At 65.0% G+C, this 111,359-nt stretch carries 114 protein-coding genes and 1 pseudogene (2 of these 115 cut by a window edge); 59 read left to right on the top strand and 56 right to left on the bottom strand.

Going from position 1 to position 111,359, the window contains the following annotated elements:
- A protein-coding gene (locus ACVINW_RS33720) for a histidine phosphatase family protein (protein WP_456755258.1) crosses the window boundary here: on the top strand, positions 1–443 show its 3' portion. 127 nt of this gene lie to the left of the window's left edge; the window shows 443 of its 570 coding nt (coding positions 128–570); its start codon lies beyond the left edge, outside the window; it ends in the stop codon at positions 441–443.
- Positions 444–546: 103 nt separating this feature from the next.
- Here the strand turns inward: ACVINW_RS33720 and ACVINW_RS33715 are convergent, their stop codons facing one another.
- Positions 547–921: an MmcQ/YjbR family DNA-binding protein gene (locus ACVINW_RS33715; RefSeq protein ID WP_456755257.1), complete on the bottom strand. Its 375-nt coding sequence runs from the start codon at positions 919–921 to the stop codon at positions 547–549.
- A gap of 188 nt (positions 922–1,109) precedes the next feature.
- On the opposite strand from ACVINW_RS33715, the gene ACVINW_RS33710 reads away from it, so the two are divergent.
- The 4 genes from ACVINW_RS33710 (at position 1,110) to ACVINW_RS33695 (ending at position 3,766) form a co-directional block, all read left to right on the top strand.
- On the top strand, positions 1,110–1,742 hold the full coding sequence (locus tag ACVINW_RS33710; RefSeq protein ID WP_456755256.1) for a PadR family transcriptional regulator: 633 nt from the start codon (positions 1,110–1,112) through the stop codon (positions 1,740–1,742).
- A gap of 23 nt (positions 1,743–1,765) precedes the next feature.
- Entirely contained in the window at positions 1,766–2,410 is a 645-nt protein-coding gene (locus ACVINW_RS33705) for an O-methyltransferase (RefSeq protein WP_456755255.1), read from the top strand.
- A gap of 108 nt (positions 2,411–2,518) precedes the next feature.
- Positions 2,519–3,214 (top strand): GNAT family N-acetyltransferase, encoded by a 696-nt coding sequence (locus ACVINW_RS33700; protein WP_456755254.1) that lies wholly within the window; start codon positions 2,519–2,521, stop codon positions 3,212–3,214.
- 207 nt (positions 3,215–3,421) lie between these two features.
- Complete coding sequence (locus ACVINW_RS33695) at positions 3,422–3,766, top strand: Lin0512 family protein (RefSeq protein WP_456755253.1); 345 nt, start codon at positions 3,422–3,424, stop codon at positions 3,764–3,766.
- A 22-nt stretch (positions 3,767–3,788) separates the two neighbouring features.
- Here the strand turns inward: ACVINW_RS33695 and ACVINW_RS33690 are convergent, their stop codons facing one another.
- Positions 3,789–4,637: an SDR family oxidoreductase gene (locus tag ACVINW_RS33690; protein ID WP_456755252.1), complete on the bottom strand. Its 849-nt coding sequence runs from the start codon at positions 4,635–4,637 to the stop codon at positions 3,789–3,791.
- Between ACVINW_RS33690 and ACVINW_RS33685 the strand changes: the two genes are divergently transcribed.
- The 3 genes from ACVINW_RS33685 (at position 4,628) to ACVINW_RS33675 (ending at position 7,901) form a co-directional block, all read left to right on the top strand.
- Positions 4,628–4,858 (top strand): hypothetical protein, encoded by a 231-nt coding sequence (locus ACVINW_RS33685; RefSeq protein WP_456755251.1) that lies wholly within the window; start codon positions 4,628–4,630, stop codon positions 4,856–4,858. The two genes, ACVINW_RS33690 and ACVINW_RS33685, sit on opposite strands and share 10 nt — an antisense overlap.
- Positions 4,859–4,928: 70 nt before the next feature.
- Positions 4,929–7,046, top strand: a complete 2,118-nt coding sequence (locus ACVINW_RS33680) for a phospholipase D-like domain-containing protein (protein ID WP_456755250.1) — start codon at positions 4,929–4,931, stop codon at positions 7,044–7,046.
- Between the two features lie 150 nt (positions 7,047–7,196).
- Entirely contained in the window at positions 7,197–7,901 is a 705-nt protein-coding gene (locus ACVINW_RS33675; RefSeq protein ID WP_456755249.1) for a glutathione S-transferase family protein, read from the top strand.
- Here ACVINW_RS33675 and ACVINW_RS33670 read toward each other — a convergent pair.
- Positions 7,898–8,449: a disulfide bond formation protein B gene (locus ACVINW_RS33670; protein WP_456755248.1), complete on the bottom strand. Its 552-nt coding sequence runs from the start codon at positions 8,447–8,449 to the stop codon at positions 7,898–7,900. The genes ACVINW_RS33675 and ACVINW_RS33670 overlap by 4 nt on opposite strands.
- A gap of 8 nt (positions 8,450–8,457) precedes the next feature.
- A complete protein-coding gene (locus ACVINW_RS33665; protein WP_456755247.1) occupies positions 8,458–8,616 on the bottom strand; it encodes a DUF5993 family protein in 159 nt (52 codons plus the stop codon).
- 143 nt (positions 8,617–8,759) lie between these two features.
- Here ACVINW_RS33665 and ACVINW_RS33660 point away from each other — a divergent pair, with 143 nt between their 5' ends.
- Entirely contained in the window at positions 8,760–10,097 is a 1,338-nt protein-coding gene (locus tag ACVINW_RS33660; protein ID WP_456755246.1) for a dicarboxylate/amino acid:cation symporter, read from the top strand.
- A 416-nt stretch (positions 10,098–10,513) separates the two neighbouring features.
- Positions 10,514–11,725 carry an ABC transporter substrate-binding protein gene (locus tag ACVINW_RS33655; protein ID WP_456755245.1) on the top strand — a complete coding sequence of 404 codons (1,212 nt, stop codon included), beginning with the start codon at positions 10,514–10,516 and terminating at the stop codon, positions 11,723–11,725.
- A 692-nt stretch (positions 11,726–12,417) separates the two neighbouring features.
- On the opposite strand, the gene ACVINW_RS33650 is transcribed toward ACVINW_RS33655, so the two are convergent.
- From ACVINW_RS33650 to ACVINW_RS33615, 8 genes are all read right to left on the bottom strand, one after another.
- Complete coding sequence (locus ACVINW_RS33650) at positions 12,418–12,561, bottom strand: hypothetical protein (RefSeq protein ID WP_456755244.1); 144 nt, start codon at positions 12,559–12,561, stop codon at positions 12,418–12,420.
- A 54-nt stretch (positions 12,562–12,615) separates the two neighbouring features.
- Positions 12,616–12,822, bottom strand: a complete 207-nt coding sequence (locus ACVINW_RS33645; RefSeq protein WP_456755243.1) for a hypothetical protein — start codon at positions 12,820–12,822, stop codon at positions 12,616–12,618.
- A 335-nt stretch (positions 12,823–13,157) separates the two neighbouring features.
- On the bottom strand, positions 13,158–13,406 hold the full coding sequence (locus ACVINW_RS33640) for a hypothetical protein (RefSeq protein ID WP_456755242.1): 249 nt from the start codon (positions 13,404–13,406) through the stop codon (positions 13,158–13,160).
- 180 nt (positions 13,407–13,586) lie between these two features.
- Positions 13,587–13,796, bottom strand: a complete 210-nt coding sequence (locus ACVINW_RS33635) for a cold-shock protein (RefSeq protein ID WP_456755241.1) — start codon at positions 13,794–13,796, stop codon at positions 13,587–13,589.
- A 396-nt stretch (positions 13,797–14,192) separates the two neighbouring features.
- Complete coding sequence (locus ACVINW_RS33630) at positions 14,193–15,146, bottom strand: amidohydrolase family protein (RefSeq protein WP_456755240.1); 954 nt, start codon at positions 15,144–15,146, stop codon at positions 14,193–14,195.
- A 159-nt stretch (positions 15,147–15,305) separates the two neighbouring features.
- Positions 15,306–15,818, bottom strand: coding sequence for a lipocalin-like domain-containing protein (locus ACVINW_RS33625; RefSeq protein ID WP_456755239.1), 513 nt, complete (start codon positions 15,816–15,818; stop codon positions 15,306–15,308).
- A gap of 80 nt (positions 15,819–15,898) precedes the next feature.
- The gene (locus ACVINW_RS33620) at positions 15,899–16,660 is read right to left on the bottom strand and encodes a hypothetical protein (protein WP_456755238.1); all 762 of its coding nucleotides are present in this window, start codon (positions 16,658–16,660) and stop codon (positions 15,899–15,901) included.
- Positions 16,661–16,844: 184 nt separating this feature from the next.
- Positions 16,845–18,398: a winged helix-turn-helix domain-containing tetratricopeptide repeat protein gene (locus ACVINW_RS33615; protein WP_456755237.1), complete on the bottom strand. Its 1,554-nt coding sequence runs from the start codon at positions 18,396–18,398 to the stop codon at positions 16,845–16,847.
- A 163-nt stretch (positions 18,399–18,561) separates the two neighbouring features.
- On the opposite strand from ACVINW_RS33615, the gene ACVINW_RS33610 reads away from it, so the two are divergent.
- Together ACVINW_RS33610 and ACVINW_RS33605 are read left to right on the top strand one after the other, a co-directional pair.
- The gene (locus ACVINW_RS33610; RefSeq protein WP_456755236.1) at positions 18,562–19,614 is read left to right on the top strand and encodes an alpha/beta fold hydrolase; all 1,053 of its coding nucleotides are present in this window, start codon (positions 18,562–18,564) and stop codon (positions 19,612–19,614) included.
- An 88-nt stretch (positions 19,615–19,702) separates the two neighbouring features.
- A complete protein-coding gene (locus tag ACVINW_RS33605) occupies positions 19,703–20,086 on the top strand; it encodes an ArsC family reductase (protein ID WP_456755235.1) in 384 nt (127 codons plus the stop codon).
- Between the two features lie 281 nt (positions 20,087–20,367).
- Here ACVINW_RS33605 and ACVINW_RS33600 read toward each other — a convergent pair whose 3' ends face one another.
- Positions 20,368–20,985 carry a hypothetical protein gene (locus ACVINW_RS33600; RefSeq protein ID WP_456755234.1) on the bottom strand — a complete coding sequence of 206 codons (618 nt, stop codon included), beginning with the start codon at positions 20,983–20,985 and terminating at the stop codon, positions 20,368–20,370.
- A gap of 455 nt (positions 20,986–21,440) precedes the next feature.
- Between ACVINW_RS33600 and ACVINW_RS33595 the strand changes: the two genes are divergently transcribed.
- From ACVINW_RS33595 to ACVINW_RS33565, 7 genes and pseudogenes are all read left to right on the top strand, one after another.
- Positions 21,441–22,196 (top strand): ABC transporter ATP-binding protein, encoded by a 756-nt coding sequence (locus ACVINW_RS33595; protein ID WP_456756557.1) that lies wholly within the window; start codon positions 21,441–21,443, stop codon positions 22,194–22,196.
- Positions 22,189–22,932 carry an ABC transporter ATP-binding protein gene (locus tag ACVINW_RS33590; protein ID WP_456755233.1) on the top strand — a complete coding sequence of 248 codons (744 nt, stop codon included), beginning with the start codon at positions 22,189–22,191 and terminating at the stop codon, positions 22,930–22,932. The genes ACVINW_RS33595 and ACVINW_RS33590 overlap by 8 nt, the downstream gene beginning before the upstream one ends.
- A 39-nt stretch (positions 22,933–22,971) precedes the next feature.
- Entirely contained in the window at positions 22,972–24,192 is a 1,221-nt protein-coding gene (locus ACVINW_RS33585) for an ABC transporter substrate-binding protein (protein ID WP_456755232.1), read from the top strand.
- 65 nt (positions 24,193–24,257) lie between these two features.
- Complete coding sequence (locus tag ACVINW_RS33580) at positions 24,258–25,121, top strand: branched-chain amino acid ABC transporter permease (protein ID WP_456755231.1); 864 nt, start codon at positions 24,258–24,260, stop codon at positions 25,119–25,121.
- A 1-nt stretch (position 25,122) separates the two neighbouring features.
- Complete coding sequence (locus ACVINW_RS33575) at positions 25,123–26,091, top strand: branched-chain amino acid ABC transporter permease (RefSeq protein WP_456755230.1); 969 nt, start codon at positions 25,123–25,125, stop codon at positions 26,089–26,091.
- A 143-nt stretch (positions 26,092–26,234) separates the two neighbouring features.
- A complete protein-coding gene (locus ACVINW_RS33570; RefSeq protein WP_456755229.1) occupies positions 26,235–26,879 on the top strand; it encodes a DUF47 domain-containing protein in 645 nt (214 codons plus the stop codon).
- A 102-nt stretch (positions 26,880–26,981) separates the two neighbouring features.
- Positions 26,982–27,987, top strand: a pseudogene (locus ACVINW_RS33565) (anion permease).
- Here ACVINW_RS33565 and sugE read toward each other — a convergent pair.
- Positions 27,988–28,302, bottom strand: a complete 315-nt coding sequence (sugE, locus tag ACVINW_RS33560; RefSeq protein WP_456755228.1) for a quaternary ammonium compound efflux SMR transporter SugE — start codon at positions 28,300–28,302, stop codon at positions 27,988–27,990.
- Between the two features lie 152 nt (positions 28,303–28,454).
- Between sugE and ACVINW_RS33555 the strand changes: the two genes are divergently transcribed.
- From ACVINW_RS33555 to ACVINW_RS33510, 10 genes are all read left to right on the top strand, one after another.
- The gene (locus ACVINW_RS33555) at positions 28,455–30,074 is read left to right on the top strand and encodes a peptide chain release factor 3 (protein WP_456755227.1); all 1,620 of its coding nucleotides are present in this window, start codon (positions 28,455–28,457) and stop codon (positions 30,072–30,074) included.
- Positions 30,075–30,296: 222 nt separating this feature from the next.
- Positions 30,297–30,908, top strand: a complete 612-nt coding sequence (locus ACVINW_RS33550; RefSeq protein ID WP_456755226.1) for a hypothetical protein — start codon at positions 30,297–30,299, stop codon at positions 30,906–30,908.
- Positions 30,909–31,138: 230 nt separating this feature from the next.
- Positions 31,139–31,723 (top strand): NnrU family protein, encoded by a 585-nt coding sequence (locus tag ACVINW_RS33545; protein WP_456755225.1) that lies wholly within the window; start codon positions 31,139–31,141, stop codon positions 31,721–31,723.
- Between the two features lie 2 nt (positions 31,724–31,725).
- Positions 31,726–32,547: a 3-methyl-2-oxobutanoate hydroxymethyltransferase gene (gene panB, locus ACVINW_RS33540; protein ID WP_456755224.1), complete on the top strand. Its 822-nt coding sequence runs from the start codon at positions 31,726–31,728 to the stop codon at positions 32,545–32,547.
- A 10-nt stretch (positions 32,548–32,557) separates the two neighbouring features.
- On the top strand, positions 32,558–34,150 hold the full coding sequence (locus ACVINW_RS33535; protein ID WP_456755223.1) for a class I adenylate-forming enzyme family protein: 1,593 nt from the start codon (positions 32,558–32,560) through the stop codon (positions 34,148–34,150).
- A gap of 155 nt (positions 34,151–34,305) precedes the next feature.
- Positions 34,306–34,962, top strand: a complete 657-nt coding sequence (locus ACVINW_RS33530) for a tetratricopeptide repeat protein (protein WP_456755222.1) — start codon at positions 34,306–34,308, stop codon at positions 34,960–34,962.
- A gap of 50 nt (positions 34,963–35,012) precedes the next feature.
- Complete coding sequence (locus ACVINW_RS33525; protein WP_456755221.1) at positions 35,013–35,570, top strand: hypothetical protein; 558 nt, start codon at positions 35,013–35,015, stop codon at positions 35,568–35,570.
- A gap of 207 nt (positions 35,571–35,777) precedes the next feature.
- Positions 35,778–37,160, top strand: a complete 1,383-nt coding sequence (der, locus tag ACVINW_RS33520) for a ribosome biogenesis GTPase Der (RefSeq protein WP_456755220.1) — start codon at positions 35,778–35,780, stop codon at positions 37,158–37,160.
- Positions 37,161–37,294: 134 nt separating this feature from the next.
- Positions 37,295–37,507 (top strand): hypothetical protein, encoded by a 213-nt coding sequence (locus tag ACVINW_RS33515; RefSeq protein WP_456755219.1) that lies wholly within the window; start codon positions 37,295–37,297, stop codon positions 37,505–37,507.
- Positions 37,495–37,749 (top strand): hypothetical protein, encoded by a 255-nt coding sequence (locus ACVINW_RS33510; RefSeq protein ID WP_456755218.1) that lies wholly within the window; start codon positions 37,495–37,497, stop codon positions 37,747–37,749. Before ACVINW_RS33515 ends, ACVINW_RS33510 begins: the two co-directional genes overlap by 13 nt.
- Here ACVINW_RS33510 and ACVINW_RS33505 read toward each other — a convergent pair.
- The gene (locus ACVINW_RS33505; RefSeq protein WP_456755217.1) at positions 37,746–38,285 is read right to left on the bottom strand and encodes a YybH family protein; all 540 of its coding nucleotides are present in this window, start codon (positions 38,283–38,285) and stop codon (positions 37,746–37,748) included. The genes ACVINW_RS33510 and ACVINW_RS33505 overlap by 4 nt on opposite strands.
- Before the next feature lie 54 nt (positions 38,286–38,339).
- Here ACVINW_RS33505 and ACVINW_RS33500 point away from each other — a divergent pair, with 54 nt between their 5' ends.
- The 4 genes from ACVINW_RS33500 to ACVINW_RS33485 all read left to right on the top strand — a co-directional run bounded on the left by ACVINW_RS33500 (position 38,340) and on the right by ACVINW_RS33485 (position 41,133).
- Positions 38,340–38,597: a hypothetical protein gene (locus tag ACVINW_RS33500; protein WP_456755216.1), complete on the top strand. Its 258-nt coding sequence runs from the start codon at positions 38,340–38,342 to the stop codon at positions 38,595–38,597.
- Positions 38,598–38,770: 173 nt separating this feature from the next.
- Positions 38,771–39,442, top strand: coding sequence for a TetR/AcrR family transcriptional regulator (locus ACVINW_RS33495; protein ID WP_456755215.1), 672 nt, complete (start codon positions 38,771–38,773; stop codon positions 39,440–39,442).
- 395 nt (positions 39,443–39,837) lie between these two features.
- Complete coding sequence (locus ACVINW_RS33490) at positions 39,838–40,500, top strand: DUF3313 domain-containing protein (protein WP_456755214.1); 663 nt, start codon at positions 39,838–39,840, stop codon at positions 40,498–40,500.
- Between the two features lie 66 nt (positions 40,501–40,566).
- The gene (locus ACVINW_RS33485) at positions 40,567–41,133 is read left to right on the top strand and encodes a DUF2147 domain-containing protein (protein WP_456755213.1); all 567 of its coding nucleotides are present in this window, start codon (positions 40,567–40,569) and stop codon (positions 41,131–41,133) included.
- A gap of 102 nt (positions 41,134–41,235) precedes the next feature.
- Here the strand turns inward: ACVINW_RS33485 and ACVINW_RS33480 are convergent, their stop codons facing one another.
- The 8 genes from ACVINW_RS33480 to ACVINW_RS33445 form a co-directional block, all read right to left on the bottom strand.
- Positions 41,236–42,462 (bottom strand): ABC transporter substrate-binding protein, encoded by a 1,227-nt coding sequence (locus ACVINW_RS33480; protein ID WP_146984344.1) that lies wholly within the window; start codon positions 42,460–42,462, stop codon positions 41,236–41,238.
- Positions 42,463–42,612: 150 nt separating this feature from the next.
- The gene (locus ACVINW_RS33475; RefSeq protein WP_456755212.1) at positions 42,613–43,749 is read right to left on the bottom strand and encodes a hypothetical protein; all 1,137 of its coding nucleotides are present in this window, start codon (positions 43,747–43,749) and stop codon (positions 42,613–42,615) included.
- Positions 43,750–43,991: 242 nt separating this feature from the next.
- Positions 43,992–44,732, bottom strand: a complete 741-nt coding sequence (locus ACVINW_RS33470) for an SDR family NAD(P)-dependent oxidoreductase (protein WP_456755211.1) — start codon at positions 44,730–44,732, stop codon at positions 43,992–43,994.
- A 161-nt stretch (positions 44,733–44,893) separates the two neighbouring features.
- On the bottom strand, positions 44,894–46,444 hold the full coding sequence (gene purF, locus ACVINW_RS33465) for an amidophosphoribosyltransferase (protein WP_456755210.1): 1,551 nt from the start codon (positions 46,442–46,444) through the stop codon (positions 44,894–44,896).
- 25 nt (positions 46,445–46,469) lie between these two features.
- Positions 46,470–47,105 (bottom strand): CvpA family protein, encoded by a 636-nt coding sequence (locus ACVINW_RS33460; protein ID WP_456755209.1) that lies wholly within the window; start codon positions 47,103–47,105, stop codon positions 46,470–46,472.
- A gap of 187 nt (positions 47,106–47,292) precedes the next feature.
- Positions 47,293–48,795 (bottom strand): DNA repair protein RadA, encoded by a 1,503-nt coding sequence (radA, locus tag ACVINW_RS33455; protein WP_456755208.1) that lies wholly within the window; start codon positions 48,793–48,795, stop codon positions 47,293–47,295.
- 88 nt (positions 48,796–48,883) lie between these two features.
- Positions 48,884–49,360, bottom strand: a complete 477-nt coding sequence (locus tag ACVINW_RS33450; RefSeq protein ID WP_456755207.1) for a hypothetical protein — start codon at positions 49,358–49,360, stop codon at positions 48,884–48,886.
- 27 nt (positions 49,361–49,387) lie between these two features.
- Positions 49,388–50,113 (bottom strand): sulfite exporter TauE/SafE family protein, encoded by a 726-nt coding sequence (locus tag ACVINW_RS33445; RefSeq protein WP_456755206.1) that lies wholly within the window; start codon positions 50,111–50,113, stop codon positions 49,388–49,390.
- Between the two features lie 251 nt (positions 50,114–50,364).
- Between ACVINW_RS33445 and ACVINW_RS33440 the strand changes: the two genes are divergently transcribed.
- Positions 50,365–51,426, top strand: coding sequence for an IS30 family transposase (locus ACVINW_RS33440; RefSeq protein WP_456755205.1), 1,062 nt, complete (start codon positions 50,365–50,367; stop codon positions 51,424–51,426).
- Here the strand turns inward: ACVINW_RS33440 and ACVINW_RS33435 are convergent.
- From ACVINW_RS33435 to ACVINW_RS33420, 4 genes are all read right to left on the bottom strand, one after another.
- On the bottom strand, positions 51,396–52,166 hold the full coding sequence (locus ACVINW_RS33435; protein WP_456755204.1) for an exodeoxyribonuclease III: 771 nt from the start codon (positions 52,164–52,166) through the stop codon (positions 51,396–51,398). The genes ACVINW_RS33440 and ACVINW_RS33435 overlap by 31 nt on opposite strands.
- Positions 52,167–52,196: 30 nt before the next feature.
- Positions 52,197–53,501 carry an alanine racemase gene (gene alr, locus ACVINW_RS33430; protein WP_456755203.1) on the bottom strand — a complete coding sequence of 435 codons (1,305 nt, stop codon included), beginning with the start codon at positions 53,499–53,501 and terminating at the stop codon, positions 52,197–52,199.
- A 48-nt stretch (positions 53,502–53,549) separates the two neighbouring features.
- Positions 53,550–55,052 carry a replicative DNA helicase gene (locus ACVINW_RS33425; RefSeq protein ID WP_456755202.1) on the bottom strand — a complete coding sequence of 501 codons (1,503 nt, stop codon included), beginning with the start codon at positions 55,050–55,052 and terminating at the stop codon, positions 53,550–53,552.
- A gap of 292 nt (positions 55,053–55,344) precedes the next feature.
- Positions 55,345–55,467 (bottom strand): hypothetical protein, encoded by a 123-nt coding sequence (locus ACVINW_RS33420; protein ID WP_283812622.1) that lies wholly within the window; start codon positions 55,465–55,467, stop codon positions 55,345–55,347.
- A gap of 185 nt (positions 55,468–55,652) precedes the next feature.
- On the opposite strand from ACVINW_RS33420, the gene ACVINW_RS33415 reads away from it, so the two are divergent.
- Complete coding sequence (locus ACVINW_RS33415; RefSeq protein WP_456755201.1) at positions 55,653–55,823, top strand: hypothetical protein; 171 nt, start codon at positions 55,653–55,655, stop codon at positions 55,821–55,823.
- 20 nt (positions 55,824–55,843) lie between these two features.
- Here the strand turns inward: ACVINW_RS33415 and ACVINW_RS33410 are convergent, their stop codons facing one another.
- Positions 55,844–57,097, bottom strand: coding sequence for a class I SAM-dependent methyltransferase (locus ACVINW_RS33410; RefSeq protein WP_456755200.1), 1,254 nt, complete (start codon positions 57,095–57,097; stop codon positions 55,844–55,846).
- Between the two features lie 258 nt (positions 57,098–57,355).
- Between ACVINW_RS33410 and ACVINW_RS33405 the strand changes: the two genes are divergently transcribed.
- From ACVINW_RS33405 to ACVINW_RS33395, 3 genes are all read left to right on the top strand, one after another.
- Positions 57,356–58,285, top strand: a complete 930-nt coding sequence (locus ACVINW_RS33405) for a hypothetical protein (RefSeq protein WP_456755199.1) — start codon at positions 57,356–57,358, stop codon at positions 58,283–58,285.
- Positions 58,286–58,375: 90 nt separating this feature from the next.
- Entirely contained in the window at positions 58,376–58,981 is a 606-nt protein-coding gene (locus ACVINW_RS33400) for a TetR/AcrR family transcriptional regulator (RefSeq protein WP_456755198.1), read from the top strand.
- Positions 58,978–59,439 carry a PaaI family thioesterase gene (locus ACVINW_RS33395; RefSeq protein ID WP_456755197.1) on the top strand — a complete coding sequence of 154 codons (462 nt, stop codon included), beginning with the start codon at positions 58,978–58,980 and terminating at the stop codon, positions 59,437–59,439. Before ACVINW_RS33400 ends, ACVINW_RS33395 begins: the two co-directional genes overlap by 4 nt.
- 40 nt (positions 59,440–59,479) lie before the next feature.
- Here ACVINW_RS33395 and rplI read toward each other — a convergent pair whose 3' ends face one another.
- The 4 genes from rplI to rpsF all read right to left on the bottom strand — a co-directional run bounded on the left by rplI (position 59,480) and on the right by rpsF (position 61,948).
- Positions 59,480–60,082: a 50S ribosomal protein L9 gene (gene rplI / locus ACVINW_RS33390; protein ID WP_456755196.1), complete on the bottom strand. Its 603-nt coding sequence runs from the start codon at positions 60,080–60,082 to the stop codon at positions 59,480–59,482.
- Positions 60,083–60,135: 53 nt separating this feature from the next.
- A complete protein-coding gene (locus ACVINW_RS33385) occupies positions 60,136–61,107 on the bottom strand; it encodes a hypothetical protein (protein ID WP_456755195.1) in 972 nt (323 codons plus the stop codon).
- Positions 61,108–61,234: 127 nt separating this feature from the next.
- Complete coding sequence (gene rpsR / locus ACVINW_RS33380) at positions 61,235–61,474, bottom strand: 30S ribosomal protein S18 (RefSeq protein WP_016844287.1); 240 nt, start codon at positions 61,472–61,474, stop codon at positions 61,235–61,237.
- A 6-nt stretch (positions 61,475–61,480) separates the two neighbouring features.
- On the bottom strand, positions 61,481–61,948 hold the full coding sequence (gene rpsF / locus ACVINW_RS33375) for a 30S ribosomal protein S6 (protein WP_279706200.1): 468 nt from the start codon (positions 61,946–61,948) through the stop codon (positions 61,481–61,483).
- A gap of 363 nt (positions 61,949–62,311) precedes the next feature.
- Between rpsF and ACVINW_RS33370 the strand changes: the two genes are divergently transcribed.
- The 9 genes from ACVINW_RS33370 to gmk all read left to right on the top strand — a co-directional run bounded on the left by ACVINW_RS33370 (position 62,312) and on the right by gmk (position 70,921).
- Positions 62,312–63,016 carry a TetR/AcrR family transcriptional regulator C-terminal domain-containing protein gene (locus ACVINW_RS33370; protein ID WP_456755194.1) on the top strand — a complete coding sequence of 235 codons (705 nt, stop codon included), beginning with the start codon at positions 62,312–62,314 and terminating at the stop codon, positions 63,014–63,016.
- Complete coding sequence (locus tag ACVINW_RS33365; RefSeq protein ID WP_456755193.1) at positions 63,013–64,038, top strand: fatty acid desaturase family protein; 1,026 nt, start codon at positions 63,013–63,015, stop codon at positions 64,036–64,038. Before ACVINW_RS33370 ends, ACVINW_RS33365 begins: the two co-directional genes overlap by 4 nt.
- 221 nt (positions 64,039–64,259) lie before the next feature.
- A complete protein-coding gene (fabD, locus tag ACVINW_RS33360; RefSeq protein WP_456755192.1) occupies positions 64,260–65,213 on the top strand; it encodes an ACP S-malonyltransferase in 954 nt (317 codons plus the stop codon).
- A 20-nt stretch (positions 65,214–65,233) separates the two neighbouring features.
- A complete protein-coding gene (gene fabG / locus ACVINW_RS33355) occupies positions 65,234–65,971 on the top strand; it encodes a 3-oxoacyl-[acyl-carrier-protein] reductase (RefSeq protein ID WP_018271293.1) in 738 nt (245 codons plus the stop codon).
- A 289-nt stretch (positions 65,972–66,260) separates the two neighbouring features.
- Entirely contained in the window at positions 66,261–66,500 is a 240-nt protein-coding gene (locus ACVINW_RS33350) for an acyl carrier protein (RefSeq protein ID WP_002716125.1), read from the top strand.
- A gap of 96 nt (positions 66,501–66,596) precedes the next feature.
- The gene (gene fabF / locus ACVINW_RS33345) at positions 66,597–67,862 is read left to right on the top strand and encodes a beta-ketoacyl-ACP synthase II (RefSeq protein ID WP_456755191.1); all 1,266 of its coding nucleotides are present in this window, start codon (positions 66,597–66,599) and stop codon (positions 67,860–67,862) included.
- A 127-nt stretch (positions 67,863–67,989) separates the two neighbouring features.
- Positions 67,990–69,249 carry an endolytic transglycosylase MltG gene (gene mltG / locus ACVINW_RS33340; protein WP_456755190.1) on the top strand — a complete coding sequence of 420 codons (1,260 nt, stop codon included), beginning with the start codon at positions 67,990–67,992 and terminating at the stop codon, positions 69,247–69,249.
- A 127-nt stretch (positions 69,250–69,376) separates the two neighbouring features.
- Positions 69,377–70,264 (top strand): YicC/YloC family endoribonuclease, encoded by an 888-nt coding sequence (locus tag ACVINW_RS33335; RefSeq protein WP_456755189.1) that lies wholly within the window; start codon positions 69,377–69,379, stop codon positions 70,262–70,264.
- Positions 70,265–70,267: 3 nt separating this feature from the next.
- On the top strand, positions 70,268–70,921 hold the full coding sequence (gmk, locus tag ACVINW_RS33330; protein ID WP_456755188.1) for a guanylate kinase: 654 nt from the start codon (positions 70,268–70,270) through the stop codon (positions 70,919–70,921).
- 73 nt (positions 70,922–70,994) lie between these two features.
- Here gmk and ACVINW_RS33325 read toward each other — a convergent pair whose 3' ends face one another.
- The 9 genes from ACVINW_RS33325 to lptF all read right to left on the bottom strand — a co-directional run bounded on the left by ACVINW_RS33325 (position 70,995) and on the right by lptF (position 82,298).
- The gene (locus ACVINW_RS33325) at positions 70,995–72,047 is read right to left on the bottom strand and encodes a hypothetical protein (RefSeq protein WP_456755187.1); all 1,053 of its coding nucleotides are present in this window, start codon (positions 72,045–72,047) and stop codon (positions 70,995–70,997) included.
- 164 nt (positions 72,048–72,211) lie between these two features.
- Positions 72,212–73,420: an ABC transporter substrate-binding protein gene (locus tag ACVINW_RS33320; RefSeq protein WP_456755186.1), complete on the bottom strand. Its 1,209-nt coding sequence runs from the start codon at positions 73,418–73,420 to the stop codon at positions 72,212–72,214.
- 149 nt (positions 73,421–73,569) lie between these two features.
- A complete protein-coding gene (locus ACVINW_RS33315; RefSeq protein ID WP_456755185.1) occupies positions 73,570–74,628 on the bottom strand; it encodes an alcohol dehydrogenase in 1,059 nt (352 codons plus the stop codon).
- Positions 74,629–74,647: 19 nt separating this feature from the next.
- The gene (gene rsmA, locus ACVINW_RS33310; RefSeq protein WP_456755184.1) at positions 74,648–75,502 is read right to left on the bottom strand and encodes a 16S rRNA (adenine(1518)-N(6)/adenine(1519)-N(6))-dimethyltransferase RsmA; all 855 of its coding nucleotides are present in this window, start codon (positions 75,500–75,502) and stop codon (positions 74,648–74,650) included.
- Positions 75,503–76,504 (bottom strand): 4-hydroxythreonine-4-phosphate dehydrogenase PdxA, encoded by a 1,002-nt coding sequence (gene pdxA / locus ACVINW_RS33305; RefSeq protein WP_456755183.1) that lies wholly within the window; start codon positions 76,502–76,504, stop codon positions 75,503–75,505. It abuts the gene before it with no gap.
- 17 nt (positions 76,505–76,521) lie between these two features.
- Complete coding sequence (locus ACVINW_RS33300) at positions 76,522–77,478, bottom strand: SurA N-terminal domain-containing protein (protein WP_456755182.1); 957 nt, start codon at positions 77,476–77,478, stop codon at positions 76,522–76,524.
- Between the two features lie 64 nt (positions 77,479–77,542).
- Positions 77,543–79,960 (bottom strand): LPS-assembly protein LptD, encoded by a 2,418-nt coding sequence (locus ACVINW_RS33295; RefSeq protein WP_456755181.1) that lies wholly within the window; start codon positions 79,958–79,960, stop codon positions 77,543–77,545.
- A gap of 77 nt (positions 79,961–80,037) precedes the next feature.
- The gene (lptG, locus tag ACVINW_RS33290; RefSeq protein WP_456755180.1) at positions 80,038–81,135 is read right to left on the bottom strand and encodes an LPS export ABC transporter permease LptG; all 1,098 of its coding nucleotides are present in this window, start codon (positions 81,133–81,135) and stop codon (positions 80,038–80,040) included.
- Positions 81,132–82,298, bottom strand: coding sequence for an LPS export ABC transporter permease LptF (gene lptF / locus ACVINW_RS33285; protein ID WP_456755179.1), 1,167 nt, complete (start codon positions 82,296–82,298; stop codon positions 81,132–81,134). The genes lptG and lptF overlap by 4 nt, the downstream gene beginning before the upstream one ends.
- Before the next feature lie 370 nt (positions 82,299–82,668).
- Here lptF and ACVINW_RS33280 point away from each other — a divergent pair, with 370 nt between their 5' ends.
- From ACVINW_RS33280 to ACVINW_RS33270, 3 genes are all read left to right on the top strand, one after another.
- Positions 82,669–84,171 (top strand): leucyl aminopeptidase, encoded by a 1,503-nt coding sequence (locus ACVINW_RS33280; protein WP_456755178.1) that lies wholly within the window; start codon positions 82,669–82,671, stop codon positions 84,169–84,171.
- A gap of 18 nt (positions 84,172–84,189) precedes the next feature.
- The gene (locus ACVINW_RS33275; protein ID WP_456755177.1) at positions 84,190–84,642 is read left to right on the top strand and encodes a DNA polymerase III subunit chi; all 453 of its coding nucleotides are present in this window, start codon (positions 84,190–84,192) and stop codon (positions 84,640–84,642) included.
- Between the two features lie 103 nt (positions 84,643–84,745).
- Positions 84,746–85,297, top strand: a complete 552-nt coding sequence (locus ACVINW_RS33270; protein WP_456755176.1) for a hypothetical protein — start codon at positions 84,746–84,748, stop codon at positions 85,295–85,297.
- Positions 85,298–85,533: 236 nt separating this feature from the next.
- On the opposite strand, the gene ACVINW_RS33265 is transcribed toward ACVINW_RS33270, so the two are convergent.
- The 3 genes from ACVINW_RS33265 to ACVINW_RS33255 all read right to left on the bottom strand — a co-directional run bounded on the left by ACVINW_RS33265 (position 85,534) and on the right by ACVINW_RS33255 (position 88,180).
- Positions 85,534–87,399, bottom strand: a complete 1,866-nt coding sequence (locus ACVINW_RS33265; RefSeq protein ID WP_456755175.1) for an ABC-F family ATP-binding cassette domain-containing protein — start codon at positions 87,397–87,399, stop codon at positions 85,534–85,536.
- Positions 87,400–87,507: 108 nt separating this feature from the next.
- On the bottom strand, positions 87,508–87,690 hold the full coding sequence (locus ACVINW_RS33260) for a hypothetical protein (RefSeq protein WP_456755174.1): 183 nt from the start codon (positions 87,688–87,690) through the stop codon (positions 87,508–87,510).
- A gap of 223 nt (positions 87,691–87,913) precedes the next feature.
- Entirely contained in the window at positions 87,914–88,180 is a 267-nt protein-coding gene (locus ACVINW_RS33255) for a sulfur globule protein precursor (protein WP_456755173.1), read from the bottom strand.
- A 348-nt stretch (positions 88,181–88,528) separates the two neighbouring features.
- On the opposite strand from ACVINW_RS33255, the gene ndk reads away from it, so the two are divergent.
- A complete protein-coding gene (gene ndk / locus ACVINW_RS33250; protein ID WP_456755172.1) occupies positions 88,529–88,951 on the top strand; it encodes a nucleoside-diphosphate kinase in 423 nt (140 codons plus the stop codon).
- 113 nt (positions 88,952–89,064) lie between these two features.
- Complete coding sequence (locus ACVINW_RS33245) at positions 89,065–89,904, top strand: TerC family protein (RefSeq protein WP_456755171.1); 840 nt, start codon at positions 89,065–89,067, stop codon at positions 89,902–89,904.
- Positions 89,905–89,929: 25 nt separating this feature from the next.
- Here the strand turns inward: ACVINW_RS33245 and ppx are convergent, their stop codons facing one another.
- The 4 genes from ppx to ACVINW_RS33225 form a co-directional block, all read right to left on the bottom strand.
- Positions 89,930–91,432, bottom strand: coding sequence for an exopolyphosphatase (gene ppx, locus ACVINW_RS33240; RefSeq protein ID WP_456755170.1), 1,503 nt, complete (start codon positions 91,430–91,432; stop codon positions 89,930–89,932).
- A 12-nt stretch (positions 91,433–91,444) separates the two neighbouring features.
- Positions 91,445–93,649, bottom strand: coding sequence for an RNA degradosome polyphosphate kinase (locus tag ACVINW_RS33235; RefSeq protein ID WP_456755169.1), 2,205 nt, complete (start codon positions 93,647–93,649; stop codon positions 91,445–91,447).
- Positions 93,650–93,780: 131 nt separating this feature from the next.
- Positions 93,781–94,458, bottom strand: coding sequence for a chromosomal replication initiator DnaA (locus tag ACVINW_RS33230; RefSeq protein WP_456755168.1), 678 nt, complete (start codon positions 94,456–94,458; stop codon positions 93,781–93,783).
- Between the two features lie 84 nt (positions 94,459–94,542).
- Positions 94,543–95,085: a CDP-alcohol phosphatidyltransferase family protein gene (locus ACVINW_RS33225; protein ID WP_456755167.1), complete on the bottom strand. Its 543-nt coding sequence runs from the start codon at positions 95,083–95,085 to the stop codon at positions 94,543–94,545.
- Positions 95,086–95,245: 160 nt separating this feature from the next.
- Between ACVINW_RS33225 and purM the strand changes: the two genes are divergently transcribed.
- Together purM and purN are read left to right on the top strand one after the other, a co-directional pair.
- The gene (purM, locus tag ACVINW_RS33220) at positions 95,246–96,319 is read left to right on the top strand and encodes a phosphoribosylformylglycinamidine cyclo-ligase (protein ID WP_456755166.1); all 1,074 of its coding nucleotides are present in this window, start codon (positions 95,246–95,248) and stop codon (positions 96,317–96,319) included.
- A complete protein-coding gene (purN, locus tag ACVINW_RS33215) occupies positions 96,316–96,966 on the top strand; it encodes a phosphoribosylglycinamide formyltransferase (RefSeq protein WP_456755165.1) in 651 nt (216 codons plus the stop codon). Before purM ends, purN begins: the two co-directional genes overlap by 4 nt.
- A gap of 89 nt (positions 96,967–97,055) precedes the next feature.
- On the opposite strand, the gene ACVINW_RS33210 is transcribed toward purN, so the two are convergent.
- Together ACVINW_RS33210 and rnd are read right to left on the bottom strand one after the other, a co-directional pair.
- Complete coding sequence (locus tag ACVINW_RS33210) at positions 97,056–97,259, bottom strand: cold-shock protein (protein ID WP_021079877.1); 204 nt, start codon at positions 97,257–97,259, stop codon at positions 97,056–97,058.
- Positions 97,260–97,614: 355 nt separating this feature from the next.
- Positions 97,615–98,763, bottom strand: a complete 1,149-nt coding sequence (gene rnd / locus ACVINW_RS33205) for a ribonuclease D (RefSeq protein WP_456755164.1) — start codon at positions 98,761–98,763, stop codon at positions 97,615–97,617.
- A 996-nt stretch (positions 98,764–99,759) separates the two neighbouring features.
- Between rnd and ACVINW_RS33200 the strand changes: the two genes are divergently transcribed.
- On the top strand, positions 99,760–101,223 hold the full coding sequence (locus tag ACVINW_RS33200) for a tetratricopeptide repeat protein (RefSeq protein WP_456755163.1): 1,464 nt from the start codon (positions 99,760–99,762) through the stop codon (positions 101,221–101,223).
- A gap of 91 nt (positions 101,224–101,314) precedes the next feature.
- Here the strand turns inward: ACVINW_RS33200 and ACVINW_RS33195 are convergent, their stop codons facing one another.
- On the bottom strand, positions 101,315–102,067 hold the full coding sequence (locus ACVINW_RS33195; protein ID WP_456755162.1) for an IclR family transcriptional regulator domain-containing protein: 753 nt from the start codon (positions 102,065–102,067) through the stop codon (positions 101,315–101,317).
- A 90-nt stretch (positions 102,068–102,157) separates the two neighbouring features.
- On the opposite strand from ACVINW_RS33195, the gene mhpA reads away from it, so the two are divergent.
- The 4 genes from mhpA to ACVINW_RS33175 are packed head-to-tail and all read left to right on the top strand — an operon-like array spanning position 102,158 to position 106,767.
- Positions 102,158–103,675 carry a bifunctional 3-(3-hydroxy-phenyl)propionate/3-hydroxycinnamic acid hydroxylase MhpA gene (gene mhpA / locus ACVINW_RS33190; protein WP_456755161.1) on the top strand — a complete coding sequence of 506 codons (1,518 nt, stop codon included), beginning with the start codon at positions 102,158–102,160 and terminating at the stop codon, positions 103,673–103,675.
- On the top strand, positions 103,647–104,501 hold the full coding sequence (locus tag ACVINW_RS33185; RefSeq protein WP_456755160.1) for a fumarylacetoacetate hydrolase family protein: 855 nt from the start codon (positions 103,647–103,649) through the stop codon (positions 104,499–104,501). Before mhpA ends, ACVINW_RS33185 begins: the two co-directional genes overlap by 29 nt.
- A gap of 18 nt (positions 104,502–104,519) precedes the next feature.
- A complete protein-coding gene (locus tag ACVINW_RS33180) occupies positions 104,520–105,518 on the top strand; it encodes a VOC family protein (RefSeq protein WP_456755159.1) in 999 nt (332 codons plus the stop codon).
- Positions 105,519–105,534: 16 nt separating this feature from the next.
- Positions 105,535–106,767: an ABC transporter substrate-binding protein gene (locus ACVINW_RS33175; RefSeq protein WP_456755158.1), complete on the top strand. Its 1,233-nt coding sequence runs from the start codon at positions 105,535–105,537 to the stop codon at positions 106,765–106,767.
- Between the two features lie 34 nt (positions 106,768–106,801).
- Here ACVINW_RS33175 and ACVINW_RS33170 read toward each other — a convergent pair whose 3' ends face one another.
- The 5 genes from ACVINW_RS33170 to ACVINW_RS33150 form a co-directional block, all read right to left on the bottom strand.
- Entirely contained in the window at positions 106,802–107,011 is a 210-nt protein-coding gene (locus tag ACVINW_RS33170) for a hypothetical protein (protein ID WP_456755157.1), read from the bottom strand.
- 103 nt (positions 107,012–107,114) lie between these two features.
- Entirely contained in the window at positions 107,115–108,230 is a 1,116-nt protein-coding gene (locus tag ACVINW_RS33165; RefSeq protein WP_456755156.1) for an acyltransferase family protein, read from the bottom strand.
- A 68-nt stretch (positions 108,231–108,298) separates the two neighbouring features.
- Entirely contained in the window at positions 108,299–109,522 is a 1,224-nt protein-coding gene (gene chrA / locus ACVINW_RS33160; protein WP_456755155.1) for a chromate efflux transporter, read from the bottom strand.
- Positions 109,523–109,891: 369 nt separating this feature from the next.
- Positions 109,892–110,386, bottom strand: a complete 495-nt coding sequence (locus tag ACVINW_RS33155) for a YciE/YciF ferroxidase family protein (protein WP_456755154.1) — start codon at positions 110,384–110,386, stop codon at positions 109,892–109,894.
- 186 nt (positions 110,387–110,572) lie between these two features.
- Positions 110,573–111,359 carry the 3' portion of a LysR family transcriptional regulator gene (locus tag ACVINW_RS33150; protein ID WP_456756556.1) on the bottom strand. The gene runs 113 nt beyond the window's last position, so the window shows 787 of its 900 coding nt (coding positions 114–900); its start codon lies off the right edge, out of view; its stop codon occupies positions 110,573–110,575.

Below are 111,359 nucleotides of genomic sequence, written 5' to 3'. Positions count from 1 at the left end.
CCGGCGCATGGGCGGCGTTGTTCGGCACCGATCTCACCGGCGGCGACTATGCCAAGCCCGATGCGATCTATGCGGCGACGCCGGGCACCACGCCCAATCAGCCGCCGTCGAGCCGTCCCGCCGAGACGATCTCGGCGCTCTCCGCGCGCCGCCACCTGAAACCGAACGAAGGCTTTGCCAAGGGGCAAGAGCCGGCGCTGATGAAGGCCGTGCTGGCGTCGAAGGGCGTCGCGCTGCTGTGCTGGGAGCACAAGACGATCATCTCCGACATCCTGCCGCTGATCCCGGTCAGCAAGGGCACGCCGCCGACCAAATGGGAAGGCGACCGCTTTGACGTCGTGCTGCGCTTCGAGCGCGCCAAGGGCGACGACAAGTTCGCCTTCAAGGAGCTGTTTCCGAAATTGCTGTCGGGCGATTCCGACAAGCCGCTAGGGAGCAGCTGAGCCGCGCGGCGGCCGCGCCGGTTAGAGCGTTTTCGAGCGAAGTGGACGCCGGTTCGCGTGAAGAAAACGCGTCAAAACAAAAAGCTAGAGCTTCGGTTCTGATTCAATCAGAACCGAAAAAGCTCTGGTCGAAGCCGAGTGTCTTGCGCAATTTCCGCGTCAGCTTGGCGGCGATCAGCGCATGCGCCTGATTGAGATAGGCCTTCAGCTCGGGATCGGGCAGGGCGTCGTTCCGCACCAGCTGCACCCAAGTGGCGCGCGCCAGATACGGCGCCGGCCGCGCCAGACCTTGCTCGATCAGCAGCTGGTAGGCCATGGTCGAGGTCTTGAACATGAAGCCGCCGGTGCTCTCGATGGTGCCGCCGGCGAGCGCGAACATCTTGCCACCGACCTTGAACACCGACGTGCCCTCCCATTGCACCACCTTGGTGGTGGCGGGCAGGCGCAGGCAATGGGCTTCGAAGGTTTTGGGGCGCATGAGTCGGACGGACCGGAAGAATATCAAAGCCATAAGCCAGCGGCGCGAACGTCGGCAAGCCCGGGGTGGCGGTGGCGACCTTGGCTGCCTGGTTGCGGCTTCAGCCCCGAGACCTTCACGGAAACGTGGGTTGTGGATGGCCATCTGTAGATATATCGTAAGATATGTTTTCAGTAAGGAAAAGACCAATGAGAAAATCAAGGTTTCATGATCGGGACGGCGACGGCTTCCGGTTCGGGTTCTTCGCCATGGGCCGGCACGGCCGGGGCGGTCATCGCTTTGGCCGCGGCGGCCATGGCTTCTTCGGGCGGGGAGGCGGCGGCGACTTTCCGGGATCGCGGCGGCTCTCGTCGCAGGACCTGCAACTCGTGATCCTGGCGCTGCTCGGTGAGCAGCCGGCGCACGGCTATGAGCTGATCAAGACGATCGAGGAGCGGTCGGACGGCTTCTATAGCCCGAGCCCGGGCGTGATCTATCCGGCGCTGACCTTCCTCGAGGAGATCGGCCATGCCAGCGTCACCCAGGACGCGGCGCGCAAGCTCTACAGCATCACCGAGCAGGGCAAGGCGCATCTCGCCGAGAACCGCGCCACTGCCGACACCATTCTCGAGGCGCTGTCGCGGATCGGCCGCCGCATGGAGGAGGTGCGCGAAGCCTTCGCCGGCGTCAGCGATCTCGATGGCGAAGCGTCCGACGATATTCACCGCGCCCGTCATGCGCTGAAGAGCGCGCTGCGCCAGAAGCGCGGCTGCGATGCCGCCGAGGCGCGACGGATCGCGAAAATTCTCGACCGCGCGGCTGCCGAAATCCTGCAGCAATGACGCAATCGCAAAGGAGGCCCTTCATGTACAATGCTGAACCGCACAGCGCGATTGCCGACGCCCGCGTCACCGCCGTCATCGAGCGCCTGCAGGCCACGCGCCGGGCCCCGGTGCGAGGCAACCCGATGCAGAGCGGCAGCCGCGATCCGCACGATTATACCGAGCAGGGATTCTCGATCCACCCGGAGCAGGGCGAGCTGATCTACCTGCTGTGCCGCGGCCTGCGTGCCAAGCGCGTCGCCGAGTTCGCGACGTCGGTCGGAATGTCGACGCTCTATTTCGCGGCCGCAATGCGCGACAATGGCGGCGGCACCGTGATCGGCTCGGAGATCGTGCCGGCCAAGGTGGCTGCCGCGAAGCGCAACCTTGCCGACGCCGGCCTGGCCGCTTACGCCGAGGTCCGCGAGGGCGATGCACGCAAGACGCTGCGCGATCTCGGCGGCCCTGTCGACTTCATCCTGATCGACGGCTGGCCGGGCGAGAAGGGCCCGACGCTGGCGCGCCAGGTGATCGAGATCGTCGCCCCGCAGCTTCGCGTCGGGGGCTATGTCATGAACGACAATGCCGAGGCGGATTTCCTGGAGTTCGTGCGCGATCCCAGAAATGGCTTCGTGTCAATCACGCTGCCGCTGAAGGGCGGCACCGAGCTCTGCCTCAAGGTGGCGTAGCGGAGGTTTTCCTGCTGGCGTGATTGTGAGCCGCAACGGCATCACGCCATGCTGGATTTCATCGGCGCTTCTTGCTCTTCTCTGGAAAAATCAGGAGCGAAGCGCCGCATGTCCGAAGTCCCGCCAACCCATCCGCTTGATCGCCCGATCTGGAGCGCGCTGACCACGCGGCAGCGCGATCTCGCGGAAGGCTCCGCCGCTGCAAGGCGCTTCCCGCTCGCGATTGCGCCCTTCGCCGACATGGTCGACATGTCGCCCGAGAGCTTCGCCGCGCTCGGTGCGCTGCTGTCGGGGCCTGACATCGCGGTGCTGTTCACGCCCGATCCGGTCAGCGTGCCGCCGCAGTTCAAGGTGCTGCTGGCCGAGACCGGCGAACAGATGATCGGCGCGCCGGCGGCCTTTTCTCTGTCCGGCGTCGAGATCATCAGGCTCGGTGCGGCCGATGTTTCCGAGATGATGGCGTTGACGACGCTGACAAAGCCCGGTCCGTTCAGCGCGCGGACGCATGAGCTCGGCAACTTTTTCGGGATCCGCGTCGGCGGCGAGCTGGTCGCGATGACCGGGGAGCGGATGAAGCCCGGGAACTATACCGAGATGACCGCGGTCTGCGTGCATCCGGAGCATCGCGGCCGCGGCTATGCGCAGGCGCTGCTGTCGGCGGTCGGCCGCCAGATCGTGGCCCGCGGCGAGATTCCGTTCCTGCACGTTTTCACCAGCAATGTCTCGGCGATCGCGCTCTACCGCCGCCAGGGCATGGCGATCCGCCGCCGCCTGCACATCACGGTGTTGCAGAAGCAGGAGTAGCGCGGGCCGCGAGCTCTCATAAAGACCGAAAGTTCGGCTCACGGATGCAGGCGCCCCATGCCGCGGCGATCCTCACCGGGTCTCGCGGCGTGGATGCTGGCGCCCGCCGGTCAAAAGCGCGTAGGCGCTAGGATCCGGCTTGACGCCGCGGGCCCGGCGGCCGAAGGAGGGATCAGTCTCTCACGCCAACGACAACAGGAAAGTTTCATGACACGCGTGCGCTGTATCACCGAAATGGGCATGGGCGTCGACGTTCACGGCCGCGACGCCACCAAGGCTGCCAAGCGGGCGGTCTCGGACGCGATCCGCCATTCCAGCCTCGGCTTCTTCCGCATGCTCGGCAAGACCGCCAACGACATGTTCGTCGATGTCACGATCGCGGTGCCGAATCCCGAAGCGGTCGATACCGATGCTGTCGCCAGGGAATTGCCCTACGGGACCAAGGCCGTAAAGGCGATCGCGGGCGGGCTCGAGATTCCGTCCGATCTCGGCAACGACCCGATCCTGATCGCGAATGCCGCCGTCATCGTCAGCTTCGACGACGGCAAATGACGAACGGGCGGCGGCGACGCGTTTACTCGCCGCCCCTGAAGTAGTCGGGCTTGCCGGTGGTCCAGGTCTCGCCCCAATGCTGGCCGCCGCCGTCGACGGTCAGCATCTCACCGGTGATGAACTTGCCGGACGGCGCGGCGAGATAGACCGCGGCTTCCGCGATGTCCCAGGGGGTGCCCGGACGCATCATCGGGTTGGAGCGCGGATAGGTGGCGCGCGCCGCCTCGCTGTAGACGTTCCAGCCCTCGGTCTCGATCGCGCCGGGCGCGATGCAATTGATGCGGATGTTCAGCGGCGCCCATTCGACCGCCAGCGCACGCGACAGCCCGATCACGCCGGAGCGCGCCGCGATCGAGTGCGCGATGCCGTAGAGGCCGTGCGTCGTGACCACGACGATATTGACGATGTTGCCGGGATGTGTGCGGTCGCGCCAGCGCTGCGCTGCGGCCTGCATCATGTACCAGTTGCCGTTGAGGTTGGTGTTGATGACCGCGTTCCAGCCCTTGATCGAGACGTCGATCGCGGCCTGCGGGAACTGGCCGCCGGCACTGTTGACGAGATGATCGATGCGGCCATGCTCGGCCCATAGCGCATCGAACATCGCGTTGACCGCGTCCGCATCCCTGATGTCGGCGACATGCGCGGACGCCTTCAGGCCGCGATGGCCGAGATGATCGACCAGCGCATCGAGCTTGTCGGCATTGCGCCCCGTGACAACGACGTGGGCGCCGAGCCGGGCGAACAGCCAGGCGATGGCGCGGCCGATGCCGCCGGCGCCGCCGGACACGACGACCACCTGACCGGCCAGCGCATCGGCCGCGAACACCGTCGGGTGCGTCGCGAGTTCGTCGTCGGAGAGGCTTGGAGGCATTCGTCGTCCGTGCCGGCTGGAGCTGTCCCGAGCCAAATCTGTCCTATCGGCCGCCGAGCGGCAAGGCCGCGCGGACCGCCAATACATTCGCGCGATCTGTGAATCAGTTCACAGCTTTCGGTAGCAAATCCATCCACTATCTCGTGGAGCGCGGCACTGGCGATTGTGCGGATCGCAAGCGCAGCGTCATCGTCGCGCGATCTGATTTGGGTATTCATTGATACGGCCCCGGCAGACCTGCTGCGGGCTTCGATGTGCTTGATTCTCACAAACCGGATTTGAGGAGGCGTTATGAAAGCCGTTGCGTTCTCCAACAACGACATGGCCGTGGTCGCCTGGACCTTCGGCGGCAAGCTCAAGGATTGCCTCGGCTTCGCCGTGCACCGGATCGACGTCAAGGCGGGAACCGAAACCGTGCTGCCGGCGCTGGCCACGTTCAAGGGCGAGCAGGCGACCGAAGGCCGGACCACCGCCGACGATCCCGTCCAGAAGTTCTTCTGGAAGGATGTCTTCGCCAAACGCGGGGGCACCTACAAATACAAGATCGTGCCGATGACGGGCGTCCCCGGCAAGCTGACGCCGATGCCGTTCGGTCCGCTGATCTCGAATCAGGTGCAGCTCAACCCGAACTACGGAACGCTGTCGGCATATTTCAATCGCGGCATCCTCGCGACGCAGGCCACCGCCCACAAGCTGACCGACGGATCGCCGGCGGGCGCGATGGTCGACGTTCTGAAGGAGCGGATCGTCAAGATCGGCGATCAGCTGCGCGTCGACCTTGCCGGAGACATGATCAAGGCGCTCACCACGTTGCCGGACGAAGCGTTGACCTCAAACGGGGAGTTGCTGCTCGCACTCTACGAATTCCAGGATCCCGAGCTGATCCAGCATTTTGCGGCGGTGCACAGCCGCGGCAGCCTGATCCTGTCCAACATGCCCAGCGGCAGCAAGAAGACCGGCGATCTCACCAACGACGCCTATGCCGAGGAGCGCCAGCAGATCAAGGCGGCCGGATTGACCGTCATCGACCGGTTCATGCCGAGCAACAGCATCGGCCACAACAAGTTCCAGGTGCTGGTCAACGGCACGCCGCAGGCCGTGCTGTTCGGATCGACCAATTGCACGTCGAATGCGCTGTGCGCGCAGACCAACAACACGATCATCGCGCGCTCGCCGGCGATGGCTCAGGCCTATGCCGACTACTGGCAGCGGCTGAAGCAGGACACCGTGCCATCAGGCAATAACGGCAAGGCGCAGCAGGGGGCGGCGCTGCGCGGCACCGACGGCACCAAGCTGCCGACCATCACGCTGGAAGACAACAGCGGCACGGTCGATCTCTGGTTCTCGCCGAACACGCCGCAGCGTCGTGCCAGCAAACCCGGACCAAACGAGCCGACGCCGCCCGACATGCAGATGGTGTTCGACGCGATCGCCGGCGCCAAGCAGGCGATCGTGTTTCTGGTGTTCGAGCCGGGCTCGCCGAGCATCATCGACAAGATCGTCGACGCGTTGAAGGCGAAGCCGTCGCTGTTCGTGCGTGGCGCGGTCACCGCGCCCCAGGCATCGGGCGATTTCGCCGTCGGCATCACCGGCGGCGGCGCGGGGACCAAGCCGGCCAAGCGGCAGAAGGGCGACCCGCCATTGCCCGAGGATTACCGCGTGATCCATACCCGCGGCGTGACCAAGTCGGACGCGTTCGGGCAGTGGGAGGCCGAGCTGAACCAGGCAGGCCACGCCGTGATCCACGACAAGATCGTCGTGATCGACCCGTTCGCTGATGATTGCGTCGTCATCACCGGCAGCCACAATCTCGGTTACAAGGCCTCCTACAACAACGACGAGAACATGGCGATCATCCGCGGCCACCGTGCGATCGCGGAAGCCTATGCGGCACATTGCCTCGACGTCTACGATCACTACGCCTGGCGCTACTGGCTGCAAACCAGCCCCAACACGGCCTGGCATTTCCTCGCAACCGACGACAGCTGGCAGAACAGCTACTTCTCGGCCGACAACCAGGTCAAATCCGCCGAGCTGTCGTTCTGGCTGTCGGCGACGCCGGCCGCTGAGGCGTTGCCGACGCCGGTCGATCAGACCAGCACGCGTGTCCGCCCAGGCCTTCAGGCCGCGGTCGGTGGCGTCGCGCCGGCGATCGGCCCGCATGCCCGCGCGCCGCGCCGCCAGGGTGGCGCGACGAAGCACAATCCGGCAGCCGGCCGGCCGAGGGCGGCCGCCGCCGCGCGGAAGAAGGTCGCGAAGACCCGGACGTCGACCGCCAGGTCGGCGAAATCCAAATCGGCAAAGGCCAAATCAGCAAAAGCCAAGACCAAGAAGGTGTCGAAGACCAAGAAGCGGCGTGTGGCGGCTCGTCCTGCCAAGCGCGTCAAGACGAAACGCGCGAAGACGTGATCGGGTGTTCCGTCGGAGCGAGTATCGGACAGGCGATGCGGATCGCGCCGGAACGCTGAATAATCGCGGAGGGGGCGGGCTTCAATCGGCGCGCCGGATCACCTAGATTGGTTCGGCCCTCCAAACGCCCGCCCTCCGACGAGTTCATCCATGCCCGACCTGTCTGCCTTTCCGATCACCAAGCGCTGGCCCGCGCAGCATCCCGACCGCCTGCAGCTCTATTCGCTGCCGACGCCGAACGGCGTGAAGGTCTCGATCATGCTGGAGGAGATCGGGCTGCCCTACGAGGTGCATCTCGTCGACTTCAACAAGGACGACCAGAAGACGCCGGAGTTCCTGTCGCTGAATCCGAACGGCAAGATCCCGGCGATCCTCGATCCCAACGGTCCCGGCGGCAAGCCGCTGCCGCTGTTCGAATCCGGCGCGATCCTGCAATATCTCGCCGACAAGACCGGCAAGCTGCTGCCTGAGGATGCCGCGCGCCGCTACCAGGCGATCCAGTGGGTGCATTTCCAGATGGGCGGCATCGGGCCGATGTTCGGCCAGGTCGGCTTCTTCCACAAATTCGCCGGCAAGGATTATGAGGACAAGCGGCCGTTGCAGCGCTACGTCGCCGAGTCCGCGCGCCTGCTCGGCGTGATGCAGGCGCATCTCGCGGGGCGGCAATGGTTCATGGACGATGAATACAGCATCGCCGACATCTCGATGCTCGGCTGGGTGCGCAATCTGATCGGCTTCTACGGTGCGCGCGAACTCGTCGAGTTCGACCGCTTCACCCACGTTGCGGCCTGGCTGGAGCGTGGTCTGAAGCGGCCGGCGGTGGAGCGCGGCTTGAATATTCCGAAGCGCACCTAAGTGCGCTTCAGCAGCTCGTAGACGATCGGATTGTCGGCGCAGGCACTGAGGCCGCATTCGAGCAGGGTGGAAAGCACATTCAGCGCCGTCAGCCCGACCACCAGCCACACGGCGCCTTGCGCGAACTTGCCGGGCGCGGTGCCTTGTCCTGTGCGGTGATCGAACTGGCGGTCGAACAGCAGCATCGCCGCGAGCAGGACGATCGCTGCGATGAAGCCGATCAGCGCCCACGTATAGTAATGATAGCCGAGCAATGCCGACCCGTAGCCGGCGTCGCCGGGCAGGATGTGCAGCAGCACCTGCCGGGTCGAGACCGATGCGCCGACCACCGCCGTCAGCAGCGACAAGGCATAATGGCTCGGCCGCGGTCCGAAGCGGATGTTCAGGATCGGTCCGATCGCCAGAAGCGCGAACAGAGTGCGTTGCAACAGGCACAGCGGGCAGGGCAGCTCGTGCAGCACGAGTTGCGCCGCAAAGGCCGCGGCCAGCAGCAGCGCGAGACCATAGAGCGCCAGCGCATTCAGGCTCACGGCCCGGGTGTCGGTCATGGCCGGCCTCAGAACGACAGCGTGAGGTGGTCGGTGGCGTGATGCAGCAAGGTTGCGATGCACGCAACCAGGATCACCGCGAACAATCCGATCGCGACCGGACGCGGGCCACGCCAGGCCACCAGCATGGCGATGGTGATGGCGAGAAACAATGCGGTGAATTCCATCGTCAGCCTCCGGATGCGAGCCGGCCGCAGTCTATGACAGATTCGTGTGCGTGCGCGGCGACCCGAATGGCCATTGTCGCTTGCGTGCGGCTCCGCCAAGATGGCATCACGAGTTCGAGTTCACTTCCAGCCCGGGGCACCTCATGACGACAGACGCGATCAAGCCCGCAGCCCATCACAAGCATCAGCCCTGGTACAAGATCCTCTACATCCAGGTGTTGATCGCGATTGTCGCGGGCGTCTTGATCGGCCACGTCTATCCCGGCCTCGGCAAGCAATTGAAGCCGCTCGGCGACGGCTTCATCGCGCTGATCAAGATGATGATTGCGCCTGTCATCTTCTGCACCGTGGTGCACGGCATCTCCTCGATGGGCGACCTCAAGCGGGTCGGCCGGGTCGGGTTGAAGACCCTGATCTATTTCGAGGTGGTGTCGACGGTGGCGCTCGCGGTCGGGCTTTTGGTCGGCGAGCTGCTGCAGCCGGGCCACGGCTTCAACATCGATCCCGCCACCATCGATCCGAAGTCGGTCTCCACCTACGTCACGCAGGCAAAAGAGCAGGGCATCGTCGCCCATCTGATGGCGATCATTCCGGACAGCTATTTCGGCGCCGTGGCGCGTGGTGATCTGCTGCAGGTGCTGCTGATCTCGATCCTGTCGGGTTTCGCCATTGCGCTGATGGGCAAGGCCGGCGAGCCGATCGCCGAGGCGATCGACAAGGCCGCCAAGATGTTCTTCGGCATCATCCGGCTCATCGTCCGCGTCGCGCCGCTCGGCGCGTTCGGGGCGATGGCGTTCACGGTCGGCGCCTACGGCCTCGGCTCGCTGGTCAATCTGGCAGCGCTGATCGGCACATTCTATCTCACCAGCGTGCTGTTCGTGCTGATCGTGCTGGGTGCGATCGCGCGGCTGGCCGGCTTCTCCATCATCCGCTTCATCGCCTATATCAAGGACGAGCTCCTGATCGTGCTCGGCACCTCGTCGTCGGAGACGGTGCTGCCGCAGATGATCCAGAAGATGGAGCATCTCGGCGCCTCGCGCTCGGTGGTCGGCCTCGTGGTGCCGACCGGCTACAGCTTCAATCTCGACGGCACCAACATCTACATGACGCTGGCGACGCTGTTCCTGGCGCAGGCCACCAACACCCATCTGACGATCTGGCAGGAGCTCGGCATTCTCGGCATCGCCATGATCACCTCGAAGGGCGCCTCCGGCGTCACCGGCGCCGGCTTCATCACGCTCGCCGCGACGCTGTCGATCGTGCCCGACATTCCGATCCAGTCGATCGCGATCCTGGTCGGCATCGACAAGTTCATGAGCGAGTGCCGTGCGCTCACCAATCTGATCGGCAATGGCGTCGCCTGCGTCGTGATCAGCCTGTCCGAGGGCGAGCTCGACAAGGACGCGCTGCATGAGACCATGGCGCATCCGCTCGAACTCGGCGAGGCGCTGGAGCCGGGCGGGACCGGCGGAGCAACATGAAGGAAAGGGGCCGTCGCAGGGAGGCAACCAAAATACCGAGGAACAACCCCATGCAAAGGAGCCGGCGGCGCCCGGCTTCGGCCGAACGGCTTGACACGTCGGGCAACTCAGGGGTATTTTTCTAAAATACCGAAATTGCACGAGCTTCTGCATATGGTCCATCAGTCGCGGGCGGAGCGGGAAACGTGCCATGTTCGCCGCCGCGGCTGAGGTCGTGAACCCCTGACGTGGGAAGGGCCTCCACTGCAGGGTGACGAATATCCGCGGAGCTATGAGCGCATCATGCGCCCTCGATAGCGACGCTTCCATACCGCCGCCTTTGTGCAACCGCAGCAAATCACGCCACGGTTTGGTAGCGCTCGCTCGGATCGGAAAAATCTGATAGCGTGCATGGCGGCGTAGTTGCGAGGTAGCACATGAAAACGATTTTCAGTGTGATCTTGGTCGCGGCCGCTCTCGTGAACAATTCGGCCGACGCGCAATATACCGATGACGTCGTCAAGATCGGCGTATTGACCGATATGTCGAGCATCTATTCGGACATCGGCGGTCCTGGCGCGGTCGTGGCTGCTAAGCTCGCGGTCGAAGATTTTGGTGCAACTGCCAAGGGCATGAAAATCGAAATCGTCAGCGCCGACATGCAAAACAAGCCTGACGTGGGCGCCAGCATTGCCAACAGGTGGTTCGACGTCGAAAAAGTCGACGTGATCGTTGACGGCATGAATTCCGGCGTTTCACTGGCCGTGAGCGAGATCGCCCGCCAAAAGAACAAGCTGTTCCTGGTGACGGGCGCGGCAACGTCGGACCTCACCGGTCCGAAGTGCAACACCAATACCATTCACTGGGTCTACGATACCTGGGCGCTCGCCAATAGTACCGGCAAGGCGACGGTACAGACGGGTGGCGATACCTGGTTCTTCGTCACCGCCGACTATGCGTTTGGGTATGCTCTTGAACGTGACGCAGGGGCGGTCGTTGAAGCCAATGGCGGAAAAGTGCTGGGCAAGGTCCGGGTGCCGATCAACACCAGTGACTTTTCGTCGTTTCTGCTCCAAGCACAAGCCTCCAAGGCCAAGGTGATCGGTCTCGCTAACGCCGGCGGAGACGCTACAAATGCGATCAAGCAGGCTGCCGAGTTTGGAGTTGTCAGAGGAGGGCAGAATATCGCAGGTCTGCTGTTGTGGGTGAGCGATATCGCAGCCCTTGGTCTGCCGATAACGCAGGGCGTCGTTTTGACCGAGGCCTGGTATTGGGACATGAACGACAACAACCGCATCTGGACGAAACGCTGGCAGGTTGAGCGCCCGGGCAAGGTCCCCACTTCGGCCCAAGCAGGTGTCTATTCGGCCGTGACTCACTATCTCAAGACGGTCGAAGCGCTAAAGTCTGACGCGGATGGCCGCGCCGTCGCCGCCAAAATGAAGGAGATTCCGACCGACGACCGTCTTTACGGCAAAGGAATCATCCGGGCGGACGGACGCAAAATCCACAACATGTATCTCTTTGAGGTAAAAGCACCCGCCGAATCGAGATACTTCGGCGACTTCTACAAAGTGCGCGCCACCATCCCGGCAGCAGAAGCCTTCCGACCGTTGCAAGATGGCGGGTGTCCCCTCGTGAAGGGCTGATCACCAGCGCATCTGCGGCGACGAGCCGCCTTCTGAGGTCGCATCATAGATGCACTTGCCGCCGCGCACGATACCGCTGTCCCGATGATCGACCCTCCATCGTCCGCGCGCGGTTTCGTCTGGATCCGGGCCAATGCTGCTTGCGGGCCTTGGTTACGACGCCGATTAGATCAGAGAGCTTGCCATAAAGATGACGTGGCAGTGGATGTCGTGCCGACAAGATGCTGGTGTTTCATGCCGCGTTCGTGCTGTACGGACCGAGACATTAAGAGCCGCGTTCTCTGAGCGGCTTTCCGCCGCCGTGCGCAGGTCTCTCACCGAGCTGTTCATTGCGAGCGGCCCGGCCGATGATTCCGGACGACCTCGCATCCAGTACCGCCCGCGAAACGTCTATTGCTGCTTTCGCGCGCAGCACCTGTTCTCGCGCAAGGTGATTGGATCGATCCAGATGTATCATTCAAAGGTAGAGCCACTGTCGAGCAAGTTCGAGGGGCGACGCCGAGCCTTGCATCGTGAGTGCTTCGGAGATGGACGATTCACGAATCCCATTGCTTTGCAGTATTCGGCGCATTTCGTCGCGCCGGCTGCTGCCTTGCTGATCGGGCGAGTTTGTAAATCGTTGCTCAGCGCTGCAGTACCGGACGCTGATGGTCCGCTTCGCTGCGGTTCGTGGACGCGACCGGAGACCTTTCTCAATGGCTGAAGCGCAGCTTGATCGCTGCCTCCGATCGCCCGAGTTCGAGCGCTATCAGCCGGATACTCAAATTCGAAGCGCGCAATTTGAGGAGCTTTTCATCCTCCTCCTGCGACCAGAGCCGACGTTCGTTGCGGGGCATCCGAGGCAATCCCTTAACCGATTTGGCGGTCTCGATAGACGGATCAATTTCAGCCTAATGCGGCGGGGTACGGTGACACCCTTCATTGCCGCTGCCACCTTCCTCCGGCGGGAAGGGTTCCTGCGTTTTGCGGCCGATGAAGGTGTCGGGAGGTGAGGTCTCCTTGAGCAACCTGATCGAGCGCTGGATCGCTTCGCGTGACTGTGCAGCGAGGTCTAACCAGGCTTGTTCTAATCGATTGACGCTGTGCCGACCGGCCATGCGCGCGCTCCATCGCATATGCAGGCGGGAGCGCTGGCGGGTCTCTCAGCCACCGACGCCTACGGGCAGAGCCTCGGCCGGTGATGAGTGACAGTACATCCAAATGCAGTTTGCTACCAGTTCTTCTTATCACCACAAAGGCCAGGACACCTTGAACGGTATTCCCACGGCACGCGTCAGATAATCCGAATGGCAGAAAGCGCGATGTGCTGTTTTGCGACCTGAAGCGATGCCCCTGCAACGTGAGCCGCCTCGTATCTGAGGCTTCCGAATGGAGCGGGCGTCGTCGTGCATCTCTATCGATGCATTTGATGCTGGGAGTTGATCTGGGACGACTAGGAAAGCTTCGCCACGCGCTTGGCCCGTGGCGTCCTCTTGGCGAGCCGTGCAGCTGGCGCCGCATTGGCCGCAGCCTCGACGTCGCGGGCTTCGCGAAGCGCACGCAGCCGTTCCATGTTCTTGCGGATGGCCTGCGCCTCGCGCTGTACGTCGGCGATCGCACGCGCGCCTTCTTCGGCCGCAATACGCTTGCGCTCGGCGAGCGCAAGGCTTGCGGGCGAGGACTCTGGCGGGTTCCTGGCCATCGCTGATCCTTTCCCATAAAGGCGCCAAAGCCCGCCCAATCCTCAGCCGAGAGGGATCGAGCGGGCTGCGACGTCATCCCAGTACATCCGTGAGAATGACGCCACCGGCTTGCGACGTTGTGCTGGGCCGATGTTGGCCCATCTCAGGAAAACGCGTCAGGCGCGACATCCCGAACTGTTTCAAGCCAGCTGGAGATTCTCTGCGCTCGTCTTGCCGCGCATCTTGTCGGTCTTCAGCTCGAAAGAGAGCTTCTGGCCCTCAGCCAGGCCGGACAAACCGGCGCGCTCGACGGCGCTGATGTGAACGAACACATCCTTGCTGCCATCGCTCGGCTGAATGAAACCAAAGCCCTTCTGACCGTTGAACCACTTCACTGTACCTGTCGTCATCTTGTCGTCTCCAATGCGCATATGCGCCATCGTGCGCAGGATCGCGCGTTATCCATTCAACTGGCGATGTCTTTGGAGGAGGGCCGCTTTGACCATTCAACAAGGCGCAACGGCTAATCGAATAATCCGAGTATATGCACTTCTCGCGCGAATACAAGCTCGCCGTGAGCCGGTTCCATTCCTGCTGTCGTATGGTCGCATCAACGACCTCGGCGATGGCGTCGCCTGGGCCGTGATCAGCCTCCCAGAAGGCGGACGTTCGACCAGGCAACTTGACACGTGAGGCATCAAGGTATTCTTCTAGTATTCCGAAATTGCCCAAGCGTTCGCTCCTGCGGAAAAGCCGCCATCTTCCGAAGTCGCCGAGGGCGAGAGCGGACTCGGCAGCAACTTGGTTCAAGTCCAGCGAAGCCGCGCCAGGATTGCGCGACCCATGATCCAGTTCTTGTCGCTCTCGCTGAGGAACGGAAGCTCCTCCGTGAATTGCGTTACGCGCTGCCGGTAGGTGGCTCTCGCGAATGAATTGGTTATGTCGGTCCCCCAGTGGCATCGCTCCGGCCCGTAGGCGTCGAACAGGCGGTGGATATGCGGGATCACGTCACGGAATGGATAGGGTTCAGTCGAAATCAGCGGGACCGACGACAATTTCACCGACACATTCGGATATTTTGCGAGCGCGGCAGCCTGGACGATGGCTTCCGCCACCACGTTGTTGCTTGCGGATCCCGATGAATCGGCATGCGGGCGAAGACCCGCGCCGACGCCCATGTGGTCGATGATGAGCGTAAGTTGCGGGTGTCGCTCGGCGATACCGGCGAACAGCGATGTCTGGCCCGATGTGAGAAACATCACAGGCAGGCGGGCCTTCTCCGCCGCCGGCCAGAACCAGTCCGCGGTCCCGTCGGTCAGCCATGCCGCTTCGCCGGGGCCGAAGTTCAGCCTCACGCCGAGCACGCCGGGCTGGTCGCGCCAGCTCGCAAGCCGTGCCGCGCGGTCGGGCTTGTCGAGGGCGACACGCGCCATGATGGCGAAGCGGCCGGGGTACCGTTTGACCGCCTCCTGGGCATAGTCGATGCGCTCGCCTTCGAGCGACGCCGGCGGAACGATCACGACGCGATCGACGCCGGCTTCGTCCATCAGCGGAATTATTCGCTCGATGGTGAAGGGCTCCGGAAGCTGCGGTTTGGCACCGGGGAGCCAGGGTCTTTGCGGGGTGCTCGCCGGCCACAGGTGAACCTGCGAATCAACGATCACCCGTTTTTGCTGCGCGACCGTTGTCACGGCGTGCTGCATTGACAGCGCGACGCCGGTCGCGACGGTGCCGGTCAGAAAACTACGGCGCGAAGGCATACGGTGTACTTCCTGCTCTGTGGTTTTAATCACCCGCGAATGTCGATCGGTATGGCGCCCCCAGGCAGATCACAGCAGGTTGGCTCGCAAGATTGAGGATCACACCAGGAATTGCGCCATGGATAACGCAACGGACAGCAGCGGAATCGCCCGAGCCATTCACTTTGCTCGCTTCCAAATCACGTCGACAACGTCCCTACCGGGAGGACGGACAGTCAGCGACAGTTGATCCTCCACAATTCTAACGAGGCGCTTCTGATCGGTGCCATTCCAGTTTGGAAAGGAACTTCCCTCGACGTGAATTGCGATGCTACTATCTGCCTCGTTGGTCGAATACGTTCCGAAATAGGTTATCGTTCCGTCGGCCGTTTCCTTGTTCTCTTCGGGCGTACCTTGCCACAAGGCGTTGCTCGTATACTTGGGGCGGTCTGATTTCATCACCGTTATGATGTATCGCCCATCCGTATCAAAGAACGCAATGCCCTTCGGGTCGGTCCCGTAGCGCCTGACGATCGTACCGTCAGGCTTCTTCTGCTCCCAGGCGATCAGGGTCCATGTACCGACCAGCCGCTGCTTGAGCGACTGCATCTGACCTCTCGCGTCGGACGTCATAGCGAAAGCGCCAAAGGCCACGATCGAGCATGCGGCAAAAATTGCGCGCAAGATTTTCATCAGTCTTGCTCCTGTTAGCATGGCAGTGCTGAGCGAACTGAGCAGCCGCCATGATCGGCACGTGGTCGCGGGTCATACAGTCAATTCTTAGCAACGTTCACGCCCTTGAGGCCTGTCGCGTCGATCGCCCTCTGCACTACACCCGTCCGTTTTGCTTCATCGACGAGCGCCGCAAGTGCAGCCTGCACCTCTGCCGAGCGATCTTTCGGAAGCGCGGCCGCCACACGAACCATCGCAAATGCGCCGGGTACGATTTTGGCACCGGGCAACGCATTGGCTGCAGGGTATCCGACCCCGGAGTCCGCCCCAAATACGTCCGCCTTGCCCGAGCGCAGCAACTCGGCCGCGTCAGCCGCGATGGTCGGGCTGAGTGGGATACGGACGATCTCGGCCGCCTTGATCTCCCGGGTGAGCACGCGCTCCGAGGGAGCTCCGCGAATGGTGCCGATCTTGACACCGGCCTTATCGACCGAGGGGATGTCGGGGAATTCCTTTCCTGGCGCCGCGACATAGATGAGACTAATGACCCACAGGTCGGCGGTAGAGGTGGACTTATCGGCAGGAGCAAGAACTCGGGGTCCGATTGCGACGTCCCATTCACCTTTGCCGAAGCTTTGCTGGTATGCATCCGGACTAGGATACATCACGGGTTCGACCGCCACGCCGAGCTTCTGCCCAATGAACCGCGAGACCGGCTCAGCCACGCCACCGAGCACGGTGATGTCAATCATGCCGACGCGTAACTTTCCACTTGGGGCGATCTCCGGCGCTGGAGCTGTCTGCCCAAATGCCATGCCAGACAACGTTATGAACAACGCGACCGAAAGAAGAAGCCGAACCATCAGGCGCCCCTTTGCTTGGACAGGTCGATCCTATCAGCGGACGGGCAACCCGGCCATTACTACCGAATTGGTAGGGCTCGCGAGGCGATGTTGCCTACGGGTCAACTCGACAAAACTCAAAGTCAGCATAGCGCGTTGGTTTTCGGGCGCATCGCGAATGATCGTCGCGTCCTCCCGAGCGGTGTCAGTCCGGGACGCCGGCCGCCTTCAGCGTTTCACGATAGGTCGCGGACATCGATTGCACCGGAAACGGAATCCGCGACAGGAAGCTGGAGATCGAAAACTCCGGATCGACCTTAAGCAGCTCGCGCGCGGTCTGGGTCGCGCGCGCGGAGTCGCCGGTCTTGACCAGAGCCACGATCAGGACGCGGAGGGCGACTGCGAAGCGACGGTTCTGCGCCAGCGCCTTGTCGGCCCACGTCACCGCCTCGGTGAAATTCTGGTCGAGCACCGCGCAGATCGCGAGCGCCGCGGACGCGAACCAGCCGCGGGGGTCGCGCGGGTTGAGCCGTTGCGCGCGCTCGATCATCGCGCGGCCAACGTTCTGGTTGCCGCGCATCGCCTCGATCCAGCCGCCGAGCACCAGCGCCATCGCCGAGTTCGGATTGATCGCAAGCGAGCGCTCGAACAGTTCGCGCGCGGGCTCGATCTCGTCGGCCATGTTCCAGATCGCGAACGCCGCCATCCACAGCACCTGCGGATCGCCGGGCGCAAGCTCCACCGCGCGCCAGGCCTGCGCGACCGCGCGCTCCCGGTAGGAGTCGTCAGGCTTCAGCCAGCCCTGGACATGGCGCATCGCATGGCAATAGGCCGACGCCGCCAGCGCGGGCGCGTAGGTCGGATCGAGCGCCAGCGCCTGGTCGAGGCAATCGAGCGCGGCTTCCATGCTCTCGGGCGTGAACTCGTACCTCAGACTGTAGGCGCGCAGCAGCAGATCGTAGGCGTCGAGCTTGTCGGGTGGCGCGGCCCGCACCCGCTCGGCCTCTGCGACCAGCATCGTCGGCTCGATCGCGCCGACCACGGTCTCGGTGATGCGATCCTGCAGGTCGAACACGTCGTTCGCCGCACCGTCGAAGCGATCGGCCCACAGATGCGCGCCGGAGGTGGCGTCGATCAGCTGGCCGGTGATGCGCAGGCGATCACCGCCGCGGCGGACGCTGCCCTCGAGCACATAGCCGACGCCGAGCTCGCGGCCGACCTGGCGGATATCGACCGCCTTGCCCTTGTAGGTGAAGGCGGAGTTGCGCGCGATCACGGTGAGGCGGCTGCAACGGGCGAGCGCGGTGGTGATGTCCTCGGCGATCCCGTCGGCGAAATAATCCTGCTCCGGATCGCCGCTCATGTTGGTGAAGGGCAGCACCGCGATCGACGGGCCCTCGCTCGGTCGCGGCGGCGCGGCGTTGTCGGCAACCGGACGAGCGGACGCGCTGTCCTCCCGGACATCGCCGACGAAGCGGAGGCCCTTGCGGGGCAGGGTGCGGATCAGCCGCTGCGCCTCGCCATTGTCGCCGATCGCGGTCCGCGCCGCGTTGACCCGGCTGCTCAGCGTCGCCTCCGAGACGATCCGGCCGTGCCAGACCGCGGCCAGCACCTCGTCGCGGCTGACGACGCGATTGCGCGCGCGGATCAGGAATTCCAGGAGGTCGAAGACCTGCGGCTCGACGGCCACCAGGGCAGCGCCGCGGCGCAGCTCCCGGCGCTCGGAATCGAGGGTCAAGTCGTTGAAATGGTAAGTCAATTCGAAGAGTCCGGCAGGCGGCGGCTGAATCCGGAGCGGAAGCTAGCACAGGCCGACGGAAGCCAAAATCAAGACGGTCTGAAGAACAAATCCATGTCCTCTGAAAGCGGGCGGGGGCGGTCTCTGCGATAGTGATTTCGACACCAGAGTTAAGGAGATCGCCATGTCCCAACCCACCAACCAGCAACGCCGCCGCTTCCTCGGCATCGCCGGCGGGATCCTCGCCGCGTCCCGGTTTGGCTTGATCGGATCGGCGAGCGCGCAATCCAAGGAGCAGTCCAAGGCGGCGGCGCCCGCGGTCAAGGCCGGCGGCCATACCACGATCGGTCCGGTGAAGCAGATCAAGGCCGGCGTGCTCGATACCGGTTATGTCGAGATGGGTCCGGCGTCAGGTCCTGCTGTCATTCTGCTGCACGGCTGGCCCTACGACATCCACAGCTATGCCGACGTCGCGCCGGCGCTGGCGGAGGCCGGCTATCGCGTGATCGTGCCGCATCTGCGCGGCTACGGCAGCACGCGCTTCCTCTCCAGCGATACCAAGCGCAGCGGCCAGCCGGTCGCGGTCGCCGCCGACATCATCGCGCTGATGGACGCGTTGAAGATCGAGAAGGCGGTGCTCGGCGGTTATGATTGGGGTGCGCGCACCGCCAACATCATGGCAGTGCTCTGGCCCGAGCGCTGCAAGGCGATGGTGTCGGTCAGCGGCTACCTGATCGGCAGCCAGGCGGCCGGCAAGCTGCCGCTGCCGCCGAAGGCCGAGCTGCAATGGTGGTACCAGTTCTATTTCGCGACCGAGCGCGGCCGCGAGGGCTATGCCAGGAACCGGCACGACTTCAACAGACTGATCTGGCAGCTCGCTTCGCCGCAGTGGAAGTTCGACGACGCCACCTATGACCGCAGCGCCGCCGCGTTCGAGAACCCCGACCACGTCGAGATCGTGATCCACAATTACCGCTGGCGGCTCGGCATCGCCGAGGGCGAGGCCAAGTACGACGCCTTCGAGACGACGCTGGCCCAGGCGCCCGTGATCGCGATCCCGACCATCACGATGGAAGGCGATGCCAACGGCGCGCCGCATCCGGAGCCCGCGGCCTATGCCAGGAAGTTCTCCGGGCATTACGAGCATCGCCAACTCGCCGGCGGCATCGGCCACAACCTGCCGCAGGAGGCGCCGCAGGCCTTCGTGCAGGCGATCATCGACGTCAGCAAGGTCTAGACACGTGCCGCCAAGATCGATGTGGAGACCTGATAGCTTCGATCTGGCGCTGCGATGGCTGCGAGGCTAGTTTCCCCGCGGCAATCGCATGCGGGGTACGGCTTTGACCATCACCATCTACGGCATCAAGAACTGCGACACCATGAAGAAGGCACGCGGCTGGCTCGACGATCACGGCGTCGCCTATGATTTCCACGATTACAAGACGGCCGGGATTGCCAAGGACAAGCTCAAGCAATGGAGCGACGAGGTCGGCTGGGAGACGCTGCTCAACCGTGCCGGCACCACCTTCAAGAAGCTGCCCGATGCCGACAAGGAAGGGCTGAACGAGCGCAAGGCGGTGGCGCTGATGGCCGAGCAGCCCTCGATGATCAAGCGTCCGGTGCTCGACCTCGGATTGAAGCGCGTGGTCGGCTTCAAGCCGGATATCTATGCCAAGGAAGTGCTGGCGAAAGCGCGCAAGAAGGGCTGATGCCGGCAGGCTCCGCGCATCTCGAACCATGAGGTCCCGTCGGTGGCCTACATCGTTCGAGACGCCCACATCCTGCGGGCTCCTCGGATGACCGGTCTGAAGGCGGGACAACATGTCCGACGTCGTCCCTGCGAAAGCAGGGACCCATAACCACAGGATCTAATTGTTGAAAGGCTGTGACCCCAGCCCTGCGCAACAATGGCCTTCGGTGGCTATGGGTCCCTGCTTTCGCAGGGACGACACTGAATGTTTGGTGCCGCTCCCCTTAGCTCGAAAGCGCTTTACGTCAGCTCGACCGAATCCTGGCTCGCGGGGCGGACCGCCGGCACGAACCTGCGGTCGATCACCGCGCGCACCGTGACGACTGGGACCGACTTCGCCTTCACGCCCATCAGATTGTGCAGCCGGAAGCCGCCCTCGATGCTGATCGCCTTGTAGGAGCCGATGATGTGCTCGACGGTGTCGCCGCGCCCGAACGGCAGCAGCAGCCGTTCGTAGGAGACATCCTTGCCGTCGGCGTCGGTGACTTCAGCGACCGTATAGGTCGGACGCTTTCGCGCCAGGCAGGCACGATAGGACCGGATCACGCCGGCATAACGCTCCGGGCCGATCGCATCATCCAGATAGCGGTTGGTGCGCAGCCGCGGCTCGACATGCTCGTTGCCATAGGCGGTCGTTAGCCTTGCGCCTTCCTGCGTGATGATGAAACGGGCGGCGTCGCCGCTGCCCTCGACGTCGAAGCCCATCATGTCGGCGCGCTCGTCGGCACTGCCGTCGGTGTGGAAATCGTCGAGCGTGGGAAGCGCGTCCGGCGTGCGCAACGCGCGCAGCCAGGCATTCAGCAGCACGCGCTGCGTGATCGATTTGATCACCGATGGATCGGCGCTTGTGAATGGCATCGGCTAGCCGACGCGCGGGATGGTCGGGCCGCGGGCATAAAGCCGCAGCCACGTGCTGAGGACATCACGTTGCCGGATCGACTTGACGACCGAGGAATTGGCGCTGTGGAAATGCAAGGCTGGTGCCGCTCATCATGTAATGGCCAAAGCTTCGGCGAGAAGGCGGAAATATTCTATGAATGCCGGACTGCGGAGCAAAACACCCTTAATGGTGGCTTTCCGAGGCGCAAAGCCCGCGGAAATACCATTCGACTAAGGATCAACCGGAACAAGCCGTGCCGATACTGCACTGCACAGCTTTCCACCTTGCGTAACTGCCGCAGATGACGGCATATTCCGGCCCGGAGGAGGCGGGCGCCGGACGGTTTCCAAGACGGACCGACGACCTGTCTGACATGAAAAAACTGGCCACGCGGGCGAGGCGCTTCGCGGCGATGGCGTATGGGGGAATCTTTTTGGCCGATGAGTTCATCCTCGAAACCAGCGGATTGACCAAGGAATTCGCCGGTTTCTTTGCCGTTCGCGACGTCGCGCTGAAGGTGCGTCGCGGCAGTATCCATGCGTTGATCGGGCCGAACGGCGCCGGCAAGACGACCTGTTTCAATCTGCTGACCAAGTTCCTGAAGCCGTCGGCCGGCCAGATTCGCTACAAGGGCCAGGACATCACCGCGATGCCGCCCGCCGACGTGGCGCGGCTCGGGCTCGTCCGCTCGTTCCAGATCTCTGCGGTGTTTCCGCATCTGACAGCGCTGGAAAATGTGCGCGTGGCGCTGCAGCGCCAGCATGGTTCGTCATTCGATTTCTGGCGCTCCAAGAGCGTGCTCGACCGCTTCAATCCGCGCGCGCACGAGCTTCTGAACGATGTCGGCTTGAGCGAATTCGCCAACACGCCGGCGGTCGAGATGCCGTACGGCCGCAAGCGCGCACTTGAAATTGCAACGACACTCGCGCTCGACCCCGAGATGATGCTGCTCGACGAGCCGATGGCCGGCATGGGCCATGAGGACATCGACAAGATCGCGGCGCTGATCAAGCGGATCTCGGCCAAATACACCATCCTGATGGTCGAACATAACCTCTCGGTGGTGGCCAACCTCTCCGACATCATCACCGTGCTGACGCGCGGGCAGGTGCTGGCGGAGGGCAACTACGCCGACCTCTCCAAGGACGAGCGCGTGAAGGAAGCCTATCTGGGAGCGGGTCATGGCTGAGGCAAATCTCGCGGAGAAGCCGGTGGCCGCGGCCGGCGCCGAGGTGCTGGCGGTCAAGGATTTGCAGGCCTGGTACGGCGAATCGCACATTCTACACGGCATCAATTTCAACGTGAAAGCCGGCGAGGTGGTGACGCTGCTCGGCCGCAACGGCGCCGGCAAGACCACCACGCTGAAGTCGATCATGGGCGTGATCAACAAGCGCTCCGGCTCGATCCGCTTCGACGACAAGGAGATCATCCGCGCCACGTCGGACAGAATCGCGCGGCTCGGCATCGCGTTCTGCCCGGAGGAGCGCGGCATCTTCGCCAGCCTCGACGTGAAGGAGAACCTGCTGCTGCCGCCGGTGGTGCGTCCGGGCGGGCTGCCGCTCGACCAGATCTTCACGCTGTTTCCCAATTTGAAGGAGCGCCTCACCAGCCAGGGCACCAAGCTGTCGGGCGGTGAGCAGCAGATGCTGGCGATCGCGCGCATCCTGCGCACCGGCGCGCGCTTCCTGATGCTGGACGAGCCGACCGAAGGCCTGGCGCCGGTCATTATCCAGCAGATCGGGCACACCATTGCGCGCCTGAAGTCGCAGGGATTTACGATCCTGTTGGTCGAGCAGAATTTCCGTTTCGCCTCGACCGTTGCCGACCGCTACTACATCGTCGAGCACGGCAAGGTGATCGACGGCTTCGCCAATTCGGAGCTGTCCGCCAACATGGATAAGCTGCATACCTATCTCGGCGTCTGATCGCCCGAGCCAGAAAATTTGAGGACTGAGGGAATCCCCATGAAGAACACGATTTCTGCGCTTCTGCTCGGCACCGCGATGGCGCTCAGCGTCGCGAGCATTGCCTCCGCCGACGACAAGGTCGTCAAGATCGGCGTGTTGTCGGATCAGTCCGGCCTCTACGCCGACCTCGCCGGTCCCGGCTCGACGCTGGCGGCGCAGATGGCGATCGAGGATTCCGGCCTCAAGGCCAAGGGCTGGACCATCGACCTGATCTCCGGCGATCACCAGAACAAGCCCGACATCGGCACCACCATCGCGCGCCAGTGGTTCGACGTCGACAAGGTCGACACCATCGTCGACGTGCCGAATTCCGGCGTCGCGCTCGCGGTCAACAACGTCGTGAAGGAAAAGAACGGCGTCTACATCAATTCGGGCGCTGCGACCTCGGACCTCACCAACGCACAGTGCTCGCCGAACACGGTGCACTGGACCTACGACACCTACATGCTGGCGCACGCCACCGGCCAGGCGCTGGTCAAGGCGGGCGGAGACACCTGGTTCTTCCTGACCGCGGACTATGCGTTCGGCGCGGCGCTGGAGCGCGACACCACTGCGGTTGTCCTCGCCAATGGCGGCAAGGTGGTCGGCGGGGTCAAGCATCCGCTCAACACCGCCGATTTCTCCTCGTTCCTGCTGCAGGCGCAGGCCTCCAAGGCCAAGATCATCGGCCTCGCCAATGCCGGCGGCGACACCACCAACTCGATCAAGCAGGCGGCCGAGTTCGGCATCGTCAAGGGCGGCCAGAAGCTTGCCGCGCTGTTGCTGTTCCTCACCGACGTCAAGGCGATCGGGCTCGAGACCGCGCAGGGCCTGAACTTCACCGAGACCTTCTACTGGGACCTCAACGACAACACCCGCGCGTTCTCCAAGCGCTTCTCGGAGCGGATGAAGAACGGCGCGCCCCCGACCATGGTGCAGGCCGGCGTCTATGCGGGCCTCACGCATTACTTCAAGGCGCTGGAAGCGCTCGGCGGCAATCCGCATGACGGCGCCAAGGTGGTCGCCAAGATGAAGACCATCCCGACCGACGATCCGCTGTTCGGCAAGGGCGAGGTCGAGGCCAACGGCCGCGTCACCCACGACGCCTACCTGTTCGAGGTGAAGAAGCCCTCGGAGTCCAAGGGACCGTGGGACTTCTACAAGCTGGTCGGCACCGTGCCGGGCAACCAGGCCTTCACGCCGCTCGACAAGAGCACCTGTGCGCTCCTGAAGAAGTGACGATCACGCCCGCCGGCCATGCGCGTGGCCGGCGGGCTTCATCTATCTAAGCGAAAGCTCATTCGATGCAGGCTCTCTACGCACAGCTTCTGGTCGGACTGATCAACGGCTCGTTCTACGCGCTGCTCAGTCTCGGGCTTGCCGTCATCTTCGGCATGCTCAACATCATCAATTTCGCGCATGGCGCGCTCTACATGATGGGCGCCTTCGTGGCGTATTTCCTGCTCAATCTGGGCGGCATCAACTACTGGTGGGCGCTGATCATCGCCCCCGTCGTGGTCGGCATCTTCGGCATGATCCTCGAGCGCACCATGCTGCAATGGCTGACCGGGCTCGACCATCTCTACGGCCTGCTCTTGACCTTCGGCATCGCGCTGATCGTGCAGGGCGTGTTCCAGAACTATTTCGGCTCCTCCGGCCTGCCTTACTCGATCCCGGATCAGCTCAAGGGCGGCGTCAATCTCGGCTTCATGTTCCTGCCGATCTATCGCGGCTGGGTGGTGGTGTTCTCGCTGGTGGTGTGCCTTGCCACCTGGTTCCTGATCGAGAAGACGCAGCTCGGCGCCTACCTGCGTGCCGCGACGGAAAACCCGACGTTGGTGCGCGCCTTCGGCATCAACGTGCCGCGCATGATCACGCTGACCTACGGGCTCGGCGTCGGCCTTGCCGCGCTCGCCGGCGTGCTGTCGGCGCCGATCAACCAGGTCCGCCCGCTGATGGGCGCCGATCTCATCATCGTGGTGTTCGCGGTGGTCGTGATCGGCGGTATGGGCTCGATCATGGGCTCGATCATCACCGGCTTCACGCTCGGCGTGATCGAGGGACTGACCAAGTATTTTTATCCCGAGGCCTCCAACACCGTGGTGTTTGTCCTGATGGTGCTGGTGCTGCTGGTGAAGCCAACGGGACTGACGGGACGGGCGGCCTGATATGTCAGCATTGACCGACGATACACTTCCGATGACGCCGCGCGCGATGCGCGACGAGATGATCGTGTTCGCCGTGATGGCGGTGCTGCTGGCGGTGGTGCCATGGACGGGGATCTATCCGTTCTTCGTCATGCAGGCGCTGTGCTTTGCGCTGCTCGCCTGCGCCTTCAACCTCTTGATCGGCTTTGGCGGCCTGCTGTCGTTCGGCCACGCCATGTTCCTCGGCACCGCCGGCTACGTCTCGGCGCATGCGCTGAAGGTGTGGGGGCTGCCGCCGGAGCTCGGGATCGTGGTCGGCACCGCCGCGGCGGCTCTGCTCGGCCTCGTCACCGGCTACATCTCGATCAAGCGGCAGGGCATTTACTTCTCGATGATCACGCTGGCGCTGTCGCAGCTGCTTTACTTCCTGTATTTGCAGGCGCCGTTCACCCATGGCGAGGACGGCATCCAGGGCATCCCGCAGGGCCATTTGCTCGGGATCTTCGACCTCTCGAAGCCGATGGTGCTCTACTACGTGGTGCTGGTCGGCTTCCTCGCCGGCTTCCTGTTGATCTACCGCACCATCAACTCGCCGTTCGGCGAGGTCTTGAAGTCGATCCGCGAGAATGAGCCGCGCGCGATCTCGCTCGGCTACAAGACCGACCAGTACAAGCTGCTCGCCTTCATCCTGTCGGGCACGCTGGCGGGCTTTGCCGGTTCGCTGAAGGTGTTCGTGGCGCAGAACGCCTCGCTCACCGACGTGCACTGGTCGATGTCCGGTGAAATCGTGCTGATGACCCTGGTCGGCGGCCTCGGTACCATCTTCGGCCCGGTGGTCGGCGCCTTCGTGATCATCGCCATGCAGCAATATCTCGCCGGGTTCGGCCAGTGGGTGACCGTGATCCAGGGCGTGATCTTCGTGGCCTGCGTGCTGCTGTTCCGCCGCGGCCTGGTCGGCGAGTTGGCCCATCTGCTCAGGCGGTCGCTGTAAGGGCAGGGGCAGGATTTCGGCCGACATAGCGGTGGACGACCGCCCGTTCGGGCGGTCGTTTCAGGTTTTTTCCCCGCCAGATGCTCTATGACAGTTCTGTGACAGTCGCTAAAAGGGCTGTCCCAGAATGATGGAACAGAGACATGCTGCGCTGGTTTCGCGCCTTCCTGCCCAAGGAAGAGCGGTTTTTCGAGCTGTTCGCCCGCCACGCCCAGACCTCCGTGCAGTGCTCGCTGGCGCTGCAGGACATGCTGAAGGGCGGGGAGGAGACCCCGGTGTTCTGCCAGCGCGTCAATCAGTTCGAGAACGACGCCGACAGCGTCACCCGCGAGGTGCTGACCGCGGTTCGCCGCACCTTCATCACCCCGTTCGACCGCAGCGACATCAAGAACCTGATCACCGCGATGGACGACGCGGTCGACCAGATGCAGGCGACCGCCAAGGCGGTGATGCTGTTCGAGGTGCGCGAGTTCGAGCCGCCGATGCGCGAGATCGGCACCCTGATCGTCGAATGCGCCAATCTGGTCGTCCGCGCGCTGCCATTGTTGCAGGCGATCGGCCACAACGTCTCGATGCTGACCCAGATCACCGAGGAACTGACCAAGCTCGAGGGCCGGGTCGACGATCTCCACGATATCGGGCTCAAGGAGTTGTTCCTGAAGCACCGCAACGCCAACACGATGGACTTCATCGTCGGCGCGGAGATCTACGACCACCTCGAGAAGGTGGCCGACCGCTTCGACGACGTCGCCAACGAGATCAACTCCATCGTCATCGAGCAAGTCTGAGCATGATCCGGAAAAGTGTGGAGCGGTTTTCCGGCGCGACAAACGCGGAACACGTTTGCGCGGAGATCATGCTCAAGAAAACACAATAAAGCGGGGCATCACGTGGACGCCACGCTGGGTCTTCCGGTTCTGACCATCCTGATCGCGGTCGCGCTGCTGTTCGACTTCCTGAACGGCCTGCACGACGCCGCGAACTCGATCGCGACCATCGTCTCGACCCGGGTGCTGCGGGCCGCAATATGCGGTGTTCTGGGCGGCGTTCTTCAACTTCGTTGCCTTCGCGGTGTTCGGCCTGCATGTCGCCAACACCATCGGCACCGGGATCATCGACCCGTCGGTGGTGGATGCGACCGTGATCTTCGCCGCGCTGGTCGGCGCGATCGTCTGGAACGTGATCACCTGGGGCTTAGGCATTCCCTCATCGAGCTCGCACGCGCTGATCGGCGGCCTGGTCGGCGCCGGCATGGCGAAGGCGGGCATCTCAGCGGCGGTGTGGAGCGGGCTGACCAAGACCCTGCTCGCGATCGTGCTGTCGCCGCTGGTCGGCTTCCTGCTGGCGCTGGTGCTGGTCGCGATCGTGTCCTGGCTCTCGGTGCGCTCGACGCCGTTCGCGGTCGATCGCGCCTTCCGCATCCTGCAATTCGCCTCCGCGTCGCTGTATTCGCTCGGCCATGGCGGCAACGACGCGCAGAAAACCATGGGCATCATCGCCGTGCTGCTCTACTCGCAGGGCCATCTCGGCGACACCTTCGAAATCCCGTTCTGGGTCGTGCTGGCCTGCCAGAGCGCGATGGCGCTGGGCACCTTGATGGGCGGCTGGCGGATCGTCCGCACCATGGGGCTTCGCATCACCAAGCTGACGCCGATGCAGGGTTTTTGCGCCGAAACCGGCGGCGCCGCGACGCTGTTCATCGCGACCTATCTCGGGGTTCCCGTCTCAACCACGCATACCATCACCGGCGCCATCGTCGGCGTCGGCGCCGCACGGCGGCTCTCCGCCGTGCGCTGGAACGTGGCGAGCTCGATCGTCTACGCCTGGGTGATCACGATCCCGGCGTCGGCCGCGGTCGCCGCGGCGACGTATTGGGTCGTGCAAATCCTGAAGTAATTAACCGACCAGTTTCAGCCCGACGATGCCCGACACGATCAGGGCGATGCTGGCAAGCCGCATCGCGGTCGCCGGCTCACCGAGCAGGATGATGCCGAGCGTTGCAGTGCCGACCGCGCCGATCCCGGTCCAGACCGCATAGGCGGTTCCAATCGGCAGCGTCTTCAGCGCGAGGCCGAGCAGCAGCACGCTGCCGGCCATCGCCGCCAGCGTCAGCACCGACGGCACCAGCCGCGAGAAGCCCTCGGTATATTTCAGTCCGATCGCCCAGCCGATCTCGAGCAGGCCTGCGGTGAACAGAATGGCCCAAGCCATAACGAACCCTCCGGATAAGGCAGGGTCGTCCCCGCGGGTGATGTGGTGAGGGAAAGGTCGTCCTTTCCGGCCATATATGGGGATCGCGCCGCCGCTCCGCATTGCGACAAAACGCCCTTGATTGCGCCCGTTTTCCCTGCCAAATGCCCGCCATGTCCGACATTTCAGTTTCAGCCGAATCGCCGTCCCGCTCGCCGCTGTCAGAGGAAGTGGCGCGCCGGCGCACTTTTGCGATCATCTCGCACCCGGACGCCGGCAAGACTACGCTGACGGAAAAGCTGCTGTTGTTCGGCGGCGCCATCAACCTCGCGGGCCAGGTCAAGGCCAAGGGCGAGCGCCGCAACACGCGGTCGGACTGGATGAAGATCGAGCGCGAGCGCGGCATCTCGGTGGTCACCTCGGTGATGACCTTCGAATTCAACGAGCTGGTGTTCAACCTCCTGGACACGCCGGGCCACGAGGACTTTTCGGAAGACACCTATCGCACGCTGACCGCGGTCGACTCCGCGGTCATGGTGATCGACGCCGCCAAGGGCATCGAGGCGCGCACGCGCAAGCTGTTCGAGGTGTGTCGGCTGCGCGACATCCCGATCATCACCTTCATCAACAAGATGGACCGCGAGAGCCGCGACACGTTCGAGCTGCTGGACGAGATCGAGAAGACGCTGGCGCTCGACACCACGCCGATGACCTGGCCGGTCGGCCGCGGCCGCGACTTCCTCGGCACCTATGACGTCGTCAATGGCGGCGTGCGGCTGCTGGAAGGCGGCGGCGCCAAGACCGGCGCCACCGAGCAGATCGACATCGCCGATCTCGGCAAGCGCAATCCCAACCTCGACGTCGCCGAGGTCAAGGACGAGCTGGCGCTGGCCTCGGAGGCCTGCAAGCCGTTCGAGCTCGCCGCGTTCCGCGAGGGCCATCTGACGCCGGTCTATTTCGGCAGCGCGCTGCGCAATTTCGGCGTCGGCGACTTGCTCGAAGGCCTCGGCAAGTTCGCGCCGGCGCCGCGCGCGCAGGATTCCGATCTGCGCAAGGTCGATGCATCAGAGCCGCGGATGAGCGCGTTCGTGTTCAAGATCCAGGCCAACATGGATCCGAACCATCGCGACCGCATCGCCTTCGCCCGGCTGTGCTCGGGCAAGCTCAGCCGCGGCATGAAGGCCAAGCTGGTCCGCACCGGCAAGAACATGAGCCTGTCGAGCCCGCAGTTCTTCTTCGCGCAGGATCGCTCGGTGGCGGATGAAGCCTTCGCCGGCGACGTCGTCGGCATTCCCAACCACGGCACCTTGCGGATCGGCGACACCCTGACCGAGGGCGAGGATCTGACCTTCGTCGGCGTGCCGAGTTTTGCCCCGGAAATCGTCCGCCGCGTTCGCCTCACCGATGCGATGAAGGCGAAGAAGCTGAAGGAAGCCTTGCAGCAGATGTCGGAGGAGGGCGTCGTGCAGGTGTTCCGGCCGCGCGACGGCGCGCCGGCGCTGGTCGGCGTCGTCGGTCCGCTGCAGCTCGACGTGCTGAAGGCGCGGTTAGACGCGGAATATTCGCTGCCGGTCGAGTTCGAGGTCTCCGAATTCTCGCTGGCGCGCTGGATTTCCTCCGACGACCGCAAGGCGCTCGACACCTTCATCGCCGCCAACAATTCCGGCATCGCCGACGACGTCGACGGCGATCCCGTGTTCATGGCCAAGAACGAATTCTATCTCGGCTACACGCGCGAGCGGGCGGAGGGCATCACCTTCTCCAACGTCAAGGACGTGAAGAAGAAGGCGTAGCGTTGCATACGCACTGTCGTCCCCCGGCTTGACCGGGGGACCCAGTACGCCGCGGCCTATCCGTTCGATCACCGCTGTCTCTGGAATACTGGATCGCCCGGTCGGGGCCGGGCGATGACAGCGACGGTGTGGCGAGAGAAGCGCGAGGATGTGAACCGGCCCCGCTTGATGCGGTCTGCCCGCGGTACCATGTTCCCCGGAGCGCAATCCGGGTCCGTCTGCATGCTCCGACGCGTCGCCATCTGTCTCGCTTTTGCCGTGCTGGCCTTTGCGTTCGCGAGCGCTGCCTCTGCGCAGCAGCGGCAGCAGACCAACCCGGCTCCGTTCGCACACACGCCTTGCAGTGTGCTCGACGAGGGGCCTTGCATCCCGTCTTATTGCAGTGTGTTCAACACCGGGCCGTGCTTTCCCGAGATGGATTATCCGTACGGCGAAAATCTCCAGCTCACGATCCTGACCGTGCCGCCCGAGGGACAGGCCGATAAGTACCGAAAGCCGGATCATGATCTCAATACCATCGGCGATCTCTTCGCCGCGCTGCGTTCCTGCTGGGCCCCGCCGCCGCCGGACGACGCGCGTGCGGGCATGCAGATGTCGGTGCGCTTCAGCTTCAAGCGATCCGGCGAGATGATCGGCACGCCGCGGCTGACGTTTTCGACGCGGGGTATCCCGGCCGACACCCGCACCACCTACCTCAACGCGATCAATGCCTCGCTGGATGCCTGCCTGCCGCTGAAATTCACCGGCGGGCTCGGCGGTGCGCTGGCCGGCCGCCCGATCATGATCCGCTATGTCGACAATCGGGAGCTCGCCAAGCCGGCCGGCAAGCCGTGAGGAACGTCATTCCGGAGCGATGCGGAGCATCGAACCTCAGATGTGCAATTGCACATCGGGGAATCTCGAAATTGGCTTGTGCGCCCTGTAATCTCGAGAATCCCCGGTGCGCAGTTGCGCACCTGCGGTCTGGCCCTGCGGGCCATCCCGGAATGACGGCATAGGCCGCAACGCATTGCTTTCCGCAGTCTGAAGGTGATACGCGAGGGCATCAATCAGGGAGGAACATCGTGGGACTGCTCGTCATGATCCTGGGTCTCGTGCTGTTCCTCGGCATCCATGTGCTGACCAGCCTGCGCGACCTGCGCGCAGGCATCGTCAATGCCATGGGCGAGGGGGCCTACAAGGGCGTCTATTCGCTGGTGTCGTTCGCAGGCCTTGCGCTGATCATCTGGGGTTTCGGCCACTACCGTGCGACCGGCTGGATCGACGTCTGGACGCCGCCGACCGCGTTCAAGCACATCACGGTGGCGCTGATGCTGCCCGCCGTCATCCTCGTCGTCGCCTCCTACATCCGCGGCCGCATCTACACCACGCTGAAGCATCCGATGCTGGCGGGCGTGAAGCTGTGGGCATTCGCGCATCTGCTCGCCAATGGCGACCTCGGCTCGATCATCCTGTTCGGCTCGTTTCTCGGCTGGGCGGTCTATGACCGGATCTCGCTGAAGCGCCGCGCCGATGCCGGTGCGCCGCCGATCCCGGTGGGCGGCCCGACCAACGACCTGATCGCGATCGCGGTCGGTGTCATCGTCTATCTGGCGCTGGCGTTTGCGTTCCACCCGGTCGTGATCGGCGTGCCTGTCATGGGAGCCTGACTATGTCTGTTCAATCCGCCATCAAGCGCAAGACCGCGCCCGATCTGCGCGCCCGCAAGAACGGCGAGCCGATCGTGATGCTGACGTCCTACCACGCGCACACCGCGGCACTGGTCGACCGCCATTGCGACGCGATCCTGGTCGGCGATTCCCTCGGCAACGTCATGCACGGTTTCGAGACCACGGTGCCGGTCACCCTCGACATGATGATCCTGCAAGGCCGCGCGGTGATGCGCGGCTCGCAGGCCGCGCTTGTTGTGGTGGATATGCCGTTCGGCTCCTATGAGGGGTCGAAGGAGCAGGCGTTCCAGTCCGCGGTGCGGATCATGAAGGAAACGCTGTGCGGCGCGGTCAAGCTCGAGGGCGGCGCGCGGATGGCCGAGACGGTGGCGTTCCTGTCCGAGCGCGGCATTCCGGTAATGGGGCATATCGGCCTGACGCCGCAATCGATCAACACGCTCGGCTCGTTCCGCGCCCAGGGCCGCGAGGAGGAGAGCTGGGCGCCGATCGAGAACGACGCCAAGGCCATTGCGGAGGCGGGCGCCTTCTCGATCGTGGTCGAGGCGGTCGCCGAACCGCTGGCGCGCAAGATCACGCAGTCGATCACAGTCCCGACGATCGGCATCGGGGCGAGCGCGGCCTGCGACGGTCAGGTGCTTGTGCTGGAGGACATGCTCGGCCTGTCGCCGCGCGCGCCGAAATTCGTCCGCCGCTATGGCAATCTCGGCCCCGCGATCGAGAAAGCGATCGCGGGCTATGCGCGCGACGTCAAGAGCCGCGCCTTCCCGGGGCCTGAGCACGTCTACGGCATGAAGAAGAGCTGACGAGGCACGCATGGACTGGTCGCAACACGCACTGCCGCTGATGCGGCTCGAGCCGCGCTTCGGTGACCGCGTCGTGCCGGCATTCGCGGAGCGGCCGGCCAGCCTGTGGGCGATGATCGCTGAAGCGGTTACTCAGAATGGCGACGGCGAGGCGCTGGTCTGCGGCGCGACGCGCATGAGCTGGCGTGACGTCGCCGAGCAGTCGGCCAAGGTCGCGGCGGGCTTTTCAAAGCTCGGGCTTGCGCCCGGCGACCGCGTCGCGATCCTGCTCGGCAACCGCATCGAGTTCGTGTTGACGATGTTTGCCGCCGCGCATGCCGGACTGGTCACGGTGTTGCTCTCCACGCGCCAGCAGAAGCCCGAGATCGCCTATGTGCTGAACGATTGCGGCGCCAAGTGCCTGGTCCACGAGGCCACCCTTGCCGACCGCATTCCGGCCGCCGCCGATATTCCCGGCCTGAAGCACCGCATCGCGGTCAGCGACGACAGCGCGTCGCAATTCGCTCGCCTGCGCGACAATGCTCCGGCCGCGGCGCCGGCGGAGGTGATGGAGGAGGACACCGCGATGATCCTCTACACCTCGGGCACCACCGGCCGGCCGAAGGGCGCGATGCTGGCCCATTGCAACATCATTCACTCCTCGATGGTGTTCGCATCCTGCCTCAAGCTGACCAAGGCCGATCGCTCGATTGCCGCAGTGCCGCTCGCGCATGTCACCGGCGCGGTCGCCAACGTCACCACCATGGCCCGCTGTGCCGGCGCGCTGATCATCATGCCGGAGTTCAAGGCGTCGGAATATCTGAAGGTGGCCGCGCGCGAGCGCGTCAGCTACACGGTGATGGTGCCGGCGATGTACAATCTCTGCCTGATGCAGCCGGATTTCGACAGCTATGACCTGTCGAGCTGGCGGATCGGCGGCTTCGGCGGCGCGCCGATGCCGGTCGCGACCATCGAAAAGCTCGACGCCAAGATTCCCGGACTGAAGCTCGCCAATTGCTACGGCGCCACCGAAACGACGTCGCCCTCGACCCTGATGCCGGGCGAACTGACCGCCGCCCATATCGACAGCGTCGGCCTGCCGTGTCCCGGCGCCGAGATCATCGTGATGGGCGCCGACGGCCGCGAGGTGCCGCGCGGCGAGATCGGCGAGCTCTGGATCCGCAGCGCCTCCGTGATCAAGGGCTACTGGAATAATCCGAAAGCGACCGCGGAAAGCTTCACGGCCGGGTTCTGGCATTCCGGCGATCTCGGCTCGGTCGACGCCGACAATTTCGTCCGCGTGTTCGATCGCCAGAAGGACATGATCAACCGCGGCGGCCTGAAGATCTATTCCGCCGAGGTCGAGTCGGTGCTGGCCGGCCATCCGGCCGTGGTCGAGAGCGCGATCATCGCCAAGCCGTGCCCGGTGCTCGGCGAGCGCGTCCACGCCGTGATCGTGACCCGCAGCGAGGTGAATGCGGAAAGCCTGCGCGCCTGGTGCGCCGAGCGCCTGTCGGATTACAAGGTGCCGGAGACCATGGCGCTCGGCACAACGCCGCTGCCGCGCAACGCCAATGGCAAGGTGATCAAGCGGCAGCTGCGGGAGACGCTGGCGGGGGCGTGATCCGGGCAGGACAACGTCCCCGGTTAACGCTTTGATCCGCCTCGCTTTGCCTTGCCTCCGCCACACCGTTAGGGTAACGCCGCCGCGATGTGGGGATCGGGTAGGGGCTGGGCTCCACCCAGATTCGCGGTCCCGAGGGGATGGGATAGCTTTAAGTGTCTGAATTATTTGACGAAGTAGACGAGGAAGTCCGTCGCGATCAGCTCAAGAAGCTGTGGGACAAGTACTCGATCTTGATCATCGCGCTGGCGGTCCTGGTGGTCGCGGGCGTCGGTGGCTGGCGCGGCTACCAATATCTCGAGGCCAAGAAGGCCGCCGAGGCCGGTGCGGCGTTCGACCGCGCCGTCGAGCTCTCGGATCAGAACAAGCACGCCGAGGCCGCGGCTGCCTTTGCCGACCTGGTCACCAAGGCGCCGTCCGGCTACCGCACGCTGGCGCGGCTGCGCATGGCCGCCGAGGTCGCGACCCGCGATCAGCCGGCCGCCGCAAAACTCTATGACGAGATCGCAGCCGACCGCAGCGTCGGCGGCCCCGACCAGGACCTGGCGCGGATCCGCGCCGCGCAGCTCGTGATGGAATCCACGACCTATCCGAACATGCTGCAGCGGCTCGAGGCTGTGGCGACGTCGAAGGATTCGACGTTCCGTCACTCCGCGCGCGAGTTGCTGGCGCTGTCGGCCTGGCGCGCCAACGATGCCACCGCGGCGCGGCAGTGGCTCGACCAGATTGCCAATGACGGCGAGACGCCGCCGAGCATGCGTTCGCGCGCCGAAGCGCTGCAGGCCTTGTTGCCGCCGGTCGCGAAGAGCTGACCTGGAGAGCTGACTTGGCGCGAAACCCGAGTTTGAGTGAGAGATCGACCATGCGCCGCTCGCAACGCCTGATCGCAGCCGCAGTCCTCACCGCGCTTTGCGGCGCGCTGGCCGGCTGCGGCAGTGGCGGCATGGCCAATTTCGACCCGAGCGACATGCTCGACTTCCTCGACACCAAGAAGAAGCTGCCGGGCGACCGCAAGCCGGTGTTTCCCGAAGGCGTGCCCGGCCTCGAGCAGGGCGTGCCGAAGGAATTGTACAAGGGCTCGCAGCAGGAGCAGCTCGACCAGCAGAACGCCGCGGCGGCAGCCGCCGCCCAGCCGGCTCCGCCAGCTGAGCCGCCGAAGGGCGCCAGGAAGCACGCCAAGCGGGCCGCGCCACCAGCCGATCAGGCGGCTGCGCCCGACGCCGCAACCGAGGAGGGTGCGCCCGCCGCGGTGCCGCCGGATCCGAAGCCGAAGAAGATCGTCCGCCGCCGCACCACCGCGCCGCCGGCCGACGACCAGCAGGCGCAGCCTGCCGCGCCGGCCCAGCAACAGACCCAGACCACGCAACAATCCGGCGGCGCGTTCCCCGCGCCACTACCGAGCGGCGGATTTAGCCGCTAGAGCTGATCGCCGGGCGGCGTGACGTAGCGCATTCCACGGCCTCAAGGTTCGAGACGCGCTGCCGCGCTCCTCACCATGAGGGTCCAAGACCCTCATCCTGAGGAGGCGCGAAGCGCCGTCTCGAAGGATGAGGCCACCGAACGACAAGAGGCACGGGCTACCCGAAGCTCATTGACTCCAGCTTCATAAATTGCGCTTGGATAGTTCATGTCTTTCACCATCGCCATTATCGGCCGGCCCAATGTCGGAAAGTCGACGCTGTTCAACCGGCTGGTCGGCCAGAAGCTCGCGCTGGTCGACGACGAGCCCGGCGTCACCCGTGACCGCCGCGAGGGTCAGGCCAAGCTCTACGATCTCGACTTCACCATCATCGACACCGCAGGCCTCGACGAGGGCGCCAAGGGCTCGCTGACGGCGCGGATGCAGGAGCAGACCGAGACCGCGATCGAGCTCGCCGACGCGCTGATGTTCGTGATCGACGCCCGCGTCGGCCTGACCCCGACCGATCGCGCCTTCGCCGACTTCGCCCGCAAGGCCAACAAGCCGGTGGTGCTGGTCGCCAACAAGGCCGAGGGCAAGCATGGCGAGATCGGGGCGATGGAATCCTACGCGCTCGGGCTCGGTGATCCCGTGCAGATCTCGGCCGAGCACGGCGAGGGCATGGGCGACCTCCACGAGGCGCTGAGCGCGCTGGTGCCCGAGGCGCCGGAGGAAGACGACGAGATCGAGGACGATGAGGACATCTCGGAGGAGGAGGCCGCGCAGCGCCCGATCCGCGTCGCCATCGTCGGCCGGCCCAATGCCGGCAAGTCGACCCTGATCAACCATCTGCTCGGCGAGGAGCGGCTATTGACCAGCCCCGAGGCCGGCACCACGCGGGATTCCATCGCGGTCGAGATCACCTGGAAGGGCCGCCAGTTCCGGGTGTTCGACACCGCCGGCCTGCGTCGCCGCTCGCGGATCGAGGAGAAGCTGGAAAAGCTCTCGGTCGCCGACGCGCTGCGCGCAGTGCGCTTCGCCGAGGTCGTTGTCATGATGATGGACGCGCAGAACAAGTTCGAGGAGCAGGACCTGCGCATCGCCGATTTGATCGAGCGCGAGGGTCGCGCCATCGTGCTCGCGGTCAACAAATGGGACCTGGTCGAGCGCAAGCCCAACCAGATCTCGCAGCTGCGCACCGATGCCGACCACTGGCTGCCGCAGGTCAAGGGCGCGCCTGTTGTCGCGGTCTCCGGCCTGATGGGCGAGGGCATCGACCGCCTGATGACCGCGATCCAGGAGGCCTATGCGGTCTGGAACCGGCGGCTGCCGACCTCGGCGCTCAATCGCTGGTTTGAGCAGGCGATCCAGGCCAACCCGCCGCCGGCGGTTTCGGGCCGCCGGCTGAAGCTGAACTACATCACCCAGGTGAAGGCGCGCCCGCCGAGCTTCGTGCTGTTCTGCTCGCGTGCCGATGCGATCCCGCGATCCTATCTGCGCTACCTGATCAACTCGCTGCGCGAAACCTTCGATCTGCCGGGCACGCCGATCCGGATCACGCTGCGTGAGAAGGCCAATCCGTTCGCCCACAAGCGCAAACGGCCGTCGTGAGCGGGCATCGCGTTTTCGAGCGAAGTGGGTACCGGTTCGCGTGAAGAAAACGCGTCAAACGAGGTTGATACCGCCGCAGCCGCCGTGCCACAGGCGCCCAGCGGCGCGGTGATCTCATCACCCTGTTGCTCGATATGCTCGCGCTCGGGATCATCATCCCGATCCTGCCCAAGCTGATCGAGGGCTTCGTCGACAACGACATCGCCAACGCGGCACGTATCCGCGGCGCCCTGGGCTTCGCGATGTTCGGCGCCGCGACGCACGCCTTGACGACGCAGCTCGTCGCCGCCGACCAGCAGGCCAGTTGCAGGGCGCGACGTCGAGCGCGCAGAGCATGTCCGAGCTGATCGGCCCGTTCCTGTTCACGCTGCCCTTCGTCTATTTCATCGGCGACGTCGCGCCGCTCAAGATGCCCGGCGCGCCGTTCTTTCTGGCCGGCGCGCTGCTGCTGCTCGCGCTCGGCATCGCCTGGCGCGCGACGGTGAAGACAACTCCGCAGGGTGGGCAAAGCGCAAGCGTGCGCACCATCGCGAGCACGCCGGGAATGGTGGACACGGCGCGCGCGCCTTTGCCCACCCTACAATTCTAATCCGTCGCCGGCACCGAATGGTGCTCGTGCGTGATGCGCCAATCGCCGTCGATCTTGCGCAATCCGATCGTTAGCCTGAACTGGAAAATGGCGTCGGGCGGGCCGCAGCGCATCACCATGACCGCGAAGGCGACATCATCGCCGGCCGTGATCGCGATCTCGTCGATATCGAAGGCGTGCGAGGGACGGTAACAGGTATAGAACAGGTCCCACGTCTTTCTGTATTCATCCAATCCGCGCGACTGCAACGGCGGCGGCACGTCGAACATCACGATGTCCTGATCGTGGCGGGCGAGGATGCCCGGATAGTCCTGTCGGCGGACGGCCGCCGCCCAGGCGTCGATCAGTGCCCTGATTTCGGCTTCCGTCGTCTGTTTCTGCTGTGTCATCGCTTGCGGGTTCCGGCTGCTGGTGGATCGATGCTTCGAGGACGAACGCGGCTGCGCCAGTCCGACACCGGCCCGACGGGCCGCCGCGATGACGATTGCGTTATTTTGACCATTTACAAACCATCCGGTTGGTTTGTATAAAGCCAATGCCGGATCAAGTTGCGTGCCTCGCCCGGAGGCCGCGCTGCCAGGAGGAGCATGGTGACCGACGAGGCCGTTGATAACTACGATGAGTTGACCCGCTTCAGCGACGCGCAGGCGGCGCTGCTGACGTCGCGCAGCCTCGTCTATCTGACCGACCTGAAGCTCGATGGCGGCAGGCATGCGACGATCGTCGCCGCCAGCCATGCCGACGCCCAGGCTGTCGCCCGCGCGCGCGGTCGCGGGGAAAAGGTCATCGGCCGCATGGCGCACGGTTTCCTCCATGGCCTGCTGCGGAAGGTTCGCTTGTGCGCGTGAGTGATCGGGGCACTCGATGACGCTTCCTGAAATTGAGGCGTCTCCCGAGGTCGCCGCCGGCATGGCGGAGACGTGGTTCGCGCCGCCTGGCACTATCGGATGCAGCGCTTGAGATTGACCGATGCCGCTGAGATACTGCGCTCTCACGCGACTCCTTCCTGAGTAAGTAGCCCATGGATAATCCTTCCCGCTCGGAACGCTCCCGCAACGCCGCGCTCGACGCCGCGATCACCATCGTGACGCGCGACGGTCCGGGACGCCTGACGCTGGACGCGATCGCGCGCGAGAGCGGGCTCAGCAAGGGCGGCGTGATGCATCAGTTCCGCACCAAGGAAGCGGTGCTGCGCGCTCTGCTCGAGCAGCAGATGGCGCATTTCGAGGAATTCTCGAACCGCTACATCGAAAATGTGCGCGGGACCACCGCGCAGCCCGAACTGTCGGCGCAGATCGCGACGCTGCGCGAGGCGATCTCGACGCCGCGGGCGGGGGCGTTCGCACTGCTGGCGGCGATGAACGAGAATCCTGAATTGATGGCGATGCCGCGGGATCAGGACATCAAGAAGGTCGCGCTGATGAAGGCCGAGGCGCGCGATCCGGATCTCGCGCTGCTGCGCTGGGCAGCGGCGCGCGGACTGCTGCTGAGCTCGCTGTTCGGCATGTTGTCGCTGACCGATGTGGAGCGCGACCGGCTGTTCGAACGGTTGCTCGACGACAGCAAGTGGACCGCGATGGAGCAGGGCGCGCCCGCGGCAGCAAAGCCGTCCAGGGCGAGGGCGCAAACGGCGTCGCCGAAGCCTGCCGGCGCGCGCGCCGCAAAGCCGGTCTCGGCGCGCAAGCGCAGCTGAATTTCCGACGCTGCCCTGAAAACGCAACGCCGCCCAAGCGGAATATGATCGCTTGGCGGCGTTGGATCGGCACCGGGCCCCTGAAATCCCCCGGCAATTGGTCCGGTATCACAGCAAACATCTCGGGTTTGTGACAGCGCTGGCCGTCATTCGCGAAGCCGTCGCGACAGGTTTTCTCCTGCGCGCTTCAAGCCCGGAATTTTTCTGACGGGTTTCCTGCGATTGCAACTTTACAAACCGTCTGGTCGGTTTTATAGATGGCCGCACTGAGGCAAGGTCTGGCGGCGCCGGGACGGCGAGCCAGATCGGCAGTGACGGCCGCAGCCGTAACTTTAGCCCCGGACGCGGCTGCGGCCGAGCTGCTCTTCCGCTTTAGCTCGGATGAGGAGATTGGAATGGAGAGCTCGATCGCGACACGCGGTCTGGGAGCGATGGCGCTTTGCGTCCTCGCAGCAGGATGCGCCGGCGTCACGCCGGTGGCCTATTCGGACGTGGCGTCAACCGCCTACATGACGCCCGATACGTCGGATTCCTCAGGCCGCGTGCCGTATCGCTATGCGCCGCCGGTCGACTGGCGGAGCTACAACAAGGTGATGCTCGATCCGGTCGTGATCTATCGCGGCGCGGATCATCAGTTCGGCGAGATGTCCGAGAAGGACAAGCAGACGCTCGCCGCCTACATGCAGACCCGCTTCGCCGACAAACTGCGTGGCCGCTTCATGCTGGTGAATACGCGCGGGCCGAACACGTTTCGCGTGCGGCTGACGCTGACCGGCGCGGTTGCCAACACGCCGGTGCTCGGCACGCTGTCGCGCTTCGATATGGCAGGCGCGATCTATAATGGCGTGCAGGCGGCGCGCGACGGCGAGGGCACCATGACCGGCTCGGTGATCTATGCCGTCGAGATGTTCGACGGCCCGACCTCGCGGCTGCTCGGTGCTTACGTCAGCAAGCAATATCCCAACGCCTACGACATCAAGGCCAGCGTCGGCGATCTCGCCGCCGCCACCGCCGGCATCGACAAGGGTGCCGATGCCTTCATGGCGCAACTGAAGTGAGGCGCGCCGCGCGCGTCCCTCGAAATCATCCCGACGCTGAAAGGTCACACTGAAAGGTCCCTTGCAATGAACTTTCTGGTTCGCATGTTTCTGCGCAGCCTGGTCGCGGCCCTGCTGATGAGTTCGACCGGCCGCGCCGAGACGATCCCGGCCGATCCCAGCGGCACCTGGCTGACCGAAAACGGACAGGCCCGCATCCGGCTCGAGCGCTGCGGCACCGCGCGCGATCGCATCTGCGGCTTCATCGTCTGGATGAAGGATCCGCTCGATCCGCGTGGCCAGCCGCTGCGCGACAGCCTCAATCCCGATCCCGACAAGCGAACGCGCGCGCTGCTCGGCCATCAGCTGATCCTGGGATTGAAGCTGACGCCGGAGGGGCGGTTCGACGGCGAGATCTACAATGCCGAGGACGGCAAGTCCTATGCGGTGTCGCTGTGGCGCGATGCGTACGACCGGCTGAAGCTCCAGGGATGTCTGATCAGGTTCCTGTGCCAGACCCAGACCTGGAAGCAGACGCTCGACGTGCAGCCCGGACAGCTGGTCGGTCTGACCGGCGATCCCGGCGGCCCGCGCGCTGACCGCGAGTGGGCGTCGCTGCCCGCGCAGGCCAAGGCGAAGTCAGCCGCGAAATGAAAAGCGTAGGGTGGGCAAAGCGTAAGCGTGCCCACCATCGCGAGCACGCCGCAATGGTGGCCACGGCGCTAGCGCGCCTTTGCCCACGCTACGGCAGCTGGCTTATTTCTTCACCAGCGGACAGTCGCTCGCTTCGAGCGGCTTGGCGGCGTCTTCCGGCGAGATGGTGGCGATCAGCTTGTAATAGTCCCAGGGATATTTCGACTCTTCCGGCTTCTTCACCTCGAACAGATAGGCCGGGATGATGCGGCGGCCGTCGATCCGCAGCGGACCCTTGCCGAACAAGGGATCGTCGGTCGGGATCTCCTTCATCTTGGCGACCACCTTGGCGCCGTCGTGCGGATTGCCGCCCATCGCGTCCAGCGCCTTCAAATAATGCAGCACGCCGGCATAGACGCCGGCGACCGTCATCGACGGCATCGAGCCCTTCGGCGAGACCTTCTGGAAACGCTTCGACCAGGCGCGGGTCTGGTCGTTCATGTCCCAGTAGAACGACTCGGTGAAGGTGAGGCCCTGCGCGATCTTGAGGCCCAGCGCGTGCACGTCGTTGACGAACAGCAGCAGCGCCGCGAGCTTCTGTCCGCCCGCGGTGATACCGAATTCGGAGGCCTGCTTGATCGCGTTGGTGGTGTCGCCGCCGGCATTGGCGAGGCCGATGATCTTGGCCTTGGATGCTTGCGCCTGCAGCAGGAACGAGGAGAAATCCGCGGTGTTGAGCGGGTGCTTGACGCCGCCCAGCACCTTGCCGCCGTTGGCGGTGACGACCGCCGAGGTGTCGCGTTCCAGCGCATGGCCGAAGGCGTAGTCGGCGGTGAGGAAGAACCAGCTGTCGCCACCGGCCTTGGTCAGCGCCTTGCCGGTGCCGTTGGCGAGCATGTAGGTGTCGAACGTGTAGGAGATCGTGTTGGCGTTGCAGGCCTTGCCGGTGAGGTCGGCGGTCGCAGCCCCCGAGTTGAGCACGATCGAGTTCTTCTCCTTGGCGAGGTTGCTCACCGCCAGCGCAACGCCGGAGTTCGGCGTATCGGTGATGATGTCGACCTTCTCATTGTCGATCCAGTTGCGCGCGATGTTGACGCCGACATCGGGCTTGTTCTGATGGTCGCCGCTGACCACCTCGATCTTCCAGCCCTTGGCGCGCAGGCCGGAATCCTCCACCGCCATGTTGGCCGCGGCCACCGAGTTCGGGCCGCCGATGTCGGCATAGAGGCCCGACATGTCGTTCAGCACACCGATCTTGACGTTCTTGTCCTGAGCAAAGGCAGGTGTTGCAAGGCCGAGTGCGGCGCAAGCGAGAAGCACGGCGTGGCGCCGTGCGAGCGTCGTCGTCATGAGACATTCCCTCCACTGTGATTTATCCGGACGGCCCTCTTGTGGGGCCTTGTGCCGGTCGTTCGGGTTCCCGCTTACCCTGTCCTCAGGCGAGCGGCAATCCGCATAAAGCCGGATGACTGCGTCGAAGCGTCATCCCACCGTCATTGCCTACTTCAGCGCGTCCGAGGTCAGCTTGAACTTCTGGATCCGCTTGCCGTCGACTTCGCCGGTATAGACGTTGCCCTTCTGGTCGACCGCCATGACGTGGAGCAGGGCGAATTGCCCGGCATTGCGGCCGCTATGGCCGAAGGTGCCGACCACGGTGCCGTCGTCGCGCTTGATGACGCGGATCTCGTTGTTGGCGCCATCGGCGTTCAGCAGATAGGTCTGCTTCGGATCGGGCCACAGCGCGAGATCGAATACCGCGCCGTCGCCGCGGGTGTTCTTTTCGTAGAACCATTCCCGCACGAAGGTGCCGTTCTTCTGGAACACCTGGATGCGGTCCTGGCTGCGATCGCAGACATAGACCAGCCCGTCATTGGCGATCTTGATGCAGTGCACGGGATTGCCGAACTGCTCCTGCACCGCGGCGCTCGGATCGTAGGGCGGCTGCTTCTCGTCGGTCGGCAGTTTGCCGTAGCCGCCCCAGTGCCGCTTGTAGGCCAGCGTGGTGGCGTCGAACACGATGACACGGCGGTTGCCATAGCCGTCGGCGACGTAGAGCTCGTTTGCGTCCTTGTCGATCGCGATCCCCGCGGGCCGGCCGAGCTGGGTCGAGTCGTTGCTGTTGGTGCGCGCGGCGATCTTGCCGATCTGGCCGAGATATTTGCCGTCGAGCGAGAACTTCAGGATTTCGCTGTCGTCATCGGCATTGCCGCCGATCCAGACGAAGCCGCGCTCGTCGACCTCGATGCCGTGCTCGCGGCCGACCCATTGATAGCCGTCGCCGGGTCCGCCCCAGGATCGCAGCAGATTGCCGTCGGCGTCGAACTCCAGCACGGGCGGCGCCGGCACGCAGCACTTTGCGCGCGGCGGGCTCAGGCTCGCGGCCTTCTCGCCATCGGTCAGCGAGCGCGGCCGGTGGATCACCCAGATGTGGCCCTGCCAGTCGACGGTGATGCCGCCGATCTGGCCGAGGATCCAGTTGTTGGGCAGCTGTTTCGGCCAGGAGGCGTCGACCGCGAAGGTCGGGACGTCACCGGCCTTGGTCGGCGCGGGCGCAATGAGAAGCGCTGAGGATGCGATGCAGGCGGAGAAAAACAATCCGGTGAGAATGGAGCGCGCGCGATTGAACGTCGGCGTCATGATGCCTCCCGAGAGTTTTCTTGGCGGCCGGGCCGCTGGGGAGGGCAGTCAATCGTGGGGCGGACGCGGAGTCAATTGCATGAGAATGGCAAGCCGAAGCGCCATAAACGGTGTCATCGTCCGGCTCGACCGGGCGATCCAGTACGCCGCGGCGTCTCGACTCAAGCACTGCTGCCTCTGGAATACTGGATCACCCGCATGCGCGGGTGATGACAATCGAAGGTGCGGCTCGTATGTGCCCCTCACGCCGGCGGCTGGAATGTCCGCAGCGTGCGTGCCTTGTAGTCGTAGAGCCTGCCCGTCTCGGTCCATGCAGGCGAGCACATCGGCACGATGAATTCGGCGGCCATGTCGGGTGTATCCAGCGTCATCGGGTCTTCGCCGGGAAACACCTGGGCGCGCATCCTTGTGCGGATCGGGCCGGGGCTGAACAGGTTGACGCGCAGCGCGGTGTTGGCGGTCTCATTGGCCCAGGAGCGCACCAGCGCGTCGAGTGCGGCCTTGGAGGCCGCATAGGGGCCGAGATAGGCGCTGGCCTTGTGCGCCACGCCTGAGGTCACGAACACCGCGCGGCCGGCGTCGGACTGCCGCAGCAGCGGGTCCATGCAGCGGATCAGCTGGAAGTTGGCGGTGACGTTGATTGCGAGCACGTCGTTCCACGGCTTCAGCTCGATATGGCCGAGCGGCGACGAGGGGCCGGCGGTGCCGGCATTGCCGACGAGAATGTCGAGCTTGCCGTGGCGCTCATGCAGCGCGAGCCCGAGCCGCGCGATGCCCTCGTAGTCGGTGAGCGAGAGCGGCACCAGCGTGGCGCTGCCGCCGTCCTTGCGGATCGCGTCGTCGAGCTCTTCCAGCCCGCCTTGCGTGCGCGCCACCGCCACGACATGGGCGCCGGCCTTGGCCAGCGCGATTGATGTCGCATAGCCGATGCCGCGCGAGGCGCCGGTCACGAGGGCAATCCGGGAGGCGAGAGGTTTTGTCATGGGAGGGACTCTAACAAATCGTCGTCCCTGCGAAAGCAGGGACCCATACGCCGTGACGGCGATAATGGAAGAAAGTGGTCGTGTCTAACCCTGTCACCAGCCACGCTGGCCGGTGGTTATGGGTCCCTGCTTTCGCAGGGACGACAGCGGTGGTGATAGCGTCAGCTCGCCTCGGCGAGCAGCGAGAGCTGGCGCGGCGGGGCCTCGGTTTCGCTCTGGTCGGTGAGGTGGGTCGGATAGGCGCCGGTGAAGCAGTGGTCGGCGAACCTTGGATTGGCTGGATCGCGCCCCTCATAGCCCATCGCGCGGTACATGCCGTCGATCGACAGGAAGGCGAGCGAGTCGGCGCCGATGATGTCGCGCATCTCCTCGAGCGAATGGGTCGCCGCCAGCAGACCGCCGCGGTCCGGCAGGTCGATGCCGTAATAGTCGGGATAGAGGATCGGCGGTGAGGCGAGGCGGAAATGCACCTCGCGGGCGCCGGCGTCGCGCATCATGCGCACGATCTTCTTCGAGGTGGTGCCGCGCACGAGCGAGTCGTCGATCAGGATGATGCGCTTGCCCTCGATCGCGGCGCGGTTGGCCGAATGCTTCATGCGGACGCCGAGCTCGCGCACGGTCTGGGTCGGCTGGATGAAGGTGCGGCCGACATAGTGGTTGCGGATGATGCCGAGCTCGAACGGCACGCCGGAATACTGGCTGTAGCCGACCGCGGCAGGGACGCCGGAATCCGGCACCGGCACCACGACGTCGACCTCGGGATGGCTCTCGCGCGCGAGTTGAGCGCCGAACGCCTTGCGCACGTCGTAGACCGAGCGGCCGCCGACGATGGAGTCGGGCCTGGCGAAATAGATGTATTCGAAGATGCAGGGCCGCGCCGGCTTCGGCGGGAACGGCTTGTGGCTGTGCGCGCCGTGCTCGTCGAACACGATGATCTCGCCGGGCTCGATGTCGCGGACATATTTGGCGCCGATCATGTCGAGCGCGCAGGTCTCCGAGGTCAGGATCGGATGGCCGTCGAGATCGCCGAGCACCAGCGGACGGATGCCGAGCGGGTCGCGCGCGCCGACCAGTTTCTTGTTGGTGAGCGCGACCAGCGCATAGGCGCCCTCGATGGTGCGCAGCGCCTCGATGAAACGGTCGATGAAGCGGGTGCGCTTCGACTGCGCAACCAGGTGCAGGATCACCTCGGTATCGGTGGTCGACTGCATCATGGCACCGCCCTTGACCAGCTCGCGGCGCAGGGTCAGGCCATTGGTCAGGTTGCCGTTATGGCCGACCGCGAAGCCGCCGGCGCTGAGCTCGGCGAACAGCGGCTGCACGTTGCGCAGGATGGTGCCGCCGGTCGTGGAGTAGCGGACGTGGCCGACCGCGGCGTTCCCGGGCAGGCGCTCGATCACCTCGCGGCGGGAGAAGGCGTCGCCGACCAGGCCGAGGCGGCGTTCCGAGTGGAAGCGGCTGCCGTCGAAGGAGACGATGCCGGCGGCCTCCTGGCCGCGGTGCTGGAGCGCGTGCAGGCCGAGCGCGGTGATCGCGGCGGCCTCCGGATGGCCGAAGATGCCGAACACGCCGCATTCCTCGCGGAGCGTGTCGCCATCGAGATCGGGGTGGTACCTGAGAGGGTCGTTTTTGGGGTCGTCTTGCAGTTCGATCGGGCCGAGGTCGAGATCCATTTGGTCGCTATGATCCGAAGGGGTCTGCATCTCGTTCATCGCCTCTCGTAAGGGCCCAAATAGTTTATCGGCCCGCGGGTTTCTCGATCAGCTTCTTCAAGCTGTCACGCGCAGGTTTGCTATAGCCATCACCCGACGCCGGCGTCGCCTGATCATTGGTATCGGCCGCAGAATCGTCGTCTGGCTTATTCTTCTTGAACTTCTTTAAGATGGTGTTCTCGGGGTCGTCAGGCAAGAGCGTCATGAGCCAATCCCCGGTTCCCTGCAACATCACGCGGGACTTCGCGCCGGTCACCCAGTCGGGCCGCTGCTTGTCCGGAACCAGCCAGGTGAAGAACATGAACGCCACGACCACGATCAGGAGGCCGCGGGCGAGCCCGAACAGGAAGCCGAGAGTACGGTCGAGCGCGCCGATCCGGGAATCCAGGATCATGTCGGAAATCCGCACCGTGATCACGGAAACCACGATCAGCGTGCCGATGAAGGTGCCGGCGACCACGACGATGGCCGCGACCGTGTCGTTGTTGAAGTAGGTTTTGGCGGTCGGCAGCAGCTTCGAGAAAGCATACAGCGTGACCAGCGCGGCGGCGCCCCAGGCCGCGATCGACAGGATCTCGCGCATGAAGCCGCGCACCATGGCAAGCAGGCCCGAGATCAGCATCACGCCGAGCAGGACGAGATCGAGTATTGTTACGGGCATCGGCTGGTCAGGTCCGCTGGTACGTTTCGGTACGCTGTTAAGGGCTTACGCTGTGAGAGCTCTCGCGAATCGGCAAAGTCGGTGCCGTCCTAACTGAGGCGCATTGGGGGCATCCGGCAAGGCCGCAACACCACCTGTCCCGCGCGGCGGATGTATAGCGGCGAGGGGCTGAGACGTCACGCCCGCTTTAGGTGGTCTCGCGACGGAATCGGGCCGGTGTGGCATTTTTCCCAGCCTTATCAGCGTCTCCGGAGCCGCCCGGGTCGCCGCTTGGCGCACCTTCGTCGTGCCGTGGCGCAGCCCGGCCGCCGCGGGGCGTTCCGCGCGCGGCAATCTCGGCGACCAGCGTGGTCAGATTGCCGACGCTGTTGAGCGCGAGCCCCATATCGCCCCCCGGTTCGCCGCGGGCCGATTCGGGCAGGATAGCGCGGCCGAAGCCGAGCTTGAGCGCCTCTTTCAGCCGGGCCGGGGTCTGCGCCACCGGGCGGATCGCGCCCGACAACGAAATCTCGCCGAAATAGACTGCATCCGTCGGCAGCGGCGCATTCACCAGCGAGGACACCAGCGCGGCGGCCGCGGCGAGATCGGCGGCCGGCTCCTGGATGCGCAAGCCGCCGGCGACGTTGAGATAGACGTCATGTCCGGACAATTTGACGCCGCAATGCGCCTCCAGCACCGCCAGCACCATCGACAGCCGGCTCGGGTCCCAGCCGACCACGGCACGGCGCGGCGTACCCAGCGAGGTCGGCGCCACCAGCGCCTGCAATTCGACCAGCACCGGGCGGGTGCCCTCGATGCCGGCAAACACGGCTGTGCCGGGGCTGCCGAGCTCGCGTTCGGAGAGGAACAGTTCCGAGGGGTTGGTGACCTCGCGCAGCCCGAGTCCGGTCATCTCGAACACGCCGATCTCGTCGGTGGCGCCAAATCGGTTCTTGACCGAGCGCAGGATGCGGAACTGCTGCGAGCCTTCGCCTTCGAACGACAGCACCGCATCGACCATGTGCTCGACCACGCGGGGGCCGGCGATCTGGCCGTCTTTTGTGACGTGGCCGACCAGGATGATCGCGGCCCCGGTCTTCTTGGCGAAGCGAATGAGTGCCTGCGCCGAGGCGCGCACCTGGGTCACGGTGCCGGGCGCGGATTCCACCGTGTCGGTCCACATGGTCTGGATCGAATCGATCACGATCAGCCGCGGCACCGCGCCTTCCGACAGCGTCGAGACGATGTCCTCGACCGAGGTTTCCGAGGCAAGCTGCACCGGCGCATCGGCGAGCCCGAGCCGCTCGGCGCGCAGCCGCACCTGGGCCACCGCCTCTTCGCCGGAGATATAGACCGCGCGGTGGCCGGCGCGCGCCATCATGGAGGTGGCCTGGGTCAGCAACGTCGATTTGCCGATGCCGGGATCGCCGCCGACCAGGAGCACCGAGCCGCGCACGAAGCCGCCGCCGGTGACGCGGTCGAGCTCGGCCATGCCCGACGACAGCCGCGGCGCGTCCTGGGTCTTGCCGGACAGCGATTCCAGCGCAAACGTTCGCCCCTTGCGCTTGCTGCGGATCGAGACCGGCACCGAGCCCGTGGTGTCTTCCTCGGCCAGCGTGTTCCACTCGCCACAGGAGTCGCACTTTCCCTGCCAGCGATTATACGCCGCGCCGCAGTTCTGGCAGACAAAGGACAGGGTGGATTTGGCCATGAAGAAGAGCTCGATTCCTGATCCTCTCCATAGCACGGATCAAAGGGTCGCAATGCCCGACGGCCGCGCCGTGCCCGGGCATGTCGGGTCAGCGGAGGCCCGACGCCGATCGTTGCTTCAGGACGCGAACCGCGATCGGGGCGGCCGGCCATAGCTGCAGCCGGTAGTGGTCGTCGCCCTCGAGGCCGTTTTCCGACAGCGTGTCGAGCGCGCCGTAGGAGACGCGCACCCGATAGGACCCTGGCGGGGTCTCGATGCGCACGGCATCGGGGAAGTAGTCGGTGCAACCGGCGATCACGACGCGTCCGGACGCGAGGTCGAGGCTGGCTTCGACCACATGATCCCAGTTAGCCGAATCGTCGTCGGGCTCCTGCTCAAGCAGTGTCACCGCGACTGGAACTTCCATATTCCTCACGGTGCCGATCCCGACCGTCCCCGGCGCGATCGCGAGCATTCGATCGGTCGCTTCCTCCGTCCACGCAGCGGAAAGGTCGCCGGATGCAGGTTCATCCTGGATGTAGAATTGAAAGTAATCGGCGAACAGTGAAAGTTCGAGCGATTTCATTTTAGGGCTTCCCTGGATGATCGATCTTCAGTTCATCATAGCGGTCCACAGCAGCGACGCGCCCGCCGCCAGCATGATGCCGTCCATGATCAGCCGGAATGCCTCCGGCTTCATATGCAGCACGAAGCGTTTGGCGATGAAGGCGCCGGCCATCAGCGAGATGCCGGCGATCAGGCCTTTCAACGCGATATCAGGTGTCAGCGCGCCGAACCGCTCGAAGGTCACCGATTTGCTGACATAGAGCCCGAGCGAGCTCGCCGCTTCGGTGGCGAGGAAGGCGCCCTTGTTGAGGCCGTAGAACAGGAACAGCGGCACACTGAGCGGGCCGGTCGAGGCGACGATGCCGGTGAGGTAGCCGATCAGCGCGCCGCCGATTGCGAGATGCCAGAGATTGGCTTTCAGCCTGTGCCGCGCCAGCCAGTGCCGCACCGGCACCATCGCGATCAGGAATACGCCGATCGCGATATCGACCGCGCGCGAGGGCAGCACGAGCAGCGTGCGCGCGCCGAGCGCTGCCGCCGGAATGCCCGTGATCGAATAGGCGGCGCAAGCGCGCCAATCGACCTCGCGCCACCAGGCCAGGATGCGCGACACGTTGGCCATCACGGCGGCGACCGCCATGATCGGCACCGCCTGCTTCGGGCCGTATTGATAGACCAAGACCGGCATCAGCATGATCGACGAGCCGGTGCCGACGATGCCCGAGATGGTGCCGGCGACGAGGCCGACGATCAGGACGAAGACAAAGCCCACCTGTTCGCTCCGAGAGGAGGTTTGCCCATGCCACCGATTGGCCCGCCGGCGCAAGGGTCGCGGATAGCGCCACATATTCGGCGTCGTCCCTGCCTAGTGCGCAATTGCGCACGGGAGCAGGGACCGATAACCACAGGCAGTCATTGTTGAGCGACGCCCGAACGACGCGTCTCTTCAACAACAGCCGCCGCGGAGTATGGGTCCCCTGAGTTCACAAACGAAGTGCAACACTTCCTTGAGGAGGTGTTGCGATGGGGCGGAGTTACGAGCAGCTATCCCTGGACGAGCGATGCGAGATTGCCCGGCTTTCAGCCAATGGCAGCTCGGTGCGGCAAATCGCGGCAGCTCTGGATCGCTCGCCATCAACGATCTCTCGGGAGCTGAACCGCAATTCTGGCGCCCAGGTCGGCTACAAACCCAGCTATGCCCAGCAACAGATGCGAGCGCGGCGCTGGACGGGCGTACGCCTCGAACGGGAGCCCGGCCTGCGCCGCGCGGTCTTGGAGCGCCTTGGTCGGGGCTGGTCGCCCGAGCAGGTCGCGGGCCGGCTGGCCCGCGAACACGGCCGCAAGGTGATCTCCCACGAGACCATCTACCGCTTCATATACGCCCAGATCCGACGCACCTCGGACTTCAGCTGGCGGCGTTATCTGCCACGCGGCAAGAGCAAACGCGGCTACCGCGGCAAGAAGGGCGGCAGTCCCGCAAGCTTCATAGAAGGCCGTGTTTCCTTGAACAAACGGCCTATCGAGGCCGCCGATCGCAATGCCCCCGGTCATTGGGAAGCCGACCTGATGATGTTCTCCAAATACGGTCAGGCGATCCTGACCGTGCACGAGCGCACCTCGCGCCTGCTGCTCGGCATCCGCATCGCCAGCAAGCTCGCGCGCGGTATCGCCCGTCATCTCGTCCGCTTGTTTGCTGCCTTGCCGGAAGGCCTGTGCCAGACCGTTACCTTCGACAATGGGACCGAGTTCGCCTGTCACCTGGAGCTGCACCGCCTCGCGATCGAGACCTTCTTCTGCGATCCGCACGCGCCCTGGCAGAAGGGCGGCATCGAGAATGCGATCGGTCGGATGCGCCGCTTCATTCCACGCAAAACCGATCTCGCGACCTTCCCGACGCGCCGCCTCCGCCAGTCGATCAACGCCTACAACAACACCCCGCGCAAATGCCTTGACTTCCAAACCCCTCTCGAGGCCTTCTCTCAAGTGTTGCACTTCGAGTGTGAATCCACCTCCCCGCTTTCGCAGGGACGACGGCTGTGGTGGGGCAGGCGCCATCACCTCAACACCACCCACACCGGTGCATGATCACTGGCTCCTTCCTCGCCGCGGATGTCGCGGTCGACGCCGGCTTTCGCGAGCCGCGCGGCGACCTCGGGGCTGAGCAGGAGATGATCGAGCCGCAGGCCGGCGTCGCGCGGCCAGCGCTGGCGCTTGTAGTCCCAGAAGGTGAACATTGGCTCGTCCGGATGCAGCGTGCGGATCGCATCGCACCAGCCCTGGTCGACCAGCGCCTTGAACGCGGCGCGGCTCTTCGGCTGGATCAGCGCATCCTTGTCCCAGGAGCGGGTCGGATAAATGTCGAGAGGCGTCGGCGCGACATTGTAGTCGCCGGCAAGCACCACGGGCACCTCCTGCTTCAGCAGCTTGGCGGCGTGGGCGCGCAACCGCTTGAACCAGGCGAGCTTGTATTCGAATTTTGGTCCGGGCTGCGGATTGCCGTTCGGCAGATAGAGGCTGGTGACGACGATGCCGCGCACCGCGGCCTCGATGTAGCGCGCCTCGTGGTCGTCGCGATCGCCGGGCAGGGCGGTGCGGATCAGCACCGGATCGGCCTTGCGCGCGAGGATGGCGACGCCGTTCCAGGTCTTTTGTCCCTGCCACACCGCGCCGTAGCCGGCCTTCGCGAGCGCGGCCGCCGGAAACTCGGCGTCGCTGGCCTTCAACTCCTGCAAGCTGACGACGTCCGGTTTGGCCGCCTTCAGCCAGCGCAGCAAATTGGGCAGCCGGCGGTTGACGTTGTTGATGTTGAAGGTCGCGATCTTCATGCGGTCAGACGATCGCGACGATTCATGCCGTCAGGCGGAGGGCAGTGGTGGCGGTGCAGCGGGCGCGGCCGTCGGCATGACTGGCGGCGCCGCTTGCGTGGTGGCCGGTTTGCTCGTCTCGGCGACCGCGTCGACTTTCTCGACACTCGCGTCGCTTGTCGCCGCAACCGCATCGCCGCCCTTGTAGATGCGCACGAAGCGGCGGCCGAGGCTGGTCAGCACCTCGTAGCCGATGGTGCCGAAATGATGCGCGACCTCGTCGACGGTGATGCCTTCGCCGATCAGCGTCACCATGTGGCCGCGGCGCACCGCGTTCTTGTCGAGGTCGGTGACGTCGACCGCGATCAAATCCATCGAGACGCGGCCGGCGATCGGGCAGCGCTTGCCGGCGACCACGACCTCGGCGCCGCGGGTGCCGTCATTGGCGCTGGCGGCGCGGAAATAGCCGTCGGCATAGCCGGCGGCGATGATCGCGAGCCGGGTCGGCCGCCGCGCGGTCCAGGTGCCGCCATAGCCGACGGTCTCGCCGCGATCGATGTTGCGGATCTGCACGATGCGCGCCTTGAGGTCGACCACGGGCTGCATCGGGTTGTCGGCCTCCGGGGTCGGATTGACGCCGTAGAGCGCGCAGCCCGGCCGCACCATGTCGAACTGGAATTGGGCGCCGAGGAACACGCCGGAGGAGTTCGCCAGCGAGGCCGGCACGCCGGTGAACAGGCTTGCGATCTCGCGGAAGCTCGAAAGCTGCCTGGCGTTGACCGGACTGTTGAGCAACTCGGCGGAGACGAGGTGGCTCATGACCAGCGTGATGCCGTGATCGCCGGCATTGATCCGCGGGATGATGCCCTGCGCTTCGCTGACCGTCAGCCCGAGCCGGTTCATGCCGGTGTCGATATGGATGGCGGCGCCGCCGGACCAGCCGGAGCGGCGGCAGAACACATCCCATTCGGCGAGTTCGTTGAGATCGCCGATCACAGGCTTGCAGTCGATCCTGGCGTAGGCATCGCCGGTCTGCTGGAAGAAGCCGCCGAGCGAATACACGGTCGCCTGCGGAGCGGCGGCGCGCACCGCGGCGGCTTCCTCGACATTGGCGACGAAGAAGGTCTTGCAGCCGGCCTTGGCGAGCGCCCGCGACACCTGCTCGGCGCCGCAGCCATAGGCGTTGGCCTTGACCACGGCGGCGCATTCGGCGGGGACTGCGGTCTTCTCGAGCTTGCGCCAGTTGGCGATGATGGCGTCGAGGTCGATGGTCAGGATGCCGGTGGCGGCCGGGTGGGCCGCCAGCAGGTTGGCTTCGGGCGTCAGCTGCGATTTCGCGTCGGTCACGATGTTCATGGCGCAGTTGTACGCGGCAGGCTTGCGCCGTTCAACCGCGCAGCGGAATCAGTGGGAGTGATCCGGAACCTGGCCGTCGGCCGCGAGATCGCCGAACCGGGTGACGCTGGCCTCGAAGTGCAGCTCGACGGTGCCGGTCGGGCCGTGACGCTGCTTGCCGATGATGACTTCGGCCTTGCCGTGGGCGAGGCCCATTTCCATCTGCCACTTCTCGTGCTCGGGGGTGCCGGGGCGCGGCTCCTTGTTCGCGAGGTAGTATTCCTCGCGGTAGACGAACATCACGACGTCGGCGTCCTGCTCGATCGAACCGGATTCGCGCAGGTCGGACAATTGCGGCCGCTTGTCGTCGCGGTTTTCAACCTGACGCGACAGCTGCGACAGCGCGATCACCGGGACGTTCAGTTCCTTCGCGAGCGCCTTCAGGTTGGTGGTGATCTCGGTGATTTCCTGCACGCGGTTGTCGGTGCCCTTCTTGCCGGAGCCCTGCAGCAGCTGGATGTAGTCGATCACGATCAGGTCGAGACCCTTCTGCCGCTTGAGCCGGCGGGCGCGGGCCGTGAGCTGCGAGATCGAGAGGCCGCCGGTTTCGTCGACATAGAACGGCAGCGACTGCAACTCGATCGAGCAGTCGCGGATCTTCTCGAAATCGAGCTCGGAGATGCCGCCGCGACGGATGTGGCTCGACGGGATTCCGGTGCGTTCGGCGAGAATACGGGTGGCGAGCTGCTCGCCGCTCATTTCGCAGGAGAAGAAGCCGACGGAGCCGCCGTTGGCGGCTTTGACCGTGCCGTCGGCCTGGACCTCGGGCACATAGGCCTTGGCGATGTTGTAGGCGATGTTGGTGGCGAGCGAGGTCTTGCCCATACCGGGCCGGCCGGCAAGCACGATGAGGTCGGAGGGCTGCAAGCCGCCCATGCGGGCGTCGAGATCGCGCAGGCCCGTCGAGATGCCCGACAGCTTGCCGTCGCGCTGGAATGCCTTTGCCGCCATGTCGACGGCGACCGTGAGCGCATCGGCAAAGCGCTGGAAGCCGCCGTCATAGCGCCCGGTCTCGGCGAGTGCGTAAAGCTGCCGCTCGGCGTCCTCGATCTGCGCACGCGGCGCGAAATCGACCGGCGCGTCGTAGGCGACGTTGACGATCTCCTCACCGATCTGGATCAGGTTGCGGCGCAGGCTGAGGTCGTAAACGGTGCGCCCGTAATCCTGGGCGTTGATGATGGTGGTCGCCTCGGCCGCGAGGCGAGCGAGATATTGGCTGACGGTCATGCCGCCGAGATCGAGCTCGGCCGGCAGGAAGGTTTTCAAGGTGACGGGCGTTGCAACCTTGCCCATCCGGATCAGGCTACCGGCCGTCTCGTAAATCTGCTGATGGATGATTTCGAAGAAATGCTTCGGCTCGAGAAAGTCGGAGACGCGATAGAACGCGTCATTGTTGACCAGGATGGCGCCCAGCAGACCCTGTTCCGCTTCGATGTTGTGCGGCGCATTCCGATAGGTCGGCGATGCGGCGTCAGGCGCGAGCTTGTGGACGTTCGAATCAATCAAGGCCATGGACGAGCTTATTCTTCTGATTGCGTCGTTGCTGCGATTTTCGGATGTGGGGCGGCGATCAAGCGCCAGCCCGGCACGAAGCGAAAGGACGGATATTTTCTTATGCACGATTCACACACCGCGATGTGTGAATCGCGACGGCCGGATGCATTCCGCTTGACGGGGTTTCGCCCAGGATCGGGCGGAGGGCGGCCGATCAGGAATGTCGTTGGCGAAAACCGGACGCAGCCTGAACCTTTTTGGGCGCGAGCCGACCCATGCAGAGGCGAGGCGGCGGCTGGCCCCGGTTCCTTCAGATCAGGATGAGGAAAGCCAGCGCAACCAAGGCGGCCACCACGCCGGTGGCGATCAGGGCGTAGTCGGTCGCGATATCGCGCTGCGGGTCCAACATCGTCTGGTGCGTTTCTCGGGTCATTCCGGACCACTACGACAGCCCGGGACAGACCTTTGTGAAGCAGATCACACCTGCTGCACTTTCTTTGCAGCAAGGATCGCGGGAACGACCCGGCGGATTTCGGGTTGTATCCGCTCAGGGAAGATACGGCGGCGATGGCTCAAGAGTTTCAGACAGCGCGATCGAGGGTTGGCCGGGCAGGCGGTGTGGACCGCCGCTGGCTGGCCGCGCTTGTCGATGCCATGGAGCAGGCGGCGCGTCCGGAGGTCCGGAAAGCTCCTTGCGACGCCAAGCTGATCTCGGCCGCCGCGGCCCATCTGGCGCGTCCGGCCTCGACCTTCGCCCATTGCGGGTCGGCCTACAGCCTCCGCAACTGACAGCACCCATCCTGTCGGGTTTACTCGCCGGCGAGTTGCAGCCGGGGCTTGGCGGCGTCGGCCTCCTTCAGCCGCAGCCGGGCTTCCTCGCGCCCGATATAGTCGCGGGTCATCGGGACGATGCCCTGGCGCTTGGTGAGCTGGAGCTGGAAGTTCATCATGTTCTGCACCCGGAACGACATCTCCGCGGCAGCGAGATAGAACTCCCACATCCGGGCGAAGGCTTCGTCGTAAAGCCGCACGGCCTCCTCGCGCCGCGCCATGAAGCGCTCGCGCCACGCCTTCAGCGTCTCGGCATAGTGCAGCCGCAGGATCTCCATGTCGCAGATCAGCAAGCCGGCCTTCTCGATCGCCGGCATCACCTCGGACAGGGCCGGGATGTAGCCGCCGGGGAAGATGTATTTGCGGATCCAGGGGCTGGTGACATCGGGGCCGGTCGAGCGGCCAATCGAATGCAGCAGCATCACACCATCGTCGCTCAGCAACTCGGCGCAGCGCTTGAAGAAGGTCTCGTAATAGGCGACCCCGACATGTTCGAACATGCCGACCGAGACGATGCGGTCGAAGGGGCCGGGGATGTCGCGGTAGTCCTGCATCAGGAAGCGCGCCGATTGCGACAGGTTCCGCTCCGCGGACCGGGCGTTGGAGATCTGCAGCTGCTCGGTCGACAGCGTGACGCCGGTGACATCAGCACCGCTCATCTCTGCAAGATAGAGCCCGAGCCCGCCCCAGCCGGAACCGATATCGAGCAGGCGGTGGCCGGGCTTGATCAGCAGTTTTGCCGCAAGGTGGCGCTTCTTGGCGAGCTGGGCGTCGTCCAGCGTCGCCTCCGGGGTCTCGAAATAGGCGCAGCTATATTGCTTGTCGGCGTCGAGGAAGAGCGAATAGAGGCGGCCGTCGAGGTCGTAATGGCGGGCGACATTGCTTCTGGAGCGGCCGCGCACGTTGATCTGCTGGGCGCGCCGCCCGAGGAAGCGCAGCCAGGCCTGCAGCCTGGCAAAGTTCGGCAACATGGCCGCCTGGCCCATCAGGACGGCCAGCACATCGGCGATGCTGCCTTGTTCCACCACGAACGTGCCGTCCATGAAGGCTTCGCCGAGATAAAGTTCGGGATCGACCAGCACGCGGGCTTGGGCCGCCCTGGTCGTGAAGCGTGCGGCCGCCGGAATGCCGGTGCCGTCGCCGCATGTGAATTGAGCGCCGCTCGCGGTCGTGAACGTGATCGAACCGCGGCGGATAAAGCGCCCCAAGAAGTATCGCAACAATCGGTCCATCGAGACACCAACGGAACGGCAAGCTGCACACCGACACCACCGGAGCTGATCACTCCAATGTGTCCCCAAACTAAACATAGGCAGGGAATTGGATCGCGCTATTGCGTTGTGCTCAAAGCCGATATTCCAAAATGTGACAATTGCGTGGATGCGTCACGCGCGTGCTTCCATTCGCGCGATAATCGTCTAAAAGGTGACCGCCGCAGCCGATCCATCAGGTGCAGGCGGCGATTTTTCCGGAATCTGGAGACTTAAGGAATGTTGAGCCGAGCCCTCAGTCTGGCGACGGTGACGCTTCTGATTGGCCTGTCGGCCGGGTCGGTGCGCGCACAAAACCTCGAGGCCGGCAAAAGCCCCTCCCAGATCTTCGCGAACACCTGCACGGCCTGCCACAAGAGCCCGCGCGGCCTGCTGAAGACCGTTCCGGCCGGCTCGCTGCCGGGCTTCCTGCGCCAGCACTACACCACATCGAGCGACATGGCCGGCGTGCTGTCGTCCTATCTGATTTCGAACGGTGCCAACGACCCACGTTACCAGGCCAAGGATCAGCCCAAGGGAGCCAAGGGCAGGGAAGGCAGGCAGGAGGCAATCCAGTCTCCGGAGCAGGCCTCCGAACGTCCGTCGCGCCGGCAGCATCAGGGCGCGGCACAGGAAGGTGCAAAGCCGGATGCCGATGGTCTGACCCAGGCGCCGGGCGAGGGCCGTCAGGGCCACCGCGGCCGGCGCATGGCCCGCCCGACCGAAACGCCGGAGGGCGCCAAGCCGGAGGACGGCCAGCCGCCGCAGGCCGCAAGCGAGGGCAAGCCGTTGCGCCAGAAGCACGGCCGTCGCGGCAAGCCGCTCGACGAGCCGAAGTCGGAGGAGGCGCCGAAGGGCGAGACCTCCAGCGACGAGCCAAAGGCCCAGACGGCTGTGAGGCACGAAGACAAGGGCGAGGCCGAGAAGCCGGCGAGACCTGCCAGCCAGCCCGACGCGGCCAAGCTTGATGCGCCGAAGAGCAGCAGCGAGCCTTCTGCCCTGCGCTCCGACCCGGTTCCGCAGGTCACGCCGGCGCCGGCCGCACCCGAGCCCGCCGCTGCCGCGTCTCCGGCACCCGCCGCGCCGCCGGTGACCGCGACCGCGCCGCCGCCACCGCCGCCCCCGACGACGCCAGGCTCCGGTCCGCCGGAGGCGCCAAGCTCGAAGTAATCGCCGACGCCGGACCCATGAGGCCCGGCGTTTTCGTTTGACCGCCGCTAGAGCAAAGCTCTAGAGTATTGATCTAGGTGGAGAGGCGAAGTGAGCACGGCACGCGAGGATCTGCTGGCGGCGGGATTGGCGGTGTTCGATCGCGATGGCTTCGAGGGCGCCACGGTCGCCGAGATCCGCTCCCGCGCCCGTGCCTCCAACGGCAGCTTCTTCCACTTCTTCACCTCGAAGAAGCAGCTCGCCGGAACCCTGTTCCTGGAAATCCTGCAGGCCTATCACGCCGCGATCATCACCTCCCTCAACGATACGCACGGCGCCAGCGAAGGCGTCGCGCGGCTGATCCACGCCCATCTCGACTGGGTCGTGACGTCCAGGCGCGAGGCGCGCTTCCTGTTCGAGATTTCGCGCAGCGAGTGGGGCGAGGAAGTGCGCGGCGCGCAGCGCAGCGAGAATTCGCGGCTCGCCGAGGCCATCGAGCGCTGGCGCGCGCCGCTGCTGGCGCGCGGCGAATTGCTGCCGATGACACCAATGCTGTTCTTCAGCCAGATCATCGGGCCGGCGCAGATCTTCTGCCGCGCCTATCTGTCGGGCCGCCACACCGGCGATCCGCGCGAGCAGGTCGAGACGCTGATCGCGTGTGCGATCCGCGCGGTGGTGGCGCCGGGTGCGCCGGGGCGAGCAGGAGGGACATCATGAGCGGGATCGATCCGGACTTCGCGCCGATCGCGACGCGGATTCGCGACAATGTCGGCCGTCAGGGTTTCATGGGTCTGGTCGGTGCTGAAGTGGCCGAACTGTCGCGCGGGTCATGCACGCTCGCGGTCGACCGCCGGCCGGAGCTGTTGCAGCAGCACGGCCTGTTCCACGGCGGCGTGACGGCGTTCCTGGTCGACAATGCCACCACGATCGCGGCGGCGACGTCGCGCGGCCAGCCGGCGCTGACGGCGGAGTACAAATTGAACCTGCTGTCGCCGGCGTCGGGCGATCGGCTGATCTGCCGCGCGCGCGTGATCAAGCCGGGACGCCAGGTCGCGGTCGTCGCGGCCGACGTGTTCTGCATCATTGACGGCAAGGAGAAGCACACCGCGACCGCCCTGGCCTCGATCGCAATGCTCGACGATCAGGCGGCGGCACGAATCCAAAGCCCGGCCTGATGAGGGCCGGGCTTCAGTCTGTTGAGCGATGGAGAGAGGCTTACTTCTCTTCGGCAGCCGGAGCCGGTGCGGCTTCGTCGTCGTGCTGGGCTTCCGGATCGAAGAACTCGCCGGCGGCGGCAAGCGCCTCGGCAGCGGCGTCCTGGTCTTCCTGGCGGGTCGAGATATCCTCGCCGCGCTTGATGCGCTCGGCCTCGTCGGCGGAGCGGGCGACCGTCACGGTGACGCTGGCCTCGACCTCGGGGTGAACCGCGATCGTCACCTTCTGCTGGCCGATCACCTTGATCGGCGAGTCGAGCCAGACCTGCGGCCGGGACACCGTCACGCCATCGGTCGCCAGCGCGGCGACAATGTCGCGCACGGTGACCGAGCCGAACAGCTGGCCGGATTCGGACGCCTGGCGGATGATGACGATGTCGCGGCCGTCGATCTTCTCGGCGACCTTGGCGGCTTCGCCCTTGGCCTTGATGTTGTTGGCCTCGAGCTCGGCCTTCATGCCGTCATACTTGGCGCGGTTCGCCTCGGTGGCGCGCAGGGCCTTGCCGCGCTTCAGCAGGAAATTGCGGGCGAACCCGTCCTTGACGCGCACGACTTCGCCCATCTGGCCAAGCTTGGCAACGCGTTCGAGCAGAATGACTTCCATTTTCGTTCTCCTTTGAGATGCTAAGTATACGGTTTAAGTGGTTGGATCGAATCTCACTCCGCCGGCAAAGGCGGCGGTCTGGTTTGCAGATAGCGCTGGCGCAATCCGAGCACAGCGTCGGCGATGCCGAGCGCGAAGATCGCCACGATCGGCCAGCCGAACATGACGACCACGGCGTAGATGCCGCCGAGCCAGAAGCCGCGGCTGGCAAGCGACAGCGTCAGCGTATGCAGCACCGCGAAGCCGACCAGCGCATAGGTGATCACGAGTGCCATCGTGACGATCTGCGCCAGCAGCGCCAGCATGCCGCCGACGAAACTGAGGGCTGCGGCCACCAGCAGCGCGACCAGCGTCATGGCGGGAAGTGCGGTGGTGCGGAGTTCCGGCCACGGCCGGTTCAGCCGACCTGAGGTTTGGGTGATCTTGCCGGCCAGCCACAGGTTCAGCGTCAGCGTGATCATCGCGATGACCGTTGCCGCGAGCGGCGCGAAGATCACCAGGACGTCGACCAGCCGTTCGATCTCTCCACTGGGCTGGCCCTGGTCACCAGCGCTGAGCATCTTGAGCAGGCCACGCCGCAACGTGCCGGTGATCGTGTCGGTATCGGTGCCGAGCGTGAGCAGCGCGGCGGCCGTCGTGATGATTGCGAGGCCTGCGATCCAGAGCAGGATGCGGCCGACGGGATACCATTCAAGCGCAGGCAGCTGTTGCGTGGCGCTATCGCCCGCTGCGGCCTCGATCGGCCGGCCGAGCAACGCGAGATGGCCGAGCCACCAGCCGGGCACAGCGACCATCATTGCAAATGCGATGCTGTGGGGAAGTCCGAAGATCGCGCCGAGCACGGATGCCGCACCGACACCGCCGATGGCGGCGGCAAGCGGGCTCCAGCCGAGCGCCGCCACCATGACCGGCAGCGGTGCGAGATAGAACAGCAGTATCGAGATTGCCGCGCCCGAACTGATCGAGGCGAACATCAACGCCGACGCGGCGCCGGCGGCAAGTGCAACGGTGAAGATCCCGATCATCAGCTGTCCCGCCCCCTTTGAGCGGTTAGGGGTCCTCTCTCGAGAACCCCAACCATCGGCGACCGGACGACCCGGAAGCCTTATGAGAATAAAGCGGCCGGCGGCTTATGCCGCCGGCCGGAAACGATTAGCGGATCACGTAGGGCAGCAGGCCGAGGAAGCGCGCGCGCTTGATGGCGCGGGCGAGCTCACGCTGCTTCTTGGCGGACACGGCCGTGATGCGGCTCGGCACGATCTTGCCGCGCTCGGAGACGTAACGCATCAGCAGCTTGGAATCCTTGTAGTCGATCTTCGGCGCATTCGCGCCCGTGAACGGGCAGGACTTGCGACGACGGAAAAACGGACGGCGGGCACCAGCATCAGCCATGATTCATTACTCCTCGGTCGCAGCTTCTTCGTCGCGCGGACGGCGCGGACCACGGTCGCCACGGAAGCCGCCGCCCTCGCGGTCACCACGGAAACCGCCTTCGCGGTCGCCACGGAAGCCGCCGCCACGGTCATCGCGCTCGCGATCACGGTCGGCCTTGCGCATCATCGCGGACGGGCCTTCCTCGTGCTCTTCGACGCGCACGGTGAGGTAACGGATGACGTCTTCGTTGATCCGCTCCTGGCGCTCGATCTCGGTGACGACAGCCGACGGAGCGTCGATGTTCATCAGCACGAAATGTGCCTTGCGGTTCTTGTTCATGCGGTAGGTGAGGGAGCGCACGCCCCAGCTCTCGGTCTTGGTGACCTTGCCGCCGCCCTGTTCGACAATGCCCGTCATCTGGGCCGTCAGTTCATCCACCTGCTGGGTGCTCGCATCCTGACGCGCGAGAAAAACATGCTCGTAAAGAGGCATGGTTGTCCTTTCCTGTGTTGGCGCGGTTTCCGGCGACAAGCCCTTCGAGACCTTCGGAAAGGACTCGAGCTGCTCAGAAGGCGGGAGCACGGGACGACGGGCCGACTGGCCCTGCCACATCAAAATCAACGGGTGAGGAAATCAACGCGTGAGTTTGCTGAGACCGTCCGTTCAGCTCCCGGCCGGAGCCCACGAATGGCGCGCTTATACGGATTTTGGCCGCGAAAGCAAGCATGCGCAGCCGGTCTCGGCCGCTGGATTTGCAGGAGGGCGTAGCCCTCCGGGCAGGCTGACGCAACTTTCGGCCATTTCCCGTTGATTTCTTTGTTTGTATATCATACAAATATCTCGGGAGGACGATCAATGGGTTCGGAGACCGCCAGCGGCATGCCTGCGCCCGATCCGAAACACGCGGTGCGCGCGACACGGTCGGCGGGGCGCAAGATGCGCTCGCTGCTGCTCGATGCGGCCAGCCGCCTGTTCAAGGAGCGCGGGCTGTCGGGCACCTCGATCTCCGATATCGCCGCGGCCGCGGACGCCTTCCCGAGCCAGATTACCTATTACTTCCGCACCAAGGAGGCGCTGTTCGTCGAAGCCGCCAGCCGCGACATGCTCTATCTCGCGCGCGCGACCGAGCAGGCGGCCCTGAAGGCCCACACGCCGCGGGAGTACACGCACGCTTTGGCGGAAACCGTGACCGCGACCGACACGGTCGCCTTCTTCGCCGAGGCCCTGACGTTGACGCGGCGCCGACAGGATCTCGCGCCGCTGGTCGAGCGCACCATCGAGCGTCTGCACAGCGAAGGCGCGCGCGCCTATGCGGGCCAGGTCGAGCGTCACGGCTGGCGCTCGCTGCGCGCGCCCGAGGAGAGCTCGCGGCGCTTCTGGGCGATTGCGATCGGCGTGATCGTCGAGGGTTTTGCGATGGGGCGCGGCGCCGAGGAAATGTGTCGCGAATTGCTGCGCGCGCTCGGCGAGCAGGCAACATCGACACCGGCTGCTGACACGACGCGCCTGCGCCTGGTCGGCGATCCCAGCACTTCAACGGACGGGGAGACCAGTTCATGACCGCGCTGCGCATGCGTGCCCGCGATTTCCTGACCGAAGACGAGCTTGTGTCCGTGCGCGAGCGCACGACGTGGAAGGGCGTGGCCCTGATCGCGCATGCCTGGGTGCTGATCATCGGCGCAATCGCGATGGTCGCATGGTGGCCCAATCCGCTGACCTATCTGCTGGCGGTTGCGATCATCGGCTCGCGCCAGCTCGGCCTTGCCATCCTGATGCATGACGGCGCGCATGGCTGTCTCTCGGCCGACGAGAAGACCAATCTCACGCTGAGCCAGTGGTTCTGTGCGTATCCGATCTTCGCGGAAACCCGCGGCTATCGCCGCTATCATCTGCAGCATCACGCGCGGACGCAGCAGGAGGATGATCCGGATCTCGTGCTGTCGGCGCCGTTTCCGATCACGAAGATGAGCTACCGCCGGAAGTTCTTCCGCGACATCACCGGACAGACCGGCTACCAGCAGCGCAAGGCGCAATTGCTCAATGCGATCGGGCCGAAGGAGTGGCCGCTGTCGCGGCGCGCCGCCAACTTCTGGCAGAAGCTCGGGCCGCAATGCGTCACCAACGCGCTGCTGTTCGCGGGCCTTGCCGCCGCGGGCGTGTGGTGGGCTTACCCGCTGCTATGGCTGGTGCCGCTCTTGACCTGGATGATGGTGATCACGCGGATCCGCAACATCGCCGAACATGCCGTCGTGCCTGACAGCTCCGATCCCCTGCGCAACACCCGCACCACGCGGGCCAATATCCTCGAGCGGCTGTTCATCGCGCCGTATTACGTGAACTATCACCTCGAGCATCATCTGCTGTTCTACGTGCCTTGCTATAACCTGCCGCGCGTCCACCGCATCCTGAGCGGAAGCCGCTATGCCGGGCGGATGGAGGTGCAGCCGGGCTACGCGGCCGTGCTGCGGCTGGCGACCGCCAGGCCCGCCCATGAGGATCGTCCGGGCCAGCTGGTCAACAGCGCCCGCCGGGCGCGGGCCGGCGGCAAGGTTAATGCCGACCAGAATGCCGGCGGATTTTAGCGCCGAACCCGTCCGGCATCCCCAGGGTTCCTGCCGCGCGGCTTGACAGCGCGCCCCCCATCAGTGTCTTACGGCCCGGTCCGGAGCCGGTTGCAAGGATTGGTTGCAAGGGATCGGCTTGGACCCGCTGTGGCGCGCATCGCGCGAGGCGGATACCGTTTTCCCCTGCGGCAGGCGAGGCGCTTGCGCGGGGATCACGCTCAACAAGGTAGGGATCGCCGATGACGGCAGCATTTACGTTTCCCGGGCAGGGCTCGCAGGCGGTTGGCATGGGCAAGGCCCTGGCCGACGCCTTTCCGGTCGCCAAGGCGGTGTTCGACGAGGTCGATGCCGCGCTGGGCGAGAAGCTGACCGCGATCATCTGGGATGGTCCGGGCGACACGCTGCAACTCACCGAAAATGCCCAGCCGGCGCTGATGGCGGTCTCGATCGCCACCTTGCGGGTGCTGGAGAGCGAGGCCGGCTTCTCGGTCGGCCGTGACGCGGCCTTCGTCGCCGGACACTCGCTCGGCGAGTATTCGGCGCTGGCCGCCGCCGGCAGCCTGACCGTCAGCGATACCGCGCGGCTGCTGCGCACCCGCGGGCTTGCGATGCAGAAGGCGGTGCCGGTCGGCGCCGGTGCGATGGCCGCGCTGCTTGGCCTCGACTACGAGGCGGCGGTTGCGGTCGCCAATGAAGCGGCGCAGGGCCAGGTCTGCCAGGCCGCCAACGACAATGGCGGTGGCCAGGTGGTGGTCTCCGGCGACAAGGCGGCGGTCGATCGCGCGGTCGAGATCGCCAAGACCAAAGGGGCAAAACGCGCGATGCTGCTGCCAGTGTCGGCCCCGTTCCACTGCAAGCTGATGCAGCCGGCGGCCGATGCGATGGCGCAGGCGCTGTCCGCCGTCACCATCAAGGCGCCCGCGGCGCCGCTGGTCTGCAACGTGCTGGCCTCCGCGATCACCGACCCCGACGAGATCCGCCGCCGCCTGATCGAGCAGGTCACGGGCACGGTTCGCTGGCGCGAGTCGGTCGCCTATATGGCCGGGCAGGGCGTGACGCGGTTCTTCGAGATCGGCGCCGGCAAGGTGCTGAGCGGCCTCGTCAAGCGCATCGCCGACGGCGCGGTCGGCGTGTCCGTCGGCGGTCCGAACGATATTGCTGCGGCCAGGGATGCGCTGGCAGCGTCGGCGTAAAGAGCCGGAAGGAGAATTCGATGTTTGATCTGACTGGCAAGACCGCGCTCGTCACGGGCGCAACCGGCGGTATCGGCGGCGCGATCGCGCAGGCGCTGCATGCGCAGGGCGCGACGGTGGCGATTTCGGGGACGCGGCGCGAGGTGCTGGACGGCTTCGCGGCCAAGCTCGGCGAGCGCGTGCACGTGCTGCCGTGCAATCTCTCCAGCAAGGACGATGTCGAGGCGCTGGTGCCGGCGGCGGAAGCCGCGATGGGCCAGGTCGACATCCTGATCGCGAATGCCGGCATCACCCGCGACAATCTGTTCGTGCAGCTGCGCGACGAAGATTGGGACGACGTCATCGCGGTCAACCTGACCGCGACCTTCCGCCTCGCGCGCGCCGCGACCAAACTGATGATGCGCAAGCGCTTCGGCCGCATCATCGCGATCACCTCGATCGTCGGCGTCACCGGCAATCCGGGGCAGGGCAATTACACCGCGTCGAAGGCCGGCATCATCGGCCTGATCAAGACGCTGGGGGCCGAATACGCCAAGCGCGGCGTGACCGCGAACTGCATCGCGCCGGGTTTCATCAAGACGCCGATGACCGATGCGCTGAACGACAAGCAGCGCGAAGCCATCCTGGCCAAGGTTCCTGCGGCGCGGCTTGGAACGCCCGAGGATATCGCCGCAGCGGCGGTCTATCTGGCCTCCAACGAGGCCGCCTACGTCACCGGGCAGACGATTCACGTCAACGGTGGGATGGCCATGATTTGAGCTACTTACCGGTTCTCGCAATGCGGCGAAAAGCCGGTTTCGGGAGCCGGTTCAGGCGTGTAGTCAAGGCTTTGGAAGTATGGTAGCTGAACCCCCCGTGGATGGGCGAAGAACGCCATTGCAGGATTTTGAAACCCTGTATATTGGCGTGGCGACGCCTGCCGTTCGCCGGGGCTTTAGTCGGCTACGACCGGGCCGAATCAAGACTATGCGCGACTGAGTAATCGAGACGACCACGATGGCTCGTATCGTCTTGGGGTCGGGTCCAATGGAACAACGAGGTTGAACGATGAGTGAGATTGGCGAGCGGGTTAAGAAGATTGTGGTCGAGCACCTTGGTGTCGAGCCCGAGAAGGTGGTCGATAGCGCGAGCTTCATCGATGACCTCGGCGCCGACAGCCTCGACACGGTCGAGCTCGTGATGGCTTTCGAAGAAGAATTCGGTTGCGAGATTCCGGACGATGCGGCGGAGACGATCCTGACCGTCGGCGACGCGACCAAGTTTCTTGAGAAGAACGCGAAGAGCTGACGCCGATCGCGAAGTTGACGGGGCCGGACGGACCGCGGTCGAGCGGTCCCCCGGCTTCTTACTATTAGCCGCGCATTGCTGGCCGGAGACGTGGAAATGAGACGAGTTGTCGTCACGGGGCTGGGCATGCTTACACCGCTCGGCTGCGGCGTTGACGCAACTTGGGCGCGTATCCTCGCCGGAGACAGCGGCGGCAAGAAGATCGACACCTTCGAGGTGTCGGACCTGCCGAGCCAGATCGCCTGCTACATTCCGCGCGGCGACGGCTCCAATGGCACCTTCAATCCCGATCAGTGGATGGAGCCGAAGGACCAGCGCAAGGTCGACGATTTCATCCTCTATGCGATGTGCGCGGCCAAGCAGGCGCTTGATGATGCCAACTGGCATCCGACCTCCGACGAGGACCAGTTCGCCACCGGCACGATGATCGGCTCCGGCATCGGCGGCCTCACCGGCATCGCCGAGACCGCGGTGCTGCTGAAGGAGCGCGGGCCGCGCCGGGTCTCGCCGTTCTTCATTCCGGGCCGCCTGATCAATCTGGCGTCCGGTTATGTCTCGATCGAGCACGGCCTGAAGGGTCCCAATCACGCCGTCGTCACGGCGTGCTCGACCGGCGCGCATGCGGTCGGCGACGCGGCGCGGCTGATCGCGCTCGGCGACGCCGAGGTGATGGTTGCGGGCGGCGCCGAATCGCCGATCTCGCGCATCGGCATTGCCGGCTTCTGCGCGGCGCGGGCGCTGTCCACCGGCTTCAACGACAACCCGACCAAGGCATCGCGGCCCTACGACAAGGATCGCGACGGCTTCGTGATGGGCGAGGGCGCCGGCATCCTGGTGCTCGAGGAGTACGAGCACGCCAAGCGGCGCGGCGCCAAGATCTATGCCGAGGTCACCGGCTACGGCCTGTCGGGCGATGCCTTCCACATCACGTCGCCGCCGCCGGACGGCAATGGCGGCTTCCGCAGCATGAGCATGGCGCTGAAGCGCGCCGGCCTTGCCGCATCCGATCTCGACTACATCAATGCGCACGGCACCTCGACGCAGGTCGGCGACGAGATCGAGCTCGGCGCGGTCGAGCGTCTGCTCGGCAATGCGGCTTCCAAGGTTTCGATGTCGTCGACCAAGTCCGCGACCGGGCATCTGCTCGGTGCGGCCGGCGCGATCGAGGCGATCTTCGCGATCCTGGCGATTCGCGATAATGTGGTGCCGCCGACCATCAATCTCGACAATCCGTCGGTGCAAACCGCGATCGATCTCGTGCCACACACGTCGCGCAAGCGTGACGTCAATGTGGCGCTGTCCAATTCCTTCGGTTTCGGCGGCACCAACGCCTCCGTGATCGTGCAGCGCGTGACCAATTAGTAGGTCTTTACAACTAGTCCACCGTTTTGCCGTATTCCGCGGTGACTCCTAATAGCGGGCGTATGCTATTGGCGGGACAGGGGTTTGTCCGGCCACGATTCAACCGGCAGGATATTGGTTTGCATCGATGAGTGAGAGGCCGCCCATTTCACCGAGGAGTCCCCGCGCGGCGCTGGAGCCCGAACAGGTTCCGCCGCCGCCCAAGCGTTCGGATCGCGCCCGCAATCCCTTCGTGATCGTCGGCAATGCCATCTTCACGATCCTGATCATCCTGATGCTCGGCGCCGGCGCGACGTACTACTACGGCAAGCAGGCGTTGGAATCGCCGGGACCGCTGCAGGAAGACAAGATCGTCAACATCCCCGCGCGCGCCGGCAAGCGCGACATCGCCGACGTGCTGTCGCGCGAGGGCGTGATCAACGTCAATCCGTGGGTCTTCATCGGCGGCGTGTTTGCGCTGAAGGCGAGCTCCGATCTCAAGCCTGGCGAATATTCGTTCCAGAAGAACGCCAGCCTGCGCGACGTCATCGCCACCATCGTCGACGGCAAGGTGGTGCAGCACGCCATCACGATTCCCGAGGGCCTGACCTCCGAGCAGATCGTGTCGCGGCTCTCCGACAACGACATCTTCACCGGCTCGGTGCGCGAGATCCCGCGCGAGGGGACGCTCTTGCCGGAGACCTACAAATTCCCGCGCGGCACCACGCGCGATCAGGTGATCCAGCGCTTGCAGCAGGCGCAGAAGCGCGTGCTCGCGGAGATCTGGGAACGCCGCAATACCGATACCCCGCTGAAGTCGCCGGACCAGCTGGTGACGCTTGCCTCGATCGTCGAGAAGGAAACCGGCCGTGCCGACGAGCGCAGCCGCGTCGCCGCCGTGTTCGTCAATCGCCTGCGCCAGCGCATGAAGCTGCAATCCGACCCGACCATCATCTACGGGCTGGTCGGCGGCAAGGGCACGCTGGGACGGCCGATCAAGCGCAGCGAGATCACGCAGCCGTCGCCCTACAACACCTATGTGATCGACGGCCTGCCGCCCGGACCGATCGCCAATCCCGGCCGCGCCTCGCTGGAGGCGACCGCCAATCCGGCGCGCACCCGCGACCTGTTCTTCGTTGCCGACGGAACCGGCGGCCACGCCTTCACCGAGACCTACGACCAGCACGCCAAGAACGTTGCCAAGCTGCGCGCCTCGGAAAAGCAGATCCAGAACGACACCGTCGAGCCTGCGGATGATCCGGCGCCTGCCGCCGCGGCGCCGGGCGCAGCGGACACCAATCCCACGGCGACCACGCCGCCGAAGCCCACCAATCAGAAGAAGCCGCCGCGCAGCGGTCGCCAGGGCGCAGCCCAGCAGACCACCTCGCCGCCCGTCGTGCAGCGCTAACTTCTCGTTTCCCGGAAGTGGACGTAATTCCACTTTCACGGAATCCGTCTTAAGATCGCACCGGCCGCTCACGAGTCCCGCAGGCTCGGGGTGAGTCTCAAATCATTCTGTTGGAGAGTTTCACGCGATGGCGCTGTCGAGCATGACTGGCTTTGCCCGAAGCCATGGCGCGAGCGGTCCCTATACGTTCGAGTGGGAGCTGAAATCGGTCAACGCCAAGGGCTTTGACCTGCGGCTGCGGCTGCCGCCCGGCTGGGACGAGCTGGAGGCGCTGGCCAAGAAACGCGCCGGCGAGGTGCTGTCGCGCGGCACGGTCTACGCCAATCTGAGCGTCAAGCGCACCGACGCGGCGCAGACCATCCGCATCAACGAGGACGTGCTGGCCGCCGTAGTGAAGGTCGCGGGTGAGCTCGCGCAACGCATCGACGCGGTGGCGCCGAGCATCGACGGATTGCTCGGCATCAAGGGCGTCATCGAGGTGGTCGAGCCCGAGAGCAACGAGGACGAGGACAAGGCGGCGCGCGAGGCGGCTGCGATGGCCTTCGAGCAGGCGCTCGCGAGCCTCGTCGAAATGCGCCGCCGCGAGGGCGATGCGCTGGGCCAGATCCTGATGCAGCGGATGGACGAGATCGAGCGGCTCGCCAGGCGCGCAGAGGCTGCGCCCGGCCGCAAGCCCGACGCGATCAAGGCGCGGCTCGCCGAGCAGATCGCGGCCCTGCTCGAGACCTCCGATCGCTTCGACGCCGACCGGCTCAGCCAGGAGGCGATCTTGATCGCGACCAAGGCCGATATCCGCGAGGAGCTCGACCGCATCGCCTCGCACATCACCCAGGCGCGCGAGATGATCGGCAAGGGCGGCCCGGTCGGGCGGCGGCTCGACTTCCTCGCCCAGGAATTCAACCGCGAGGTCAACACCTGCTGCTCGAAGTCGAACGACGTCGAGCTGACCAATACCGGGCTTGAGATGAAGAACGTGGTCGAGCAGTTCCGCGAACAGGTCCAGAATCTGGAGTGAATGATGACGGCGCAGGGTTTTGACGGCGTAGAGCGGCGCGGACTGATGTTCGTGCTGTCGTCGCCTTCTGGCGCCGGCAAGACGACGCTGTCGCGCATGCTGCTCGAGCGCGAGCCGGGCCTGAAAATGTCGGTGTCGGCGACGACGCGGGCGCGGCGTCCGGGGGAGGTCGACGGTCGCGACTATTTCTTCGTCGACCGGCAGACGTTCGAAGCGATGGTCAAGCAGGATGAATTGCTCGAATGGGCGACGGTATTCGACAATCTGTACGGCACGCCGCGCGCGCCGGTCGAGGCGGCACTGTCGGTAGGACAGGACGTTCTGTTCGACATCGACTGGCAGGGTACGCAACAACTGCACCAGAAATCGGAGACCGACGTCGTGAGGGTCTTCATCCTCCCGCCGTCGGCGGCCGACCTTGAGAAGCGCTTGCATACGCGGGCACAGGACTCGGAGGAGGTCATCCGTGGGCGGATGAGCCGGGCTTCCGACGAACTGAGCCATTGGGCCGAATACGACTACATCGTGGTCAATCAGAACGTCGACGACGCATTTGCTGAAGTGCAGTCGATTCTGAAGGCCGAACGGCTCAAGCGCCAGCGGAGAACGGGCTTGACCGAGTTCGTACGCGACCTGCGACGCCAGCTCGAGAAGTAACGCTGCGGGATGGTGATGCGATCGCAGGGGATCGCATCACCCCCGTTCCGATTCCATCGGAACGGAAACGGCTCTAGTTCGCCGCGCTGCGCGCCAACCGCTGCAGCATCGCCGCGATCTGCCGGTTGTCCTGCTCGGTCTGGGCCGGATCACGTGCCGCCTCACGATGCGGCGCCGGCGTCTCGGCGCGGCGCGGAATCGGGGTCTCGGCACGGCGCGGGGTGGCCTCCGACAGGCGCAACGGACGGTCGCGGCTGACCACCGCCATCGGCGGCGCCGGCTCGGTGTGCAGCGAATCCCAGGGCGCCTGCCACTCGTCCTTGATCTGGTAGGGCGGCGTCCGCGTGCGCGTCAGGCGGAACACCAGCGCGCTGACCAGGCCGGCCAGCGCGAGCGCACCGATCATCACGATCAGCAGCATCTGGGTCGAGGACGATGACTTGTCTGCGGGCGCCTCGGCCGCAGCGGGGGCCGCTGGTGCCGGCGCGGCCGCTTGCTGCGGCGTCGTGTCGGCCTGCGCGACCACGGTCGGCTGGTCCGCGGCGTGCCGGGTGCCGTTGGTTCCGGCCATGCTCGATGCGTCCAGCCACCTGGCGTTGACGTCCGATGGCTGGGCGTTCGCGCCGGCAGGTGCGGCTGATGCCGCCGAATCGGTCGGCGCCGGCGTGCCGCCAGCCTGGCCTGCATCGGGGCTTGCGACGGGGGCGGCAGCCTGCTGCGAGGGCCATTCGGCATGGGCGTTGGCAACCGATTTGCGCATCGTCGGTTGCGGCGCCGGCTGCGCTGCCGGCGCCGGCTGGCTCGGTGGCGGCGCTGCGTCGGCTGTCGCGGTGTCGGGCGCGGCCGCGGGCTGCTGCTGCGCCGTGGCGGTCTTGGCGACAACCTTGTTCCTGGCATCACCGAGGTACCAGCATTTCTTCTGGGTGCTGCGGTCGAGGTGATAGAACCAGTGGCTCCCCGCCGGCGCCGTTCCCTTCGGCCCGGACTGACAGGTGTCGGCCGTCTTGGCATTCGCCGTATTGGTTTCCGCCGGCGTGGCGGCGTTCTGGGCCACGGCGCCGAAGTTGGCCCCGGCCACAATGCTGGCGGCAAGCGCCGCAGCGAATTTCGCTGAACGATTTGACATACGCGTCCCCGGTATTCTTTTTTACGCAAACGCTGGTGACGCCAATCTCGGTAAAGAGTTGGGTCGCAATGCGCCGCAAATCCGGAACGGGTAGGGCTTAATTGAGGCTCGTAGCGCGTCGCAATTGCGGCGAGCCGGTGGCCGAGGACCGATTGCAAGCGGGTTCAGTTGCTTTCGAGCACATCGCTGAACAGCACGTAGCGCTCGCCGTTGAAGCGGACCAGGCGCATTTGCTTGATCGGCCGCAAATCGGTCGGCGAGGTGCGCAGGCGGATGCCGGGCAGCAGCAGCGGCAACTCCATGTCGAGATGCGAAGCCTGCTTCATGACGTTCTCGCGCGTCAGTTCGTTGCCGCACTGCTTGAGGATCTGCACCACCGCATAGCCGATGTTGTAGCCGTAGGGTGCGTAATAGTCGCTCTTGTCGACATGCGGGTTGTACTTGTCCATCCAGACGTTCCAGGCCTGCATGGCCGGATCGTCCTTCCACTGCGGATCGGCGGGGTCCTTCTGATAGGCCGCCGAAATCACGCCCCTGGCGGCCTCGAAGCCCGCGGGACGGATCGCACCCGCGATCGAGGAGCCGACGCTGGAAAGGAATTCCTGCGGGTGCCAGTCGATATCGTAGGCCTTGCGGATCGCCTGCGCCGCGAATTTCGGCACCGCGGCGATGAACAGCACATTGGCGCCCGCGGCCTTCAGCGACACGATCTGCGAATCCACGGTGGGATCGCTGGTGTTGTAGGCCTGCTGCGACACGATCATCGACGCGGCCTTGTCGCCGAGCCCGCGCTTGAAGCCCAGGATGTAGTCGCGGCCGAGATCGTCGTTCTGCGCGAGGATGCCGATCTTCGCGTCCGGCAGCGTCGACAGAATGTACTTGGCGTAGATCTCGCCCTCGGACGCGTAATGCGGCGTCCAGCTCATCGTCCACGGATAATGCGCGGGATCGTTGAAGATCGTGGCGCCGGATCCGACGAACAGATGCGGCACCTGCTTCTGGTTGATGTATTTCACCACGGCCATGTTGGGCGCGGTGCCGACCGGGTTGACCAGGAACAGCACCTCGTCGCTCTCGATCAGGCGGCGGATCTGCTCGACAGTCTTGGGCGGGCTGTAGGCATCGTCGAGGCTGATGAAGTTGATCTTGCGGCCGTTGACGCCACCCTGATCGTTGATCATCGCGAAAAAGGCGGTGATCGAGATCGCGCCGGCCGAATAGGCCGACGCCGGACCGCTATAGGGCGTCGTGGTGCCGATCTTGATGTCACTGTCGGTGACACCGGGCCCATAACGCTTTTGCGCAAGGGCCGGCACGATGGCGAGGGCGAGCGCGAGCGCCGCCCATGCCCCGATCGAACGTGCCCTCCTCATTCGCGTCCTCCCCCTGTTGTCGGGCGAGGCCGGCGGGACGTCGGCTAAAGCGCGATGACGCGCTTTAGCGTCCTAAGAGCATGATTTCCGCGCAAACGCTCCGCGTTTGTCGCGAGGGAAAACCGCTACACGCTTTTCCGGACCATGCTTTAATTCTTCAGGACGATGCGTCCCACGACCTTGCCGGCGCGCAGCTCGTCGATCCATTTCTGGACGTCGGACATCGGCTCTTCCTTCATCGGCGTCGGCTTGATCTTGCCGGCGCGCGCGAGCGCCATCAGCTCCTGGCCTTCGGCCAGCGTGCCCACCATGAAGCCTTCGATGGTCATGCGCTTGTAGACCCACTGCACCATCGGCAGCGTGAACTGGCCGCCCATCAGGCCGGACACCACGATCTTGCCGCCGCGTGCCACCGTCGACACCGCAAACGCCATCGACTTCTCGTTGCCGGCAAAGTCGACGACGCCGTCGAAGCCGCCGTCGCTCTCCTTCAGCATGCGCTTGACGACATCGGGCTCCGCCGGATCGTAGGCCGCCGCCGCACCGTTCTTCAGCGCGGTCTCGCGCGCCGCGGGACTGAGATCGGCAACCGTGATCGGCTGCTTGAACATCGCCTGCGCGAACGACAGGCCCATCATGCCGACGCCGCCGAGACCGATCAGCAGCAGGTTGCGCTGGCGCGGCCGATCGACCAGGCGCTTCAGCGCGCCATAGGCGGTGACGCCGGAGCACATCAGCGTGGCGGCCTGGTTGACCGGCAGCGGATCGTAATCGAGCAGATACTTTGCGTCGGGCACCAGCACATGGGTGGCGAAGCCGCCGTCGATCGAGACGCCGAGGAAGCGCTGCTTGACGCAGAGGTTCTCGTCGCCGGCGAGGCAGTCGCGGCACTGGCCGCAGCCGATCCAGGGGAAGACGGCCTTCTTGGTGCCGACCAGATGCTTCGGCGCGTCGGGCCCGACCTCGTCGACGACACCTGCGATCTCATGGCCGAGCGTGAAGGGCAGGGTCATGCCGCGGGTGGTGTCGAGCTTCTTGCCGCCGCCGAGATCGGCGTAGCCGTCCTGGATGTGGAGATCGGAATGGCACAGGCCGCAGCGCTCGATGCGCACAAGCACTTCGCGTCCCTGCGGCTTCGGGGTGTCGATGATGGTTTCGCACAGCGGCGCATCGAATTTGACGAGGGATTGGCGAACCATACGCGCCATTACGTTTTCTCCTGTTGTTCTATTTTGTGGACCGTATATCGGCCAATTCCCTCGCCATGGCAACAAAGCCCGAGACCGGGATGGTCTCGGCGCGCCGTGTCGCGTCGATACCGGCTGCGGCCGCCAGCCGGGCCGGATCGGCCGAGAGCGCTTTCAGGCTTTGGCGCAGCATCTTGCGGCGCTGGCCGAAGGCGGCGGCGGCGACCTGCTCGAGCAGGCGGCGGTCGCACGGGGCGGGCGCGGCGCGCGGGATCAATTGGACCACCGAGGACGTCACCTTCGGCTGCGGCACGAAGGCTGCGGGCGAGATGTCGAACAGGATCTTGGTCTCGGCGCGCCAGTTGGCGAGCACCGCGAGCCGGCCATAGGCCTCCTCGTCCTCATGGGCGACGATCCGTTCCGCGACCTCGCGCTGGAACATCAAGACCATGGTGTCGTACCAGGGCGGCCACGGCTCGATCGACAGCCAGTCGACCAAGAGCTGGGTTGCGATGTTGTAGGGCAGGTTGGCGACGATCTTGGCCTTGGCCCCGTCAAGCAACGGACGCGGATCGAAATGCTGCGCGTCGCCATGCACGATCTCGATGCGGCCGGGGTAGCGCTTGACGATATAGCTGAGTGCGTCGATCGCACGCTCGTCGCGTTCGATCGCGATCACGCGCTTGGCACCCATCGCCAGCAGCGCGCGCGTCAGTCCGCCGGGGCCGGGCCCGACCTCGATCACGGTGCAATCTTCCAGCGGGCCCGCGGCGCGGGCAATGCGCGCGGTGAGGTTGAGATCGAGCAGGAAATTCTGGCCGAGCGATTTGCGCGCCGACAACGAATGCTCGCGAATGATGTCGCGCAGCGGCGGCAGATCGTCGATCGCGCTCACTTAGCTCGACGCCGCGGCCATGCGCGCGGCGAGCCGCAGCGCGGCGATCAGGCTCGACGGATTGGCCTTGCCGGTGCCGGCGATATCGAACGCGGTGCCGTGATCCGGCGAGGTCCGGATGAACGGCAGCCCCAGCGTAACGTTGACGGCATCCTCGAACGCGACGGTCTTGATCGGGATCAGCGCCTGGTCGTGATACATGCAGAGCGCGCAGTCATAGGTTTTTCGCGCGGCGGCGTGGAACATGGTGTCGGCGGGCAGCGGGCCGCGGGCGGCAATGCCCTCGCGGCGCAGGATCTCGACCGCAGGTGCGACGATCTCGACGTCCTCCATGCCGAGCGTGCCGTCTTCACCGGCATGCGGGTTGAGGCCGGCAATGGCGAGCCGCGGCGCCGCGAGGCCGAACCGCGTCTTCATGTCGGCGAGCACGATCCGCGCGGTCGACACGATCAGGTCGGGGGTCAATTGCGCCAGTGCCTCGCGCACCGATACATGGATCGTCACCGGCACGACCGCCAGCGCCGGCGACCACAACATCATCACCGGCTGCGGCGCAGCCCCGCCGCGCGCGGCCAACTCGGCGAGAAATTCAGTGTGGCCGGGATGGCGGAAGCCGGCACGGTACAGCACGTTCTTGGCGATCGGATTGGTGACGACGGCGCTGGCCTTGCCCGACGCGACATCGGCGACGGCCTGACGGATCGACGCCAGCGCGGCGTCGGCGCTGCTCCCGTCGGGCTTGCCCGGTCGCGCCGTCGCCGCCTTGCCGGTCGCGACGACGGGCAGGGCACGTGCAAAGGCCGCGGACGCTTCCTCGGCACTGACTTCGGCGAACGCAACGGCAAGCCCGAGCGTCTTGGCGCGCTCGGCCAGCGCGGCGCGGTCGCCGAGCAGATAAAACGGCGGAAGATCGAGCTCGCGGCGCCGCAGCCATGCTGCGAGCGTGATGTCGGGGCCGATGCCTGCGGGCTCGCCCGATGTCAGTGCGAGAGGTTGGGCCATGCGTCAACGATAGTCGATCATCGCCCGCCTGGATATTCGATCATCGCGGCCTTGCGGACTTCCTGCAGGTAGGCCTTCGACTTCGCCTCGTACTTCTGCACGTACATCTTGTCACGCATCTCACGCTTCTTCGGCGTGTCCACGGTGGTGGCCTTCCGGCCGCAAAGGGCAACCATTTCGATGCCCTGCTTGGTGACCTCGGGAGGGGTGAGGTGACCGACCGGGGTCTTGTCCAGGATGTCGCGCAGCGACTGCGGCAGGTCGGCCGATGTCTTCACCACGATCTCGCGGATCGCGGCATTGCGCATCGACTTGAAGAAGGTGTTGGCCTCCTCGCAACTGGTCACGCGCTCGCGCAAGCTGTCCGCTTCCTTGCGGCGGCCCTCGAATTCCGACTGCGGCGCGCCGCGCGGCACGATCAGGACGACCGGTTGCATCCTGTATTCGAAGGCCTCGGCGTCGGGGGCATCGCCGGTCTCCTTGACCGCGGTCGCGACGTCCTTTTCGCCGACCTGGAGGCTCTCCTTGAAGCGGCCACGGACCAGGCTGGTCCAGACCATGTCGGCCCTGATGCGCTGCTTCAGCGTATCGGGCCGGATACCCTTGCTTTCGAGCACCTTGGTCAACTGGTCGTTGGACAGCCGCATCCGTTGCGCCATGCCGCCATAGGACTGCTCGATGTCGTTGGCGGTGGGATCGACGCCGTACTTCTTGGCTTCCTTGATCTTCAGCTTTTCGTCGATCAAATCGTCGAGGACGGCCTTTCGATCGGGGACCTTGCCGCCGGTCAGCGCGTTCAGCTTGGAGCGCTGCTCGATGTCGAAATTGGTGATGGGCTCGCCGTTGACCATGACCGCGATGGTCTGGGCATGCAGCCGGCTACCCCCCAGCAGGAGGAAGAGCGCCAGCAGGGAGCTCAGCACGAGCGAATGGCGGCGCGTTGGCGGGCGAGCGGCGATGGTTATTCTCGTCATGTCAGCCGTTTAAACCAATTCAAGCCGGGGCCACAGGCCCGCGGGCAAAACAAGCCCCCGCTTGTTACTGCATGCCAGCCGCACTGCTGGTCGTGGAGGTCTGGGCGATCGTGCGCAGCCCGATCTGGAACATGATCGCGTGGCTGAGGACGGGAGGCGTCGAGCCGGCCTGGTAGGTATAGGACGTGACATAATTGGCAGCCAGCACGAAGCAGTCGTCCACATAGCCCGCGCCAATCGCATACTGGTTGATCTTGTTCGCTTCAAGGTCCCAGCGCGCCGCACCCTGAACCACCCAGTTCGCCGCCACCTTGACCGATCCGCTGGCGAGGATGCCTTCGCGGCGCGTCAGATAGCCGAGTTCCGGCTGAGCCGCGTAGTCGCCATACAGCAGGCTGACCGACCAGCGGTCGAAGTTCGCGGTGGCCTGGGCCTCGAACCGGTTGATGTTCCAGGTGGCCTCATCCATTCGCGTGCGGACGCTGAACGTGTAGGTGCGGTTCGGCGAATAGGCGAGGCTTGCGACATAATCCGAACGCGCGTTCTGCAGGCCGGAGTCGACGCCGGTATTGGTGACGTCGGCGACCGCGAACGAGTTCAGCCCGAACAGCTGGTAGGACTGTCCGAACACCGCCTTGACGCTGCCGCCGTGATCGAACTGCGTGGTGGCCTGCACGCCGACATTGGCGCGGCTGCCGCCCTCGACGCGGTCGTAGCCGGAGAACTTGTCGACCGAGAACAGGTTCGAGGTGTCGAACACCAGGCTCTGCGCATCCTCGTTCGGAAGCTTGCCGGCGTTCGGCTCGTTGGGCCGGATGATGACCTGCGCGATCGGCTCGACGGTCGTCGTGCCCCACGGCTGCACGTTGATGAAGGGATAGCGGTATTCGAAGCCGACGGTCGGCATCAGACGAACCGTCTGGGTGTCGCCCACCGGCAGGTAGTTGGACACGCCGGGCTGATTCGAGATGTCGGCGTTGATGGCGTCGGCGCGCATGCTGACGAACGGCGTCCAGATCTGGCCGAGCGGGTCGGTGTAGGACTTGCGCCACTGCGCCTCGGCCGTCAGCCGGGTGTAAGTGCCCGGCATGCCGCGCAGCAGGCACTGCGACGGGGTCCGCGCCATCGGATCGGCCGACGTGGTCAGGCACAGGCTGTTGGTGTTGGCGGTCGTCGTGATCGGGTCGAACACCGCGGTTTCGCGGGTCAGGTTGACGAAGTTCATCTTGTAGCTGAACTCGCCGCCCAGGACCGGACTGTTGATCACGTTGTTGTAGTCGATCACAGGCGCCACCACCGGAACCTGGTTCTGGTTGCCCGAGTAGCTGAGATAGTAGATCGCGCGCGCGTCGAAGAAGCTGCGGTCGCCGACGCCGGTCAGATAGAGCTGCGAGATGGCCTCGGTCGGCAGCGACAGGAACGATCCGAACGGGTCCTTGTACTGGGCGAGCCGGTAGTCGGACATGAAGAAGTAGTCGGACAGCACCACGCCGTCCCAACCCCAGACCCATTTGTCGTTCAGCGCGAACTGACCCTTGGTGTCGACGCCCCAGCGGAACTGGCGATCACCGGGTTGGCCGGCGAACGCGCCGGGATCGGTCTGGTCGATGCCGTAGAGCCGGATCTGATAGGAGCCGTCCGCAAAGCGCTGGCGGAATTCGGTCTGCAGCAGCACGCCCTGCTTGGACGTGATGCGCGGATTGAAGGTCGCGTCCATGTCAGGCGCGATCGCCCAATAATAGGGGATTTCGACGCCGTAGCCGAACGCCGTGTACGAGGTGAAGCCCGGCATCAGGAAGCCGCTCTTGCGCTTCACCGTCGGATCGGGCGTCGAGAAATAGGGCAGATAGGCCATCGGAACGCCGAAGAATTCGAGCTGGGCGTTCTCGAAATAGAGCATCTTCTCGGTCTGGTTATGGATGATGCGCGCGCCCTTGACCTGCCAGAGCGGCGGCTTCTTCGGATCATCCTTACAGGGTGCGCAGGCGGTATAAACGCCGTTGTCGAACACCGTGTAATTGCCGCTGGACCGATCGGCGCGGGTCGCCGCCATACGGGTCTGGTCTTCGGTATCGACGCGCAGCGAATCGACGAAACCGTCGCGGTAGTCGTCGCTGAGATCCATGATGTTGGCGTAGGTGATCTTGCCTTCCGCATCGGTCATGCGGATGTTGCCTTCGGCATGAAGACGCTTGGTCTTCTGGTCGTAGATGACCTTGTCGGCCTCGACGCTGGTGCCGTTGTAGAACATCTGGACGTTGCCGACGGCCGAGATCCGCGAGTTGTTGTAGTCGTAGTCGACCTCGGTCGCCTGGACGAGCATCTGCCCGTCGTTCTTGGCCGGCGGGCGGGGCGGCTTCGGCGGACGCGGATTGTAGGTGAACGCCTGCGCGGCAGCCGGCGTCGACGCGACGACGTCGAGCGCGCTGACCGCGATCAATGCGGCGAGAAGAGTTGAGATCGAAACGCCAAACGCGGCCATACGGCTCCGTTGACGGCGCAGAGCACTGCGCCGCCCGCAAGCAGGCGACCTCAACTGGCGGGAAGCGACACTGGCCACTACCCGTCCTCCTGGTACAGCAAGGCTAAGAAGCCGGTGAGGCTACCCACGACGACGGGCAACCACGCCGCAGCGATGGGATGCATCAACTCAGCCTTGCTCAAATCTTCAGTTACTTTCGACAGCACGTAGAGCAGAAAGCCTGCGCCCACGCCACTCAAAACCATCTTCTGCACGCCGCCCATCCGAAAGAAGCGGAGGCTCACAGAAGCCGCCAACATCACCATCGCAGCCAGCAAAAACGGCTGTGCGATGAGCTTGTGATACTGCAAGCGATAGCCGGCCGTCGCGAACCCTGAGCTCTCCGACGAACGGATGTAGTTCGGCAGTTGCCAAAAGGACACAGTTTCGGGAGTGGAGAAGCTGTTGCGCACCTGTGCCGGGGTGAGGGTGGTGGTCAGATAGAAGGTGTCCTGATCCACCGGAGGCTTGTCGAGGGTGTATCGGCGCACGCCGGTGAACACCCAGCGGCCTTCTTCGAGCGTTGCTTCGCGCGCTTCGATTCGCTCCTTGAACTGCAGCGCCGTATCGAATCGAAACACCGTCAGTCCCGTCAGCCGGACGCCCTGCTGCTCGCTGCGCGCGGCATTGATGATCGCCTGACCCTCGTCGTTGATCTGGTTGAGCCAGAAGCCCGACGCGTCCTGGATGCCGCCGCCCGGCGCCGAGCCGAACAGCTCGGCTTCCATCCGTTTGGAGAGCTCGCGCAGATTGGCCGAGACCGGATTGTAGGCGGTGGTCGCGAAGATGCCGAGCACGATCGCGCTGGCCAGCGCCGGCGAGATGAATTGCCAGGCCGAGACGCCGGCGGCGCGGGCCACCACGAGCTCGAGCCGGCGCGACAGAGCGAGGTAGCAGGTCATCGCGCCGATCAGCACGCAGAACGGCATCAGCTTCTCGAGCAATTGCGGCACGCGGAACAGCGAGGTCTCGGCGACGGTGATGGCGGAGGCGTCGACCAGCCCGGACGTCTTGCGCACCATCTCGATGTAATCGACCAGCACGAGCAGCACGAAGATGCCCGCGAACACGCCCACCGCCGCGACCACGAAGCGGCCGGCGAAATAGCGCCCGAGCGTGTTTGTGACCATGCTCATGCGGTAGCCGGCCTCCGGAACAGGCGTGCGATCCGCTCGTTGTTCCTGTTGATCGCTTCCAGCAGCCGTGGCGGCGGTTCGACCACCACGCCGCCGACGATCATCCAGATCCCGACGCCGATGCCGGCGAACAGCATCAGATATTGCAGCAACGCGGCGATCGGCGTCTTCACCGCGACGACCGAGCAGGCGAAGCCGACCATGCGCAGGCCGAACACCGCGAACACCGAGCCGCCGATCGAGAAATTGCGGCTCTGCCGCGTGGTGCGCGGCGCGCCGAGGAAGGCGAAGGTCAGCGCCGCGAATGCGAACGGATAGACCGGCGCCATGAAGCGATCATGCAGCTCCGCGAAGAACTGGCCCGACAGCTGCTGATAGGTCTGGTCGTTCTGGTCAGGCCACATCAGCTCCCAGAGATAGCGCTCGCGAATCCCGAGCGTGACGTCGCGGCCCTGCGAGAATTTCGACATGTCGAAGGCGTAGCGCTGAAACACCACCAGCGTCGGATCGCGCTTGCCGACTTCGAATCGCTCGAGATTGCCGTCCTCCAGCACGAGATATGAGCCGTTCTCGTTCTTCAGCACAGTGCCGTGGTCGGCGACGATGGTGACGCGCTGCTGCGGGTCGCGGCGATCGTCGACGAAAACGCCGCCGAGCACGCCGCCGGGCAGCCGCTCGCGGATCCGAATCGTCAGGTTCTGATCGAGCTGGGCGAAGCGGCCGGGCTGCAGGATGTTGGTCAGGACGTCGGCCGTGATCTCGGCGTCCCACTGCTTGATTCGGCGCATCCCGTCGGGGGCGAGATAGGCGCCGATGAAGGCGACCAGCGCCGCCACCACGCAGGTGGCGAAGAAGAACGGCCGGAACAGCCGGAACGGCGAGAAGCCGGCCGCGTTCATCACGATGATCTCGGAGTCGGTCGCGAGCTTGTTGAGCGTATGGGAGATCGCGATCATCAGCGCGATCGGGGCGATGATCAGGACGAGCGCCGGAATCACGAGGCCGGTGATGCCGAGGAAGGTCAGGATCGTCTGACCCTGGCTGGTCATCAGGTCGATGCCGCGCAGCGCCTGGGTAATCCAGATCACGCCGGTGAGGCTGACCAGGACAAGCGCAAACGACGCCAGCGTCGTTTTGAAGATGTACCTGTCGATCGACCCCATCGCTACCGCACGACCCCCGAGACCCCCTGTACGCAGCCAAACGCGCGGCTTTCGACCAATCCCGTCAAGGCGGGTTCCCCTATGGTCGAGCCGCGGACCCGTCCGGCTCACTCTGTGTCCACTCTCTCACTACCATCCCTTTGATCCGTCAACAAAATGGCCGAGCCAAGGCGCGCTTAATTTATGGTTAATTAATCGCTTTTGTGGCCTTCGGGCCACTCCGGTGCTTGGCAGCGGCGCAGCCGACAGGTCATAGTGTGTGCCAAGCCCGGCCCGGGCCGCTCCCGGACCGCCATCGCAATGCTCACCCCGCGTGCCGGAAGGACCGCCTCAGGTCCGAGCAACACCCTGAGTTCTGGAGGATTTTCCTATGACCGACGCCGTCAAGGTCGGCTTTGTCCCATTCTCTGCGTCCGCCCGCGGCATCCTGGTCGTCTTTTGCGACGAACAATTGAAGCTCGGCGCCACCACAAGGAAGGCGCTGGGGGCTGCCGCCGAGACGGTCAAGCGGGCGGCCGCCGCCAACCAGTTCAAGGGCAAGAGCGGGGCAACCCTGGACATTCTGGCGCCGGAGGGACTCAAGGTCGATCGCCTGATCGTGATCGGCACCGGCAAGGCGCCCGACCTCAAGGAGAAGGATTTTCTCAAATTCGGCGGTGTGCTGGCCGGCAAGCTCAACGCCGGCAGCGGCGCGATGACCGTCATCGCCGAATTGTCCGAGGCTGCGATGGCAGCCGGCCAGGCGGCTTCGATCGCCACCGGTATCCGCCTGCGCGCCTACAAGTTCGACCGCTACAAGACCAGGAAGAAGGACGGCGAGAACGGCGCGATGCGGGCCGAGGTCTCGATCGCGGTCGACGACGTCGCTGCCGCCAAGAAGGCGTTCGCGCCTGAATCGTCGGTCGTCGACGGCGTCAACCTGGCGCGCGAGCTCGTCAACGAGCCGCCGAACGTGCTGTACCCCGAGGAGTTCGCCCGCCGCGCCAGCCAGCTGCGCAAGCTCGGCGTCACCGTCGAGGTGCTCGACGTCAAGGCTATGACCAAGCTCGGCATGGGCGCGCTGCTCGGCGTCGGGCAGGGCTCGGCGCGGCCAAGCCGCACCGTGATCATGCGCTGGAACGGCGGCAAGAAGAGCGAGGCGCCGGTCGCATTCGTCGGCAAGGGCGTCTGCTTCGACACCGGCGGTATCTCGATCAAGTCGGCCGGCGGCATGGAGGATATGAAGGGTGACATGGGCGGTGCGGCCTGCGTGGTCGGGCTGATGCACGCGCTCGCCGCGCGCAAGGCCCGCGTCAACGCGGTCGGCGCCATCGGCCTCGTCGAGAACATGCCCGACGGCAATGCGCAGCGTCCGGGCGACATCGTCACTTCGATGTCCGGCCAGACCATCGAGATCATCAACACCGATGCCGAGGGGCGCCTCGTGCTCGCCGACGTGCTCTGGTACGTGGCCAAGAAGGTCAAGCCGAAATTCATGGTCGATCTGGCTACGCTGACCGGTGCGATCATGGTCGCGCTCGGCACCGATCACGCCGGCATGTTCTCCAACAATGACGAGCTCGCCGAGCGCCTCGCCAAGGTCGGCCTCGAGACCGGAGAGAAGGTCTGGCGCATGCCGCTCGGTCCGGAATACGACAAACAGATCGACTCGCAATTCGCCGACATGAAGAACACCGGCGGCCGCAATGGCGGCTCGATCACGGCGGCGCAATTCCTGCAACGCTTCGTCGACGGCACGCCGTGGGCGCATCTCGACATCGCCGGCACCGCGATGGGCGCGCCGAAGACCGAGATCAACCAGAGCTGGGGTTCGGGGTACGGCGTCCGGCTGCTCGAGCGGCTGGTCTCCGACTATTATGAAGCCAAGAAGTAAGAGAGTGTCAGCCGGCGCATGACCGAGGTTCTGTTCTACCATCTACAGAACATGACGCTGGAGAGCGTGCTGCCGCCGCTGCTCGAGAAGTCGCTCGAGCGCGGCTGGCGCGTCGTGGTGCAATCGACGTCGCAGGAGCGCGCCGAGACGCTCGACGCGCATCTGTGGACCTACAGCGACGATTCGTTTCTGCCGCACGCGACGGCGCGTGTTGCCGACGCGCAGGACCAGCCGATCATCCTGTCGATCGAGGAGGGCAATCCGAACCGGGCCAATGTCCGCTTCCTGGTCGACAATGCGGCGCTGCCGGCCGACTGCGACAGCTATGAGCGGGTGGTGCTGGTGTTCAACGGCGACGACCCGGACGCGGTGGCCGCGGCACGGGAGAGCTGGACCGCCTGCAAGGCGCGCGGCTTCGAGGTCACCTATTGGCAGACCGACGAGCGCGGACGCTGGCAGCGGCGCCAATAGCGATATCGACGAATTAATGATAATTCGACCTTTCTCGGGGCGGGTCACGGTCATGCCGCAAAGTGATGTTCGGACAAGCCCTTACCTCATGGGGTTAGGAGCCTTGTCGATCGTGCGAGACGGAACATTCAGTCGGAAGTCGCTGCTGGCGTTGCTGGTGCTTGCGCCAGGCCTTGCCGGCTGTTCGGGCGCGTCCGACATCTTTTCGCGCGACGCGGATTGGTTCTCGCGCCCTGGACGGGTGTTCATCCGCAACATCTCGATCGAATCGCCGCCGCTGACGCCGGACAAGCCGGTGACCAACGACGATCTGGTCAGTGCCGACGGCAGCTGTCCGGGCATGGCGCCGCCGGCGGGCGCCACCGACGCGAATGCGCAGGCTCCCGGTGCTCCGCCGCCGCAGCCGACCGGCGGCAGCGTCGCGCTCGGCCACACCGAATGCGATGTGGTGCGCGGCATCGGCGCCCCCGACAGCGTCAATCTGTCCAGCGGTCCGGGCGGCGAACGCGTCGCGGTCGTGACCTGGTCGCGCGGCGCGCGTGCCGGCATCTACACCTTCACCTCGGGGCGCCTGTCGTCCGTCGAGCGTGGCCCGGATGCGGCGCCGGAGCCGAAGGCCGCGAAGCCGAAGAAGAAAAAGACTGCGCACGGTTAGGGCATATACGCCGCAGCGGCAGTGCCGATGCCTGCATACGCGGGCATGACACCGGAAAGAATGAAATCCCACGGCTGCCTCCACACGTCGTCCCTGCGAAAGTAGGGACCCAACCACTGATGGTCATTGTTGCGCAGTCACGGAACGACGAGTCCCTTCACCACATCCGCCGCGGAGTATGGGTCCCTGCTTTCGCAGGGACGACACCGAATATGTGGCTCCGCAAGGTGGCCAATCTAGTTCGCGGCCTCGTCGAGTTCGCCGCTGGCTTCCAGCCATTCTTCCTCGGCGCGTTGCAGCGCGCTCTCGGCGCCGGCGCGCGCCTTGGTCAGTTGTGCGGCCTGCTTCGGATCGCGGGTAAAGATATCGGGCAGCGCGAGCGCGGTGTCGATCTTGGCGATGATGCCGTTGATGCGCTCGATCTCGGCCTCGGCCTGCGCGATCCGCTGCCGCGGTGAAACGCGCTTCTCATTCCTGATCCGTTCGGGCTTTGCCGGCTGCTCCCTGACGCGCTCGCGCGACGCCGTCCGTCCGTCATTGGCCGACAGGATCATGCGGCGGTATTCGTCGAGATCGCCGTCATAGGCCGTCACGGTCTGGTTGGCCACGACCCACAAGCGGTCGGCGCAGGCCTCGATCAGATAACGATCGTGCGACACCATGATGATGGCGCCGGGGAACTCGTTGATCGCCTCCGCCAGCGCCGCGCGGCTGTCGATATCGAGATGGTTGGTCGGCTCGTCGAGGATGATCATGTTCGGACCATAGAACGTCGCGAGCCCGAGCAGCAGCCGCGCCTTCTCGCCGCCCGACAGGCTCCGTACCAGCGTGTCGCCGGCCTTGCCGGAGAAACCGATCGCGCCGACGCGGCCGCGCACCTTGCTCTCGGGCGCCTCCGGCATCAGCTTGCGGATGTGATCGTAGGGCGAGCCGTCGAGATTGAGCTCGTCGACCTGGTGCTGGGCAAAATAGCCGACCGACAATTTGTCGGCTTTCGTGATCCTTCCCGAGAACGGCGCGAGCTTGCCGGCCAACAGCTTGACCAGCGTCGACTTGCCGTTGCCGTTGGAGCCGAGCAGCGCGATGCGGTCGTCGGTATCGACGCGCAAGGTGACGCGATTGAGCACCGGCTTGCCCGGCTCGTAGCCGACCGAGACGTCGTCGACCGCGATGATCGGCGGCGACAGCAGCTTCTCCGGCGCCGGGAACGAGATCTCATGCACATCCTGCGTCACTAGCGCGGTGATCGGCTTCATCCGCTCCAGCATCTTGACGCGCGACTGCGCCTGCCTCGCCTTGGAGGCTTTTGCCTTGAAGCGGTCGACGAAATCCTGCAGCCGCTTGCGCTCATCGGCCTGCCGCTTGGCGTGCTTGGCGTCGAGCAATTCGCGCGCGGCGCGCTGCTCCTCGAATGAGGAGTAGGTGCCCTTGTAGAGCGTCAGCCTGCCGCGATCGAGATGCAGGATCTGATCGACCGAGGTATCCAGCAGATCGCGGTCATGGCTGATCACGATCACGGTGCGCGGATAATTGGCGAGATGGTTCTCCAGCCACAGCGTGCCTTCGAGATCGAGATAGTTGGTCGGCTCATCCAGCAGCAGCAGATCGGGCGCCGAGAACAGCGTCGCCGCCAGCGCCACGCGCATGCGCCAGCCGCCGGAAAATTCCGCGCATGGCCGGGCCTGGTCTGCGGTCGAGAAGCCGAGGCCGGAGAGGATCGCCGCGGCCCGCGCGGGCGCGGAGTGGGCGTCGATGTCGACCAGCCGGGTCTGGATCTCGGCGATCCGGTGCGGGTCGTGCGCCGTCTCCGCCTCGCGCAGCAGCGCGTCGCGTTCGAGGTCGGCCTTCAGCACGACGTTGATCAGGCTTTCCGGTCCGTCGGGTGCTTCCTGCGCGAGACTGCCGATCCGCCAGCGCGGCGGCAGCGTGATGCTGCCGCTCTCGGTCGGGAGGTCGCCCCGGATAGCATGAAACAGCGTCGACTTGCCGACGCCGTTGCGGCCGACAAATCCGACCCGCGCGCCGGGCACGATTTGCACAGAACTGTGATCGATCAACAGCCGCCCGGCGATCCGGACCGAAATGTCAGTGATGGAGAGCATGCCGCGTTGTCACCGGACCCGGTGATAAACGCAACCCCGTCTATTCGTAAAATCTCTCCGGAAGGCTGTTGCAAAAACGCAATTGGGCTGCTCACGCGCCCGTAACATCTAATGGCGGTCGTTTTCCCGTCGGTGCATTTCATCGAGGAGCTGCTGCAGGCGGGACGACAGCGCGGGCTCCGGCCGCATGCTCTGCTGGAGTCGTTCACCCACGGCATCGCAGATGTAACGGCAGGTCTTGTGATCGATCTGATCTGGATCGTTTTCGATCTGGGTCATTGTCATCGTCATGGCGGGTCTCTTGGCAGGTCTCCGAATATCTGTCTTGGCAAGTTCCACCTCGCGTGTTCGGCATTTTCGCCAAGACAAGTCGCGACCCCGAAATTGGTTTCCGCTCCCGCCTTACTCTCGCCTTGAGGTCGTGGAGCGGGTCGCGCGGTTGAGTTCCCCGGATGAAAAAAGCCCCGGCGCGAGGCCGGGGCTGAGCAAGTCAGGGGAGCACGGAACGGATGGATCAGTAGCAGCGGTTGACCAGGCGCCAGCGGGGACCCCACGGGGTCGGCACGACGCGGCGGACATAGCAGCCGCCGTAGCCATATCCGTAACCGCCGTAGTAGGCGGGACCTCCAACGATGACGCGCGGGCCGCCCCACCCGCCATGATGCCATCCACCGTGCCAGCCGCCATGCCAACCACCCCAGGCCGACGCGGAGGTCGGGGCGAGCGCGGCAGCACCGAGCGAAATCGCGGCAACGGCGGCGAGCGAAATCTTGCGTAACATGATCGTCTCCTCGAGCTATGGGCGCGCGTGACGCGCCCGCGGTGACATCGTTTCCCGAGACGTCCTGTGAGGCTTGCGGATGGGGCCAGCAAGGCGTCCGATCGATGGAGAGCCTAGCTGGCGGCAGCTGAACGGTGGCGGCACGGCGCTGACAGAATGGGTTCACCTAGGTGAAATCGCGGTAAGCTGGCCGAACCCGATCGCGGACCGGGGTCCGCCCGGACGACGGTTTTCGTCGTGAAAATGCATCAAAACTAAAGGCTAACGCGTCACAGGGTCGCTTGCCGTCACCCCATCGCGCCGATATAAGCCCCGGCAACTCCCAGCCACGTTTACAAGGACGAAATCATGGCGATTGAACGCACCTTTTCGATCATCAAGCCCGATGCCACCGAGCGCAACCTGACCGGCGCGGTCAATGCGGTGATCGAGAAGGCGGGCCTGCGGATCGTGGCGCAGAAGCGCATCCAGATGACCCGCGGCCAGGCCGAGACCTTCTACGCGGTCCACAAGGCGCGCCCGTTCTTCGGCGAGCTGGTCGACTTCATGACCTCGGGCCCGGTTGTGGTCCAGGTGCTGGAAGGCGAGGGCGCCATCTCCAGGTATCGCGACGTGATGGGCGCGACCGATCCGTCGAAGGCCGCCGAAGGCACCATCCGCAAGCTCTATGCGAAGTCGATCGGCGAGAACTCGGTGCATGGTTCGGATGCCCCGGAAACCGCGGTGATTGAGATCGCGCAGTTCTTCGCCGGCAACGAGATCGTCGGCTAACGCCGCACAACTGGAAGTGACGCGGTCTCCTTGAGGAGACCGCGTCGAACTAGAACTGGGGAGCGGCGGACGACCGCCGCCAGGGGCGGCCGCAAGGCCGAATAGGACCCGTTGTGGACTGGCTGTGGCAGATCTTTGATCCGGCGTACATCGGCGCGTTCTTCACCGAGTTCAAGAACGAGATGGCGACGCCGACCTTCTGGGTCGCCGTCGGCAAGATCATCTGGATCAACGTCCTGCTGTCGGGCGACAACGCGCTGGTGATCGCGCTCGCCTGCCGCGGGCTCGCGCCGCGCCAGCGCCTGTGGGGCATGGTTCTCGGCGCCGCCGCCGCGGTGTTGCTGCGCGTCATCTTCACCGGCATCGTCGCCAGCCTGATGGAGCTTCCCTACCTGAAGCTGGTCGGCGGCCTGGCGCTGATCGTGATCGCCGCCAAGCTCTTGGTGCCGGAGCAGGAGGACGAGGACGGCGTGCAGGCGGCCTCGCACCTGTGGGCCGCAGTTCAGATCGTCGTCGTCGCCGACATCGTGATGAGCCTCGACAATGTGATCGCGGTGGCGGCTGCCGCCAATGGCAGCGTGCCGCTGCTGGTGCTCGGGCTGGCCATCAGCGTTCCCCTGATCGTTGCCGGTGCGGCGCTGATCATGGCGCTGCTGACCAAGCTGCCGGTCCTGGTCTGGGCTGGTGCCGCGCTGCTCGGCTGGATCGCCGGCGACGTCATCGCGACCGATCCGGCGGTGCATCCGAAGCTCGATGCGCTGTTTGCCGGACCGCTCGGCGCCAGGCTCGATTCCTGGCTGACCTCGATCGGGATGACGCCGCAATTCGCCCATGGCGGCAATGGCGGCGAGATCACGCTCGCCGTGCTTGGCATCGTCGTGGTGCTGGTGATCGGATCGCTGTGGCGCCGCCACGCGCTGCGCAAGGCCAAGCATGCCGCCAAGGCGGCGTGAGACTTCAAGGCGGCGTGAGATCTTGTTAGCGCCGCACGATCGAGCCGGCGCGCCCGACCAGCCGCGCCAATTGCCGGAAGCGGCTGCCGACGCGATCGGCGACCAGATCCACCATCCGGTGCTCGAACACCAGCATCAGCTTGCGGCCCTGGGTGCGGAAATGCGTCAGCGGCAGCACGCCGGTGCGCGCCGCCGTGATCAGATGCGCGACGCGGAAGGCGGCACCGAGCACGCGCGCGCGCTCGTCCATCGCCGGCGTCACCAGCGCGCGGATCTGCGGCGGCGGTTCGTTCTCCTCGCTGAGCCCGGCGTAGCGATAGAACACCGACAGCGCGACGAAGGCACGGCCCTGATGCGTGATCGAGCCGAAATTGCCGTTCATGATCAGGCTGAGGGTTTCCTCGCCGCGATGATCCGGATGCACGCGCCAGCCGATGTCGGAGAGCAGGCAGGCGACGTGACGCAGCCTGCGGTCCTCCTCGGTCTCGCGCAGCCGGACCACGCGCACCAGCCGGTCGGTCCACGCCGTCAGCTCCTGGGCGTGGCGCGCCGAGCGCGACAGCAATTCGTTGAGGTTCTGCGCGGCGCAGACCAGCCCATCCTTGGCGCGCTCGGCCGGCGGCAGCATCTCGTAGAGCAGGCCTTCGCGCACGCCGAAGGTCGAGAACACGATCGTCTTCGGCTGCGCCACGCGGATGATGTATTCGAGCACGAGCGCGGCATAGGCCAGTAGCGGCCGCCGCGCATCGGCGATCGATTCGATATTGGCCAGCATGTTGGTGGCCGCAAGCCGCCGCAGCCGCTGCGCGAAATCGAGCGCGTCGGCGGCCGGGATCGAATAGCCGTGCATCACCTTGAGCGGGTAGCCGCTCTGGATGATGTGGATGCGGGCCAGCGCGCGCCAGGTGCCGCCGACCGCGTAGAAGGTGCGGCCGCGGCCGGTCTTGAGCTGGGCGACGCCGAGCAGCTCGTTCTTGACGATGCGTTCGGCGCGCTTGAGCGACTTGTTCGAGAGATCCTGCAGCGCGAGGCTGCCGAGCGGCAGAGTGACGCCGCTGCGCACGCGGCTGCCCTTGACGTCGATCAGTTCGAGCGAGCCGCCGCCGAGATCGCCGACGATGCCGTTCGGATTGTGGATGCCCGAGACGACGCCGAGCGCGGACAGCTTCGCTTCACGCGGGCCGGTGAGGATCTCGATCTTGGCGCCGCAGATCCGCTCGGCCTGGGCGATGAAGTCCGGACCGTTCTTGGCGTCGCGGCAGGCCGCAGTCGCGATCGCGTAGACGCGGCCGACCTGCTGGATCCTGCACAACGCGCGGAAGCGGCGCAGCGCGGTCAGCGCCTTGTTGACGGCATCGGTCGCGAGCAGGCCGGTGCTCTGCACCTCGCGTCCGAGGCCGCACAGCGCCTTCTCGTTGAAGATGGTGATAAGGCTGCGCGCCATCGCCTCGTAAACCACGAGACGAACCGAGTTCGAGCCGATATCGATCACAGCGACGCTGGAAGCGCGCTTCCGCGGCCGCTTCACCGGTAGGCCCCCTTAGGACGATGGCTGCTGACGTTCGTTGCGACGCGTGAGACGGCGCGGTGAAGATTCCTTGAGAGACTTACCACGGCCGGACAGACTCGGATTTGTCATGAAATAGTCATGCAGATTGAAAGGCTCTTCGCCTTTCGCGGCCTTCATACGCGTAGACGACCCATCCGGCAACAATTGCCAGCTCTGCTCGGTGTCCTTCAGGTTCGCGACCATGATCTGTTCGAGAACCTGCTGATGCACCGTGGGATTTTGCAGCGGACAGAGAACCTCGACGCGGCGGTCGAGGTTCCGCGGCATCATGTCGGCGGACGAGATATACACAGCAGCTTTTGTGCTCGGCAGGCCTTGCCCCATGCCGAAGCAATAGATTCGGCCATGTTCCAGGAACCGGCCGATCACCGATTTGACGCGGATGTTCTCCGACAAGCCGGGCAGGCCGGGGCGCAGGCAGCAGATGCCGCGCACCACGAGCTCGACCGACACGCCGGCCTTGGAGGCCTCGTACAGCGCGTCGATGATGTCGGGGTCGACCAGCGCATTCATCTTCATCCACACCGCGCCCGCGCGGCCGTGCTTGACGTGGGAGATCTCGCCATGGATGTGCTCGATGATCCGCTTGCGCAGCGTCAGCGGCGACACCGCCATCTTCTCGATGTCGCTCGGCTCGGCATAGCCAGTGATGTAGTTGAACACCCGCGCGACGTCGCGGCCGATGATCGGATCCGAGGTGAAGTAGGAGAGGTCGGTGTAGATACGCGCGGTGACCGGATGATAGTTGCCGGTGCCGGTGTGCACATAGGTGGTGAGATTGCCGCCCTCGCGGCGCACCACCATCGACAGCTTGGCGTGCGTTTTCAGCTCGATGAAGCCGTACACCACCTGCACGCCGGCGCGTTCGAGGTCGCGCGCCCAGCGGATGTTGGCTTCCTCGTCGAACCGCGCCTTGAGCTCGATCAAGGCGGTCACCGACTTGCCGGCCTCGGCGGCCTCCGCCAGCGCGCGCACGATCGGCGAGTTGTTCGAGGTGCGATACAGCGTCTGCTTGATCGCGACGACGTCAGGATCGCGCGCCGCCTGTTGCAGGAACTGGACGACGACGTCGAAGGATTCGTAGGGATGGTGGACCACGAGGTCCTTCTGCCGGATCGCGGCGAAAATATCGCCGCCATGGTCGCGCACCCGCTCGGGATGACGCGGCACATAGGGCGGGAATTCGAGGTCGGGGCGATTGAGGCGGGTGAGCTGCGACAGCTCGTTCATCGCCAGCACGCCGTCGACCAGGATCACTTCATCGTCCGCGGCCGACAAGGCGTGCTGCACGAAGATGCGCAGCTCTTCCGGCATCGTGGCCTCGATCTCGAGCCGGATCACCGATCCGCGGCGGCGGCGCTTGAGCGCGGTCTCGAACAGGCGAACGAGGTCTTCGGCCTCTTCTTCGATTTCGAGTTCGGAGTCCCTGATGATGCGGAATGCGCCCTGGCCCTTGACGGTGTAGCCGGGGAACAGGCGGCCGATGAACAGCCCGGTGGCCTGCTCGAGCGTGATCAGCCGCGCCGGCGCGCCTTCCTTGGTGGAGGGGATGCGGATGAAGCGGTCGATCTTCCCGGGCATGCGGATCAGCGCGTTCATCGCCTTGCCGTCGGAGACCCGCGACAATTGCAGCGCAACGGTGAAGCCGAGGTTCGGAATGAACGGGAACGGATGCGCCGGGTCGATCGCGAGCGGGGTCAGCAGCGGGAAGATGCTATGGAGGAAGTGATCCTCGATCCAGCTGCGCTCGGACTTGGTGACGTCGCGCCCGTCGACCAGCTGGATGCCGACCTTGGCCAGGATGTCGCGCAGGTCGCTCCAGATCGCCTGCTGGTCGGAGGCGAGCTGCGACACCGTCTTGTTGATCATCACAAGCTGCTCGGCCGGCAGCAGGCCGTCCGGGCTGCGCTCGGTGATGCCCTCGCGGACCTGCGCCTTGATGCCGGCGACACGGACCATGAAGAACTCGTCGAGGTTATTCGCCGAAATCGACAGGAAGCGGACCCGTTCCAGCACGGGATGGCCAAGATTGACCGATTCCTCGAGCACCCGGCGGTTGAAATGCAGCCAGGAGAGCTCCCGGTTGATGAATCGCTCGGGGCTGGTCGCGATCGCGGGGGCGGGTGGGAGTTCCGCCTCTTTCTCTTTGATTTCAGTTGCTTGTGCCGAGTCCATCAAGTGTTGGTCCAGTTCGGGGCAGGGGCCGGAGCGGTCTAGCCGAGGGCCGCAGAGACCATGTGATATTGCGATGACGTTTCGATGACATTGATGTTCCGCTGGCCCGCGCCGTCAAGCCGCAGCGCCGCTCAGGCGTCGCGCAACAGCTCGGCCGCCAGCGCCCGCGTGACCGGTCGGCCGAGCCGCAGCGCCTCGGTGTCGAGCAGTTCGACCGCCTGGCGGACGGCAACGTAGGAGCGCTCGATCCGGTTGCAGAGATAGCTGACCAGCGGCTCGTCCACGCTCATCTGGCGGTCGGCGCAGAACTTGACGATCAGGCCGCGGAACAGCTGGTCGTCGGGCGGCAGCAGCGTCACCGTCGGCACCGCGCGAAGCCGCGACCGCAGATCGCGCAGTTCGATCTCGAATGCCGATGGCGGGATGCGGGCCGTGATCAGCAGGTAGGCATCGTCCTGCCGCGCGAGATTGAGCAGGTGAAACATCGCGCGCTCGTCGAAATCCGACGGCCTCAAATCCTCGACCACCAGCGCGCCGGTCGCAAGCGCCGTCGGCACCGTGTCGGCGGTCAGCGCATGAGCCGCGGTCGCGCGGGCGCCGGCGCTCTCGGCCCAGATCGCGGCGAGGTGGCTTTTGCCGGAGCCGTCGGGGCCGACCAGCAGCATGATCCGGTTCGGCCAGTCGGGCCAGCCGTCGATCAGCGCCAGCGCCGCCTCATTGGCGGGGCCCTCGAGGAAATCGTCGCGGGTCAGTCTCTCCTCGTGCGGCAGGGCCAAGGCCAATTGACGAGGTTGAACGCTACCGGCCACGCAAGTCTCCAAACCACTTCATTCTAGCAAGATCTCTGCGCCAGCGCTTTGCGCCTGTCGCGGGAAAACCGGCTTCCGCTTGTCCTACCGGGCCTCGATCGTGCTCATGTGCCGGACCCACTCCACGAGATAGAGGGACACCGAACCCAAAGTAAAGATCGTGACCAGGCCCATCAGGATCAGGTCGTAGGGATGCGGCTCGAAGCGAAAGCCGAGCGAGGCCAGCACCAGGGCTGCAAACGCGACCTGCGCCGCCGTGTTCAGCTTCGACACCATCAGCGGCTTCATCTCGACCGGCTTGTCGAACAACCATGACACAATCACGGCAGAGACGATCATGATGTCGCGCGACACCACCAGAATCACGATCCAGCGCGGCACCGCGCCCCAGATTCCGAGCGCGACATAGATCGACACCAACAGCGCCTTGTCGGCGAGCGGGTCGAGCAGGGCGCCGAGCTCGCTCGTCATGTTGAAGCGCTTGGCGAGGAAACCGTCGACCGCGTCCGACACGCCGGCGATCACGAAGATCGCGAATGCGATCTCCATCTGGCTCGACACGATGGCCCAGACGATCACCGGCACCAGGATGATGCGGCCGAGGGTAATGATGTTCGGAATGCTCAACTTGGATCGCTTCCCGGCTAGAAGCCTGATTTTACTCGATATCCGGCTCTTTTGTGCGGCGGCCGGGTGTTATCTACATAGTATCGCGGCGGCAATGCCGCGAGCCATTGCGCGGGGGCGGAATTCCTCGTAACCAGCCCCTGATCATCTGGAATTGGGCATGACCGAGCGCAAAAACGGGCTCACTTACGCGGATTCGGGTGTCGATATCGACGCCGGCAATCGTCTGGTCGATCTGATCAAGCCGATGGTGCGGGCCACCGCACGGCCCGGCGCGGACGCCGAGATCGGCGGATTCGGCGGACTGTTCGACCTCAAGGCGGCGGGCTTCAAGGATCCGGTCCTGGTGGCCGCGACCGATGGCGTCGGCACCAAGCTGAAGATCGCGATCGAGACTGGTATCCATAGCGGCATCGGCATCGACCTGGTCGCGATGTCGGTCAACGACCTCGTCGTGCAGGGCGCGGAACCGCTGTTCTTCCTCGACTATTTCGCCTGCGGCAAGCTGCATCCGGAGGCCACCGCGCAGATCGTCGCCGGCATCGCCGAGGGCTGCCGCGAATCCGGCTGCGCGCTGATCGGCGGCGAGACCGCCGAGATGCCCGGCCTCTACAAGGACGGCGATTACGATCTCGGCGGCTTTGCGGTCGGCGCGGCCGAACGCGGCACCTTGCTGCCGACCGGGGATATCGCCGCCGGCGACGCCGTGATCGGGCTGGCGTCCTCGGGCGTGCATTCGAACGGCTATTCGCTGGTGCGCAAGCTCGTCGAGCTGTCCGGCGTGGCCTATGACGCGCCGGCGCCGTTCGCGCCGGTCATGACGCTCGGCGCGGCGCTGCTGACGCCGACCAGGCTCTATGTGAAGTCCTGCCTGCGCGCGATCCGCGAAACCGGTGCGGTGAAGGGGCTCGCCCACATCACCGGCGGCGGCTTCACCGACAATATCCCGCGGGTGCTGCCGAAACATCTCGGCGTCGGCATCGATCTGGCGCGGCTGCCGGTGCTGCCGGTGTTCAAATGGCTGGCCGAGCAGGGCGGCATCGCCGAGCTCGAGCTGCTGCGCACCTTCAACTGCGGCATCGGCATGATCGCGATCGTCAGGCCGGATGCGGTCGATGCGGTGACCGAGGCCTTCACCGCCGGCGGCGAGACCGTGACGCTGCTGGGCGAGGTGATCGAGGCGAAGGACGAGCATCGCGTGGTCTATAACGGTCATCTCGATCTCTCCAGATGAAGCGCCGCACAGCCATCCTGATCTCCGGCCGCGGCTCCAACATGGCCGCGCTGATCGAGGCCGCCAAGGCCGCGGATTTTCCGGCCGAGATCGTGGCCGTGATCTCCAACCGCGCCGATGCGCCCGGGCTTGAAAAGGCGGCCGCCAGCGGCATTCCGACCGTCGTCATCGAGAGCAAGCCGTTCGGCAAGGACCGCGTCGGCTTCGAGGCGGTGCTGCAGAAAGCGCTCGACGACAGCCAAGTCGAGCTGATCTGCCTCGGCGGTTTCATGCGGCTGTTCACCGCCGATTTCGTGCGGCACTGGTATGGCCGGATGCTCAACATCCATCCGTCGCTGCTGCCGTGTTTTCCCGGCCTCGATCCGCACGGCCAGGCGCTGCGCGCAGGGGTCAAGCTGTCGGGGGCGACGGTGCATTTCGTGATCCCGGAGACCGACGCCGGGCCGATCGTGATGCAGGGCGCGGTCACCGTGGCCGACGATGACACGCCGGAGACGCTCGCCGCGCGCGTGATCACCATCGAGCATCGCATCTATCCGGCGGCGCTGCGGCTGCTGGCTTCGGGCCGGCTCAGGCTCGAAGGCGACGTCTGCAAGACCCGGGGCAGCGCCGCAACGGACAGCACGCTGATTGCGCCGGCGCCTTAGCGCGCGGTGGCACGAGATATCCTCGGGACGAATCCCCCGGGTGATGCGGCCGGGGGAGGCATCAGGATGAATTCTGCCAGCAGCGGGCGTCAGTGAACCTTGAGGTTCTCTGCCGACGCCTTGCCGCGGTTCTCCACCAGCTCGTACTCGACGGTCTGGTTCTCGTTGAGTGTGCTCAGCCCTGCGCGTTCGACCGCCGAGATGTGGACGAACACGTCCTTGTCGCCGACGGCCGGCTTGATGAACCCGTAGCCTTTGGTCGGGTTGAACCATTTGACGGTACCCTTCGGCATCGTCTCTCTCCCAGTTTAGACATAAAAAAGACGCGGCCACGTTTTCCACGTGCCACGCCACAAGCGGGCTTGCCGCCGTCTGCTCAGTTCCCGGGTCTTCAGATCCAAAGTCTTCAAGTCCGAAGTTTCGCCTCTCGAAGCCTTGTACGTCGAAGCTTTGGACAGCAACGTCGTGAAACGCACAGTCGAACGGCCGCGATCCGATTGTGAAGGGATTGCAACACGAAATTTGCGGCTTAGCAAGCGCGGTGGTTTCGTGTGACGCAACCTCCGCCTGTGCCGGTCGAAAGCCGCCGCGGAGCGTTCGGTCACCGGCCGCGTGCCGATGGAACCTGGCGCGCACCGCGCGTTTGCGCTAGCCCCGATCGACCCGCACCACGCGGCCCTTGTCGATCGCCAGCGCGAGCTGGCCGTGCTTGAGCTTGAGCGCCGCCTCGCCGAACAATTCGCGCCGCCAGCCGTGCAGGGCGGCGACCTCGGCCTGGTCGCTGGCTGCGATCTGTTCGAGATCGTCGACGGTGGCGATCACCTTGCTGGCGACGCCGTGGCGCTCCGAGGTCATGCGCAGCAGCACCTTCAGCAGCTCGACGGTCGCAGCACCATTGGAATTGTTGCGCGGCTTTTCCAGCTTGGGCAGCGTCGCGTGATCACGCGCCAACCCGCGCTGCACCGCGGCGATGATGTCCGCGCCCCATTTCGAGCGCTCGAAGCCTTTCGGCAGCGAACGCAGATTGCCGAGCTTGTCCAGCGAGGTCGGCGCATGTGTGGCGATATCGCCGACCGCGTCGTCCTTGAGCACGCGCGACCGCGGCACGTCGCGGCTCTGCGCCTCCTGCTCGCGCCAGGCCGCGACCTCGATCAGAACCGCAAGTTCGCGCGGCTTGCGCACGCGGGTCTTGAGCCGCTCCCAGGCCCGTTCGGGATGGAAGTCGTAGGTCTTCGGCGAGGTCAGGATCTCCATCTCCTCGCTGACCCAGTCGCTGCGATCGCGCTTCCGCAAATCGGCATCGAGCGCGGCGAACACCTCGCGGAGATGGGTGACGTCGGAGATCGCGTAATGCAGTTGCTCCTCGCTCAGCGGACGGCGCGACCAGTCGGTGAAGCGATGGGTCTTGTCGGGGCGGTGGCCGGTGACGCGATCGACCAGCTGGTCGTAGGCGATGCTGTCGCCATAGCCGAGCACCATCGCGGCGACCTGAGTGTCGAAGATCGGATGCGGAATCGTGCCGGAGAGGTGCCAGACGATTTCGATATCCTGCCGCGCGGCGTGGAAGACCTTGAGCACGGCTTCATTCGACATCAGCTCGAAGAACGGCTTGAGGTCGATGCCGGGCGCCAGCGCGTCGACCACGACGGCTTCGTCCGCGCTTGCCATCTGCACGACGCAGAGCAGGGGATAATAGGTCGTCTCCCGCAGGAACTCGGTGTCGACGGTGATGACCTTGTGTTTGGCGAGCCGGTCGCAGGCGGCGGCGAGGTCGGAGGTCGTGCTAATCAGATCCATGAACAGTCCATGACGGCTTGACCCCACGCGTTCTGCCGAAAGGGCAGCTATGTCAAGGGTCTTGCAGGGATTTTGGCCTTGCATAAAGGGCAGAACGGGGCTTTCTGCATGGCTCGGCATGTTCTCGCGGTCTCGCAGTGCGGAATGCACCCGAGGTTTGCCAGTTTTCAGGCCCTCTTCTTGAAGAGGGCGCAGGGAAAGCCGGGTGCCGATCGCACCCATGGGCCCCGAGCAATGGGGTAGAAAGCTCGGGGGTAGGACCACAGGTGTAACCGGAAACAACCCGGCTTTCCCTGCGCGATGGGTTACGGCTTATACGTGCTCTCCCCGGCGAGACTGGGCTTTGTTGTCACCGTCTTCACAACGCGCATTTGCGCAATCGGAAGAGACACCTACCGCTAGGGCGTCAGGCCTGCACGATTTCGCCGTCCGCCTCATGCGCATTCGTCGACTGCGCAATCGGCGTCCACCGCATCTCACGCCGCGTTCGTGACGACCGCGAAGCGCCCCTCGTGTCGGGTGAGACGGGGAATTCATACACTGAGTTGCCCTTCGGATAAAGCGAAATATTTTCGTGCTAGGTGGTTGACGGATTTTACTGAGTTGCCCGTCGGGTTGTTTTGTCGCACCGACCGTCGTCATTCCGGGCCGTACGAAGCACGAGCCCGGGATCCATTGAACCGCAAAACAAGTGGAGGAATCGAGTCCGGGTTCTGGCTTCGCGAGTCCCGGAATGAATGGGGACGCTTGACCAATCCGGTCTGCACCGAGGGCGAGGCAACGGACGGCGGCGACACGCAGCAGGGTGAAAGGCGCATTACGTCAATTCGCGCCACGAATGGTGTCGAGGGCTATCTTCCACTTCTGAACTGACAGCAGGAGCTTTCCCGCAATTCCACGGTGTCATGCTGCGCTGCGGGGAAATGCTCGACCAGATTCACCTGACTGGACAGTCAAATCCACCATCGGTACCCTCGTCAGATTTCGGGGGAGACGATGGACAGTGCAGATCAGCCTGCAAATGCCCCGAAATTGAGCGCGCGTGTATCCATCTCAGTCGCGGCTCGTGCTCGACATTATTTTAAGAGATTCGGAACGGTCATTGCGTCAATAGCTGCGGTCGGTGCCGTTGCCGGAGGGCTCGCCGGCTATTGGCGGGCATGGGACGTCCTGTACACTCATACACGCAGCGACGCCTCGGCGCCTGTGCAGTCATCGTCGTTGATTGTCACCAAAGGACCGGCAGTTGCGGTGCTGCCCTTTGCAAATCCGGTCAAGGCGACGATCCTCGATCCCTTCGCTGACGTCATGACGCAACAGCTTGCGTCCTCTCTCGGTAAGTTCAGCACGCTGCGTGTCGTCCCGCGCGCGCTGTCCACAACCCTCTCGAGGGACGGAAACACAATCGAGGCAGCACGGAAAGCTGGGATCGACTATCTTGTCACTGGAGAGGTTCGTCCGCTAGGTGACGGCGCTCGCGCCAGCATTCAGGTTGCCGATTTGCGCACTGGCTCTGAGCTATGGTCGAGGTCTTTCGATGGGACCGTCGAGGGCGTGCAGACCGGGACCGACGCGTATGAAATCGGTGATATCGCCGCCGCTCAAATCGGAGGCTATCCCGGCCCAATCGTGGGCGCGGATTTCGCGAAACTTCACAACAAGACCGTTGCCGAATTCAGTCCGTATGAATGCCTTGTCTACGGCATTACGGCTGGCGCGACGGGCTCGTCCTCGGTAGTTCTCAAAGGCCTGGAATGCTCTAAGCAACTGACACAACAGCAACCCAACAACGCCCTTGGATGGGCCGCACGTTCTGTCGTTCTCTTTGTGCAAAGATTTCTTGCGGCCGGCTTGCCGGCCGAGCAAGTCAGTCACTCGGAGAAGCGTCTTTATCTAAATGAGGAGATTGTACGCACTGCTGCGCGGGCCGTGGAACTCGCGCCCGACGATGCGTACGTGCGGAGAAATTACGCCCTCGCCATAAGCACCAAATGTCAGATCGATTTATTTAGGCAAGAAGCTCGAAAGGCCATCGCGCTCAATTCGAATGATGCTCGCTCGCTCGGGGTCCTGGGTAACCAACTTGCCTTTATGGGAGACTGGGACGAAGGTGCGGCCATGTCTGAAAAGGGCATCCGGCTGGCAGGCCCCAACGCTTCGTTTGCTTGGTGGTATGCTCCGGCCAAACGTCATTGGTGGCGGGGCGAATATCAACAAGCCCTAGAGGATTTTCGGCATGCCTACCTCGAGGGATTTTGGCTGAGCCATCTAGATCAGGCGTATGCCCTGCCATTTCTTGATCGGATCGATGAAGCCAAAGCCGAAGTAGCAAAGTTACTAAAGCTTCGGCCGGACTTTACCATTCGCGAGGCGGATAGCTTCTACCGCATGTATTGCTTCTCGCCTGAATACATCGAGAAGATGAACGGTGCCCTGCGGCAGGCCGGATTGCCGGAGTGAGGACGCTGAAAAGACATGAAAGAGGTCGGTGCTTGTCTGCATCCGCACTCGCCAATCACAGTGGCCTCGGCCTCGCGCGGAAGGTTGGCGTCTACAATGCGCGCAGCCGGGCCTCGATGGCGCGGATGGCGTCGCGCAGCGGGGCCTGGCAGCGCGCGATTCCTTCCGTCGCGGTCAGCGCCTTGGTCATCCAGATGATCGAGGCGCAGCCGATCACGTGCCGGTCGCGGCGGATCGGCATCGCGATGGTGCCGGTGTGCGGCCAGATGCGGCCGCCCTGGCGCACGGCGTAGCCGCGGCGGCGCACGCTCTGCAACTGCTTCTCCGTTGCGGCGCGCTCGGTCAGTTCGCCTGATGTCTCGAGCAGATCGAGCAGCAGTGCACGCTCGCGCGCGGTGGTGAATGCAAGGTAGGCGAGACCGGCGGAGCTGGCGAGCAATGGAATGCGCACGCCGACCATGCGCCGGTCGATCGACATCGGTGCGAAGCGATGCGTGGACTCGCGGACCACCATTCTTGCACCCTCGAGCGTCGTGACGTCGCACGGCCAGAGGATCTTGCGGGTGAGATCGAAGATCACGGGTGCCGCCGCTGCCCCCAGCCATTGCTCGTCCTCGAACCCGTCGGAGAGCTCGCGCACTTTCAGGAGCAGGGTGAACCGGTCGTCGGAACGGCTCTGCATGACATAGCCGGTGTCGATCAGGGTTTTCAGCGAGCGATAGACCGTGGCCCGCGGCAGGCCGGTCTCCCGCGCCAGCGTCAGCGCGCTGGCGGAGGCGTGGCGGTTCAGCGCGGCGAGGACGGCAAGGCCCCGGCCAAGCGCGCGGATCGGTTTGACGTCCATGGTGTGTTCACCTGGTGAACAGAACTGCCGTCGTCGTTGCACGGTCCGTGACCGGGTGGCAAGCCTTATCGCAACGGAAAGGGGAAACGCATGGACGGGCCGCAACGCGCCAGCGGGCTTTATGACGTCGCAATCGTCGGGTTCGGCCCGGTGGGCGCGACCCTGGCCAACCTGCTGGCGTTGGAGGGGCTCAGCGTGATCGCGCTGGATCGCGAGGCCGCGCCCTACGCGCTGCCCCGGGCCGTGCATTTCGACGATGAGGTCATGCGCGTCTTCCAGGCCATCGGTCTGGCGGACCAGATCCTGCCGTTCACCCACGTCTCGCCAGGCATGCACTTCATCGACGGCGACGGCAAGCTGTTCCTCGACTGGTCGCGGCCGCTGCAAATCGCCCCAACCGGATGGCACACGAGCTATCGCTTCCATCAGCCCGACCTCGAACGGGTGCTGCGCGCCGGTGCGCGCGCCCACACATCGGTCGACATCCGCTTGCGCGCCGACGCCTTCGCAATCGATCAACGCAGCGATCACGTCGCGATCCGCTTTGAAAGTCTTGCCAACGGCAAGCTCGAGGAAGCGAAAGCGCGCTATGTTGTCGGTTGCGACGGCGCTCGCTCGCTGGTTCGGCGGCTGATCGGCTCGGAGATGGACGATCTTGGCTTTCACGAGCGCTGGCTGGTGGTCGACGCGATCCTGAAGCGGCCGAAACCTGAGCTCGGCGACTACAGCGTGCAGTTTTGCGACGCCCGCCGTCCGGCGACCTATGTCCGCAGCGTCGGCGATCGGCGACGCTGGGAAATTGCGATCATGCCGGATGACGATGTGCTGCGGATCACCGATCCGGAGAATGTCTGGAAGCTGCTGGCGCGCTGGATCACTCCCGACGACGCCGATCTGGAGCGCGCGGCATCCTACAGCTTTCATTCGGTCATTGCATCGAACTGGCGCTGGAAGCGTCTCCTGATCGCCGGCGATGCCGCGCACCAGACCCCGCCGTTTCTGGGGCAGGGGATGTGTGCGGGCATTCGCGATGTGGCCAATCTCGCCTGGAAGCTCGGACGCGTGATCCGCGGCGAGGCGAGCGACGTCCTGCTGAACAGCTACCAGAGCGAACGGTATCCCCACGTCCGCGAATATATCGAGCTCGCGGTCCGGCTCGGAAGCCTGATCAACGCGACGCGCATCGAGGGCCGGGAGGCGGGCGCAGAACCGCGACGGATGGCGACCATCAAGCCGCGGCTTGGGCCGGGCCTGTTCAGGCATGGCTGCACAGTGGCGGGCACGCCGGTCCCGCAGCCGAGGCTGTCGAGCGGGCGCCTTCTCGACGATCACGTCGGCTATCGGTTTGCCGCGCTGGCGCGGCCGGAGTTTCTGGACGGACTGGATATCCCGACGCATGAGCGCTGCTGCCAATACGGCATCGTCGTGGTCAGCGACGGCCAAGGTCCGCTGAACGACTGGTTCGACAGCGTGGACGCGAACGCCGCGCTGGTCCGGCCCGACCGATACATCGTCGGACTGGCGAAGACCGCAGAGGAATTGTCGGCGCTGGTCGACAGCATGAACCAGGAGGATTTGGATGAAGCTCGCATCGTTCTCGACGTCTGACGGACCCGGATACGGATGTGTCGTCGATGACGGCGTTGTGGTGTTGTCGACCGCCTTTGGCGATCGTGCGCCAACCTTGCGGGATCTGCTGGCGGAAGGATTGCTTGGCGAGGCTGCGGAGCTGGCAAAGGCATCGATGCCCGACCTGGCCTTGGGTGCAGTCGCCTTCGATCCGGTGATCCCAAACCCCGACAAGATCATCTGCGTCGGCCTCAACTACCGCGACCACGTCGCCGAGACCGGCCGCACGGTCACCGAGAAGCCTGCACTGTTTGCGCGCTACGCCGGCAGCCAGATCGGTCATCTTGCACCCCTGGTGAAACCCACCGTGTCTGATGAGTTCGACTACGAGGGCGAGCTGGCCGTCATCATCGGCAAGGGGGGACGGCACATCGCGCGGCACGCGGCGCTGACGCATGTCGCGGGCTACGCCTGCTACAATGAGGGCAGCATCCGCGACTGGCAGCGACACACCAGCCAGTTCCTCTCCGGCAAGACCTTCGCCGGCACGGGCGCATTCGGGCCGTGGATGGTGACGAGCGACGAGATTGCCGATCCGTCGAAGCTCACGCTCACGACGCGGATCAACGGACAGGTGGTTCAACACACCACGACGGACCTGCTGATCACCGATATCCCGGGCCTGATCGCCTACATCTCCACCATTCTGCCGCTGCTGCCCGGCGACGTCATCGTGTCGGGCACGCCGGGCGGCGTCGGCGCGAAGCGCAACCCGCCGCTCTGGATGAAGCCCGGCGACGTCGCCGAGGTCGAGATTTCGGGGATCGGCGTGTTGCGCAATCCGGTGGTGGCGGAAGCCGCCTGACAAGGACGGAGGAAGCCAATGGAAAGCAATGGCGAAATCAACGCGCTCGGCTACATCGGCATCCAGTCGCAACGGCTCGAGGACTGGACCGGCTTTGCAACCAGGCTGCTCGGCATGCAGCCGATCGATCGTGGTGGCGGCACGCGCGCATTCCGGATGGACGACCGCACGCAGCGCCTCGTGGTGAGCGATCGCGAAGGCGACGCTGCCGGCTTCTTTGGATGGGAGGTCGCCGATGCGGCCGCGCTCGAGCGGCTTGCGGCACGGCTGGAGCGGCATGGCACCGCGATCAGTCGCGGCACCCGTCAGCTCGCGGACGAGCGGCACGTTGCCGATCTGATCACCTTCCGCGACCCCGCCGGCAATCCGCTGGAGGTCTTCCACGGGCCCGCGATCGCGGACACGCCGTTTGTGCCGGCGCGGCCGATTTCGGGATTCAAGACCGGGCCGCTCGGCATGGGCCATGTTGTGCTGAATGTCGAGGATGTCGAACCGCTGTTGCCGTTCTATCGCGATCTGCTCGGCTTCAGGGTCAGCGACTTCGGGTTGACGCCGTACAAGCTGTACTTCTTCCACGTCAACGGCCGTCATCACAGCTTTGCGATGGTCGGCTCGGGCCGGCGCGGGCTGCATCATTTCATGGTCGAACTCTACAGCCTCGACGACGTCGGCCAGGGCTACGACCTGGCGCAGCTCGACGAGGGACGGATCGCCTTCACGCTCGGGCGTCACACCAATGATTTCGTGACCTCGTTCTACGCCACGACGCCGTCCGGCTTCTTCGTCGAATATGGCTGGGGCGGCCGCGTCATCGATCCTGCCGCCTGGCAACCGCATGAAACCTTCGACGGCCCGAGTTTCTGGGGCCACGATCGGCTCTATATGGAGCCTGAAGGCCGCGGACGCCTGCGCGAGATGCGGCTCTCGGCAGCCGCACGTGGGGTGCGGGCGCCGATGCCGGACTGTCCCTGGCTCGATGCCATGACGGGGCGCGGCGCGTCCATCCAGCGAACATGAAGCAGGGGAGGCATTGATGGCCAGAAGGCGAAGCCTGATCGTGCGATGGTTGCTTGACGCGACGCTGCCGCTGGTCGCTGCCGTGACGCTGTCGGGCGGCGCGTCCGCCGAGATCAAGGGCGACGCGATCCGCATCGGTGTGCTGACCGACATGAGCGGCATCTTCGCCACCGCGATGGGGCCGGGCTCGGTGGAAGCGGCGCGGATGGCGGCGGAAGATTTCGGCGGCAAGATCAACGGCAAGCCGATCGAGATCCTGCAGGCCGACCACCAGAACAAGGCCGACGTGGCGTCGGCGATCGCGCGGCGCTGGTTCGACCGCGAGGGCGTGCAGGCCATTGCCGATGGCGGCAGCTCCGGCGCGGCGCTCGCCGTGCAGGAACTGGTGCGCGAGAACAAGCGGGCGTTCCTGATCTCGGGCGCCGGCGCCGTCGAACTCACGGAAAAGGCCTGCGCGCCGACCAGCGTGCAGTGGACTCACGATGCGGCCTCGACTGCCAATGCGGTCGTCGCCGGCGTGTCGAAGACCGTGCAGGGCTCCTGGTTCTTCATCACCGCTGACTATGCGTTCGGGCACGCGGTGGAGGCGATCGCGCGGACCAAGCTCGACAAGCTCGGGGTGAAGGTCGCCGGCAGCGTCAAGACCGCGCTCAACACGGCTGATTTCGCCTCCTTCCTGCTGCAGGCGCAGGCCAGCGGCGCCAAGGTGCTGGCGCTCAACGCCGCCGGCGACAATGTGACGATCATGAAGCAGGCGCAGGAGTTCGGCTTTGCGCAGCAGGGCATCGCGGTGGTGCCGATGACGTTCCAGAACGTCGACATCGTCGCTGCCGGGCTTTCGGTCACGCAGGGCGACCTGATCGCGACCAGTTTCTTCGAGGACGTTTCGCCGGCAGCGCGCAAATGGGCCGATGCGTTCTTCGCCCGCCGCAAGGCGATGCCCTCGCAGATCCAGGCCGGGGTCTATTCGGCCGTCCGGCACTATCTGCAGGCGGTGAAGGATACGGATTCCGACGACGGGGACGTCGTGATGGCGAAGATGAAGGCGACGCCGGTGTCGGATGCCTATACGCCACAGGGGGCGATCCGCGCCGACCAGCGCATGGTGCACGACCTCTATCTCGTGCAGGTCAAGACACCAGCGGAGTCGAAAGGACCATGGGACCTGGTCAAGCTCGTCACCACGATCAAGCCGGACGAGGCATTTCGCTCGCTCGAGGAGAGCAAATGTCCGTTAGCCGGGCGTTGATGACGGCGATCGGCGCGTTCTTGCGCCGAGCCCGTCAACGCCAGGCTTTCTCGTTCTTCTGCTCGTAGTCCTTGAATGCCTTCTCGAGGCCGCCGAGAACCTCGGCCGATGTTTCGAACATCGCCTTCAACTGCGGCTCATCCACCTTCTCGATGTCTTCGCGGAGGTGGGTGCGGATGTCCTTGAGCGCTTTCTGCATCTTCTGCGTATGATGGCGCGGATCACGATCTGTCGCACTTGCCATGTCGAGTCTCCCTGCTGATCGAGCTTCGCCGGATCGAGACGGAGTCCGGTGAGATGGCGATCAACGGTCAGGGCATAGCGACGTTCCAACCAATCGGGCGGGATCAACCGTCCGTGAGCAAGGCATTGCCGGGGCGGACAAGACGCGATGGCCATCCGAGGCGCGAGGCGAGCACCGTCAGCTTGTCCCTGACGTGATAATGCGCGGGAGATTCGAGGAAGCGCCAGACCAGCCATGCCAGCACGACCATGCCCGCCACCACGAACGCGGTCGAGAGCGCGTCCGGTGTCGGGGTGATCAGCAGCAGGATCACATAGCCGAGCTGCAGATGCAGCAGGTAGAGCGGATAGGTGATGCCGCCCACCGCCCTGACGATGTTGTCCGGCAGCGGCACCGACTTGATGCGGGTGGCGGCGAACACGATGCCGAGCGAGACGATGCAGATCACCGTGACGACGGCCGGATCGAAGCTGCCATGGGTATGGACGCCGAGCCGCTCCAGCTTGTGCACGGCCTGGAATGTCGCCGTGCCCATCGCCAGCGTCAGCAGGCTGGTGAGCCTGGTATCGCGCCGTCCGCGGTAATGCTCATAGATCAGCAGCCCGACGGCGAAGAAGCCGCTGTCGTCGGCCATGAACAGTTTCTCGAACAGCGGGATGTCGAGCGTCAGCTCGTTGGCGAAGGTGATGGCGATCCACGCCACGATGATGATGTCGATCCGCCGCGGGAAGATGCCCCAGGCCAGGAACAGCGCGACCCAGACGTAGAACACCACCTCGATCACCAGCGACCAGTAGGCGTCGTCCATGTAGGGCTGGCCGAGCATCGGCGCGGCGATGAACAGGTTGGCCAGCCATTGCTGCCAGGTGGCGTGGAAATAGGCCTGGCCGAGCAGCAGCGTCGCCAGGAAGGTCAGCGTCATGCAGATGACGAAGGTCGGATAGATCCGGCTGAAGCGGGCGATCGCGAAGCCGATCGGCGTGCGGCCCTCGGCCGAGTACGCGATGACGAAGCCGGAGATCGCGAAGAACACGGGGACGCCGAGGAAGCCGTATTGCGCGACCGGGGCGAGATACGGCATCGCCACCATTTGCGCGCCGTGCGACGCGGTGCCCCAGAAGCCGTAGTGATACAGGATCACGGCCCCGACCGCGGCGAGCCGCAGCAGGTCGAGCACGGGAACACGGGCCGAGTCCGCATGTTTGGAAACATTTGGCATAGGCCGGTATTTTGGCCGCCAGCCGTGAAGGCGATCTTAATCCGGCGCGCGAAATGGCTGAGGGCCGTTCACGATTGCAGGAACCCGGTGACGATGCCGGCGGCCGCGCCGAGCACGACCACCACGAGCGGCGGGGCGCGCCATGCCGTGAGCAGCACGAAGCCCGCCAGCGCGATGCCGAAATCGAGCGGGCGCTGCACGCTGCTGGTCCAGACCGGATTGTAGAGCGCGGCGCCGAGGATGCCGACCACGGCGGCGTTGACGCCGCGCATCACCGCCTGCGCGGTGGGTTGCTTGCGGAAGCCGTCCCAGAACGGCAGCGCGGCGAGCAGGACGAGGAGCCCCGGGATGAAGATGCCGATCAGTCCCGTGACCGCGCCGGGCACGCCGCCGATCACGGCGCCGAGATAGGCGGCGAAGGTGAACAGCGGGCCCGGCACGGCCTGCGCGGCGCCGTAGCCGGTCAGGAAGGCATCGTCGCCGATCCAGCCCGGCGTCACCACCGCTTCACGCAGCAGCGGCAGCACGACATGGCCGCCGCCGAACACCAGCGCGCCGGAGCGGTAGAAGGCCTCGAACAGGCCAAGGCCGGGCCATGCGCGGGCAAGGAGCGGCAGTCCGGCGAGCAGGGCAAGGAACAGGATCAGCGCTGCCATGCCAACCCGGCGCGACACCGGCATCGCGAACTGCATGACGCCGTTGGCTTGCTCTGCCCGGCAGAACCAGAGCCCGGCGATGGCGCCGAGCACGATGGCGCCGATCTGCGCGATCGATAATGAACTGGCGAGGATGAGGAGTGCCGCCACCGTCGCGATCGAGGCGCGCTCGCGGTCGGGGCAGAGCGCGCGCGCCATGCCCCAGACCGCCTGCGCCACGATCGCAACCGCGACCAGCTTGAGGCCATGTACCAGGCCGGTGCCGGCGGGACCGCTCAAACTGCCGGCGCCATAGGCGAACAGCACCAGCGCGATCGCCGACGGCAGCGTGAAGCCGGTCCAGGCCGCCAGCGCGCCGAGATAGCCCGCGCGCATCAGGCCAAGCGAAAAGCCGACCTGACTGCTGGCCGGGCCCGGCAGGAATTGGCAGAGCGCGACCAGATCGGCATAGGCCTGCTCGTCGAGCCAGCGCCTGCGGGTGACGAACTCGTCGCGGAAGTAGCCGATATGGGCGATCGGGCCGCCGAAGCAGCTGACGCCGAGCTTGAGGAAGATCAGCAGCACCTCGAGCGGGGAATGCGCGGAGTCCGCAGTGGCGGCCGGGGTGTTGGGCTGCTGGACGTTCGGATCGTTCAAGCGGCGTCAAGTCCCTGACTGGCGTCCCAGGCCCGGGACTCATCGCAATCAGCATATCGCCATTCGATGACGCCTCGGCGGGATATTGTCCGTCGGCAGGCTCACTCGTAGCGCATGTTCTTCGACGGCCGGCGTGCGGCCGGCATCGCCAGCACGACGAGACACAGCGCGATCATCGCCAGTCCCATGAATTCGAATGCAAATGCGTCCACCGGCCATTCTCCCCCATCAGAAACAGTTAGACTTGTTGGGGGAGCGTTGACGCGCTGTTAAGCCTTATGGTTACCGCGGCCGGGCGCGCAGCATGGTGGAAGGTGAGTTAACGCTCACATCGGAGACACCAGGTGGATTGAGCTGCATCCTGCAGTGTTACGCGGCCAGGGCGTCCTGGTTGATTTCGCCCTTGGCGAGCCTCGTCAGCAGCGCGTCGGCCTGCCGTTCTTCCTCGAGGCTGTCGTGCAGCAGCCGCTGATCGTCGCGCAGATCAAGCTGGCCGGCGAGGGCGGCTGCGCTGCCATAGGCGGCGATCTCGTAGTGCTCGAGCTTCTGCGCCGAGGCGAGCAGGCCGGCATCGCGGAGATAATCGTCGGGCAGCAGCGAAACCATCTTGGCGGTTTCGTGGATCAGCGCCTGCATGGCCTGGTCGGTATGCTCCAGCGGATCGGCGCCGTGCATGCGCAACAGCGATTTCAACCGCTCGCCCTGGACGATGGTCTCGCGGTGATGGCGGTTGAACGCATCCTTGAGCGACGGATGCGACGCGACTTCGGCCATCCGCGCCAGTGCCACGGCGAGCTGGTCCTCGACGCTTGCGAGCTCCTGAAGCTCGGCGACATACATGTCCTTGAAGCTGGTGATCTTCATCGTGGAACCTTTCTTGTGTCGGCGACCGAGCTCAGGCGGTGCGACCGCCGGAACCGGCTATCCGGGCACGCCGGCCCGATCTGCTGCCGTTCAGCGGAACGGAACCTCGATGACACGAGGCCGCGCGTTCCACTTGTCCGGCCAACGATGTCGGCGCGAAATCGTTGCAAACCAATCGGGGCGCGGCTACGCCACGAGTTTCGGCAGCGCCGTCGCCAGCGCGTCCACCGCAAGGCGGACCTTTGGCGGCAGTCGCGGCGTCGGCAGCCATAGCGCATGGCAGTCATAGGGCAGTTCGCCTTCGCTGCCGAGCACGCGGACCAGCGCGCCGCTGTCGAGGCGCTCGCGCACCAGCCAGGACGGCAGCCACGCGAGCCCCATGCCGCGCGCTGCGGCGTCGGCGATGGCTTCGAGATCGTCGAGCCTGAGCCGCCCGGCCGGCCACACCTCGCGCGGTGGCTGCCCGTCGAGCGGGAACAGCCAAGGTCGCGCGCGGCCCAGGCGGCGGTAGTTGATCGCCTGATGCTTGCCGAGCTCGTCGAGCGTGCGCGGTCTGCCATGGGTTTTCAAATAGCCGCGCGAGCCGCACACCACCATGCGCTGGCGTGCGATGCGCCGCGCGATCACGCCGGACGGCGCGGCGAGATCGCCGGTCCTGATCGCGAGGTCGTAGCCGCCCTCCATCAGATCGGCGACGGAATCGCCGAACGAAAGATCGAGCTCGAGCGCGGGATGTCGCTGCGCCAGCTTGAGCAGCAACGGTGCCACGCAGTAGCGGCCCAATAGCGCCGGCATCGTCACCCGCAGCCGCCCGCGCGGCTCCGATAGCTGATCGGCCGCAAGCGCGTCGGCGGCATCCGCTTCGGCGAGCACGGTGCGGCAGCGTTCGTAATAGGCTCGACCGAACTCGGTCAGGCTCTGCCGCCGCGTGGTGCGGTGGAGCAGGCGGACGCCGAGCCGCTCTTCAAGGAAG

The organism is Bradyrhizobium sp. USDA 4461, from assembly GCF_054055655.1.
This window is presented reverse-complemented; position numbering and strand designations above follow the sequence as displayed.

Excerpts from the sequence above, each read along its gene's own strand:
- ACVINW_RS33480 (WP_146984344.1), bottom strand. The coding sequence starts at position 42,462 with ATGACGACGACGCTCGCACGGCGCCACGCCGTGCTTCTCGCTTGCGCC.
- ACVINW_RS33605 (WP_456755235.1), top strand. The coding sequence starts at position 19,703 with ATGCGGGGTACGGCTTTGACCATCACCATCTACGGCATCAAGAACTGC.
- ACVINW_RS33450 (WP_456755207.1), bottom strand. The coding sequence starts at position 49,360 with ATGAAATCGCTCGAACTTTCACTGTTCGCCGATTACTTTCAATTCTAC.
- ACVINW_RS33625 (WP_456755239.1), bottom strand. The coding sequence starts at position 15,818 with ATGAAAATCTTGCGCGCAATTTTTGCCGCATGCTCGATCGTGGCCTTT.
- fabD (WP_456755192.1), top strand. The coding sequence starts at position 64,260 with ATGACGGCAGCATTTACGTTTCCCGGGCAGGGCTCGCAGGCGGTTGGC.
- ACVINW_RS33675 (WP_456755249.1), top strand. The coding sequence starts at position 7,197 with ATGCCCGACCTGTCTGCCTTTCCGATCACCAAGCGCTGGCCCGCGCAG.
- ACVINW_RS33210 (WP_021079877.1), bottom strand. The coding sequence starts at position 97,259 with ATGCCGAAGGGTACCGTCAAATGGTTCAACCCGACCAAAGGCTACGGG.
- ACVINW_RS33525 (WP_456755221.1), top strand. The coding sequence starts at position 35,013 with ATGCGCCGCTCGCAACGCCTGATCGCAGCCGCAGTCCTCACCGCGCTT.
- lptF (WP_456755179.1), bottom strand. The coding sequence starts at position 82,298 with ATGGGGTCGATCGACAGGTACATCTTCAAAACGACGCTGGCGTCGTTT.
- ACVINW_RS33475 (WP_456755212.1), bottom strand. The coding sequence starts at position 43,749 with ATGACGCCGACGTTCAATCGCGCGCGCTCCATTCTCACCGGATTGTTT.
- ACVINW_RS33710 (WP_456755256.1), top strand. The coding sequence starts at position 1,110 with ATGAGAAAATCAAGGTTTCATGATCGGGACGGCGACGGCTTCCGGTTC.
- ACVINW_RS33435 (WP_456755204.1), bottom strand. The coding sequence starts at position 52,166 with ATGAAGATCGCGACCTTCAACATCAACAACGTCAACCGCCGGCTGCCC.
- ACVINW_RS33600 (WP_456755234.1), bottom strand. The coding sequence starts at position 20,985 with ATGCCATTCACAAGCGCCGATCCATCGGTGATCAAATCGATCACGCAG.
- ACVINW_RS33575 (WP_456755230.1), top strand. The coding sequence starts at position 25,123 with ATGTCAGCATTGACCGACGATACACTTCCGATGACGCCGCGCGCGATG.
- ACVINW_RS33295 (WP_456755181.1), bottom strand. The coding sequence starts at position 79,960 with ATGGCCGCGTTTGGCGTTTCGATCTCAACTCTTCTCGCCGCATTGATC.
- ACVINW_RS33680 (WP_456755250.1), top strand. The coding sequence starts at position 4,929 with ATGAAAGCCGTTGCGTTCTCCAACAACGACATGGCCGTGGTCGCCTGG.
- ACVINW_RS33470 (WP_456755211.1), bottom strand. The coding sequence starts at position 44,732 with ATGACAAAACCTCTCGCCTCCCGGATTGCCCTCGTGACCGGCGCCTCG.
- purM (WP_456755166.1), top strand. The coding sequence starts at position 95,246 with ATGACCGAGCGCAAAAACGGGCTCACTTACGCGGATTCGGGTGTCGAT.
- lptG (WP_456755180.1), bottom strand. The coding sequence starts at position 81,135 with ATGAGCATGGTCACAAACACGCTCGGGCGCTATTTCGCCGGCCGCTTC.
- ACVINW_RS33420 (WP_283812622.1), bottom strand. The coding sequence starts at position 55,467 with ATGACCCGAGAAACGCACCAGACGATGTTGGACCCGCAGCGCGATATC.
- ACVINW_RS33440 (WP_456755205.1), top strand. The coding sequence starts at position 50,365 with ATGGGGCGGAGTTACGAGCAGCTATCCCTGGACGAGCGATGCGAGATT.
- fabG (WP_018271293.1), top strand. The coding sequence starts at position 65,234 with ATGTTTGATCTGACTGGCAAGACCGCGCTCGTCACGGGCGCAACCGGC.
- ACVINW_RS33570 (WP_456755229.1), top strand. The coding sequence starts at position 26,235 with ATGCTGCGCTGGTTTCGCGCCTTCCTGCCCAAGGAAGAGCGGTTTTTC.
- ACVINW_RS33165 (WP_456755156.1), bottom strand. The coding sequence starts at position 108,230 with ATGCCAAATGTTTCCAAACATGCGGACTCGGCCCGTGTTCCCGTGCTC.
- ACVINW_RS33385 (WP_456755195.1), bottom strand. The coding sequence starts at position 61,107 with ATGATCGGGATCTTCACCGTTGCACTTGCCGCCGGCGCCGCGTCGGCG.
- ACVINW_RS33700 (WP_456755254.1), top strand. The coding sequence starts at position 2,519 with ATGTCCGAAGTCCCGCCAACCCATCCGCTTGATCGCCCGATCTGGAGC.
- ACVINW_RS33485 (WP_456755213.1), top strand. The coding sequence starts at position 40,567 with ATGAACTTTCTGGTTCGCATGTTTCTGCGCAGCCTGGTCGCGGCCCTG.
- ACVINW_RS33590 (WP_456755233.1), top strand. The coding sequence starts at position 22,189 with ATGGCTGAGGCAAATCTCGCGGAGAAGCCGGTGGCCGCGGCCGGCGCC.
- ACVINW_RS33610 (WP_456755236.1), top strand. The coding sequence starts at position 18,562 with ATGTCCCAACCCACCAACCAGCAACGCCGCCGCTTCCTCGGCATCGCC.
- panB (WP_456755224.1), top strand. The coding sequence starts at position 31,726 with ATGTCTGTTCAATCCGCCATCAAGCGCAAGACCGCGCCCGATCTGCGC.
- ACVINW_RS33395 (WP_456755197.1), top strand. The coding sequence starts at position 58,978 with ATGAGCGGGATCGATCCGGACTTCGCGCCGATCGCGACGCGGATTCGC.
- purF (WP_456755210.1), bottom strand. The coding sequence starts at position 46,444 with ATGAACGAGATGCAGACCCCTTCGGATCATAGCGACCAAATGGATCTC.
- ACVINW_RS33655 (WP_456755245.1), top strand. The coding sequence starts at position 10,514 with ATGAAAACGATTTTCAGTGTGATCTTGGTCGCGGCCGCTCTCGTGAAC.
- mhpA (WP_456755161.1), top strand. The coding sequence starts at position 102,158 with ATGGACGGGCCGCAACGCGCCAGCGGGCTTTATGACGTCGCAATCGTC.
- ACVINW_RS33335 (WP_456755189.1), top strand. The coding sequence starts at position 69,377 with ATGGCGCTGTCGAGCATGACTGGCTTTGCCCGAAGCCATGGCGCGAGC.
- ACVINW_RS33320 (WP_456755186.1), bottom strand. The coding sequence starts at position 73,420 with ATGAGGAGGGCACGTTCGATCGGGGCATGGGCGGCGCTCGCGCTCGCC.
- fabF (WP_456755191.1), top strand. The coding sequence starts at position 66,597 with ATGAGACGAGTTGTCGTCACGGGGCTGGGCATGCTTACACCGCTCGGC.
- ACVINW_RS33280 (WP_456755178.1), top strand. The coding sequence starts at position 82,669 with ATGACCGACGCCGTCAAGGTCGGCTTTGTCCCATTCTCTGCGTCCGCC.
- ACVINW_RS33620 (WP_456755238.1), bottom strand. The coding sequence starts at position 16,660 with ATGGTTCGGCTTCTTCTTTCGGTCGCGTTGTTCATAACGTTGTCTGGC.
- ACVINW_RS33365 (WP_456755193.1), top strand. The coding sequence starts at position 63,013 with ATGACCGCGCTGCGCATGCGTGCCCGCGATTTCCTGACCGAAGACGAG.
- ACVINW_RS33650 (WP_456755244.1), bottom strand. The coding sequence starts at position 12,561 with ATGCCCCGCAACGAACGTCGGCTCTGGTCGCAGGAGGAGGATGAAAAG.
- ndk (WP_456755172.1), top strand. The coding sequence starts at position 88,529 with ATGGCGATTGAACGCACCTTTTCGATCATCAAGCCCGATGCCACCGAG.
- ACVINW_RS33630 (WP_456755240.1), bottom strand. The coding sequence starts at position 15,146 with ATGCCTTCGCGCCGTAGTTTTCTGACCGGCACCGTCGCGACCGGCGTC.
- ACVINW_RS33200 (WP_456755163.1), top strand. The coding sequence starts at position 99,760 with ATGGACAGTGCAGATCAGCCTGCAAATGCCCCGAAATTGAGCGCGCGT.
- ACVINW_RS33255 (WP_456755173.1), bottom strand. The coding sequence starts at position 88,180 with ATGTTACGCAAGATTTCGCTCGCCGCCGTTGCCGCGATTTCGCTCGGT.
- alr (WP_456755203.1), bottom strand. The coding sequence starts at position 53,501 with ATGAACATCGTGACCGACGCGAAATCGCAGCTGACGCCCGAAGCCAAC.
- rpsR (WP_016844287.1), bottom strand. The coding sequence starts at position 61,474 with ATGGCTGATGCTGGTGCCCGCCGTCCGTTTTTCCGTCGTCGCAAGTCC.
- ACVINW_RS33155 (WP_456755154.1), bottom strand. The coding sequence starts at position 110,386 with ATGAAGATCACCAGCTTCAAGGACATGTATGTCGCCGAGCTTCAGGAG.
- sugE (WP_456755228.1), bottom strand. The coding sequence starts at position 28,302 with ATGGCTTGGGCCATTCTGTTCACCGCAGGCCTGCTCGAGATCGGCTGG.
- ACVINW_RS33640 (WP_456755242.1), bottom strand. The coding sequence starts at position 13,406 with ATGGCCAGGAACCCGCCAGAGTCCTCGCCCGCAAGCCTTGCGCTCGCC.
- ACVINW_RS33300 (WP_456755182.1), bottom strand. The coding sequence starts at position 77,478 with ATGACGAGAATAACCATCGCCGCTCGCCCGCCAACGCGCCGCCATTCG.
- ACVINW_RS33275 (WP_456755177.1), top strand. The coding sequence starts at position 84,190 with ATGACCGAGGTTCTGTTCTACCATCTACAGAACATGACGCTGGAGAGC.
- ACVINW_RS33670 (WP_456755248.1), bottom strand. The coding sequence starts at position 8,449 with ATGACCGACACCCGGGCCGTGAGCCTGAATGCGCTGGCGCTCTATGGT.
- mltG (WP_456755190.1), top strand. The coding sequence starts at position 67,990 with ATGAGTGAGAGGCCGCCCATTTCACCGAGGAGTCCCCGCGCGGCGCTG.
- gmk (WP_456755188.1), top strand. The coding sequence starts at position 70,268 with ATGACGGCGCAGGGTTTTGACGGCGTAGAGCGGCGCGGACTGATGTTC.
- ACVINW_RS33460 (WP_456755209.1), bottom strand. The coding sequence starts at position 47,105 with ATGCCCGTAACAATACTCGATCTCGTCCTGCTCGGCGTGATGCTGATC.
- ACVINW_RS33370 (WP_456755194.1), top strand. The coding sequence starts at position 62,312 with ATGGGTTCGGAGACCGCCAGCGGCATGCCTGCGCCCGATCCGAAACAC.
- ACVINW_RS33550 (WP_456755226.1), top strand. The coding sequence starts at position 30,297 with ATGCTCCGACGCGTCGCCATCTGTCTCGCTTTTGCCGTGCTGGCCTTT.
- ACVINW_RS33425 (WP_456755202.1), bottom strand. The coding sequence starts at position 55,052 with ATGGCCTTGATTGATTCGAACGTCCACAAGCTCGCGCCTGACGCCGCA.
- ACVINW_RS33585 (WP_456755232.1), top strand. The coding sequence starts at position 22,972 with ATGAAGAACACGATTTCTGCGCTTCTGCTCGGCACCGCGATGGCGCTC.
- radA (WP_456755208.1), bottom strand. The coding sequence starts at position 48,795 with ATGGCCAAATCCACCCTGTCCTTTGTCTGCCAGAACTGCGGCGCGGCG.
- ACVINW_RS33325 (WP_456755187.1), bottom strand. The coding sequence starts at position 72,047 with ATGTCAAATCGTTCAGCGAAATTCGCTGCGGCGCTTGCCGCCAGCATT.
- rpsF (WP_279706200.1), bottom strand. The coding sequence starts at position 61,948 with ATGCCTCTTTACGAGCATGTTTTTCTCGCGCGTCAGGATGCGAGCACC.
- ACVINW_RS33170 (WP_456755157.1), bottom strand. The coding sequence starts at position 107,011 with ATGGCAAGTGCGACAGATCGTGATCCGCGCCATCATACGCAGAAGATG.
- ACVINW_RS33235 (WP_456755169.1), bottom strand. The coding sequence starts at position 93,649 with ATGGACTCGGCACAAGCAACTGAAATCAAAGAGAAAGAGGCGGAACTC.
- ACVINW_RS33695 (WP_456755253.1), top strand. The coding sequence starts at position 3,422 with ATGACACGCGTGCGCTGTATCACCGAAATGGGCATGGGCGTCGACGTT.
- ACVINW_RS33260 (WP_456755174.1), bottom strand. The coding sequence starts at position 87,690 with ATGACGATGACAATGACCCAGATCGAAAACGATCCAGATCAGATCGAT.
- ACVINW_RS33635 (WP_456755241.1), bottom strand. The coding sequence starts at position 13,796 with ATGACGACAGGTACAGTGAAGTGGTTCAACGGTCAGAAGGGCTTTGGT.
- ACVINW_RS33555 (WP_456755227.1), top strand. The coding sequence starts at position 28,455 with ATGTCCGACATTTCAGTTTCAGCCGAATCGCCGTCCCGCTCGCCGCTG.
- pdxA (WP_456755183.1), bottom strand. The coding sequence starts at position 76,504 with ATGGCCCAACCTCTCGCACTGACATCGGGCGAGCCCGCAGGCATCGGC.
- ACVINW_RS33660 (WP_456755246.1), top strand. The coding sequence starts at position 8,760 with ATGACGACAGACGCGATCAAGCCCGCAGCCCATCACAAGCATCAGCCC.
- ACVINW_RS33580 (WP_456755231.1), top strand. The coding sequence starts at position 24,258 with ATGCAGGCTCTCTACGCACAGCTTCTGGTCGGACTGATCAACGGCTCG.
- ACVINW_RS33690 (WP_456755252.1), bottom strand. The coding sequence starts at position 4,637 with ATGCCTCCAAGCCTCTCCGACGACGAACTCGCGACGCACCCGACGGTG.
- ACVINW_RS33175 (WP_456755158.1), top strand. The coding sequence starts at position 105,535 with ATGGCCAGAAGGCGAAGCCTGATCGTGCGATGGTTGCTTGACGCGACG.
- ACVINW_RS33705 (WP_456755255.1), top strand. The coding sequence starts at position 1,766 with ATGTACAATGCTGAACCGCACAGCGCGATTGCCGACGCCCGCGTCACC.
- ACVINW_RS33350 (WP_002716125.1), top strand. The coding sequence starts at position 66,261 with ATGAGTGAGATTGGCGAGCGGGTTAAGAAGATTGTGGTCGAGCACCTT.
- ACVINW_RS33180 (WP_456755159.1), top strand. The coding sequence starts at position 104,520 with ATGGAAAGCAATGGCGAAATCAACGCGCTCGGCTACATCGGCATCCAG.
- rplI (WP_456755196.1), bottom strand. The coding sequence starts at position 60,082 with ATGGAAGTCATTCTGCTCGAACGCGTTGCCAAGCTTGGCCAGATGGGC.
- der (WP_456755220.1), top strand. The coding sequence starts at position 35,778 with ATGTCTTTCACCATCGCCATTATCGGCCGGCCCAATGTCGGAAAGTCG.
- ACVINW_RS33185 (WP_456755160.1), top strand. The coding sequence starts at position 103,647 with ATGAAGCTCGCATCGTTCTCGACGTCTGACGGACCCGGATACGGATGT.
- ACVINW_RS33510 (WP_456755218.1), top strand. The coding sequence starts at position 37,495 with ATGTCCGAGCTGATCGGCCCGTTCCTGTTCACGCTGCCCTTCGTCTAT.
- ACVINW_RS33405 (WP_456755199.1), top strand. The coding sequence starts at position 57,356 with ATGTTGAGCCGAGCCCTCAGTCTGGCGACGGTGACGCTTCTGATTGGC.
- ACVINW_RS33715 (WP_456755257.1), bottom strand. The coding sequence starts at position 921 with ATGCGCCCCAAAACCTTCGAAGCCCATTGCCTGCGCCTGCCCGCCACC.
- ACVINW_RS33195 (WP_456755162.1), bottom strand. The coding sequence starts at position 102,067 with ATGGACGTCAAACCGATCCGCGCGCTTGGCCGGGGCCTTGCCGTCCTC.
- ACVINW_RS33265 (WP_456755175.1), bottom strand. The coding sequence starts at position 87,399 with ATGCTCTCCATCACTGACATTTCGGTCCGGATCGCCGGGCGGCTGTTG.
- ACVINW_RS33410 (WP_456755200.1), bottom strand. The coding sequence starts at position 57,097 with ATGGACCGATTGTTGCGATACTTCTTGGGGCGCTTTATCCGCCGCGGT.
- ACVINW_RS33490 (WP_456755214.1), top strand. The coding sequence starts at position 39,838 with ATGGAGAGCTCGATCGCGACACGCGGTCTGGGAGCGATGGCGCTTTGC.
- ACVINW_RS33535 (WP_456755223.1), top strand. The coding sequence starts at position 32,558 with ATGGACTGGTCGCAACACGCACTGCCGCTGATGCGGCTCGAGCCGCGC.
- ACVINW_RS33645 (WP_456755243.1), bottom strand. The coding sequence starts at position 12,822 with ATGGCCGGTCGGCACAGCGTCAATCGATTAGAACAAGCCTGGTTAGAC.
- rnd (WP_456755164.1), bottom strand. The coding sequence starts at position 98,763 with ATGGATCTGATTAGCACGACCTCCGACCTCGCCGCCGCCTGCGACCGG.
- ACVINW_RS33315 (WP_456755185.1), bottom strand. The coding sequence starts at position 74,628 with ATGGCGCGTATGGTTCGCCAATCCCTCGTCAAATTCGATGCGCCGCTG.
- ACVINW_RS33515 (WP_456755219.1), top strand. The coding sequence starts at position 37,295 with ATGCTCGCGCTCGGGATCATCATCCCGATCCTGCCCAAGCTGATCGAG.
- ACVINW_RS33495 (WP_456755215.1), top strand. The coding sequence starts at position 38,771 with ATGGATAATCCTTCCCGCTCGGAACGCTCCCGCAACGCCGCGCTCGAC.
- ACVINW_RS33665 (WP_456755247.1), bottom strand. The coding sequence starts at position 8,616 with ATGGAATTCACCGCATTGTTTCTCGCCATCACCATCGCCATGCTGGTG.
- purN (WP_456755165.1), top strand. The coding sequence starts at position 96,316 with ATGAAGCGCCGCACAGCCATCCTGATCTCCGGCCGCGGCTCCAACATG.